Genomic DNA, 115,343 nt, shown 5'->3' on the forward strand with positions numbered 1-115,343 from the left:
AGGATCAGGTATATCTGGTTACTGTGCGTGTACCTCGTCCTTGGGAACGAACGGTGAACAGAGCTTTGAATGAGGCTGCATCCAAATACAGCAATGTCTCGTTGATTGACTGGAACAGTGCGAGTGAAGGACATGACGAATATTTTGAAAAAGACGGCGTACACCTCACTACGCAAGGGTCGGAAGCTTTTGCAGATCTGGTGAAAAACAGTATCCAATAATGCGCAATCCATATTTAATACGATTTAGCACTTATTCATTATATATAGCCTGGGTTGAAGCTACCGACGGCTGCAACAAGAAAGAGCTCTCATGGTGAGGGCTCTTTCTTGTTGTTATGAACAAATAAGTCAACAAAGCAAATTCCAAACAGGGGAACCGATATTTTTCACCCCTGCATCCGTGGATCGTCACCTTACGGTATGATAGCGTTACCATTTACAATAAGTGTATTCAAATCGCCGAGGGGGATTATAGAGATGTTGAAAAAATGGCTTTCGGGTTTCCTGGCAATAACATTGTTCTCCATTATTCTGGCTGGCTGTGCTGGCGGGGACACTTCAGAAGGAGGCAGTGGCAATGACAAAGTAACCGTCACTCTCTGGCACAACTGGACCGGACAGGATGCGAAGGCAGTTGCCATGCGCCAAATTATTGAAGATTTTCGCTCAGCGCATCCAGATATTGAAGTCGTGGATGAAGGCCTGCCTACAGATGGTCTCAAAACCCGGCTTCGCACGGTCGCAGCTGCCAACGAGATGCCCGACCTGTTCGTGATGTGGCCGGATGCGATGACCAAGGAATTTGTAAAAGGGGATCTGTTACAGCCTATCAATGCAGAGCTGGACGCGAAGCCGGAGTGGAAGGACAACTTTATTCCGAATGCATTAGATGGGTACACAGTGGACGGAAATATCTACTCTGTGCCGATGAATCTGGCGCCAAGTTCCTTCATTTATTACAATGAAGCTCTTTTCAAACAGTACAACGTGAAAGTGCCTGAGACGTGGGCGGAACTGGAACAAGCCATTGCTACGTTTAATCAAAATAAAGTCATTCCCATGGCGCTTGGCAACAAGGCCAACTGGGTAGCACAATCGACGATATTCAGTACACTGGCTGACCGGATTACCGGCACAGAGTGGTTCCTGAAAGCGGTAGCACAAGATGGTGCAAGTTTTACCGATCCGCAATTTATTGAAGCCCTGAACAAGATGCAAGAGCTTGGCAACACCAAAGCATTTCAGGATGGATTCAACAGTATCGATGAGACACAGATGATGCAGCTTTATTTTCAAGGGAAGGCAGCAATGGTTATGAACGGCGGATGGGCCTTGGCTAATCTGGTGAACAATGCACCTGAAGAGGTATTGAACAACACCCATATTACGATCCTTCCTCCAGTAGACGGTGGTAAGGGAGAGCCAAGAACCACATCTGGTGTTGTAGGAACCGGGTTGGGTGTAAGCAAAAAGCTGACTGGTGCTCAAAAAGACGCAGCAATGGAGTTGTTTTATGCACTGGCAGGACCTGACGGTCAGAAGGCCACATTGGATAGCAGCACATTGGTGAGTTACAAGATCGATCTGGATAAAACCAAGGCGCATCCATTGTTCGTTGAGTTATATGATCTGATGCAGGAAGTGAAGATTACGCCAGTTTACGATTCCAAGCTGGGATCGGCAACGGTTGAGGTTATTAATAATGCATTGCAAGAGTTGCTCATGGGCGGTAAAGCCGAAGACATTGCAGCCAAGATTCAGGCGGCTCAAGCCAATGCAGTTGGTCAGTAATCAAGCGTCAAACAGGCAGGACTTGTAAGGGTGCAGTTTGACGTTAAGAAACAATGAATTTCATCACATCACATCGGTGGCTGGTTATTCGTTAAAACCCCTTCCCGGCAGGGGAGGGGTCTTTAAGTATGGAAGGGGAGTGAACAGATGAACGCACTGCGAAGTCGGCGTTTTATTATGCTGGGGCTGGCCCCGGCAGTCATCATTTATGCATTGTTTGTATTTGTCCCAGTCGTATGGTCGGCATACTATGGCTTCTTCAACTGGTCCGGCATCGGCGCATCCAAATATATCGGTATGGATAATTACGTGGAGATCTGGCATGATCCTGTATTTTGGCGGGCGCTGAAAAATAACGTTATCTTTGTGTTGGCATCGGTATTTGGACAAATTCCGTTAGCACTGATGCTCGCGGTCATCTTGCATAAAAGCAATCCTTTACAGCGGTTTCTGCGTTCAGCCGTATTTCTGCCGATGGTGTTATCCACTGTCGTTATCGGTATGATCTGGCAGTATATCTATCATCCGCAGATCGGGATATTGAATTTTCTGCTGGACGCTCTGGGGCTGGAGAGTTGGAAGCTGCAATGGCTTTCCGATGACAAGATTGCCATTTTCTCATTGGTACCGCCTTTGCTCTGGAGCTTTGTGGGGCTGTATCTGATTATCTTCATCTCGGCACTACAGAATATCCCAGGCGAGATTCATGATGCTGCCAAAATAGATGGGGCTTCAGGAATCCGGAAGCTGGTATCGGTCTCTCTGCCCATGATCTGGGGTACGGTTCAGGTTGCGATCATTCTATGTATTTCGGGTAGTCTGAAATCATTCGATCTGGTCTACATCATGACCAAGGGTGGTCCGGCACATGCCACAGAGCTGCTCGCAACGTACATGTACAATTCGACCTTTACAACATACCGGTATGGTTTCGGTAGTGCGATCTCAACAACCATTGTACTGATCTCCCTGCTGCTGATCGGAACAAGCCAGTGGGCGACCAGTCGCAAACGAAAAGAGAATCAATAGAGAGGAGGGGCTATCATGCAAGTAACACCTGTATCCATGCCATCACCACAAAGTGGCTCAGGGCATCCGATTCGCCGCCTTCGCAGCGGAATTGTTTGGACGCTGCTAACGGTCTATGGTATTTTAACATTGTATCCGTTCTACTGGCTCGTGATTAGTGCATTCAAAACGAATGAAGATTTCTATAGCAGGCCCTTTGGACTGCCGGAAAACTGGAATGTAGCCAACTTCAGCAATGCATGGGAAAGCTCCAGGTTGGGGACTGCTTTTGGCAATTCACTCATTGTATCCGTGGGATCACTTATTCTGACGCTGTTTATTGCAGCCCTGGCTTCATTCATCCTGGCCCGTTTCCAGTTTCGGTGGAAAGGGTTAATCATGACCTTCTTTGTTATTGGTATGCTCATACCGATCCATAGTACGCTCGTCCCTTTATTTATCTTAATGAAACAGATGTCCTTGCTAAATACGTACTGGGCATTAATATTACCGTATACGGCTTTTGCATTGCCTACAGCTATTTTCGTGCTTACTGCTTATCTTACAAGTGTTCCACGTGATATTGAAGAGGCCGCTTTTATTGATGGAACAGGACTGTGGGGGCTGTTTACCCGGATCATGCTACCCATGTCCGTACCTGCGTTGTCTACGGTTACGATCCTGAGTTTCCTGCATGCGTGGAATGACTTTTCGTTTGCGCTTGTATTCATCAACAAAACCGGATTGAAAACGTTACCGCTGGCCATTGCGAACTTTGCGGATGGGTATCAGACGGATTATGGTTTAACCCTTGCTGCCATGACACTGTCGGTTATTCCAACGATTATCCTGTATCTCATATTTCAGGAACAGGTTATGAAAGGCATGACAGCCGGAGCTGTCAAAGGATAAGGGAAAGCGCATCCTGAGGAGGAGAAACGTTTGGCACGCTGGCTCACATCTTCGTTACAAAGGAAGCTATCTGTTGTCGTAACGGCTTCAATGATTGTGCCTTTGCTGGCCTTGGGTCTGTTCGCCTTTCTGATCTCTTCCCGCATTACAGAGCAAAAAACAAAACTGTCCGGCATGGATACGTTGAAACAGGTGGAAGCGAATCTTCGTTATATGCTGCAAGATGCGGAGAACCTGTCCATTTTCCTGATTGGAGAACGGGATATCCAACACTATCTTAGCCAAAATGAGGACCATGAACTGGACCGTGTGGATATCCTGGGCAGGATGACCAATCTGGCTGCTTCCAAAAAATATATCGCCAACATCGCCATATACCCTGGACGCTTTGATGCCACATTGTCGACCGCTACCTGGTATGAATCCAGTGAATCCAACCTGACGTATCCCTCTGTTCCAAGTGGTGAAGCAGTCAAACAATGGACGGGAGTATACCCGGTGCAGAATTACGCGGGTATACAGAATGTGATCACATTGGTTCGGCCGATTCGCAGTATCCATGATTATCAACCCATCGGCTGGTTGGCCATTAGTCTGGATGAGAAGGCCATATCCAAGGGATGGGCCGCTCTGGGATTAGGCAGAGGGGAAGGCAGACTTGAACTCATCGGCAGTTCTGGAGAGATTCTGTCTTCAATGGACAAATCCCGGCTTGGACTTAAGCTGGAGGGGCTCGAACCAGGGGTCACAACGTTAATACAGGATGGTGGTAACGGAACCACTACGTATGGCAGTGGTGAGGAAAAACGGACGTTGCTCTATTATCCGGAAGAATTGACGGGGTGGACGTTAGTTGGAACAGTACCATATGACCAGTATAAGTCCGAGAATCGGTATATCCTTATTCTGACCGGGTGCGCCGTTGCCATGTCAGCAGCGATCAGTGCAGGCTTGGTCTGGTTTACTGTGCGGCGTGTGACGAGGCCGCTTCGCGTGCTTACCCGACATCTGTCCCGAATTGACCCGGAACGTCCTCTTCCGCTGTTTCGATCTGAAAGCGATGACGAGATCGGCAGGCTTGGGGAGAGTTACAATCTGCTCGGAGCACATATTCAGTTATTGAAGGAAGAGGTTATTCGAGGTGAAGCTCGCAAAAAAGAAGCCGATCTTCGGGTACTTCAAGCGCAGATTAATCCGCACTTCCTGTATAACACGCTCTCTTCGATTCACTGGATTGCCTTGATGTCTGAAGAGAAGAGGATCGCGGACATGGTTGAGGGCTTGAGTGATTTTCTGCGCATCAGCTTAAACAATGGTCAGGATTATTATCCTGTGGAACAAGAGATTGCTCATATCCGACATTATGTGCGTGTGCAATCCATTCGTTTCCCTGATCAATTCGTACTGCATTACATTGTAGATCCAGCATTGGAGAAGCGAATGATGCTGAAGTTGTTGCTGCAACCGCTCGTTGAGAACGCCATGATTCATGGCATTCAGCCCAAAGCAGGCGTGGGTACCATCACCATCATGATTCGCAAGGATCCGGATAATGAACAGATGAATGTGCTGGTATTGGATGATGGTGTCGGCATGGAGCCGGACAGGCTGGAGCAATTAAGAATAAGCATTAGGGAATGGAAGGGAAAACAGCCGGAAAAACAGCTAAACCAAGGCGGTTACGGGCTTTGCAATGTGAATGAGAGGCTGCTGCTCCATTATGGAGCGGATGCACAGCTTGAAGTAGACAGCAGGGTTGGGGGCGGTACGCGGATTTCGTTTTCCATTCCAATCTTGGAGGGTGCGCGATGAGACTATTAATTGTGGATGATGAAGTGATTATCCGTACAGGGCTTGCCAGCGTTATCGCTTGGCATGAACTCGGAATTGAACTTCTTCAACCTGCTGCCTCGGCAGAGGAGGCGTTAACACGCATGGCTGAGGAACGTCCACATATCCTGATGACGGATATTCGGATGACAGGCAGATCAGGGCTGGAACTGGCAGAAGAGGGCCTGAGATTGCTACCTGAGCTGGAGGTCATTATTTTATCCGGATACGATGACTTTTCTTATGCGCAGCAGGCGATTCGTCAAGGGGTTACAGATTATCTGCTCAAAACAAGCAAGCCGGAAGAGATCATCAAGACGGTATTACAGGCCAAGCAGCGAATCGCGGAACGTTGGGCGGAGAAGTCCAGAGAAGGACAGCTTATACGGGAGAATCGGGAGCGGTTATTTGCCGGGTGGATCATTGATGGTGACACGGCTTCGGGCCAGTTCCCTTCATGTTTGCGGTCTGATGCTGGACTAGAGGAGGCTGTTGATGGCTTTGATGATGAACAGATTCTCAGACAAGTCATTGTTCTTCGAGCAGAGGGCTGGGATCGGTCCTCGGATGCGCTATTACGATTCGCGGTGCAAAATACCCTTGAGGATATGTTGCCGGGTGCCATTGCTCATGTAGAGAAACAGCAAATTATTTGTGTAGTTTCATGGCCGCCTGTGGATCAGGAATATGCGTTCAGACTGGAGAGTGCATTACGTCGGGTGGAGCAATTGCTGAAGTGCACCCTGCGTGCGGCGGTAGGTCTGCCAGTGAGTGGATATGCAGATCTGCATGAAAGCTACAGAACTGCTTCAGTTGCATTCCGATACCGGGGTTTGATGGATGATAAAGTATGGCATTATGGGCATGTTCAGGATCGCCAAGGTGGTAAAATTGTACTCACGCACGAAGAGGAGACCACACTTGGCACATTATTGCTGGATAATGATTCAGTCACGTTAACGACATGGACGCGAGAACTTGTGGCTAATCTGATTACAGAACCGGAGGTCACGCCAGAATCATTCAGTGCTTGTCTGCACTCAGCGGTCATTGCAGGTCATCGCTGGCTTACTCGCACAATGCGAGCCACAGGACGTGAAGAAACCGCAAGACTCGAACCTTGGATGCCGGAACCGGATGCCGAAGCTGCGCAGCTCGGGGATATGCTGTTCCACCATCTGTATGGTCTGATGCATGTCTATCATAGTCGGATGGGTCAGGGACAGGCAGCCCATGTGCAAAAGGCTATTGGTTATATTGAATCATCATTGGCACAGGACATTAATTTACAGCTGGTAGCTGGACATGTCCACTTGCATCCCGGGCACCTCAGTGAACTGTTTAAAAAAGAAATGGGTGTGACCTTCGGTGATTTTGTCACCGATATGCGTATCCGAAGAGCGATGGATATGCTCGCCGTGTCTCCAGCGAAGGTCAGTGAAGTCGCTGCCATTAGCGGCTACGAAGACGTGAAATATTTTAGCAGACTGTTCAAAAAACATACCGGCAAGACCCCGAGTGAATATCGCGAAGAGGCGTTGTCATTCAAACCTTCGGGAAGTTAGCAATGAGCAGACCAGGCAGCATGTCTTGTATTTCTGCAAACGTTTTCGATATGGTATTACTCAGGGTCAAGGGAGAGTGAGGACATACGGATGAAGACTCATAGTACAAGTCAGGATTTATCGGGACAATGGAAGATACAACATTTTGAAGTTGGGGAGAAGCGGGCGATGGATGTGGCAGCTGCCGCGCTGGATGACCGATTCTGGATCGGGGCTGAAGTGCCCGGAGATGTACATGCTGCACTGATTGAGCGCAGTATCATTGATCCGCCCTATTACGGACATAATGATGCCAAAAGTCGCTGGATTGAGCAAAAGGAGTGGTGGTACCGCACAACCTTCAATCTGGTGAGAGATGCAGAGACCGAAGAGCACTTTGAATTGGTGTTCGAAGGGTTGGATACGTTTGCAACGGTATATGTGAACGGCCATGAAGTTGGGAAAACGGCCAATATGCTGATGTCACATACGTTTAACGTCACGTCATTGGTACGCAGCGGCTGGAATGCGATTGCCGTCAAGTTCGATCCGCTTCACCTGCACCACAAGGACAAAGAAACCTTTGACTGGTCCTCGTATACGAAGGAACGGCCATGGTTGCGCAAAGCAGCGATGAACTTTGGCTGGGATTGGGGACCACGCATGGTTACGGTCGGGATCTGGGGAGCTGTACGGCTGGAAAAACGAACAATCGCCAAGCTGGAAAGTGTGTATGCCCGAACGGAATCAGCCCGTACAGATCTGGCTGTTTTACGAGTCACGGCGGATGTGAAATCCGTTCTGTCTTTCCGTAGCAGACAGAAACGTGAACGGGCTGTGGTTGCGTCCTGTGATGTTCGTCTGCTGGATCGTAACGGACACGAGGTGGCAGGTACCACTGAACTACCTGTAGAAGGTGGTAAGGCAGAGGTCACATTGAACGTCACGTCACCTCAGTTATGGTGGACTCATGATCTGGGTGAGCCTTATCTGTATACGCTGGAGGTTACATTGTACGCAGATGGCGTTGAGGTGGATCGTTATAGCGAGCCTTATGGGTTACGGACGATTGAGCTGGCTCTTCACAATGAACAGGGTGAAGATGCATTTACTTTTATTCTGAACGGAGTCAAAGTATATGCCAAAGGTTCCAACTGGATTCCAGCGGATCATCTGATTGGTGCTATCCCTAACTCCCGGTATCGGGAGCTTGTCGAGCTGTCGGTAGAAGGACATATGAACATGCTGCGTGTCTGGGCCGGTGGTATATATGAGAAGGATGTCTTCTACGATGAGTGTGATCGGCAAGGCGTGTTGGTGTGGCAGGATTTTGCATTCGCGAACGCCTTGTTCCCGGACTTCAATCGTGAGTTCATGGATAATGTACGGCAAGAGGTTGAAAGTAATGTCCTGCGCTTGCGCAACCGTGCCTCACTTGCCATCTGGTGTGGCAATAATGAAATAGACTGGCTCTATGATATGAAGTCTGCAAGTGGAGACATTACCAGTCCGTTCTACGGCGAACTTATCTATCATGAGCTGATCCCGGAAGTGTTGGATCGCTTGGATCAGTCCCGTCCGTACTGGCCTTCTTCGCCGTTCGGGGACAGTAACGGTCAGGACGCCAATGATCCCGATGTCGGGGATCGTCACAACTGGCAGGTATGGCATGGCTCGGTCTATCCGAGGAAGCATGGAGAGCCGCCGCTGCTGGACTACAGTATTGAAGGTGTGACGTTCAAAAATTACAAAAACGATCATGCGTTGTTCAGCAGTGAATTTGGAATGCATGCCTCGGCCAATCGTTACACGCTGGAGAAAAATATGCCCGCAGGGCAGTTTTACTGGGGCAGTGCAGAGATGGCCTACCGTAACAAGGATACCAATCACCAAAAAGGCATATTGCTGATGGAAGGTTACACAGGTATCCCGCAAAATATAGAGGAGTACATGAACTATTCCATGCTGACTCAAGCAGAAGGATTGCGCTATGGCATTGAACATTTCCGGCGCATTAATCACCGTAACAGCGGTGCGCTCGTGTGGCAGCTGAATGATAGCTGGCCAGGAACAAGCTGGTCCATGATTGATTATGAACTGCTGCCGAAGGCATCCTTTTATTACGGGAAAATATTCTTCCATCCTGTCCTGTTGTCTCTGGAGCATGAGCCGGAGGAGCCGCTTGCGTTGTGGGTCGTGAACGATACACGGGATGTGCTGAAAGGTGAGCTTCGGTTCAATGTCTATGAGTTACATGGAGAGAAAATCTATTCCAGCATACATGCTGTTGAAGTAACATCTCAATCTGCATTGTGTATTGCCGAATTAACTGAAGCAGAGGTGCTGCAGGGCAGACGTGCGGAGGAAGTTATGGTTGAGCTGGTATCCGAAGGGTTTGCGGCGCCGATTAATCGGTACTTCCTGCGTGATCCTAAGGACGTGGCATTGCCGGAATCACAATTGAGCGTACATGTGAATGAAGAGGAACAGTCTGTAACGGTTACAGCGAGTGGTGCGATTGCACGCTTGGTGAAGCTGGAGTTTCCTCTTGGGCGTGTGCGATTCAGTGACAATTATTTTGATCTGCTCCCCGGGGAGAGCCGGACGGTAAGACTTCGTCATCCAGAGCAGTCGTCTATGCCTCTGACGGAACTTCGGGTCAGTGCCCTAAACGGCAGAGAAGGGTAAAACAATAATAGACTTCGAATCGTATGCGAAGTTCAAGGTGGTCATCCTGATCAGGGATGCCACCTTTTTTGCTTTTGGAGCAGGAGAGATCAGATCATCGAGTCAGGTGGTCCTGTACTTATTCCACAGGCAAAACATCCAATCGGTTTCACATCTTGGCACATTAAGGTTAGAATGATAGAAAGAAATCGTTCTCAAAAGGAGGTGAATTCATGTCGTTTGTCTTTTATCCGGAGATGGTTATCTTCATTTTGATGTTGATCCTGCTGATTATTGGTATTGTATATATTGTTCGTAAAAGCAGACAAGTTCTGCGCCGCGTAAGCAATCTGGAGAAAGCGATATATGAAAAAGAAGGTTTGATGCCCAATCCGAAGGACGTGGATACCCCTCAAGGAGAAACTTCCCGGGAAGACACATTTGCTCCACGCAAACGAAAATGAAAAAGGGCACGGATTATATAAAAAAGATAAACCAACAAGCCAAACAGCCGATTCTTCTTCTGTAGGAAGCGATTGGCTGTTTGTGCATGTCGGCAGAGATTCGTATTATCGGGTTTTAAAGAAAAGATTCATAACGCTGCTGAAAAGAGGATTCCATCTCCACTTGTCGTGCAAGTTGATGTTGAACCTTCGCTCCGCGAATCATCTGAAGTTCATGGAGTTGGGCGGTGGAACTGAATTGATCTTTAGCCATTTGAACAAGTAATTCCGAGAGCGCATCCGCATCTTCGAGTGCGGCATTAAGTCCAAACGCACCGGTTGGGGTCATGGTATGAGCGGCATCACCGATGAGTATGACATTGTCCAGTGCCCACGACTGACAATAGCTGCTTTCAACAGATAACAGAACAAAATCGCTCCAGCTCTGAATATTGGCAGCTACAGAATCAGACAGGCAGGGAAACGCGGATACCAGTTTGTCTACAAAAGGAGCAATCGGCTGCTCTCGCAGCTTGGAGTATGCGCCTTCGGGGATGTTCCATCCAATCTGAACATAGCCGCCGAATTGTGAGAACAGGGCAAGCTGTTGACCATCCATGCTGGCCATTCGAACAGCAGGCTCCCAACCTGCAGGTGCCGGAATGCGCGCCCACAGCAGATCATACCCGTGCTTTCGAATCTCGGGAGTCAAACCGGAATGTTTGCGTACAGCAGAGTATCTGCCATCAGCACCGACAATAACAGAAGCTGCGATGGAGGCAGGCACGCCGTTCTGCCGGATGTTAATACCAACGATCTGGCCGTTCTTGTCTCGCAGCAAACCGGTCATAATCGTATTAAATAGTACTTGTTCAACTGAAAGATGCTGCTGAGCGTGCGACACGATGGCTTCCAGGAGATGATCTTGGGGAACGTGAATACCCACATGAGATTCTCCATTACCCGGCGAAACGGTATGAATAATGTTCCCGTTCTCCCAATACTGTATCTGTTCCAATGGCAGTGCTCCGCGTTCCTGGATGAGTGAATATAAACCATGTTTATTTAGAATCGCTTCTCCGTCGACATTAAGCAGCTCCCCGCGAAACGACTTGTGAAGGTGGGGCTGTCGCTCTATGAGCATCGTGGATATCCCTTTTTGATTCAGTAAATAAGAAAGTAAGGCACCGCCAGGGCCAGCGCCAACGATGCAAACATCCGTTTTTAATGGTGACTGTAAACTCTGATTCATGTGCATAAGTCCCTTGCAGTATATTGGTAACTATTGTTTACTTTATAACAACAGATTTATTAAAATCATTAAGTAACTAAAAGTAACTTTGAAGATATAGGTTATTATAAACAAACCTGTTGCCATAATGCAATAGGTGAAACCCAAATTAAAAACTCAAGTCTTACGATTGAGTAAAGGTTGTCCAATACAAGCGTATTTTTCACAAACATCATAGTGTAAATATGTTACAATATGAGGTAGGTTATGAACAAAGGCAGGAGGAACGTTTATGAGCCCGGATACGGAGCGAAACTCTCAATTGGCAAATGTAGATCAATTGTTGGAGGCCTTCTTCAGATATAAAAATAAAGTATTGGATCAGCAGCAGAAGACCGAAACCAACTGTAAACTGAATCCGACAAAAAGTCATATATTGGGCATGATTTTACGTGAAAAACGCTGCATGGCGGTGGATGTAGCGAGACAACTCAGTTTGTCTTCCGGCGCAACCACCATTGTACTGAATCAACTGGAAACGGAAGGCTTGATCCAGCGGGTGCGCAGTGAAGAAGATCGGAGAATTGTGTGGTTATCCTTAACGGATGAAGGGGCACAGCTTGCGAAGACGCTTAATGCGAATCGCGGCCGAATGACGTGGGAATTGTTGCAGGCACTTTCCGAAGAGGAACAACAGCAGATGTTTGGCATGCTGAAGAAAATTGAACTGAAATTGCTGGAGAACATGAAGTCGTTTGAGCAGATTCATCGGTAGTGAATATGACTTGATTCCTTGAAGACGTCAGTCCTCATGAGTTCGTCCCTAGTTGCGGGGGGATGAGCCTTGAAGACTGGCGTTTTTGAGTTGGTTACAAATGAAAGCGAACCACATGATCCATCAAGCCTTCCTGAATCAAAACCTCTTTTTGTTTGCGGCCCATCAGGTCAAAGTGGGGAAATGGCTCCCTCTGATGAATGTATCGCGGGTCAAGCCCGTGATCGTGACACCAATGCTCGAGACGTTCCAGATCTGCACAGCCAACTTTGGTGACACTGGTGATGCCTGGGAATCGGTTGTCAATCCAGAAATGAGTGAGGTACGCAATCTCACCACGAGCCACTTGTTCCTTCCACGCAGCAAGCTCCTGTCGTTTAATTCCAAATGCCATAGATGCAAGTTCCTTTCCGAAGGGTATTGTCCTGAGCATATTGTAACATCTTATATACAGAATCCATCAGAATTCTTCAATTTATATAAGTTAACTAAAGATTAATTACACTGACACTACGATGACAGAATAACCTTCCAATCGCTGTTATCCCCAGATTTTTTTGATTTCCTTTTCCAAAGGGGAAAATCCAGGGATAAGCATATGCTTCCGATGTAGCTTTCTTTCAGAAAGCTCTTAGGCGAACGCTTCGCTTTTTCAGGTTTTTTCTGTCCTCTCCGTTATCGTGTAAATGAATAGTTCAACTTATATAGACTAGTCTGAGAGCAGTTAAATGGGTATATGAATATGACAACATTTTTATAACAAAGTTTGGATTATGTTAAAATAAACCTATGCAACAAAGGTATCACCACATCCATAGCGGAAAGGGATTGTCATCATGGAAATATTTATAGCCGTACTTGTCTTACTGGTACTGATCGGTTTATCAAATATCCTGAACCGGTTTGTACCCTTTATTCCCGTTCCGCTCATTCAAATCGTGCTTGGTGTAGCCATAGCTCTGCTTCCTGCTGGGGTACATTTGCCGTTGAATCCGGAATTGTTCTTTGTGCTTTTCATCGCACCTTTGTTATACAACGATGGTAAGCGAACACCAAGAAATGAATTATGGAATCTGCGTGCACCCATACTTCTGCTTGCGCTGGGACTTGTGTTCGTGACGGTGGTTGTAGCGGGATATGCCATTCATTGGTTGATTCCTTCGATTCCGTTGCCCGCTGCTTTTGCTCTAGCAGCCATACTGTCCCCGACAGATGCAGTGGCCGTTGGCGCCATGGCTGGACGGGTCCATCTGCCCAAAAGCATACATAGGCTTCTTGAAGGAGAAGCATTAATGAACGATGCATCCGGTCTGGTCGCCTTCAAATTCGCGATTGCAGCCACGGTTACAGGTGTGTTTTCCCTCGCCCAGGCGACCTTCAGTTTTATTCTGATTGCGATTGGCGGACTTCTCGTCGGTGCCTTGTTATCTTTTCTGTTAATCAGGCTCGGGGTATGGATTCGCAGGTTGGGTATGGAAGATGTAACGATTCACATGCTGTTGCAAATATTGACCCCGTTCGTTATCTATCTGGTGAGTGAAGAAATTGGCGTATCAGGAATTCTTGCGGTAGTTGCAGGCGGCATTATCCACGCCATCGAGCGAGACCGCGCTGAATCGGTTCAATTGAAAATGCAGGTCGTTTCTGCGAGCACATGGTCAGTCATTTTATTTATACTGAATGGTCTGGTGTTTGTTATTCTGGGTGTTCAGGTTCCGGATGTGTTGAGTACCATTTTTGAAAATGTTTCGTTTAATAATCTGCAGGTGTTGGGCTATGTGGGCCTGATCTCGGTGTTATTGCTGGTTCTGCGCTTTCTCTGGATATATCTCTTCTGGCAGGGGAATGAATTGCTGCGAACCAGATCCTCCATTGGCCGACCGCGGTTTAAGGAAATCACGATTATTTCTCTCTCTGGCGTGCGGGGGGCCGTGACATTGGCGGGTGCCTTTTCGATTCCTTACGTGCTCCAGGATGGATCACCTTTCCCTGAACGGGATCTGATCATTTTCCTGGCGGCAGGAGTTATCCTCTTCTCCCTGATTGCGGCGAGTGTGTTTCTTCCAGTTCTGGCCAAAGAGGATGGAAAATCCACTGAGGAATCCCCTCAGAAGTCCGAAAGAAAAGCACATGACATTATGCTGAATGCGGCGATACGAGCTGTCAAATCCGAAATGAATGAGGAGAATAAAGCTGCGGCACTTGCGGTTGTCTCCGACCTGTCCAAATATATCAGGCAAGCCGCAGGTCAGCTCACTGCCGATAAACGCAAACATATCCAGAAACAGGAAACGGCTATTAACCTGATTGCCACCCGAGCAGAGCGCAAAGAAATCGAAGCGATGCTGGATGAAAATGCAATTGCTTCCGATGCTGCCTTCAAATGTGACAGCTGGCTGGATCGCAAGGAAATGATGCTGTCCAATCGCGCCAACACTCAGATGATGGCCTCAATCAACGAGATTGGGCGTATGCTGGGTCATCTGTTCACCAATCGATCCCAGAAGCCGAGCCAACCTTTCATGCTTGAAAATGCGGAACTGTTCCGTGAGGTGAAGCTGCGCACCTCTGAAGCGGCAATTAAGGCAATTCGCGCCCAAATGAATGATGGGAATCGAGTTGTCGCCTTGTCGGTTATCGCCAAATATGAGCGTGTAATTGCCAAATTGCGAACCTGGAACCAAGGGAAAACAGAAGATCCGTTTAATCAGGAGAAGCTTGAATTGCAGATGGTGGCGATTCAGGAACAGCGAAACACGGTGCAGCAACTGTATGAGAACGGCGAAATCAATCGTGATGTGGCAGCGAAGCTACGCCGGTTTATTAACGATGTGGAAGCAACTGCATTGAAAAATACCTAGGCGTATTCCAATCCGATAAACCCGATATTTTTAATATGCTAAGCAGTTTGGTATACTATCTGACAAGAAATACGGCACAACCAAATGAAATGTATTCAATTAGTGAGGGAGAGATGAGACATGGCAGAACAACAAGTTCGGTTGGGCAAGACGGATCTTATGGTGAATCCCATTGGACTGGGGGCGAATGCAGTAGGCGGACATAATATCTATCCGGACATGCTGAATGATGAGACAGGTAAGGAAGTTGTTCGAACCGCCCTGAAACAAGGTATTAACTTTCTGGATACAGCATATATCTATGGACCTGAGCATTCCGAGCGATTGATCGGCGAAGTATTGAAGGAAACCGGTCAACGTCAGAATACGATCATTGCAACCAAAGCAGCCCATACATTTGTAGATGGCAAGGTTGTTATTAATAACTCCCCGGCTTTTCTAAAGGCGGCTGTAGATGAGGCATTAATTCGTCTGCAAACCGATTATATTGACCTGTTCTACATCCACTTTCCGGATGAGCACACGCCTAAGGATGAAGCGGTAGATACGTTAAAGCAATTAAAAGACGCTGGTAAAATTCGTGCCATTGGCGTATCTAATTTCTCCATCGATCAGTTACGTGAGGCCAATAAAGACGGGCATGTAGACGTATTGCAATCTGAATATAATCTGTTCAAAAGAGAATCGGAGAAAGAGCTGTTGCCCTATACAGCTGAGCATAATATATCTTTTGTTCCCTATTTCCCACTGGCAGCGGGACTTCTGGGCGGTAAATATAATCGCAATACTACATTTCAAGACGGACGGGCGAAAAACCCGCTGTTCACAGGTGAAGCTTTCATTGAAAATTTGGATAAAGTCGAGCAACTGCGCAGCATAGCACTATCGAAGGAAGTTGAAGTTGCTCATCTGGTTCTTGCCTGGTACCTGACTCAGCCTTCGATTGATGCCTTGATTCCGGGTGCCAAGAGACCGGAGCAGGTCATTAACAATCTGCAGACATTGAATGTGGAATTAACTGCTGAAGAAATTGCAGTCGTGGATCAGATCTTTCGTTAATGAGTTCGAGTGAATCGGGAAATGCTAACAGGGAGTTTACGTATGAAGACAAAGTGAGGACACAACATGAACCTGAAGGCAGCCCGAGTCATCGGAATGTTCACGCTAATTATTTTGCTGGGTAGCAGTTCTGCCTATGCGAAGCCTGTACAGAAGAACCGTCAGTATTATGAGGAACGAGGAGAGATCGTATGGGAGGTTCCCACAGAGGATAAACTCATCGCTCTTACCTTTGATGATGGACCAGATCCGATTCAGACTCCCCAGATTCTGGCGTTGCTTCAGCAATATCAAGCCAAAGGAACCTTTTTTGTACTTGGCAAATGGGCAGAAAAATTTCCTGAACTGATTAGGCAGGAACAGCTCGAGGGGCATGAAATCGCCAATCATACGTATGCGCACACGTATGCAGTCCGATCCACACGTGCAGACAAGTATATGAAGGAAATGAACGCAGCGGAAAGTTCCATCATTGAAGCGGGAGCGGAGAGGCCCCTGCTGTTCAGGCCACCGGGCGGCTATTACAATGACATGGTCATTCAGGCTGCCAAACAAAAAGGGTATACCATTGTACTCTGGTCCTGGCATCAGGATACACGGGACTGGGCTTCTCCAGGTGTATCGGCTATCGTTAAAAAAGTATTGAATAACGCACGTAATGGGGATATTGTACTCTTCCATGACAAGGTGGAAGGCAAGTCCCATACGGTAGCTGCACTCAAAACGATCCTGCCGAAGTTACAGCAGCAGGGATATCGATTCGTGACGGTATCTGAACTGCTTGCTGTGAAGGCACGTGAAGCTGCGAAAGATGGAACGTCACCTTCTTCTTCGTTGAAGCACGTGGAGCCCTGAATATTGCGAATCAATTGGAAACCCGCAGGTCTCGATATGGAGAGGCCTGCGGGTTTTTCTGTTGATCTCCATATGAAACTTGAAACAGAAGTCAGTGGGTGGGTTTTTTCTATCCCTTTTGTTTTGAAACCAAAACGTCTACAATAGATGGAGCTTTGTGGTGAAGGGCTAGTTGAATCATGATATGAATGACGACATAGAGGAGAATGAATACGATGAATGGACAACAACGAGTAAATATTAAACCAGGTCTTGAAGTGGACATTGTACTGAAGCAGGACCAAGCTACAGGCAAGCTGACACGTGGCATTGTGAAGGATCTGTTAACCAAGTCTCCTACACATCCACACGGAATCAAAGTACGACTGACGAGCGGCCAAGTGGGACGTGTGAAACAGGTCATTACAGGAGGTTCGAACTAACGGTGGCCCAAGACGGGAAGATGAGCACTACTGCAGAAGTAATGGCACATCTGGCTTCGGGTAATACACGTCAGCAAGACGCATATCACGTGTTACAGAGTAGTGGATTGCTCGAACTATTAGCTGCCTATCACCCCTATCCAGCAGGGACGGTACCGATTGATATTGATGTTCCGGGAAGTGATCTGGATCTGCTGTGTTATGCAGAGGATCTGGATGCATTTGAAGCTGACATATCTGATCAGATTGGAGCCGTTGGTGAGTTTCAATGTGTTCGTGGTGGGGATCTTCCAGGCCAACGTCCTTATGTGACTTGTAATTTGCAAGTGGGACATTGGCCAGTGGAGATTTTTGCCCAATCCGTGCCAGTTATTAGACAGAATGCATACCTACATATGATCGTGGAGTGGAGATTGTTGCAACTGTGGGGGGACGCGGGACATCGTGAGATCCGCAGACTGAAACAGGCAGGGTGGAAAACGGAGCCTGCTTTTGCTTCTGTACTTGGATTACAGGGAGATCCATATGTGGAAATGCTGCATCTGGCCGAGATGAAACGGGAAGATCTCTGGAACTGGGCGCGTTCACGCACGTGTTTTGAAATGTCTACTCAAGATAAACAAATGATTTACACGATAAACGGAGAGGACAGAAAAAACCTGAAAAAGCGAAGCGTTCGCCTAAGAGCTTTCTGAAAGAAAGCTACATCGGAAGCATATGCTTATTACCGGATGTTCCCTTGATAAAGGGAATCAAAAAAATCTGGGAATAACAGCGATTGGAAGGTGTTTCTGTCATCGTAGTGTCAGTGTAAATAACTTTTGGTCAGATCAGAAAGATAGCTACGATCGTCGTTACAGTGAGTCCCAGCACGACAGGCTTCAGGTTGCGTCTCGCAAGTTCAAAGGGACTGACTCCGCAGATTGCAGCAGCAGGGATCAATGCCCATGGAATCAAGGTTCCACCACCTACCCATATGGCTGCGACCTGACCTAGTGCGGTCAGTACAGGTGCGGAATCTGTTGAACCTGCGAACATGGACGCAATCGAGCCAACCAGAGAAATCCCCGAGAACCCCGAACCATCCATTCCGGTCACTGCTCCGGTCACCGTCATTGTAATTGCGCTCACCGTATCATTCAAGGGCACCAGTCCAGCGAGTGCGACCCCGAGATCATTCACAATCCCGTGTGAACCTTCAGGAAGAGGGTTGATGAACAACTCCGTAATTGCAGCATCTCCCAGATAAAAAAACGCGGCTATGGGAATAACCGGTCCAAACACCTTGAAACCGAACTGAAATCCTTCTATTAAATAATGGGTCGTTTCCTCTGGTCCGGCCTGACGATGTGCGGCAAGGGTGACAGCAATCAGAATGACCACAGCGGTTCCACCAATCAGAGCAGTTGCGTCGCCGCCTTGCAACTTCAATACAAACATCAGAATCACATCAACTGCGAATAACAGGGGAATAAGCAGTGCGAAAGCTTTTTGCAGACGGGGTGACATCACTTGACGTTGAACAGGCTGATTAGCGGGTAGGGTGGTGGTGGGCACAGTCTCAGATGAGGAAGAAGGTTCTGTACTCACGATACCTGATATGGCATCTGGGGAATGAACAGGTGAGCCTGATCTCATCTCTTTGCGCAGCATCCAGAAGGCTGTAAGGGTAGATACGGTTCCCATGACAATAACCAAAGGAATGCTTGCCGTCATAACGGAAGTAACGGGGAGACCCGCTGCATCAGCCGTAAGTTTGGGAGCCCCTTGGATAATGTAATCGCCCGACAGTGCAATCCCGTGTCCAAACAGGTTCATGGCAATGGCAGCCCCAATCGGAGGAAGACCTACACGCACGGCTACAGGAAGGAGTACTGCACCGACAAGTGCTACGGCCGGAGATGGCCAGAAAAATAGTGATACAACCATCATAATTAATCCGATACCCCAATATGCGACCTGAGGAGAACGGATAAACCGGGTGACGGGTGTCACCATGACCTCATTAATTCCGGTTCGGATCAGAACACGGCTCATCGCCACAATAATCGAGATGATAAAGATTGTACTTAGCAATTCTTTCGTTGCATAGATAAAACTGCTGAAGATCCCGGCAACTGACCCACTTAAGGTCTCGGTTGCCAGAAGTCCAATGGTCATTATACCCGCGACACAGATGATCGTGGTGTCCCTGCGCCGGATCATTACGGCGATGATCAAGACGATATATGCCAGATAGACATAATGTAATGCAGTGAGTTGAATATTCATCGAACAGGCCTCCCTACATCCTGGGTGACTATCCCGAGGAGTGATATATCGTATGCATGTCAAGATCGGGCGTTCGTGGAGTCCAGGGCTTGCCGCAGCATTTATTTTCAGGGAGAAGCTTAAGAATAATAATGAAGGATTTTTTTTACAACTGGAGAATTTATTACAACATGAAGCTTGTTACTCTTGAAATTGGAGCGGATGAAAGTCACCAGAATTGATATATGAAGGTCACGGGACCCCATAGACAATGGCAAGCAGGGGTGATTACAATAAACATGCCATCCAAAGGAAGAAAATAGAAAAACGATGTTGAACTAAAAAGTGTGTGTTCAAAAAGTCTGGTTTTCAGTTTTTTGAATTACCTCTAAAAGGGCGGGAATCCATAATCCATGAGTATGATCCGTTCACTCCGTTTTAAATTTATTGTGGGTCTTACATTGATCATGCTGCCACTGTTCATGCTGCTTTATTATAATAACGTCTACGCCATGAAAGTCGTACGTGACAAAGTGTCCCTCACCAATATGAATCATCTCGCCAAGAGTGTGGAGCAGAATGAACGAGTATTGCAGGAGACGAATCGGTATTTATATAGTTTGGGCGAGAGGGACCCGGATATTATCTCTCTGTTTTTTCTGAAATACGGCAGCGGCGATTATATCATTGCTAAGCAACGGATTATGAATAAATTCATGACAGATATCGGTTTTTATAATCTAATCGATTCTTTTTTTCTATACGATGCCGTGAATGATGATCTGCTGCTCGCCACTTCAGGCAATTACGATGTCAAAAAGTCGGTTGTGCAGGAGAGTATGCCGGTCCAGATGCAGCAGTTGGAAGGGGACATCCAGAGTCCGGAATGGAGCATTGTGCGTGGAGGGACGTGGAATGCGCTCGTAAAAACGGTGCGTATCAACCAGCAGTTCTATGCAGGTGCCCTGGTTGATATGAATGCACTGAATCATACACAACAATTCACTGAATCTGGAGATCGAGGAGGCGCAGTCATTGTTGGAGCAGACGGTGGGGCCTTATCGGATTCCACATTAAATACTGCACAGATTCAGCTGGCTGCAGCGCATCTTTCCGGCCTGAAGAATCCATACCAGGTTATCTCTGAAGTTGTGAACAAGAGAGAAGAACGCCAATATCTGATGTTGGGTATTGCCTCGGCCATGTCCCGGATGAATTATATCGTGCTGCTGCCTGAGGAAGACATGATGCGTAACCTCCCGTTCTTCCAGCAGATCATTCGTTTGCTTCCCATTGGTGCTGCAGTCATTCTGGTTACTGCACTGATCTTTTTAAGGCATCTGTTATTCCGCCCGATGAATGCGTTGATCCGGGGCATGAGAAGGGTAAGCCGTGGAGATCTCGATGTGAAGCTGGACCCGCCATCTTCTTCGGAACTCGAATTCATGACACGAAGTTTTAATCAGATGACCAGTGAGATCAGGCATCTGAAGATTGATGTGTATGAGGAACAGTTGCGGACGCGGGAGGCAGAGTTCAAACAATTACAGATGCAGATCAATCCTCACTTTTACCTGAATTCACTCAATATTATTCATAGTCTGGCTTCCTTGCAAAAGCATGAGTTGGTGCAGCAGATGGCTGGTCATCTGGCCGATTATTTTCGATTCAGTCTGCGTGCAGGCAAACGTGTTATTCGTCTGGATGAAGAACTTGAGCACATTCGTCATTACTTGGAAATTCAAAAGCTGAGGTTTCCAAGCAGATTCGATTTTGAACTGGATGTCGAACCGAATCTGGGTCATTATGTAATTCCTCCATTAACCATTCAGCCCTTCGTGGAGAATGCCATTATCCATGGATTTCAGCGCCGGACGCAAGTCTTTGTCATTCGGATCGTGGCGCGCCTCGATGAGACATCATCCGTTCATGTCAATGGAACGGTGCTTCAATTGATGATTGTGGATAATGGTGTTGGATTTGATGAGGAATTGTTGGAGCGTCTGCAACATGGACAATACGCTGAAGACCCGAGTGGACAACATATCGGCATATGGAACGTGGCTCATCGCCTTTTAGTGAAGTATGGTGATCATGCGAGTTTGCAGTTTGAAAATGAGGCGGATCATGGCGCCAAAGTCATCATAGATTTACCCGCACAGACCGAAGAGGAAGAAGGGGGAGCCTATGCGGAACCTGTTGATCGTGGATGATGAAGTGTATGCATTACAAGCGATGGTGGAAGGAGTTGACTGGCAGGCAGCTGGCGTCGACCAGGTATTCAGTGCTTGTGATGCGGAAGAGGCAAGAAAAGTTCTGAAGGCAAGTTCCATCGATATTATGATCTGTGATATTGAGATGCCAGGCGAAACCGGACTTGATCTGCAGAGCTGGGTGCTGAAACATGATCCAGGCATGCTGACCATTTTCCTGACGGGGCATGCATTGTTCGATTATGCTCAGACGGCAATTAAACTTAACAGTTTTGATTATGTACTAAAGCCTGCTCCGGCGGATCAGTTGATCAAGGTGGTAAGTCAGGCAGTGGAGAAGATCAAGGATGGAGAGCAGCGCACCCGTACCAACGAAGTTTATGAGACCGTATACAAACGATGGAAAACGCATAAACCGATACTGACAGAACGTTTCTGGAAGGATGCCATCTCTCAGCGAATCACGTTAACCAAGCAACGACTGCAAGAGCTTGCAGAATTATATGGTGCCGAGATTGATCCGCAGGCCCGTGTATTACCTGTAGTGATCTCGGTAGAAGAGTGGGTGCGTGAATTTGATTTGCGTGATGAAGAGGTATTAGAGTATGCCCTTCGTAATGCAGCCAGGGAAATGTTGCTTGGCGACAAACCGGGTGAAGTGTTTCAGGATCATGGTGGATTGAATATTGTGCTTGCTTACGAGCAAGACGGCATCATACCGAGTGCATGTGAAGTGGCACAACGCTGTCAGGATTATATTCGGGAATGTGGTACGTATTTCTATTGCCGGTTGTCCTGTTATGTTGGTGCCCCGGTTGCTGTAACGGAGCTGCAAGGCATGTTGAATGAACTCATGGATATGGAGCGGCGTAATATTAAGGAGCTTGAAGAAGTTTTTGTCTATGATGAGCAAGGCAGAGTACAGGAAGATCGCTTTTTGCCTATTCCTTGGTTTTCGGAGTTATCCATTCTGTTTGAGACGGGCAAAGTAGGGGACTTGCGAGAACGTGTGGATGAGATTTTTGAGTTGCTTGCTGCCCAGGAGGGATTGTCTCCTGAAATGCTGCATCTCTACTATCATGCCATGCTGCATGTGGTCTACCCGCTGCTACATCAGAAAAACGTATCCATACGCAGTCTTTATCCGGGTGAACGGGAGCCGGAAGAAAGTGTGGTGACAAGATCGTTGCCTCAGTTGAAGCAATGGACATCGGATCTGATTGATCGTGTGATCCCGGTGTTGTACCCGGACGATCATAGTCCCATGACCATTGTGGATCAGCTGTGCGTTTATATTGAGACTCATATTGGTGAAGAACTTATGCGAGAGGAACTTGCAGCTTTTGCCGGATTCAATCCCGCTTATCTATCCCGTCTGTTTCGGAAAGAGAAAGGGATGTCCCTATCTGAGTTTATCCTGCAGGGCAGAGTAGCCAAAGCGAAGACGTTGCTGTCCCAGTCCACGGTCAAAGTGACGGATATCGCTGGCAAGGTGGGGTATTACAATTACTCGCATTTCACCAAAATGTTCAAAAAGTGCACGGGTATAACGCCGCAGGAGTTTCGCAAACAGTCACGTACCGTATAGTTCAGGACGCAGCATGCTGCGTCTTTTGCTTTTTTTCGGATGTCATAATTTGATAAGTCAATAGGTCACCACAGCAGATAGAGGTCTTACTCGCCCCGCCGTATACTTGAACCACAGGAGCCGCAACGGAGCTTCATCCTGAGGAAGAATTCAAGAGGAGTGAGGGAGAACACGTTATGAAGACACAACCCCAGGCGGGTAAGGGAGTACGGATATCGGAAATACCGGAAGGATCAGTCCGAAAGCGCAAATCGGTGTGGTACAATCTTGGCAAATTCAAGGTCCTGTATCTCATGTTCTTGCCAGGGGTCCTGTTTCTGCTGGTGAACAACTATATGCCGATGTTCGGCGTTCTGATCGCATTCAAAAATGTAAACTATGCTGATGGTATATGGGGGAGCCCGTGGAGTGGATGGGACAATTTCAAATATTTGTTCTCGACCAGTGATGCATGGGAAATTACCCGAAATACACTCGCGTATAACACCGTGTTTATTGCACTGAATCTCTTGGTAGGTGTTGGGCTTGCTATTTTGCTCAATGAAGTGAAGAACAAGGCAATGTCCAAGTTATATCAATCACTTATGCTATTGCCATATTTCCTGTCCATGATTGTGGTCAGTTATCTGGTGCTGGCTTTCCTGGGTAAGGATTCAGGGTTCATGAACTCAACAATTCTGCAGATGTTCGGCGGTCAGCCGATCGACTGGTATTCGGAGCCGAAGTATTGGCCGTATATTTTACCACTGGTGAACACATGGAAAAATATTGGATATTATGCCGTCATCTATCTGGCAGCTGTTGTGGGTATCGATGAAGAATATTATGAAGCAGCTGTGCTTGATGGAGCAACCAAATGGCATCAGATCCGCTTCATCACCATTCCGTTTCTCGTTCCATTGATCGTCATTATGACGTTACTGCAGATTGGCCGTATATTCTATGCAGACTTCAGTCTGTTCTACCAGGTTCCATTGGAATCGGGAGCGCTTTTCCCTGTAACGAATGTACTGGATACCTATGTATATCGTACGTTCCTGATCGGTGGAGATATCGGGATGTCATCAGCAGCCGGTCTATATCAAGCAATCGTCGGATTTGTGCTGGTTCTTGTATCCAATACCATCGTAAGGCGAATAGATAAAGATAATGCATTATTTTGAGAGGGGGCAAGTCAGCTGTGAAATCACATGATCCACTAGCCGTATCGAAGCGTTCCGCATCCGTAATTCATGCGATGTTTCTATTCTACGCCATTGCCTGTATCGTGCCGATCCTGCTTGTTTTTGCCATCTCATTTTCGGACGAGACAACTGTAATTGCCAATGGATATAAGCTAATTCCAGAGAAGTTCAGCCTGACAGCTTATGAGTTTTTATTCAGGGATATGGATCAGATCCTTCACTCGTATGGTATCTCCTTTATCGTTACTGTCGTAGGTACCATTACAAGTGTTGCACTGACCGCATTGTATGCGTATCCGCTCTCGCGCAGAGATCTGCCTTACCGAGGCTGGTTCGCCTTCTTCATCTTCTTCACGATGCTGTTCAATGGAGGTCTGGTACCTTGGTATCTGGTCTATGTCAACGTATTGGATCTGAAAAATTCCATACTGGCACTTATTCTGCCACTACTGCTATCCCCGTTCTTTGTACTGGTCATGCGTACATTCTTCGCCAACTCCATCCCGGTATCCATTCTGGAATCGGCTCGGATTGATGGTGCGGGAGAATTGAGAACGTTTGCACGTATTGTACTTCCGCTCTCTCTTCCCGTAATGGCAACCGTCGCGTTGTTCAGTACACTGAATTACTGGAATGATTGGTACCTTAGCATGATTTTTATATCAGATAACCGGACGATCAGCCTTCAGTACCTTATGTACCGGACGCTGCTCGATATTCAATATTTAACAACCAACTCCAACGTCTCTTCACAGATTTCATCGCAGGGCGGATTGCTGAATCTGCCTAACAAGACTCTGCAAATGGCGATGGCTGTTGTCGGTATTGGTCCAATCGTACTGGCATATCCGTTCTTCCAGCGTTATTTCATCAAAGGTCTTACAGTTGGCGCTGTGAAGGGATAACTCTGAACCGGTTAGCGGAGTGGTCAGGGTTAATGAAGATGGACTGAAAGGGCATATACAGAAGTAGTTGTAAGTTTAATTGTGAATTGGGGAAATCGGTTGTAGGGTTCAACACATGACAGGAGGGGTTCAATTGGTAAGATCATTAAAGGTATGGTCACGCATGATGGCAACAGTTATGGCGCTGAGCCTGGTGCTGGCAGCGTGCTCATCAGACAAAGGTGGAACAACAACACCTGGCGCAGAAGGAGGAGGAACAAGTGAAGGTGGGGGAAAACCCTATGAAGTGACACTGTTCTACCCAGGGACACCACAGAAGGATGTCGCTCTGGTGGAAGCCGAGATTAACAAAAAGATGGAACCCAAGATCGGTGCAACACTTAAAATCAATGCGATTGACTGGGGTCAGTGGGATAACAAGTTGAATCTCATGATCTCCTCAGGTGAAAAATCAGATATCATCTTCACAGCAGCTTGGCAGAACTACACGGTGAATGTAGCTAAAGGCGCATTCTTGCCATTGAATGATCTGCTTGATGCACATGGTCAGGATATCAAGAAAAACCTGGACCCTGCCTTTTTGGAAGGTTCCCAGGTGGACGGCGTGAATTACGGCGTTCCTACGAATAAGGAACTCGCTGCCACACGTGGTGTATTGGTACGTAAAGATCTGGCTGACAAGTATAAGCTGGATCTGACAGCTGTAAAGACATGGGCTGATCTGGAGCCACTGCTCAAAACCATCAAGGAAAACGAGCCAGGCATCACACCGTTCTATATGTCCAACACCAATGGTAACGGGCTATTGGAGAACCTGGATTGGGATTATCTCGGTGATGCTTCCGTGCCTGGAGTGATCTCCAAAACAGCAGGCGGAACAACGGTGCTGAATGAAGTGGAGACTCCTGAATTCAAAGAAGCGGCTGAACTTGCCCGCAAGTGGTATCAAGCAGGATATATCAACAGTGATGCTGCTACATCCAATGTGTTCCCGAAAGACCAGGCGAAAGCTGGAAAAGCGTTTCTTTGGACCGATGGCATGAAGCCAGGCAAGGATAAAGAAGAAGAAGGGTATGTGGGTTTCCCGCTGACTCAGATTGAGATGACACAGCCGACCATTACGACTGGTGATGCATCTGGAGCAATGCTCGCGATCTCCCGTTCTTCAGAGCAACCGGAGAAAGCGATGCAGGTCATCAACCTCCTGCATTCCGATAAGGAAATTAACAATTTGTTGAACTTCGGAATTGAAGGCACACACTATGTGAAAAAAGATGGACAGGATAATATCATTACTCTTCCTGAAGGCGTTGATGCCAACAGCCGTACCTACAACCCAGGTGCCCAGTGGCAGCTTGGTAACCAGTTCCTGAACTTCCTCTGGGATAATGAAGACCCGCAGAAGTGGGAGAAGTTCAAAGAATTTAACGCCAAAGGTGTGAAGTCACCTGCACTGGGCTTTACCTTCAATAGCCAATCTGTCAAAAATGAAATTGCTGCGGTCAACAATGTGAACAAACAGTTCAAACCGGGTATGACATCGGGTGCCGTTGATCCGAATGAGATGATTCCGAAATATCTGGAGAAACTGAAAGCAGCGGGAATTGATAAAATTATTGCAGCCAAACAGGAACAACTGGATGCATTCCTTGCCAAAAGTAAATAATCATTAGCTATGATAGAGGGACTTGTGTTACTGCAAGCTCTTGTCAGTGGCAAATATGGAGGACGTTTTCGGTGAACAACCGAAGGCGTTCTTTTTATTGTTGTTTTTTGATTTGGATTGTTAATCATAATTAGGAAAAATATGATATAATCAGGTGGTTGATTAGGGGGTGTTTGTGTGCTGAGAACCAGACTTGCGTTCTCTGTGGCTTTATTGCTTTTTGCGATCATCTTTACATTTAACCACCATCTGGGTTTTTCGGTTGGAGATACAATGCTCTCAGCAATAGGTGTATCACCGTATACTACATCTTATTTAAGTGGTGTTCATATCACACTTTTCCTAGGATTGGGGATTTTCGCCTGTGGTTTCTACCTTACTCGCAGAGAAATCGGAAAGTGGTTTCCTGGTTTTGCGAAAGGGTTGTGGATCGTAGTTCTTGCTATCGTTCTCAGTTATTCGTACATGACGGATAAATTCATGTATGTAGCCAAGTGGGGAGTTAGTGGTATTGATGCGATATCCTATGTACAGAATTCGAGCTCCTGTACCTTTAATGTGGTCAAAACGGGTGAGACACGAGCAACTTGTGATCTGACACTCAAAAACTACAGCGGGGAAGCCTTATCCGTTGTATTAATACCAGATCTGGCACGCAGTTACAAGTTTAAGGATGATCCACTATTGAATGCCCTGCAGTCTGTCCAATTAAGACCAGTACATATTGAGATTGAGCGTTATGGAACGTTTAGGGGCAAGCTGGATTTTTACGGGAAAGCTGAATCACCTCTGTTCGTGAGTGGAAAACTTATGGATATTGTACTGGATGTAGGTGTGGATGGATCGAATACCGTGTTTGATTACGATATTCCATAGTTGATATTTTTATAGCAAAAAAAGAATGATTACATAAACAGAAGTGGAATAAGGTTTAAGTTGAATATAAGATCAAAGATATATATTGAAATCAGGTAGGAGCTGGCTAATCGCTGGCTCTTTTTTGTGTATGGAAGTTGTATTTAGTGCAGAAATATTGGTTTTATCTCCTTCCCCCTTGAATTGGTAACGCTTACGCTAGATAATGAATCGGTTTGTCTTAAAAAAATAGTTTGTCTTTACCGCTTACATCATTAGAATTAATGTCACGACAAATTAAGACAAGGTGAGATGAAAAGATGTCATATCGGACAAATCTGTTTTCCAAAATGGTCATTTTAATTCTGATTATGCTAGTTCCAGTTGTGCTCCTGTACTGGTACTCCAATCACAAAACGACAGCCGTTCTCAGAGATGAGTTGAATCGATCAAATAGTAACCAGCTTGAGTTTTTCCAAAATCAGGTGAACACACACATTGAGCTGTTATCCTCATGGCCGAATCTGCTCATACATGATCCTGATATTGCCAGCTTCCGACGAATCTATGCAGACAGTAACTATTTTGACCTTGATGCCATTAATTTGGTTAAGCGTATTCAAAATAAGTTGAGCATTCAGGAAAGTTCTTCCAACTGGGCCACTAAGTTATATCTGTATTCTCCTTCGTTAGGAAGGGTGGTTTCCGAAAGGGACGCACGTTCTTACGATAAGCAGATGTTAAGGGAGAATATTATTTCCGGCTGGGATGTACGTAAAATCCAGGATGGCGAAGATGATCGGTTCATGTTTAGCTGGATTACGGTATCGCCGTATGGCATTAAAGACCCGGCTAATAATGCGGAAACAATTATTAAACTGGAGTTTGATAGTGACAACATTCGGGATATGCTCGACAAATTCAAGGATGATGGCAGGCATGATCCTTTCTATTTCCGTGAAGAGTCGGGGGTTATCTATAACCGGACTTCGGATCGTTCCCTGACGAATCAATTGATGGAAGAACTGTCCATCCATACTCTTCAGGATGTTGATAACCGAACTGTGGTGATAGATGGCGAGCCTTACATGGTTAACACCGTGAAATCCAGTACGACAGGCTGGTATCTGGTAGACTACATGCCGCTGTCCGATATACTGAAGCCCATTCATCAATCGAATATGCTGTTCTATTCTTCGATGATTTGTTTGTTGTTGATGAGTTTTGGTGTAGCCTACTTGTTATATGTACAGGTGCAGGTACCCGTGAAACAACTCATTCGCGGGTTCCAGCGATTGAAGCAGGAAGATTATTCAGTGAGGATTAAGCCGAAGGGCCGCAATGAATTCAGTTTCCTTTCCGAACGTTTTAACTTGATGGTGGAGCAGATCCAACAGTTATTTGAACACGTTTACCTGGAACAGATTCATGTGCGTGAAGCACGGTTGAAGCAGCTGCAATCGCAGATTAACCCGCACTTCTTCTATAATTGTTTCTCCTTCATTACGAGTATGGCAAAGCTGAAGCGTATGGACGCCGTTGTGGCGATGTCGCATAACCTCTCCCGGTATTATCGGTATACGACAAGACAGGAGCGGGACGTGGTACCGTTGACAGAAGAGATTGAATTTGTCAGTTGTTATCTGGAGATCCAACGGATGCGTATGGACCGGATTCATTACACGCTTGATCTGTCAGATGAGATGTTAAGGCAGGAGGTACCGCCACTCATCGTGCAACCATTAGTGGAGAATGCGGTGATTCACGGTATCGAAGCGGATGCGGAAGCTGGAGAAATAAGAGTATCCGGAGAAAAACAGGGCGGTGTCATGGTTCTTGTGGTTGAAGATGATGGGCAAGGTATGACACAGGAGGAACGCGAGGCGCTCCTGAATAAGCTCAGGGGAACGATGGATCAGGAGATGGGCTGTGGTCTGTGGAATGTGAATCAGAGACTTCAACTCCGATATGGGGATCAGGCAGGGATCGATATAACGGAATCGGAACTTGGTGGATTGCGTGTGACCCTGTCGTGGCCAGCCGAGCAGGAGCTGCTTTTGGAGAACGAAGGATGAGCCTCTAAAGTGTCTGGAGCATGATGAATAATGGAATGCATTTGCAGAATGAACGAGATAGGGAGTGACTTGCTTGATAGATATACTGCTGGTAGATGATGAAACGTACGTAACAGAAAGTCTGGAACTTACAATCCCTTGGGGAGAGCTTGGAGTAACGACCGTGCTTCGTGCTGCCTCCGGTAAAGAAGCGCTGGAGATTTTGGAGGAAAATGCAGTAGATATCGTGGTAACCGATATTCGCATGCCGGGCATGTCGGGATTGGATCTTATTGCAGAGGTAAGCAAACGCTGGTCTCATATCCGCTGTATTTTGCTGACCGGTCATAGTGACTTTGCTTATGCGAAGAAAGCGATTCAATTGCAGGCAGCAGATTATATCCTGAAACCTGTAAACGATGATGAATTCATGAGTTCTGTGTCGGCAGCCATCACATCTCTTCGCGATGAGTGGGATGAATTCGACAAATATCACCGACTCTTATACAGTCGGAAGTCTGACTATAAGATTTTACGGGAAAATCTTATGCATGATCTGCTGCTGGGTCGTGAGATCACGGCGCGGGCACTTCGTGAACAACTGCAACAATATGAGATTCATATTGATCCGGAACAATCCGTTGTCATGATGCTTATTCGCCTGACAGGACGCTTCTCATCAATGGACCAGCAGTCTCTGGATCTGATGGATTTTGCGGTAGGTAATATCGCAGAGGAAGTGCTTGGAGAGCAATTTAATGTATGGTTCGGTCGCGGACCTCATGAATGTCTTGTTATGTTTTTGCAAAATCAAGAACAGAGTGAGTCTCCACATATGAAGTTGGAGACGTTGAGCCTATCGGCTGAAACATTCCGTGAGCATGTCATTCGGTATTTGCAGGGAGATCTGTCGATGGTGGTTACACCTTCATTTCCCTTTAATGAGTTGACAGCAGCTTATCGCAAAAGTCTGGGTTCGCTCGTTCTTTCCGGGCCGGAAGAACACAAGATTATATATATGAACATGGATCAGGCACTCGGCAAAAGACCGGAGAATGATGCGACGCTGGCGCTTGAAGAGCTGTATAAACCGCCTGTGCTTCCGCAACTGCTCGAGACCAAGCAATGGGAAGCGGCGGCGCGTAAGCTGAACACGGTCTTTGATGCGGCAGAACAGGTACGATTGTCCAGAGAACATGTGTATGAGATGTATCTGTCCGTAACCAATGCATTCATGTATATCGCCCATAAACAGGGGCATCTGGTACATGAGATTGATCATGCGGGATTCGACCTGCTTCTCGCTCATCAGTTGATTCAATCCCCTGAGAAGCTGCGACGCTGGGCAACCGAGATGCTGTCCAAGCTGCAGGAGGAATTGTCGGATCAGGAAGGTGTGCAGAGCCGCAGACATGTGATCAAGCAGGTTCAGGAACTGGTGACAAGAGACACCGGACAGGATCTGTCGGTGAAGATGATCGCCGACAAGGTGTATTTGCATCCCGTATATCTATCAAAAATTTACAAGGCAGAGACAGGGGAAGGTCTTGGGGATTACATGATACGTATGCGTATGGAACGTGCTCTGTATCTGCTTAAGAATAGCAACAAAAAGATATACGAGATTACGAGTGAACTCGGCTATCAAAATCCGCAATATTTCAGCAAAATGTTCAAAAAACATTATGGTATGACACCCAATGAATTTCGGGATCAGGCATAATTACAACAACATTCCAGAATATAGGTTGGCAAAGGTGCAGAAATCTTGATTTCGTATCATAGGATCAAAGTCCTGGTCAGCCTATAATGAAAGGGTAACCAAAACGATTTAAGGGGGAACAACATGAGAGCGCAATCAACGAAAAAGAGATTCTTGACGCTTCTCGCTACAACGCTGAGTCTAACTGTCGTTCTTGCAGGATGTTCAGGAGACAGTGGAAGCGGAAATAGTGCAACACCAAGTACATCTGGAACCCAAAACGAATACAAAGAAAAGTATGATCCGGAAGTAACCATTACAACAGCATGGGGAATCGACCCTGAGTTGAAGTTTAAAAATGGCGAATCCATGGAAAATAACGTGGCTACCAAGTGGGCCAAAGATCAATTCGGGATTAACATTAGCTCGCTCTGGTCTGTAACGGATACGAATGGCGCATTTGCAACCAAACTTCGCCTGGCGATGTCTTCTGGTCAGGATATGCCTGAAATTGTAACGGTGGGTGACAACTTGCTTGCTCAGGATCTGATTGATTCCGGCATGTATCAGGAAGTTGGTCCACTGTTCGACAAATATGCTTCAGACACATGGAAAAAAGCAATGGAGCAAGATCCTAACGTATGGAACCAATATAGCCGTGATGGTAAAAGAATGGGTATCCCTGTTCTGGACTATGCCTACAACAATGATTACTTGCTCTGGATTCGTCAGGATTGGCTGGATAAGCTGAAGCTGGAAGCTCCAAAAACAATCGATGAGCTGGAAACCGTTATGGAAGCATTCAAAAACAATAACCCGGACGGTCTGGCTCCTGAAAAAGTCACTCCGCTCAGCATTGGTTTCAAAACATCCATGAATACATGGATGGGAGACCCATCCTGGATTTTCGGAGCATACGGAACATTACCGTTCCAATGGAATCTGGCTGCGGATGGCAAGCTGGAGTATGGTTCCATCAATCCAGGCATGAAGCAAGGATTGGTCAAATTGAGCGAATGGCTCAAAAAAGGGTATATCCCGCAGGAAGCAGCGCTATGGGATGAGAACAAAACAGCAGAGCCAGCAGTTGCAGGCACCGCCGGTATTATCCCAGGTCCTTACTGGATGAGTGGATGGCCTTTGACTGACACGGTGAAGAATTCACCTGGTGCCGTTTGGAAACCGATTGAAATTCCGACAGGGCCTGAAGGTAAAGCAATGCGTCACGGAACACAATTTGTAAACGGTGTCACGTTGATCAAAGCAGATATGGAACACCCAGAAGCATTCTTTACGTATCAGAACTACCTGTTCGACAATTATGCTGATCCAGCACCGGGTAGCCCGTATGATAACGGTCTATTTGACGGATATGACTACCAGCTGGACGCGAACGGAAAACAGAAAAAGCCAGACGAAATTGATGGCGGATATGTCAATGTCGTACGTTATTTGTTAGTTCGTGATGGTGCGCGTATTCCAGATGCACAGATGAAAGCACTTCTGAACTTGGCGGATGGCAAAGAGCCTGAAAGCAAGTTGGAAAAAGACGTAGCTGTAAACTATGGTGCAGAAACTCCAGCGGCAGCAAAAGTGTTGCTGAGCCAAGAAGAAATTTCATTCAAAAATATGTTCACAGGGCCTACAACACAGACGATGAAATCCAAGCTGGACTACCTGAACAAAATCGAGAATCAGGCATTTAACGAAATTATCTATGGCAAAAATCCGGCTGATGCGTTTGATACTTTTGTACAAACGTGGAAATCCGGTGGTGGAGATCAAATCACACAAGAGGTCAATGCGTGGTATGACGGTGTGAAAAAATAGTTTTAAGCAGCGCCCAGACGATATCGTCTGGGCGTTTTTTTATGTTAATTCAAGCTGAAGCAAAGTGGTTGAATTTGTGCCATTTATATTGCTTTTATGTGCTGTTTGGACCCCGTAAAAGGTTGATATAATCGCATTATAAGCCACTCAGGGAGTACTTGAGTAGGAAGAAATACAGGGGGAGCAATCATGAGAACTTTAAAACGTACTTGGCCATTCCACGTAATGCTGCTGCCAGCGATCGTCTTTCTGATCATCTTCAGTTATGTGCCTATGGGCGGGATTGTTATGGCATTTCAGAACTATAAGCCATGGCTTGGAATTAACGGATCTGAATGGGTCGGACTGGACAACTTTAGATATTTGTTTGAACGTGAAGACAGCTTACAAGTTATCTGGAATACATTGATCATTGCTGTGCTTAAACTGATCTTTAACTTATTTGTTCCATTTGTCTTTGCCATTCTTTTGAATGAAGTTCGCAAGATGGCGATACAGCGAACCATACAGACGCTTGTCTATTTACCTCACTTCTTGTCCTGGGTCATTCTGGGCGGGATTCTGATAGATCTTTTGTCAACAGGCGGCTTGGTTAACCGGGTTCTGGGGACCTTCGGACTTGGGCCATACTTCTTCCTCGGGGATAACAGTTACTTCCGTTCTACGGTCATTCTGACAGATGTGTGGAAGGAATTTGGCTATAATATGATTGTCTTTCTGGCTGCCCTTGCCGGAATTAATCCAGCATTATACGAGGCAGCAGAGATTGACGGAGCAGGACGCTGGAAACAGACACTGCACATTACAATTCCTTCGCTTGTCCCGATGCTGATGGTTGTAGGAACACTGGCACTTGGTAACGTACTGAATGCCGGATTTGACCAGATTTTCAACCTGTATAACCCGCTCGTCTATCAAACGGGAGACATCATAGATACCTTTGTATATCGTTCTGCGATGCAAAACGGTGAGATGGGCTTCGCAACCGCGATCGGATTATTCAAATCGGTCATTAGCATGATCTTGATTCTTGTATCGTACAGCTTAGCCAAAAAATACGCTGGATACCGCATATTCTAATCGAATGAACAGAGAAAGAAGGGACCACGATGTACCATAAATCATTGCCTTATCGCGTGTTTAATATAGTCAATACCTGCTTTCTGATTCTAGTTGCCATCATGTGTATCATACCGATGGTTCACGTACTGGCGGTATCCTTTAGTACAAAGGCTGCTGCGGATGCGAATCTGGTCAATCTCTGGCCCGTAGGTTTCTCACTTGAGGCATACAAAAAGACGATGAACAATCCAATTTTCTTGAACTCCCTCTGGATCTCACTGTTACGTACAGTGATTGGTACAGCTATCACCTTGCTGATTACGTTCCTGGCGGCGTATCCGTTGTCCAAAGAAAATAGTGAGTTCAAAGGCAGAACGATTTACTCCTGGATTTTTGTATTCAGCATGATTTTCAATGGAGGACTGGTTCCATTCTACATGGTTATCCAGAAGATCGGGTTGATGGATTCCTTCTGGGTACTTGTACTCCCAGGGGCGGTTAATACATTCCTGGTCATCCTGATGCTGAACTTCTTCCGTGGTATTCCGAAAGAGCTGGAGGAAGCGGCGTTAATGGACGGTGCTAACCACTTCAGAACACTGTTCAGTATCTTCCTGCCGATCTCTTTGCCGTCGATTGCAACGATTGCATTGTTCAGCATGGTGTTTCATTGGAATTCCTGGTTTGATGGATTGCTGTATATGAATAATGCCAAGGATTATCCACTGGCTACCTTTATGCAAACCGTTATTATCGGACGTGACATGAGTAGCATGAGCATGAATCCCAAAGAGATGGAATCTCTCTCTCAAACGACGGTAAGAGCGGCTCAGATCTTCATTGGAAGTGCACCAATCTTGATTGTGTATCCTTTCCTGCAACGTTTCTTTGTCAAAGGTATGACGTTGGGCTCAGTTAAAGGCTGAGCCTGTACCCCAAATTAATGGAGGTTGATACAGTGAGCAATATGACGGAAAAGACATTCGTTCTGGGAATGGATGTGTCTTTTATGGATGAAATTGAACAGCATGGCGGGAGTTATAGTGATGTGGACGGCAAGGAACAAGACTTGCTGTCCATCCTGAAGTTCAATGACGCTAACGCGATACGACTTCGAATCTGGAATGATCCTGTCGGCGGGTTCTGTAATCTGGAGCGGACGGTGGAGGTAGCCAAACGGATCAAGGAACAGGGATTGCAATTTTTGCTTGATTTCCATTACTCTGATCGCTGGGCTGACCCAGCCAATCAATGGAAGCCAAAAGCATGGGAGAATCTGTCCTATGAAGAGCTTCAACGTGCGGTATGCATGTATACGGCTGATGTCCTCAGAACGTTGAAGGAACACGATGCGCTTCCAGACATGGTGCAGGTCGGCAACGAGATTACGCCAGGCATGTTATGGAATGAGGGGCGTGTCGGTGGAGAAGAGCATGATACGGATGAACAGTGGGAGCGTTTTGCAGGCCTTGTAAAGTACGGAATTGCTGCGGTCAAATCCGTTGACGCGGATATACAGATCATGATACATATTGATCGGGGTGGAGATAACGCCGAGAGCCGCAAGTTTTATGATCGATTTGAAGCACTGGGTGTGGAGTTCGATATCATTGGTCTCTCATATTATCCTTGGTGGCATGGCACACTTGATGCGTTACGTGATAATCTTCATGACCTTGCTGAACGTTATGGCAAGCCTATCAATGTAGTTGAAACCGCTTATCCATGGACGCTGGAGCAGCCGGAAGGCATTGAATGGATTCTGAATCAAGAAGAACTGTTGTTGCCAGGATACCCTGCAAGCGTAGAGGGACAGACCAAATATCTGAAAGATTTATTGCAGATTATCCGTGAAGTTCCGGGTGGATTGGGGCACGGATTCTATTATTGGGAACCTGCCTGGATACCAAGTAAAGAAGAGTGGTCTGTCGGACATCCGAATAACTGGGGCAACCTCACCATGTTTGATTTTAAAGGTCGCAAGTTGGAATCGTTTACAGCGCTAGCTACTACAGAGGAATCGGATGTTGTGACCTACGTGTAATATCGCACAGGTTCTCAAGTTGTATCTGATGAAAATATGAAGTCAATGACAGTTGATGCTGGGTAATTTGAGTCGTGAATATCGTTGTATTAAATAAAAATTGCAATCAAAAGCAAGGGAGTTGTCCTTATGACATACAAATATGCACCCGTAAGTTCCAAAGCCCCGCACATGTTGCATGGCGCAGACTATAACCCGGAGCAGTGGCTCCGCTATCCTGAAGTTTTGGAAGAAGATATCCGCTTGATGAAGCTTGCGAAGTGTAACGTGATGTCCGTCGGCATCTTCTCGTGGGTATCCCTTGAGCCGGAAGAGGGCGTGTACACGTTTGAATGGCTGGATCAGGTGTTGGATCGTTTTGCAGCAAACGGCATCTATGCCTTCCTGGCTACACCAAGTGGTGCGAGACCTGCCTGGATGTCCGCGAAATACCCGGAAGTGCTCCGCGTATCCGAGAATCGTGTCCGCAATCTGCATGGTTTCCGTCACAATCACTGTTATACTTCCCCGGTATACCGTGAGAAGGTTACTGCGATCAACACAAGACTGGCAGAACGTTATTCGGATCATCCGGCTGTCATCGGCTGGCATATCTCGAATGAGTTCGGCGGAGACTGTCATTGTGATTATTGTCAGGAAGCGTTCCGTGGTTGGGTTCAGAAGAAGTATGGAACACTTGATGAACTGAATCATTCGTGGTGGACCACATTCTGGAGCCATACGGTTACAGATTGGAGTCAAGTGGAATCCCCGGCTCCACACGGTGAGACACAGGTACACGCGATGAATCTGGATTGGCGCCGTTTCGTTACGGATCAGACAGCTGATTTTATCGTGCATGAAACGAAACCGTTGAAAGCGCAGAATCCCGATCTGCCAGTTACCACCAACCTGATGGAATTCTATGGCGGTCTGAACTATTGGAAGTTCGCTGATATTCTGGATTTCCTTTCCTGGGATAGTTATCCGACTTGGCATGATGCAGATGACGATGCAAAACAGGCATCCCGAATTGCAATGATGCATGACATCGTTCGTTCCATCAAAGGCGGTCAGCCGTTCTTGCTGATGGAGAGTACGCCAAGTTCGACGAATTGGCAAGATGTCAGCAAGCTGAAAAAACCTGGCATGCATCTGCTCTCTTCTCTTCAGGCTGTGGCACACGGTTCCGACAGTGTTCAGTACTTCCAGTGGAGAAAGAGCCGTGGGTCCAGTGAGAAGCTCCATGGCGCAGTCGTAGACCACGTTGGAACGGAACATACTCGCGTGTTCCAGGATGTGACGGATGTAGGTACGGCTCTTGAAGGCATGGAAGCGATTGTCGGAACAGCGGTTCCGGCAGAAGTTGCAATCATATTCGATTGGGAAAACCGCTGGGCCGTTAACGATTCACAGGGGCCGCGCAATATCGGTGTAAAGTATGAGCAGACGGTGGAAGAGCATTATGAAGCGTTTTGGAAAAAGGGAGTCGCTGTAGACGTTATCGATATGGATGCAGATCTGTCCAAGTACAAGCTGCTGATTGCTCCAATGCTCTATCTGGTACGAGAAGGTGTTGGGGAACGCATTGAGAAGTTTGTAGAACAAGGCGGTACATTTGTAGCAACTTACTGGTCGGGTATTGTTAACGAAAACGATCTGTGTTTCCTGGGTGGATTCCCAGGTCCACTGCGGAAGACACTTGGCATCTGGTCCGAGGAAATTGACGGATTACATGATCGTGATCTGAACGGAATTATCCCCGAGCAGGGTAACGAGCTTCAGCTGAGTACAGCATATGATGCCATTGAACTGTGTGATCTGATCCATCTGGAAGGCGCGAAGTCCCTGGCTATCTACCGTTCTGACTTCTATGCCGGGCGGCCGGCATTGACGGTTAACCAGTTGGGTTCAGGGAAAGCATATTACGTGGCGACACGTCTGAAAGCACCGTTCTATGATGATTTTTATGCTCAGCTAATCGCTGACCTGAACATTGAGCGTGGACTTGAAACGGAGCTTCCTGCCGGAACAACGGCACATACCCGTACTGATGGTACTGCTGATTACGTGTTCGTGCAGAACTACACACCAGATGAGAAGCGGATTGAATTGGACGGACAGTCCTATACGGATCTGCTCAGTGGTGATGCTTTGGAATCCAGTCTCAGCTTGAATCCATATGACATTCGTGTCCTTCGCAGGCCGTCTGTTCGCAAATAATATAGGTCCATTCTGACTTTATAAACGGAGTGAATATGCAAAAAGAGTGCCCTGAACGCCTGAAATTGGTGTTCAGGGCATCTTTTTTTATTTTATGTATTTGGCGGTTGAACGACTTTTTCTGGACAAGATAAAGGATAAACGTGTCCACGCAGCGAAGACAAACAGGTAACTTGTAACTCAAGACTTTCAGTCTGGGAGGAATGGAAATGAATCAAAGAAATCTGGATGGTAACAGCATTATTATTCGACTGGAAATGACAACTAAGGATATCAAGTTTGGCGAAGTGGCCTCGGCCATCTCGGAAGGTGGGGGAGACATCATTGCCATCGACGTGATTTCCACCAATCAGGATGTAAGTGTGCGTGACTTGACGGTCGCCGTTACAGATGCGCAAGATAACAGTAAAATTATAGAAGGGGTGCGCCAGCTTAAGGGTGTGTCCATTATTAATGTATCGGATCGGACGTTCCTGCTTCATCTGGGCGGTAAGATCGAAGTAACACCCAAAACCCCGATTCAAAACCGGGAAGATCTGTCACGTGTGTACACCCCGGATGTGGCTCGTGTATGTTCAGCCATTTCAGAAGAACCCGGCAAAGCCTTCTCACTGACGATTAAACGGAACACAGTGGCCGTCATATCTGATGGCAGTGCGGTGCTGGGACTTGGTAATATTGGTCCTCGTGCAGCGATGCCCGTCATGGAAGGTAAAGCCATGTTATTCAAACAGTTTGCAGGCGTGGATGCTTTCCCAATCTGCCTGGACACACAGGATACCGAGGAAATCATACGTACTGTGAAAGCGATATCACCTGGCTTTGGCGGCATTAATCTGGAGGATATCTCGTCACCGCGTTGTTTCGAAATTGAACGTCGTCTGAATGAGGAATTGGACATTCCGGTATTTCATGATGACCAGCATGGCACAGCGGTTGTGTTATATGCCGGTCTGATCAATGCGCTCAAACTGGTGGGCAAGTCCATTGAAGATGTGAAAATCGTGGTCTGTGGTATCGGTGCGGCAGGTGTAGCATGCAGTAACATATTATTGTCTGCGGGAGCCCGTCGGCTTATTGGTGTCGATCGTGAGGGGGCGATTGTACGGACACAAACCTATGAGAATGAAGTATGGAGTGATTATGCAGCTCGTACCAACCCGGACCTGGAAACCGGTTCACTGCGTGATGTCATTCGTGGAGCCGACGTGTTCATTGGCCTGTCCCGCGGCAATCTGTTAACTCGTGAAGATGTGCAGACCATGGCAGAAGATCCTATTGTGTTTGCGATGGCGAACCCGGTACCTGAAATTATGCCTGCATTGGTGGAAGACATCGTGGCTGTAATGGCAACAGGACGATCCGATTATCCGAACCAGATCAACAACGTGTTATGTTTCCCAGGCATCTTCAGGGCAGTTCTGGATTGCCGAGCGACTGAAATTAATGAAGAAATGAAGCTGGCAGCTGCGCAAGCGATTGCTTCGGCCATCACGGACGAAGAGCGTACACGCTATTACATTATTCCGAGTGTGTTCAATGATAAAGTGGTTAAATCGATGCGCCGTCGCGTGATTGAAGCAGCCGTTAAAACGGGTGTGGCGCGACGTATTCCTCGTGAACAGGCCCGTGAAGGCGGGGAGTCGTAAGATGTCAGAGAACCCTCTTCAACCTGGTGGGAATCTGCAAGAATTAGGCCACATGCATAATATAGATGGAATAACAGCAGGAGAGGCTGTTCTGCGAGCTGCGCGATCGTATGTTCAAGGTGACTCATCCAAGCATAGTGATGGTCATGACTGGCCGCACATCGAGCGGGTAACGGCACTTGCAGTCGAACTTGCTCATCGCATGGGTGCAGATCCATTTATCTGCGAACTGGCCGCATTATTACATGATGTACCGGATGAGAAGCTGAATGAGAGCCTGGAAGCCGGGATGTCCAAACTGAATGACTGGCTGGATACCCAGCCGCTTGACCCGGATTTACGTCATAAGGTTGTGGGTATTATTAGCACCATCTCATATGCGGGAGGCCAGCGTCCTGCAGTCGGCTCGCTGGAAGCACAGGTTGTACAGGATGCGGATCGACTGGATGCACTGGGTGCCATTGGCATCGCGCGAACCTTTGCCTTTTCAGGGGCCAGAGGGCGCGAGATGTACGATCCTTCCCTTCCCCCACGGAAGCATATGACCCGTGAGGAATATCGCAATGGGCGCAGCACAACGATCAATCATTTTTACGAGAAGTTGTTCAAGCTCAAGGATCTGATGAATACCTCCTATGGCAAGGAGCTGGCGGAACAGCGTCATGATTATATGGTGCAGTTCGTGGAGCAGTTCAAAAGGGAATGGGATGGCACAGACCGTTAAGCTGGCACAATAAGCGTGCATTTCTCACCGTATAATAAGTAATGGAGGCGAATCTTTGAAGTGGTGAAAATCATTTTGAAGATTTGCTTCTTTTTGGGTTAATACTGTGTATTAACATACATAAACGACTCATTTCATAATACCTCTGACTTATGGCATGGCAACGGAACACCTTCCATGGTACAATAAATCGTTCTCCTGAATGAATTCAGGCAAAAAAAGAAATATGGGGTAATAATGAAAATGATCATCACATGTAAAATTAAAGGTTCGGTAAAGAGGAGGGGTCGCCGCCATGTCGTTTGGTGCACGTGTACTTAAGACGGGGATCGCGGTAACGCTTGCTTTGTACCTAAGCAGCCTGTTCCTGAACCCGCAATCTCCCGTGCCTGCCGCAATCGCGGCCATATTCGCCATGCAGCCTTCCATCTATCGTTCCTGGAAATATTTCCTGGATCAGCTGCAGACTACCACGCTTGGAGCTATTGTGGCCCTGGTCGGAGGCATGGTGTTGTCCAATGAGCCAATCGCTGTTGGATTGATTATCGTACTGGTCATCATGATTTGTCTTAAATTGAATATGGGTGAGACGGTTGGCCTGACACTGGTCACGGTTGTATCCATTATGGAAGCTTCGGGCGACTGGCATTTTGCACTCAATCGTTTTCTGTTGACACTGGTTGGCATTGTATCGGCGTTTCTCATCAACATTACCGTATTTCCCCCGAAACCAAAGATTCAATTCGTGAAGCAGATTCAGAGTGTCTTCAGCGGCATGTCGTTGCTTCTGCGAACCTCTATTTCGGATGAGATTAAGGAAGTTGTATTCCGGGAGGAGAAAAACAACCTGGGCGGTTCCATTAAGTCTCTGTCCGACAAGTATAACTTGTTTGAAGAGGAACAGAAAAAGATGAAACGTTCGAAATTCAGCGAAACTCGGCAGATGGTGGTCTACAAACAAATGCTGCTGAGTCTGCAAAAAGGTTATGAGGTGCTGGATTCCGTGGAACGTCACTATTTCCAGGCACCGCGGACAACGGCCATGGATCAGTTTTTTGACTCACATCTTGAACTGGTTATCAAATTCCATGAGCACGCACTGCTCAAGTTCGAGGATAAGCTGAAACCTAATGGGGAAGAGGCCGCACAATTTGTATTGGATAATGACCGCTTCATGGAGCAGGCGATCACCCAGTTTGATATCGACAAGGAAGGAATGTTACGATTGTCGATCGTGGCTGCTGCGATCTATGATTACGGATATCAGCTGGAGCGTCTGAATCGACTTGCCGAGCATGTGCATAGCTCCAGTGAAGACAAAGAATCTCAGGACAAAATCTTGAATTGGCTCAAGTGGCCTTAATGAGAATTGCGTATCTGCTTCGTGATCAGATACAATGGAACTACAACATTGCCCGGACAATCGTGTCCGGGTTGTTTTGTCATACATAGGGCTGAATGGCATGAATCGCATGAATCGCATGAATGAATATTAACGAACTGAGGGATAGAGACATGATTATAGAGGAAATGGACGCTGAACTAATGGAGTGGTTGAGTGGGACAAATCTGGAGCATAAACAGCATGAAGCCATGCAATTGCTGACCGTATCAGAGGATCGGTGGCCGCATCAGGCGATGATTAGTATGGGGGAAGTGATTGCGTTAAATCCCCATAAGCTTCGACTGGCTCTATGGCAGAGAACACAGACGAGTATGAACATGAGCAAAACAGGTAAGGCTACCTTGATTGCGGTTCAAGGACAGCGATTGTTACATATCCGTATAGAAGCAGAACGGCTGCCTGAGATGAAGGGTGCTGTTCATCCGAGGGATCGTTTTGAAGCACAAGTACTCCATGTACGTGTGGATCACGCGCCATATGCGGAGATCACCTCAGGAATAACCTTTCAATTAAAAGATGAACTTGGAGCGATTGCGCGCTGGAAAGAGACGATTGAAGAATTACGAAAGTAGGCATGAGTAGATTGGTCAGTTGAGGACCCGGTGATTGGGTAATAATGAAGAAGAAAACAACAAAAAACGCCTCCGCTTGCATCGGGACGTTGTCACTGGTACAATAAAAAATGGTTTTCAGAAAATTAGAACTAATTAACATATAATAAAAATGTTTACTTTCTAATAATTATACCATTGCCTTTTCGGGCTTGTCAAATGGGATTTTGAGGACACAATCCGGGGAAAGAGGGGCTATTAACATATGAGTACAGAGCAGCAATGGAGCGAAGAGCAACAACGGGTCAATATGGTGACCAATCAGATTGAGCGGAAAATCACAACGTTAGAAGATGAAGTAGGCTCCTTCCGTGATGAAGTGGTTGGCATGAGAAAAGACTTCTGGGACGAAGTTACGATGAACTTCAGTGAAGCGGATGATGTCGGGGAGACTTCAACCAGCATGCGGCAGCAGTCACAGGTCTTGTCCGACCGGGAGCGCAGCCATCTCAATACAGCGGCTGCGTTGGACAAAATGAAACGACTGCACCATTCACCGTATTTTGGTCGCATTGACTTCAAGGAAGATGGATACCCGAATGCCGAACGCATCTATCTGGGTATCGCATCGTTGTTAGACGAGAAAGAGGAATCCTTTCTGGTCTACGACTGGCGTGCACCGATCTCCAACCTCTATTATGACGGAGCACCAGGGCCGATCACATATCATACACCAAGCGGGGAGATCAGCGGTGATATAGAGATGAAGCGACAGTTTGTCATTCGGGACGGACGTATTCGCTTTATGTTTGATACAGGAGTAACCATTGGCGATGCGTTGTTGCAGGCCGTGCTCAGTCGAACTTCGGATGCACAGATGAAGAGTATTGTTGCAACCATTCAGAAGGAGCAGAATCGGATTATCCGCAATGACCGGACACGCATGCTTATTGTGCAGGGCGCAGCCGGAAGTGGCAAAACATCCGCTGCACTCCAGCGTGTGGCATATCTTCTCTATAAATACCGCGAGCATCTGCAAGCGGATCAGATGGTTCTTTTTTCACCGAATCCGATGTTCAACAGTTATGTCTCCACGGTACTGCCCGAGCTTGGGGAGGAAAACATGCTGCAAACGACCTTCCAGGAGTATCTGGAGCGCCGTTTGGGTCGTGAATATCAACTGGAAGATCCATTTATTCAGCTCGAATATGTACTTACGGGGACGGAAGATCCCGATTACGATGTTCGCATGTCCAGCATCCAGTTCAAGTCATCGGAATCTTTCCTGAAAGTTATTACGCGTTACAAGGAAAGCATGCTGTCAGGTGGCATGAAATTCAAGCCTGTTCGCTTCCAGGGCCGAGCGATTGTCACATCAGAGGCTATGGCTGAGAAGTTTTACAGTTTTGAGTCATCCGTCAAGCTGGTCAGCCGACTGGAGATGTTGCGAGACTGGATGCTGAAAGAACTGTCCGCCTTTGGTAAAGGTGAACTGGATGCGCCTTGGGTCGATCAGCAGCTTGATCTGATGGAGCCGGAGGATCTGCAACGTGCATATCAACGATTGAAGCGCAAGCAAAAAGGAAAGACCCATACGTTTAATGACTTCGAGCAGGAAAGAGAAATTCTGGCACGTATGGTGGTCAGTGACCGACTTAAACCGTTACGGAAATGGATCAAATCCTTGCGATTCGTTGATATAAGACAATTATACGCACATCTGTTCACTGATCAGGCTCAGATGGTGCGATTGCTGGGTGACGAAGCGTTGCCTGCTCAATGGGATGAAATGGGTAAGATGACTTTACGCAGATTGAAGCTTCAAGAGTTGGCATATGAAGATATTACGCCCTACTTGTACCTGCGTGAGCTTATGCTTGGATTCCATATTAACTCCAATATACGTCATGTCATTATTGATGAAGCCCAGGATTATTCTGCGTTTCAGTTGGCATTTATGAAGCGGTTGTTCCCGCGTGCGAAAATAACCGCACTGGGTGACTTTAATCAGGCAATCTATGCCCACTCTTCCGTGCTTAGTGGAACAGGACCTCTGACTAACCTGTACGGTCCAGACAATACGGAAGTGATTGAGCTGACCAGAAGTTATCGATCCACCCGGGAGATCGTGGAGTTTACCCGCGGCATGGTGCCTGGTGGAGAAGAGATTATCCCATTTAACCGTAGCGGCGAGAAGCCTAAAGTGATCGTTTCTTCTGATGCCGAGCGTCATATGAACGTCATCACGGCAGACCTCAAACACTTGATTAAGGAAGGGTATGAATCAGTCGCAGTCATCTGCAAGACCGCCGAAGAGAGCAGAGACGTACATGCCGCATTGAGTAAGACGCTGTCTATAGCACCGAAGTTAATCAAGAAAACGACGCTGGCTTTTGAGCAGGGTGTTCATGTCATTCCGGCGTATCTGGCCAAAGGTGTGGAATTCGATGCTGTCCTGATTCATGACGGCTCTGCGAAGCAGTATGCCCAGGAACATGAACGCAAGTTGTTCTATACGGCTTGTACACGAGCGATGCATCTGTTGCATGTTTACTGCGTGGGCACACCGAGTCCGTTCATTACCTCCCAGTCGGAAGAATGGTATGAGCTTGACAAGGTATCTGCTGCGCAGGTGGACTGACATAACGAGTTCCTATGCATAAAAAGGGCTTCCGTTCGATGGAACGGGAGCCTTTTCTGTATATGATACATATATCCGGAAGAAGCTAACTTAGCGAGGGAAGAATGAAAATACCTAACGTGAATTCGTAAGGATTGGGTCCCGTGGATAAATATGACTTCATAATTTGTATTCAAGCACAATGGATGTGATTTTTCTTTACACATGAGTTCCGGACTCATATAATCGTAACAATATATTTTTTTGGGTCGTTTATTAAAGGAGGCAATAATATGAACAAATCATCTTTTGAACGGCCACTTATGGCCGATTGTGTACCGGATCTGGTCGCTACAGCACGGGGAGATTTGCCGGCGACATTGGTCATACGGGGAGGTACGCTGGTAAACGTGATATCGGGTGAGATTTTACCTGAGATGTCCATAGCTGTACAAGGAGCTCGAATCGCTTATGTGGGGAAAGATGTAAGCCACACCATCGGAGAGCATACCCGGATTATTGAAGCGAACGGTAAGTATATCGCTCCTGGTTTGCTGGATGGACACTGCCATATCGAAAGTACACAGATGAAAGTAACCGAGTTTGCGAGAGCGGTGTTGCCTTCAGGCACGACCGGAGGTTTCTTTGACCCGCATGAGATCTCGAACGTGCTTGGTCTCAAAGGTCTGAGACTGATGCTGGATGAAGCACGGACCACACCGATGGCTGCTTATATGCAGGTGGCTTCCTGTGTACCTTCCACCCATCCAGGATTGGAGACAACAGGAGCTTATATCGGGCCTGAAGAGGTCGCCGAGGCTCTTTCCTGGGGGCCGGACATGATTGGTCTTGGTGAAGTGATGAACTTTCCTGGAGTAGTCTATGGGGACGAGACGATGATCGGTGAGATACAGGCGACCCTCCGCGCAGGTAAAGTGGCTGACGGTCACTTTACCTGGGCTGCAGATGACTGGCGTTTGCCAGCGTATGCAGCGAGTGGGGTTACAGGGGATCATGAATGTGTGACCAAAGAAGATGTGGTCGAACGTCTGCGACTCGGGATGTACGCGAAGATGCGTCAAGGTTCGGCATGGCATGATGTGGCTGAGACAATTAAAGCCTGCACTGAGCTTGGACTGGATACACGCCGGATGATGCTGGTGACCGATGACCGAAGCTCGGAATCCCTGCTCAAAGAAGGACATATGGACTTTGTTGTTCGTCTCGCAATTTCCCAGGGTGTGAAGCCGGTCACGGCTTTCCAGATGGCCACCATTAACACAGCTGAGCGCTTCGGCGTAGCTCGCGACATTGGTGCGGTTATTCCGGGCAATATAGCGGATATTATTCTGCTGGACGGCCGACTGGCGGATGTACGTGTCGGCATGACAATTGCCGCCGGCCAAGTCGTAGCCGAGAACGGGAAGATGACGGCGGTCTGGGACAGCTTCACGTACCCGGAGGAAGCGCTGAACACGGTGAAGTTGGAAGCTAATATTCAGCCGGAAGATATGGAACTGGTTGCACCGATTCCAGAGGGGACGATTGGTGCCAAAATCATTCATGTGACAGAGAATCATGTGGATACGAAGGAAAAACACCTGCCTGTCACGGTGCAGAACGGCAAGGTTATGGTTTCAACTTCAGGGGAAATATGCAAAATCGCGGTATTGGAGCGTCACAAACAAACCGGGAATCGGGCGGTGGCTCTTGTTGGAGGCATCGGTTTCACATCACCTGCAGCGATTGCAATGACGGTAGCTCATGATAGTCACAATTTGTTGATTATCGGTAACGATGATGCCTTGATGGCTGAAGCCGGTAACCGTGTTATTCGCATGCAAGGTGGGGTAGCTGTAGTAACAGCAGCAGGTGTAACTGAATTCCCGCTGCGAATTGCAGGTTTGATGTCAACCGAGTCTTTCGAAGTCGTTGCAGCCCAATCAGCAGCAGTCAGTGAAGCTTTACAGTCCGCAGGATGTACGTTGAACAATGCGTTCATGACCCTTTCCTTGCTGGCGCTGGTTGTGATCCCAGAATTACGATTGTCCGACAAGGGGCTTGTGCGGATCTCGGCAGAAGGTATTGAACTGGTCTCCCTTTTTGATGAAGTGGTGGACGGTACCGCAGTAGCTTCTCCATCGGGTAATGAATAAAAATGTTGATTGGAGCTTCAACAAATTGAGATACATGCAAAGCCGCCTTAGGGCGGTTTTTTTGTACATTTTGGAAGAAACCGCTTTCTAGGTCTTCTGGAGCTTGGAATACATATGACAATAATGACTGGAGTCATGCTGAAAAAAGGGTTAATTTAGAATATAGTTAATAATTGTAACTTTAGAACTATACATACAGAACTACGAATTCCCGAAATATAGTTATATGATTCTTTCGTCGTAAGTCTTAAAGATGATATTGCATATAGAAGCAATCTGAATTCGTCGTACCTAGTAAGGTTCCATTAAATGAATATGAAACGACACAATTTCATCTAGATTTGCACGTCAGAGCTGATAACTTCAGAGGGAGTGTACAAATATGAAAAGCAAAAGGGGTTACCGTTTTATCGTATTGCTAAGTTGTTTGATCCTGTGTGCGAGCACAGCCTGTTCTTCCAAAGCTATCGCGGATGGCTCAGTTGACAGTTATGCAACGATTCATGGGAAACTTGATACACCCGTGCGAGCGACATGGGTGTGGGATACCACCCAGATCCGAAGTAATCCTCAAGAGGTGTTAAATTACGCCACAGCAAACAAAATCAATACAATCTATCTGCAGATGAACCGGGATATCAAAATTCCTGAGTATAAAAGTTTTATTCGCCAAGCGAGAGCCAAAAATATTGCGGTTGATGTTATGGATGGAAGATCAGCGTGGGGCCTGACGGAAAGTCGGGAACAGATTGCATCTTTCATGGACTGGATCGAGGCATATCAAGAACAGGCGTTGCCCAATGAGAAATTCGCCGGTATCCATCTGGATATTGAGCCACATGTGCACCCACAATGGAAAATCAACCAGGCAAGCGTGATTACCCAGTGGCAAGGCAATGTGGAGTACATTGTTGAGAGAGCCTCACGAATGAAGATGCCGGTAGCGGCTGACTTGCCTTTCTGGCTGGATAACTACAAGATTCCGGGTTCAACGATGGCGGTTAGCAGCTGGATGATTCGCAAGTTTGATTCCATCACGATTATGGCTTACCGTGATACAGCTGCTGCAATCTATAGTGTAGCGAAGGATGAACTTGCAGAAGCAGCTCTGCTTGGCAAAACGATCTCCATAGCTGTGGAAACAAAGCAAAGCAAGGAAGGCGATTTCATTACTTTCTATGAAGAGGGATCTGTTTATATGGAAGCACAATTGAAGTTGGTCGAGAAAATGGCTTCAGTACATGCGTCCTTCAACGGGTTCTCCGTACATGAGTACACTTCATGGAAAACGCTGAAAAAGTGATTCAACAATGAATAAAGAAGGTGTTTGCAGCTGAATAGCTGTGGGCACCTTCTTCTTCTTTTTCTTCTTCTATACCTGAACCAAGGCAGATTCCATAGCCACGTTCTCATAGAACATTTTGCGATACTGTGAAGGCGTAGTGGACTTATGCTTTTTAAACGTAGTGATGAAGTAGCTTAGATGTTCAAAACCCACATCCATGGCGATATCGACAATCTTGTGATCCGTATTCTCAAGCTGAACGCAGGCCTGTTGAACACGGTAATAGTTGATGTAATCAACCGGGGTTTTCTGCACCATCTGTTTGAAGAAACGGCAGAAGTGCCCTTCGCTCATATTGGCTTCATCAGCCAGTTCTTTCAGCTTCAATGGTTCGGGATAACGCTTGTGGATATATCCGAGCACGGATTTCAAGCGTTCTACCTTGTCATGACTCCCTGTTGCCACGGTACCTTTGATCGGAGCAGGTCTCCTATGTTCAAACATGCGGGCAAATATGAGGTACAGGTACGCTTTCGTTGACATTTCACATGTTTCGGTTCGGGCAGCATGGTCGGCAAATATACGTTTCAGGAGATCCAGAATTTCGTGTCCCCAAGCCTCATCTGCCTTGATATGACAAGGGGGGATCACCGTTTTGCGTACCAGTGGACCGATGAATTTCTCCTGAACCGTATCGAAGGTGCGGCTGCCAAGCAGCTCGGGATTAAATACAATGGAAGAGAATACACAGGGAACATCACCCTTCAGATACCCCGCATGAATCTCGCCCCGATTGATAAAAATGGCTTCTCCAGCTTGAACCTCAACAGTGTTCATATCGATCTGAAAGACGGCGCAGCCTTTGGTCACCATAGTGAACTCCATCTCATCATGCCAGTGGCAATCCAGAATGCTATCTCCGTTTAGTTGCTGAATATCCGGGTACACACTGACTGGATACATGGCATTGCCGTGAATCCGGTCTTCCCGTAATCGTTCACGTTCCATATCCGCTTCTCCTTTTTCTATCATTATTAATGTAATCGTTTCCATAGATTGGTGTTGATGATCAAGAATCGGATGTATATTATCAAAATCGTGATATATTTGGTCAAAATAAGAGAAGAAATTCGTTATTAATATCAATATTATTATAATATAACCAAAGGGGGAAAGAAAACATGAAATTTACTGATGGATTCTGGATGACTCGTGAAGGGTACCACATTCAAAACCCGACTGATATTCGTGATATTGTGCAAAAAGGGGATTCTCTGACCGTATATGCGGCAACTAAATATATTCGTAGCAAAGGCGACACATTGAACGGAACTTTGCTTAAAGCAACTTACAGTTCTCCTATGCCTAACGTCATTCGTGTAACCTTGAATCACCATAAGGGCGGAGTGAAAAAAGGTCCTGAATTCGAGCTTCATACGCAAGATGCAAACGTTGACATCTCGAAACATGAACAAGGTGCTGTGTTGAAAAGCGGCAACCTGGAAGTTCAGATCGACAAAACAAACGGGTGGGACGTCAGCTTCCTGTATGGAGGAAAACGGATTACAGGCAGCGGCCAACGAGCAGCTGGTTATATTACAGGTCCGAGCAAGGAAGCGTACTTCCGCGAGCAGTTGGATCTCGGTATTGGTGAATACGTATACGGACTCGGGGAGCGCTTCACACCGTTTGTTAAAAATGGCCAAATCGTAGATACCTGGAATGAAGATGGCGGTACAAGCAGTGAGCAGTCTTACAAAAACATTCCTTTCTATCTGTCCAATAAAGGATATGGCGTATTTGTAAATCATCCGGAGCGCGTATCATATGAGATTGCATCCGAGAATGTATCTAAAGTGCAATTCAGCGTAGAGGGCGAGACGTTGGAGTACTTTATCATCGGTGGTGACAATCCGAAGGATGTACTGGATAATTATACAAAATTAACTGGTAAACCAGCGCTTCCACCCGCATGGACATTTGGTCTGTGGCTGACAACGTCATTCACAACGGATTATGATGAAGCAACCGTTAACCATTTCGTAGATGGCATGGCTGAACGTGATCTTCCGCTGTCAGTATTCCATTTTGACTGTTTCTGGATGAAGGAATACCAATGGTCTGATTTCGTCTGGGATGAAGCGATGTTCCCGGATCCGGAAGGCATGCTTGCACGTCTGAAAGAGAAGGGTCTAAAAATCTGTGCTTGGATTAATCCATACATCGCAGAAAAATCCTATTTGTTTGATGAAGGTATGGAGAACGGTTATCTGGTCAAAACAGCCGATGGCAGCGTATGGCAATGGGATATGTGGCAAGCAGGCATGGCTCTGGTTGATTTCACGAATCCGGATGCTGTGAATTGGTATAAGAGCAAGCTGGAAGTCCTGCTGGATCAAGGTGTGGATTCCTTCAAGACTGACTTCGGTGAAAGAATTCCGACAGATGTTGTGTACTTCGATGGTTCTGATCCGGTTAAAATGCACAACTATTATACTCAGCTCTATAACAAAGCTGTATTTGAATTGCTCGAAGAGAAGATTGGCAAAAACGAGGCAGCCCTGTTTGCACGCTCTGCAACAGCAGGTGGTCAACAGTTCCCGGTTCACTGGGGCGGAGACTGCTCTTCCACATATGAATCCATGGCTGAATCCCTTCGTGGCGGTCTGTCGCTTGGCCTTTCCGGTTTCGGATTCTGGAGCCATGATATCAGTGGCTTTGAAAGCACAGCAAGCCCTGATGTATACAAACGCTGGGTACAATTCGGACTTTTATCTTCACACAGCCGCTTGCATGGCAGCACTTCGTATCGTGTGCCTTGGTTGTTTGACGAGGAATCCGTGGACGTTGTCCGTGACTTTACCAAACTTAAGATCAGCCTGATGCCGTATCTGTACAATTCTGCGGTGGAGTCGACGGTAAAAGGCATTCCGATGATGCGCGCTATGTTGTTGGATTTCCCAGAGGACCCAACAACATATAGCCTGGATACGCAATACATGTTTGGTGATTCTATTCTCGTGGCTCCAATCTTCAACAAAGAAGGCGATGTGCGTTACTACCTGCCTGAAGGAACTTGGACGAACTATCTGACAGGAGCGAAAGTACAAGGTGGACGCTGGATCAGTGAAAACCATGATTTCAAAACACTGCCTATGATGGTTAAGCCAAACAGCCTGATTGCTGTCGGTGCTGTAGATAACAAACCGGATTATGACTTTGCAAATGATGTGTCCCTGCACTTGTTCGAGCTGGCTGATGGTCAAACAGCTCAAGCGGTCGTTGTGAACCAGGCTGCTGAACAGGAACTGACAGTTAACGTTACACGTAATGGATCAGTGCTGGACGTTCGTGCTGAAGGCGCAGGCAAACCATGGAGCTTGGTACTTCGCGGTATGGAGAGTGTATCCAGCGTTGAAGGTGGTTCCCAAGTGTCTGGTGCAAATGGTGTTGTCGTTACGGCAGCAACAGGCGCAACCTCGCTTACAATCCAACTGTAACATGATATAGTAGAGGTAAAGGACGGTGCCGCAAGGTGCCGTCTGTTTGTCTACAATGATAGGAGATTGAAGAAATGAGTACGATGAATTCGGGTTTGCACTGTACGATATCAGCAGAGATACTGCATCAACTGGTAGAGATTCATTTTGGAAGCGATACCAAAGTGGAGTTTGGTCTCCTGCAAGGTGGACTTTTTAATACAACCTATCGGATTCAACTTGAACATGCACTCTATACGGATGTGATTTTACGATTGGCTCCAGAGCTAGGAGAGATGGCGGCGGCTGGTGTTGCGAGTGATCCCCTTTTTTCGTTCGAACGTACAATGATGGCGGCTGAACCGATTGTATATGAATATTACCGAAAGGCAGGCATTCCTGCTCCAAATATTATCGCCTGTGATGACAGCGGGTCCATCATGCCAAGAACGTATATGTTCATGGAATTTATCCCGAGTAAGCAGCTGGATCACGCATCAATTTCAGACATGGATAAAGAGCGATTGTACCATCAGCTTGGTGCGTATACCGCCATCATGCATCAGATCGAGGGGACATCGTTTGGCTGGCCGCAAGGAGATGGGACCATTAAAGGCTCGAATCAATGGTCCGAGGTGTTGCACTCTTTTGCAGAAGAGACGGCACTTAAAGCGGCACAAGCCGAGTATATGCCAGGTGTGGGAGAAGAGATTACAGCCATATTCATGAAAAATAAAGATTTATTTGATCAGGTGACCCGTCCGGTACTGGTTCATAATGACCTGTGGGAAGCAAATGTGCTTGTTCATGAGGAAAATGGTGAGCTAAACATTGCGGCAGTCATCGACGGGGATCGTTCCATGTTTGCCGACAGGGAGTATGAAGCCATATTGTCGACAGAATCGGTGGCCTTTCATGAAGGATATGATCATCCTCTGGACCCGTCCGCTGAAGGACAGGCACGCAGGCTTGCGTACCGAATGCTGTCTTCGTATTTTAACGCCTACGTGCATGAACATCAGGTCAATCAACCTGAAGATGGTCAGAAGTATCGCCAGCGTACGCTGGATTTACTGGAGCAATGGAAACTACTTGCACATCACTAATTCGCAGGAGGAATGAAGGATGAAGGAGTATCATCAATACCCGATGTGGGATGCATCACTTGCGCTTGAGGAGAGATTGGATGACCTGATTGCACGATTGACAACAGAAGAGAAGATCAGACTAATCCCTACACGCGAAGCAGCTGTACCAAGACTGGGCATTCCAGCCTACAACGTTGGGGGCGAAGCGGCTCACGGGGTTGCATGGAAAGGGGAGGCAACGGTATTTCCGCAACCACTTGGTCTATCAAGTACCTGGAATACGAGGCTCATGCGAGAGATTGGTTCAGTTATTGGCGATGAAGCGAGAGCATACCATCACCGTAATCCTGAGGTTCACGGGTTAACCTTGTGGGCACCCACGGTCGATCTGGAACGTGACCCACGCTGGGGCAGAACGGAAGAGGGATATGGCGAGGACCCGGTCCTCACGGGAGAAATGTCGGCAGCTCTCGTCAAAGGTATGCAGGGTAATGATCCATTTTATCTGAAAATGGTTGCGACATTGAAACACTTTTTTGCCAATAATAATGAGAAAGATCGGCTGAATTGTTCATCCAGCATCGATCCGCGCAATCTGCGGGAATATTATTTAAAAGCATTTGAGACGCCATTTGTGGAAGGCGGAGCTTTGTCCATGATGACTGCGTACAATTCCATCAACGGTACACCTGCCATTGAAAGTCCGTATGTGAACGATGTGGTTAAGGGCGAGTGGGCGATGCCAGGTTTTATTGTATGTGATGGGGGGGATCTGTCTCAGACGGTGAACTATCATGGTTATCACACCAGTCATGCTGAATCAGCAGCAGGTGCGTTGAAGGCAGGGGTAGATTGTCTTACGGATGAAGTGGATCTTGTCGTATCTGCGCTGGAGGAGGCTCTTGATCAGGGTCTGTTGAAGGTCACTGATTTGGACCGAGCGATTCGTAACATCTTTGGTGTACGGATGCGACTGGGACAACTGGATCAGTCCGGACGCAACCCCTATGCGTCTATCCCCGAGTCGGTATTGTGTGCACCTGAGCATGCCAAACTTAGTTATCGTGCCGCTGCCGAATCCATTGTTTTACTCCAAAATGATGGATTGCTCCCTTTGAAGCCAGAAGCATTACAGAAGATCAGTGTCATTGGGCCGCTTGCCGATGTTGTCTATACGGATTGGTATAGTGGCACACTGCCTTATCGTGTGTCCGTTCTCGATGGACTTCGTGATCGGCTACCTCAAGCCGATATAACGTATACAGATGGGAATGACCGTATTCAGCTCCAGACAACAGACGGGCAGATTATTACCCTTGGTGCGGAAGGTACACTTGTTGCTGTACCGGAAGGCAGTGCAGTTTCAGCTGACTTTATACATCAGGATTGGGGCTGGGGAAGTCATACGCTACGAAGTTTGAACAATAATCGATACGTTAGCTTAACCGAGCAAGGCATTTATCAGGCAAACGCACCCGAGATAGGCGGCTGGTTTGTGAAGGAAGTTGTTCAATTTGATCTCCAAACGAATGGCAGTAACATCTTGCGGACGTGGAATGGTATCCCCGTTGGAATAAGCGAACATCAAGGACATTCTGCTTTAGCGCCACTTCCCCCACAAGCACAAGGTCAACAAACTACGGGATTTAATATTAATAGGGTGGCACGCGGAATCGAACAAGCCGTAGAAGCTGCACGAAGCAGTCAGGCATCTGTCGTTGTTGTTGGTAACAGTCCATACATTAACGGCAAAGAAGAAATTGACCGCTCAAGTCTGCTGCTTCCGCCGAATCAGGTCGAGCTTGTCAAAGCTGTGTGTGAGGTTAATCCCAATACGGTGGTTGTCATTATGGGCAGTTATCCATTTGCCCTGCAGGAATTGAAAGGTATAGCCCGGGCAATTGTATATATGACTCATGCAGGTCAGGAATTGGGAAATGCGCTTGCAGACGTGCTACTAGGCTATTATGCCCCGGCAGGCAGATTGAATATGACATGGTATGCAGATGAATCCCAGCTTCCTGACATCATGGATTATGACATCATTCAGCGCGGCATGACCTATATGTATCATCAAGGACCGATCCAATATGCATTTGGTCATGGCCTGACCTATTCTGAGTTTGAATACGAGGCGATTCATGTAAGTCGTAGTGCCCCGGTGGAAGATACCAACACAGATCATTTGAAGATTGAAGTGGAGATACACAATAAGGGTGAACGTGACAGTGATGAAGTTGTTCAGATCTATGGATCTTCACGTACCTCGCGTGTGAAACGCGCCCAGAAGCAATTGCTTGCTTTCCGTCGTGTTCATGTGAAAGCAGGGACGCGTGTTACGATAAGTTTCGAGATCCCTGTTCAGAAGCTGGCGCTATGGGATGTTACCCGAGATCGATACTGTCTGGAAACAGCGACTTGGGCCATTCTGGCAGGGCGTTCTTCCGCAGATATCCGCCAGTCGGCTGAGATTGAGATTGAAGGTGAGACGATTCCTGATCGTCCGCTGCAATTGCTTACCTTTGCCGAGAATTACGATGCTTGTGCAGGTGTTCTGTTGGATGAATGTCTGGAAGGACGTTCGGCAGTTCGGGCAATCACTCAGGAAGAACCGTTATATCGAGAGGGTCAGTCATCCTGGATCGCTTTCAACCATAATGGTGTTCAGGAAGTAAAAGGATTTGAAGCCAGAGTGGCCGCTTTTGGGGAAGAGGGCAGACTGGAGATTCGGTCTGGAGGACCCGAAGGCGATCTGCTTGGCGTATGTGAAGTTTCTGGACCTGGAGGCAGTGTGAACGGGAAAAATATCGAGTGGACAACGGTCCAGTCTTCGCTTGAGGCGCCACATAAGGTGAATGAGCTGTATATTGTTTTCAAAGGTGGTGCAGCGTTACGGCACTTTAAATTATTGTCGTTGTAAACATTATGAGCCAAAGGAGCTGTCTCGCACAAATACGTGCAGGCAGCTTCTTTGTGTGAACAAGCGGCAACATCCAGCATGTCCTGAATAATCAACCTCCGAAACAAGCACAATAATGCTGTTGTGTGTAGAATCTGTAAAGGTGGTTGTGGTATGAATGATAAAAAGTGGGACCTCGTCGCACTTGCTTCCATCCCTTTAATTATGACCTTGGGTAACTCCATGCTGATACCGATCCTGCCACAGATTGAACGTGAATTGAAGGTATCTGCATTCAAGGTCAGCATGCTTATTACAGTCTATGCTATAGTTGCCATCCTGCTTATTCCGATCGCAGGATATCTGTCTGATCGTTTTGGCAGAAAAGCAATCATTATTCCCAGCCTCATCATTGCAGCCGTTGGGGGAGCTGTAGCGGGTGTTGCTGCATGGATGCTGAACGGAAATATAGCCTACTGGAGCATTTTAGGTGGCAGGTTACTACAGGGGGTTGGAGCAGCCGGTGCATTCCCTATTGTCATTCCTTTGGTTGGAGACATGTTCAATGATGAAGATCAGGTGAGCAAAAGTCTGGGAATCATTGAAACCTCAAATACGTTCGGTAAAGTGTTAAGTCCAATTCTGGGGGCAGCACTGGCTGTTTGGTTGTGGTATTTACCATTTATGGCGATTCCGGTACTGTGTGTACTTTCGCTGATTCTGGTTATTTTCCTGGTGAAAACACCCAAGAAAAAAGAGAAGCCACCCACCTTTACGGAATTTGTGGCTTCCATTCGGGACGTTTTGAAAGAAAAAGGGCGATGGTTGTACGCTCTGTTTGCGATCGGCGGAATTTGCATGTTTATTCTTTTTGGCGTGCTTTATTATCTATCCGAGACATTGGAGAGCGAGTTCGCCATGAAAGGGATCGTAAAAGGTCTCGTGCTTGCCATTCCGTTGGCGGCGCTGTGTCTGTTTTCCTTTTTCGCAGGAAAATGGATCGGAAAGAGTAAGCCTCGTATGAAATGGCTTGGGTTCGCAGGACTTGTTCTTGTAACCGTTTCGCTGGGTGTTATTGGAATTTTCGATAATATCTATATTGTGATTGGACTTTTTACATTGGGGAGTGCCGGAATAGGAGCAACCTTACCGTGTCTGGATGCCTTAATCACTGAAGGTATAGATAAGAAACAGCGAGGCACGATTACGTCTTTGTTCAGCAGCATGCGATTTATCGGTGTATCCCTTGGCCCGCCTGTTGTGTCTTTACTGATTGGCAAACAACATTTTTTGCTTTTTGGTGTGCTTGCTGCATCTGGAGCCGTAGGCGGGTTGCTTACATTATTTGCAGTGAAGCCGGATAAGGGAGATCAACCTACTTCAGGAAGCGGAAAGAAACAGGATGAACGACATATCGATCGGATCGAGACGAGTAGAGGTTACGCTCCCATAGGTCGCAAGAAAAGTCCATTTTAGATAGACGGTGTTGTATGCTACGTTCATTCCGAAGTTGTATTAAGTTTGTTTAACAATCAGATCTGTTCCAATAAAAAACGCGTTTACGCCTAAGAAAGCGGATGAATTTGCTTTCTCGGTGTAAACGCGTTTTTATGTTCAGAATGATGTTAACCAATCATTCGTGTTTGCTTTTATTCGAGTTGCTAGATTCTGTATTGTCATCTCCAGATTCTGAATTCTTGGATTGATCTTGAGGTGGTTCCGTTGCAGTGATATGAGTATGAGCGAGCAGAGCATGAGGTTCAATGGAGAAGCTGCCGCTTCGTTTTCCCTGAATCAGATAAATAAGCAAGAACAGAATCATAAACATTACGGAATACCGGTACATATCCGTATAACTGGTTATGGCCGCGATCGCGCCGAGAAGAAGGGCACCGGTCGCAATGCCCAGATCGAGCGAGTTCAAAAACATGCCATTAGCCATACCTCGTTGAGAAGGAGATACAACTTGAATCATCCAGGTCTGCAGAGAAGATTGCATGGAACCATAGCCGATCCCGTAGATAAAGGCAGCGATGAACAGGACCAACATGGAGGTTGCAAATGAAAGTAGAATGAGGCCGATAGCGATGAAAACTGCTCCTGGAATGAGCAATGCTTTGGGGCCTTTGGTATCATAGATTCGTCCTGCAAATGGTCTAACCAATAATACAGCGAGTGCATTGAACAAAAAGAACAGCGCAGGATTGGCCAGATTGGCTTCCTTGCCATACAAAACGATGAATCCGACAAGCCCACCATAGGTAATGGATAACAGGCAATTTAGCACACTGGGCAGAATCAGCTTGCGGTTGAAAGGAGTCTTCTGTTTCGGATTGACTCCTGAAGCACTTGTTGTAACTTGTGGAATGATATGTTCATTGGTACTGGTTCTGGCGACTTTTTTGCGTGTCAGCGTGTAACTAAGTGGATAGATTACAGCAAGGACACCCGCAGTACATAACATCAGGGTTACAAATCCAGCACCCTGGAGCAGGGTCACCCCTATGATTGGACCCATGGACATGGCCAGGCTCGTCGATAGCCCGAAGTAACCCATGCCTTCACCCATTCGTTTGACAGGTACAATGTCCGAGGCCATCGTTGGAAAAGCGGTGCTGCTCATGCCAAATCCGATACCAAACAACATTCTCAGCAATAAGAGCACGGCTATGCCCGCAGCAAAATAATAGCCGAGCGTTGCCAGCAGGGCTACGGAGAGGCCGATATAGATCATGGCGTTACGAAGACCCTTCTCCAATGCTTTCGCGGAATAGAGACGGGCTGCAATGGCACTTAGTGCAAACAGACAGGTAAAGAGGCTGACCTCAAAAGCGTTAGCGTGGAATCGCTCCTGAACGTAGGACGGAAGTGGAGAGACGATCATGTGCAGCTGCAAGAATAACAAAAAGTTGCACAGCATTAGCAGAATAAAATCGGTGGTCCATAGCCTAACTTGTGTTGATTGTTCTTTCATGATGATGTATTCCCCCTGAGTTGTGATTCATTACAAATTGCGGTTAATGAGGGAAAGAGTATGTTTAAATGCTTCCATCTGGTCTTCGGATATACCTTCAGCAAGTTCTTTATTCATTTCTCTTTCGATCGGAACGAGGATATCGATTAACGCTTTGCCTTCCTTGGTAAGATATAACAGATAGGCTCTGCGATCCTGTTCGCTGGTCCGTCGTTCTACCAATCCTTTTTTCTCCAGCAGATCAATAATCCGGGCAGTGGTGGGTTGGTCTTTGAAAACACGTGCAGCGAGCTCCTTTTGGTTGACACCTTCGCCTCGGTCAACATTAAAAAGAACAGAAAATTGTTCTGTCGTAATATCATAAGGTTTGAATCGCGTAGCAAGTAAAGCGACTGCTTTACGATGCGTGAAACCCAACATGAATCCAACAGATTGTTCCAGGGTGTAGTCCATATGATTGTGAATCCTCGCTTTCCTTAAGAAATGTTCCAATCAAATTAGTTGTTACAACAACTATATGTTAAACAAGTACTTTTGTCAAAATAAAATATCTTATCTCGAACAATATGTACGCTGTACAATGATCAAAAAATACTGGTAGAATAGAAATGAAAACGCTTCTATGAAATGGGAATTCAGAGTGCTTTTGAAGAATGGAGAAAACCAATTCGCTCTAACCGATGTTGGAGAAGATCAAGGAGAGCTGCATATGCTAAAGAATATTCCCTCAATCATTCCTCCAGAATTGCTCAAAATCATGTCTGAAATGGGGCATGGGGACGAGCTGGTTCTGGCTGATGGCAATTTCCCGGCAGCGAGTCATGCCAAGCGACTGGTACGCTGTGATGCACTGGGAGTCGTCGAACTATTGGAAGCCATTCTGCATTTATATCCACTGGATACCTATGCAGAGCGTCCCGCTGCTGTCATGCAGGTTGTCAAAGGGGATCAGGTGGTACCGATCATATGGGAAGACTACCGTCGTTTAATTGAAGAATACGAAGGCATCACGGATGCTTTGGATCATGAAGAGCGATTTGATTTTTATAAACGTGCTTCGAATGCCTATGCGATTGTTGCTACTGGTGAGCGTGCACAATATGCCAATCTGATTCTGAAGAAAGGCGTCATTTTCCCTGATGCTGATCCTGCTCAGCAACAACAGAACGCTGAATCAAACTGAATCCCTACTAAGATGGCGACGGAGCACCTGATGCTTTGGTCGCCTTTTTATTTTTTCCATTGCGTAGCCAGTATACCAGAACGTACAGAATGGGCATGGATTCAATAAGTACAGTGTAAATTGGAATTGCGTACGAACGAATGGCCAGCTCATACGACGTAGCGTCTTTGGCATATTGAAGCACAATGGCGGCAGCCGTTCCCCCGATTAGATACACAACAGATTTTTGTTGCCTAATCCCACTCAATTTGGAAAGACAGACGGAAGCTACATACAACAGAAACGAGCTGCGAGTGAACATCGTCGTTGACCATATCGCAATCAGAACAGGGTCCAGATTATCGAGAAAATCCCCGTATCGAGCAAATCGGACCATCTCAAGCAAAGGGTAGCGGAGACCTGCGGCAACATAAGGACCAAAATTCATCAGTGTGAACATCCAGAATATAATGATAAATACAACAACGGTGCTACCGGCGAATAACATGCTTTTCAACATAGGACGCCTAAAAGCAACGACTGGTGCGAGAAAAAGAAACAACATCCATTCGGAGAACCATGGCATGGTAGATAGAGACCCCATCACGATCTCACCCAGATCATGATGGGTTGCCATCGCAAGCAGTATTCCGGGATTTCCCCCGCCTCCAACCGCTGGAATAAGTAAGGTGGACGTAAGCAGCTGCACCAGAAAAATGCCTTCTGCCATAAATACAATGGTAACCAATCCTGAACGTGCAGTCAGGCAGATGCACAGGAGAGTAAGGGTGGATGTTAACCAAATCGGAGTTTGGGGCAGATACATCGATTGCAGGAAGATAATGAAATTTTCCACATCAATCGATAACAAGTAGATACATAACAGTACAATTAATCCGATATAGAAGCGATGCACTACCTTGCCCACAATATCCTCTCCATAGGAAATCCAGGGTTTATCAGGATTAATGGAACCCAAACGGTATGTAAAGAACAGAAAAATCAGACTAATTGAAAAACCGCCGATGGTGGACAACCATCCCTGATAACCGCTCATTTTGAACAAACGTTGCAGGAGGAAGGCAACAGGTTCGGAATATAGGTAAACAAACATGAAGCGGTAAGCCTGTCCGGCAGTCAGATGGTTCATGGTTAATCTCCTTCCTTATGAATCATAGGATCAGCCCAGCCAAAGACCCATTGAATTACATCATTGGGATTAGGCCATGCTGACCAGCTTACTGCGAGTGTATTCCATACCAGAAATAGACCAAGCAGGATGAAATAGGTACGTCTGATTGTTTTTTTGCTTGTTTTTACAGATGCCCAGTCCAGTAAATACAGTCCCGCAAATACGATAACAGCTAACACATATGTAACCTCCTTGGAAAAAGCCATTCCGTGCAAGCTAGAAGCTTGACTCCGAGCCGACAAATTGAATGTTGATATTCGTGTTGACGGTAAACTGCAGATCGTTTTTTACATAATTGACCCATGTGGGCCGGAGCTTCTTCCATACCTGCGGGTATCTCCACTCCAGTCGGTATCCGAGCATGAGTATATCTGCACCTTGGTGTTTTGCGGTTTGCAGGGCTCGGGTAAGATGAGCATCCACTTTTTCGTTAGCGGCTTGTTCAATGTCCTTTGTACCGACAATGTCTTTGGCCTTAAGGACTGGAATGACCGAGTTCAACTCGGCTTTACCTGTCAAGGTAATGATGAAATGTGGTTCACCATTCTGAAGTTTTGCTTGAATATCAGAATGCATGTTATACAATGTCATGCTTGCTTTTTGTTTCTTGGTTCTAACGGAGAGGGTCAGTGAATCCAGATTCTCCCCTGCCCACGCAACAGCACGTGCCTCATCGGCTGAGAGTGTCCCGACCATTCGCATCTGTCTGAATATGGTTCCGCCAATCTGACTGATCCACTTTTTGGATTCACCTTCTTCACTGACCATGGCTGTTTTTTTGCTGCCTAACATCGATGTGGCGAATCCCTGATTCATTTTATCTGCTGTAAATATGCTTAACATCTGGGTTTTCAAGAGATTTTCCTCTGTGGAAAACTCCCTTAGCACATCACTCGGTGTTTCCTCAAATACAGGAGTCAGATCAGAAACATCCTTGGCTCTGCCACTGGTAACCATGACGTAGCTGCTCAGATGGAACAAGGGCTGGCGTGCGATCCATTCCATCGTATCTTGAATTCCTTCACGTGCGTAGGCTTGTCCAAACACAATCACCCGCGTGTGCCCCCAAGAGATTTTACGGGTAAGATCTGTCTGGATTCTCTCGATCGCGTCTGCAATCGTTGGTGCTGTCGCTGAAACGGCTGCATAGGGTTCTTTACCTGATCCGCCCCCTTCGGGAGAAAGACGATTGGGGAGCGGCATGCTCAGTGTAACCTCGATCTCTCCTGGGGTAGCCGCTTTATCCACGTACATGGCTGTGATGAAGGTACGCTCGTTAATTTCAACTTTGGACCAGCACCCGGTGCATAACAGACAGCAGATCCAAATGACTGCAAGATGTAGAGGAGGCTTTCGAAATATCATTGTGTATCCTGCCTCCTTACATTATCTGTCGTATAGGCTTTGGTTCGTTTTTTCATCATGAACCAGGGCACCCGAATAAACGTATCCTTGAAATCACGCAGTACGAGTGGGGCAAAAGGCTGCATATATGGAACACCAAATGAACGCATGCTGACCATATACCAGTACAACACGTAGATTGAAATGACGACACCGAACAGGCCCAGTGTTCCACCCATTAGCAGTACAGGAAAGCGGAGCAGCCGGAAGGCCAAACCCAACTCAAAATGCGGAATAATAAAGGCCGCAATACCTGTAATGGATACAACAATAACCAATGGAGCAGAGACGATACCTGCCTGCACAGCTGCTTGTCCAATGACAATACCGCCGATAATAGAAACCGTCTGTCCGAGTGGCTTGGGGATCCGTATACCAGCTTCACGTAATCCTTCAAAGGTAATTTCCATGATGAGGGCTTCTATCAATGCTGGAAAAGGAATGTTCTCTCTTGCGGATGCAATGGTAATGAGCAGATTGGTGGGAATAATCTCGGGATGGAATGTAGTGACTGCTACATATACAGAAGGCAACAGGAAAGCAATGACGGCAAACAGCAGCCGGATCATTCGTATAAATGAAGCGGAATGAAACCGCTGGTAATAGTCCTCGGACGATTGCATCAAAGAGAAGAATGTGACTGGAATGAGCAGCGAGAAGGGCGTTCCATCCTGCATGACGCCGATTCGGCCTTCTACAAGAGCAGCTGCAACGGTATCCGGTCTTTCGGTATATTGATACTGTGGAAAAGGAGAGAGCGGGTGATCTTCCAGAAATTCAGACAGATAACTGACACCAAGGCTGCTGTCCATATCAATCTCTCCCAGACTGGTTAATACATTTTCCAGGATGTCAGGTTTGCATAAACCTTGAATATAGATGACAAACACTTCGGTTTTGGTATATTTGCCGATGGTGAATTTGATCATTTTAAAATCAGGATGTTTAATTTTATGTCGCAATAGGGACATATTTACATTAATATCTTCGATAAACGCTTCCTGGGGGCCAACAACGACGACTTCGTTAGTTGATTCCGGTACAGAGCGCTTCTGATAATTCTGAATTGAAAAAATAATCATGCCAGACATGCCTTCGACATGGAGTGCGGTATTACCAGTTACGATATCTTCTACCAGCGTATCTGCTGAATCTCTGTGCTGGCTTTCGAGTGAAAAAAAGGTTCCACTTACGACTCGTGTAATAAAATCAGGGTCAACTTCGTTCCGTTCAGCCTCTTCAAGTAAAGGCTTCACAATAGCTTCTCTCATAATCTGTGTATCCACGATGGATTGGATATAGAGCAATGTACAGTGTAAAGGGCCAATCTGAAGCGGTTGGTAGATCATGTCTGCCACGCCGATCAGGCGTGATTGTACCTGTAAAAGAATGCTTTCTTTCATAAGTGTCTTCCTCCTATATCAACGAGTAGTCCATCCAGTCTCTGTCAGTTATGAGTGATACTATAGTGTGCAACGCTTTGACTGAAATATACTCGTAAGGATGAATGGTCAATATCTCCAAAGAATTGCCCAAGATACTACAAACTTTGATGCAGATGATGAATGGGGAAAAGGAAAGGGGTGTTTTACAATTAAAAGATATAAAAACGAAGAGACATTGGTCTCGATCCCAGAGGAGTTGAGTGGAATGCAGCACCGAATTAGACAAGCAGGTCTTCCTGATGGTGATGAAGTGGGAAGATTGTTCAATGAGTACAGGATGTTTTATAACCAGAATGCTGACATTCAGGCAGCGCGTCAGTATATTAAAGAACGAATGGAACGCCATGAATCGGTGATTTTGGTAGCAGAAACCGATGTGGAAAGGGATCATGGATCAGATGAAAGCAACGGTAAGCCAATCTCGAAGGGCCAGAAATGTTCTGGATTCGTTCAGCTGTATCCCAGTTACAGCTCGGTATCAATGAGGCCGATCTGGGTACTTAATGATCTATTTGTGCATTCGGATTATCGTCAGCAAGGTATTGCAAGGGAGCTGCTGCAAGCAGCCAAGCGATTGGCATCTGAGCATGGCGTTCTACGTATATCACTCTCGACTGAGTTAAGTAACAAGCAAGCCCAAGCTTTGTATGAGTCCGAAGGATATGCACAGGATACCAGATTCATGTATTATGAACTTAATGTATAAGAGATTGCTCCAATAGGCGCATGATCTATATGAATGGCAGACTTGTATAGTCGGGAAAGAGGGAGGGGAGTCGCAACATGATGCAGTGGATTGCCATGATCACAATGTTAATTGATCATATAGGCGCTGTCTTTTTTCCACATATAATAGAACTCAGAATCATAGGCCGTATCGCTTTTCCAATCTACGCATTTGCAGTGTATATCGGTTACAAACATACACGGGATGTACAAAAATACATATGGCGGCTGTTCTGGATTGCGATACTCTCACAGGTGCCATTCATGGCTGCGTTTAACCATTATTCTCTGAACGTGGTATGGACATTGTGGTCGGCCCTGCTGGTACTATTCGTTATTGATAAATTGCCAACCCGCTTACTGGGTATTCCCATTGCCATTGGAGCAGGATGGTTCATGGAAATTAGTCACATGGATTACGGGATGTACGGGTTATTATTGGTCCTGTTATTCCGTTATTTCCAGGGGCCTGTACTTGTCGTGGCGCATGTTGTGTTAAATGGACTATATCTTCTGCTACATAACAGCTCTGTGCAAATGTATAGTGTAATGGCAACCGCCGGCATTGCTATTGCTCAGTATTACCAAGCAGGATTCCGTATGAAGGGGCCACGTTGGGTCTGGCGCTATTTCTATCCAGCTCATCTCGCCATCATTGCCCTCATTCGCTGGATCTAAAAGAATGATCCGGAAAAACGGCAAAAAAAAGCCACTTTCATCGTTTACTGACGAGAAGGTGGCTTTTTTAATAAAGTGAACTTACTCCATTGCTGTAGACGTACCATAATGCGGCCGTATTGCTGCGGGGAAGTACCCGATCTGAACAGCATATTCTAACATGGCGGAGATGAATCGGTCATCTGTTTTCGCACAAGAGATTCCGGCAGGTTCCACATAAGCAGTTGTTACAGGGCAAGCATAGACATAAGCTGAATCCTTGGCGCCGTCGCCTTCAAGCTGTGCAATAGCCAACTGAAGAGCTTCCGGCTCCTTGCTGATGCTGGCATCGAACAACCAACGGGTGTAATCCGCGAAAGGAAGTGTTTCGACATTGTAACCAGCCCGATTTACTGAACGGATCAGCTCATCATAGCGAATTGGCTCCGGATTACAGATGTGGAATACACGGCCGGCTGTATCCTGACGCAAGGCCAGGTGAACAATGGCTTCACTTGCATAATTGATCGGTGTAAAATCAACCATCCAGTCAGCCGCAGGAGCCTTGCCAAGCAATAACATGGCTTTGATCATGCGATAGAAGGCGTTGCTATCAATATTGGACTGGAAGCGTCCAGTATCGGAGTGGCAAGTCAGATTACCTGCGCGATAGATACTGACAGGTACACCTTCTTCTGCGGCAATCATGAGCACTTTCTCGGCTTCAAGCTTGCTGTCCGAATACAGGTTGTCCACATGCAAGTCAGCCGGGAACCGATCATATTGAAGGGAAGATTCCCATTGTCCGCTGAGTGCGAGATCTTCCGGAATACCCATCGTGGATACATGGTGGAAGGAGGCCCCAGGTTTGCTGCGAATCAGATCCAGCAATGCGACCGTTCCTTCCACGTTCGTTTTGGCGAATTGTTCGGCATCCCCGAAATGTCGTACGTCTGCAGCACAGTGGATGACACGGTCAATACGTTCCTGAACATAAGCTGTATGTTCCGCTGAAAGACCGAGATGAGGTTGTTCAAGATCGCCTTCAATAATCTCCACGCGAGCAGCCAGTTGATCAGTCAGTTGTTTGCCGAAATATCCTTCCAGCACTTTAGTTAAACGTTCCATTGCAGTTATTCCATTGGTCGGACGACGAATTAGAGCATAGATTCGAGTACTGGAATTCAGAATTAACTGTTGCAGCACATGAGAGCCCAGATAACCTGTTGCTCCCGTCAGTAACACATGCTCAGGTTCACGAATGACGGGATACCCCAACTGGGACGTTAGTTCCACAGGGTGTTCGGATAATTGAGTAATCATGCCATCCGTCACAGCCGAATGCGTTACTTCTGCGGCACTTTGAGACAGCAATTCCACGCGACGAGCGAGAGCACGGACTGTTTTCTCGGCAAAGAAATCGGCAATTTTCAGCTGCGGGTAATGCGGCTTCAGAATAACCAGTACATGAATGACCCGGAGTGAATCACCACCGATATTGAAGAAGCTGTCTTCGACACCGAAGTCATCGTGTTGAAGGATTTCTATCCATGCGTCCAGGATAATGGATTCTGTCTCCGTCTCCGGCATAACCCGATCAGGGCGATCTTCATGTCGTTCCACATGAGGCAGGGATACCATCGATTTGCGGTTGATTTTTCCAGTCGGTGCAATGGGCATTTCATCCAGCTGACAGATCCACTTCGGTACAAAATAGGAAGGGAGCTTCTCGGTCAGTGCTGCCTTAATGTCGGAAACAGAAAGGGTGCTACCATCTTTCGATGTAAAATACCCAACCAGCATATTCTGTCCATCCGATTCTTTCTTAGGAATCACCGCAACGTTCTGGATCTGATCAAGCCGTGCAAAGTGATCTTCAATCTCCCCGATCTCAATCCGGTGACCACGAATTTTTAGCTGCGAGTCACTGCGACCGACGTATTCCAATAGTCCCGTGTCCAGCAATTTGGCAATATCGCCAGACTTGTAGATTTTCTCACCGATCGCGAACGGATTCTCAATGAATGCTTGCTCTGTACGCTCTGGCTGATTCAGATAACCTTTGGCCAGTGCTGGGGTAGAAATATATACCTCACCAGGAACACCTACGGGACAGAGTTGATGCTCTTCATTTACAATATATACTTTGTAGTTATGAATCGGTTTGCCGATAGGGATGTTCACCACATCTTCGGGAACCTGTTTGCTAATGCGGTGAGTGGCAGTGGCTACGGTACATTCCGTAGGTCCGTACACATTAACAATATCAATCTGGTTTCCGAATTTTCGCTGGAAGGCACGAACCTGTTCACCATAAAGCGCTTCTCCGGCTACGGTAATAATTCTGACTTTGGCCAGCTTGTGGAAACCTTCATCAGATAAATAGGAAGCAAGCTGATTGAAGAAAATGGTAGGCAGTATCGTGATGATGGTTGTTCCTGTACGTTCAATTGCACTTGCGAATTCTTCAACAGATACGCGTTCTTCCGCAGACAACAGATATAATTCTGCTCCGTAGAACAAGGCGCCAATCGTATCCCACACGGATGCATCGAAGCTGTATGTAGCAAATTGGGTTAATACATCACCTGGTTGAATGTCACAATCACGCTGAACCACACTGCCAAGATTAGTTACACCCCGATGGGCAATCAGTGCACCCTTCGGCTTACCTGTTGACCCTGACGTGTAGATAATATAAGCAAGGTCATCTGGCTGAATATCCAGATTAGGATTGCTTGCTGCAAATCCGGCCAGGCGACCATCGACAGCGAGAATCTGACGGACCGTAGTTATACTGGAGAACAAGCTGGAAGCCTGGGCAAAAGACGCTTCCGTAGTCAGCACGAATGAGGACGCCGTATCTTCCACAATATAACTGTTACGTTCTTCTGGATGCTCAGGATCGATTGGAACATATGCACCACCTGCCTTCAGAATACCGAGCAGGGAAATGATCGTCTCCAGACCTCGATCCATAAAGATACTGACGAATTCACCTTTCTGCAACCCATTGGATAACAGAACACGTGCAACCTGATTCGCTCTTTCATTCAATTCTCTGTACGTATAACTTTTGGATGGTGATGTTATCGCCGGTGAATTCGGATAGGCTGCTGCCGTTGCTTCAAACCAGCCGTGAACCGTCTGATGCTCTGGTTCGAGAGCGGCAGTATCATTCATTTCACGGTAAAGCAGTCGATCTGAGGCGGATAGAATATCTACCGCGCCGATTGCTTTCTCACTGTCACGCACAAGGGCAAGTAGAAGAGTCTGATAATATTCTGCATATCTCAGCACGGTAGACTCTTTCAACAATGAACTGTCATAGAACAGATCGAGGATGAGCATGTTTTGATCATCTCGAACGTTCCAATTCAATATTTGAGGCGCTTGAGGCAACTGTACGCTATTCAGCATAAAGAACGTTTCAGGGTATCCACCGGTTTGCAGCATGTAGTCAATCTTGAGCTGTTCTGAAACCTGATCGCATAGTTGGCTGAAGGTCAACTGTCCCTGAATCTGTAATGAAAGATAAGAAGCTGCCTGATCGGGTGCGAGTATACCTATGGCGAGTTCCTGTTCAGCTGACAATCGGAATAACAAGGCTGCATAAGCTGAGAGGAGTACCGGGTACACCATCTGTTCTCCAAACTTCTGTTTAAGATCACGACTCAGAGAAGCCTGCAGTGTAATTTGAGCAGACTGATAAGAGAATGATTGTTGACGTCGCCCAAAATCCAGTGGAATTTGCATAACCGGCAAACTGGATTCCATGGACTGGGAAGATGATGGTTGGTTTTCAATCACTTCAGTTATTCCTCCTTGGTTCAAACCGAATGTTTATGGATTTGAATTATTGTTTGCTTACATTGAAATGAGAGATCAGTTCTTGCAATTCCTCAGACATGCTGTTAAGGCGTGTAGAGGAGTCTACCAGTGTAATCAACGATGCTTTTTGCTCATCAACCGATGAGGAGATTTGTTCGCTGCTGTTTGCTGTCTTGCTCACGCTTGAAGACAAGTCATCTGCTGTAGCAGTCATTTCCTCCGTACCCGCAGAGATCTCTTCTGTAGCGCTTGATACTTCCTGAATCTGATTAGATACTTTTTTAGCTGCTTCCAAAATATCTTCGAATAATTGTCCTGTTTGATCGGCTACACTGAGCCCTGTATCTACTTCTGACGTACCTTGTTCCATAGCACGTACAGCTTGTTTAATTCCAGCTTGGATCTCTTGAATCAATACGCCAACCTGGCTGGTCGCTTGTTCAGATTGTTCGGCAAGTTTGCGTACTTCACCTGCGACAACTGCAAATCCTCTTCCTTCTTCACCGACACGTGCTGCTTCAATGGATGCATTAAGGGCAAGCAAGTTCGTTTGGCTGGAGATTCCCGAGATGATATTGAGGATATCGCCGATTTCCTGTGAACGACTCTCCAGGACTTCAATGGCAGAAGCGGTATTCTTCACCGATTCCGTAATCAGATTCATCTGTTCGGATACTTGACGGACAACACTGTTACCTTGCTGTGAACGACGTTCCATTTCATAGGCTTCATCCGCTACACTTGCGGAACTGCTGGCAATTGTCTGGATTACGGTAGCCATCTCGGCCATGGCACGTGCACTATCCCGGGTTGCCTGTTCTTGTGAACGAATATTTGAAGTGATTTGAGTCACATTGCTATTGATAGAATCTGCATTCTCACTATTTCGTTCGGAAACCTCATAAAGCTCTTTGGCAGATTGATTCACTTCTTGTGATGTAATTTGCACTTTTACGATCGTATCGTTGATTTTACGAACCATCGTGTTGAACTTCTCATTCACGAGTCCCAGATCGTCCTTGCCTGTCGGAATGTTGACATTCAAATTACCCCGACTAACGTCATCAATTCCTTTGATCAAGTGACGGATAGGGGAAAGAGTGTTTTTAACCACAAGGTATTGAATAATCAGGAATAACAGCAAGAAGGCCACAAGGATGATAATTCCGTTTTTGAGCAAGGAGTTAAGTCCTGCGGGTACGGCTGATGCATCTGCATCAACGGCAAAATAGGAGAAAATCTTACCGTTGCTGTCTTTGATTGGATAAGCAATGGTTGTCCATGTTCCGAAATCATCGGAGTAGAATGTAGTGAAAGTTGGGCGATCCGTATTAAGCATTTCTTTCAGTGCATTGGCTACAACGACTGGCTGCTCATACATGTCACCGATATTTACGTTCTCACTTTGAAAAGCCTCTCTTAGGTTGGTCGGCATCGCTACAAGGGAAGTTAATCTCTTGTTATCGCCACCGAGCTCAACACCGAAGATGTAGGCTTGTGCAATGTTAGGATAATATTCTTGCATTTCGTCGAAATACGCTCGTAATTTTGTTTGTGTTGCTCCATCATAGCTGCCTTCCGCAATAGCAGCTTGTACTTCGGTGGGATTGATATCTTCAGCCCACTTTTTGGTAATTTGTTCCACCTGTCCATGCAGTTGATCAACAAGAACTGTTTTTTGAAAATAATAACTGCTTGCGATAAGTGCTACCCCGATAATAATGATATTGGTAAATGAGAGTAACAGATTTTTGGAGAAAAACGACATGCTTTTCCAACTTAATGATTTCACTTAATTCCACTCCTGATCTTCTTTAAATTAAGAAACTTTAGGGTTGCTTTGGTACAGTGAACTAGATCATTCCGTGATCCCCTCCAAAGGAAATTTATGCGACCATGGTCTTGGTTTATCAGTCGCTTTCGTAGAGACTTATGTACCGTATGAACCATAGGTGTCTAATTATTAAAACACATCTATAATTAATATGTCGTATAAAATGTCGTTAAATTGAATAGTATCGTTAAATTTTTTTTAATATTTTACGTATTTATGGACATATCAGACGGTTTATAGGTATTTAGAACTGTTTATTTTAAAATTTCCCATTTTTTAGCTTCATTCTGTATTCTATAACATGGTGGGTAAAAATACATCCTTCAACAAAACAAAAATAAGATGGCAAGGATGCAACAGAAGGCACGGATATACATCGGAAGCGGTTTTATCTATAATAACTACATATGCATTTCTCAAATTATGAGCAGCGGGGGTTTATAGATGAATCTTAAACAGATAGCAGCAGAGCGTGCGGCAGAATATGTTGAAGATGGAATGAAGGTTGGATTAGGTACAGGTTCAACCGCTTATTATGCCATCTGCCGAATCGGTGAGCGGGTACGTGATGGATTGAACATTCAGGCGGTTGCCACATCAGAGGCTTCGGACAAGCTTGCCCGTGAGTGGGGAATTCCCATCGTCCCATTCGACCAGATTGGACGTCTGGATCTGACCATTGATGGCGCTGATGAAGTTGATCCCGATTTTAACCTGATTAAAGGCGGAGGCGGGGCTCTTTTGCGTGAGAAGATCGTGGCGGCCAATAGTGACAAATTGATTATTGTAGCAGATGGCAGCAAATCCGTGCAAAAGTTGGGAAAATTTCCGCTTCCGGTCGAGGTTGTTCCATTTGCTTCTGAGTGGACCTTCCAGGCGCTCAAAAAATTGGGATGTCAACCACACTGGCGGATGGATGGAGAGCAACGTTATTTGACAGACAACGGAAACCTGATAGCGGATTGCCACTTGGAAGCGATTGATCACGCTGCGGATCTGAATGTCCAATTGAATATGTTACCAGGTGTTGTTGATAACGGACTATTTGTGGATATGGCCAGCACGGTCATTCTTGCCCATGCGGACGGCAGTATTGAAGAGCTTCATCGTTCCTAATATGGAAGAGGGGGGCGTTGCATCGTATGAACGAACTACCAATTGTGGATGATGAACTTGTTCTCCGGTGTGTGGAGAAAAAGGATCTGAAAGAACTCTATGAATTGATCAACAGTGATGATGTACCAGAATGGAAGCAATGGGATGCACCCTATTACCCACTTAAACACGAAAGTTATGAAAGCTTCGAACAAGGTATGCTCAAACGGTTGGACGTTGATCCAAGTGATTCCAAACCGGTATCGATCCGTATCATTGAATCTGACAGACAAATTGTGGGTACGATCAGTTATTATATAGAAGATGAGTTATCCATGTGGCTTGAAATGGGGATTGTAATATACAGATCTGCCGAGTGGGGACGCGGGGTTGGCACACGTTCACTTGTGATGTGGTCTAGTTATTTGTTTAAACATCTACCATTGGTTCGGGTGGGACTAACCACTTGGTCAGGCAATGAACGAATGATGCGTGCGGCTGAAAAAGCCGGATTACAGGTGGAGGGGCGAATGCGGAAGTGCCGTATCGTTCGCGGGGAGTACTATGATTCAATTCGTATGGGGATGCTCCGTGAGGAGTGGGAGCAGAAGCTGGCCTCTCATACGAGCCGAAATGTAAACAACTGATGGAGGATTATTGAAATGCTGAACACGGAGGACAACCGGGAACTGTCTTTACAATTATTCGTGGTTCTTGTTCGGGCCTATAATTCTGTGACCTCACGTTCCAATCGGGACATTCAGAGTCACGGACTGAATACGACAGAATTTGGTGTGCTTGATTTGTTATATCATAAGGGACCGCAGGCATTGCAAAAGATTGGTGAAAAGGTGCTAATGTCCAGTGGTAACATTACGTATGTTGTAGATAAGTTGCAAAATAAAAATCTGCTGTTTCGTCGTCCATCCAAGGAAGACCGACGTGTCATTTACGCGGAGTTAACCGATGAAGGAAGAGAATTGTTCACTCAAATATTTCCTCAACACCATCAGGTCATCATTGATGCTTTGGAAGGACTTGACCCTTCCGAAAAAGTGGATGCGATTCGGATGTTGAAGAAGCTGGGACTTGCGGCAGAAGGGAAAACTGACTTGCGTTCATAACGCAGGTCAGTTTTTTTGTGGAAGTCCAAAGTACAGGTTTATACTGGCTGACTGACTTGCAAGGCCCTCCATAATATAGGAAGATTGTTCAATACATTCATTGTGTGTAAAACATGTTCATCAAAAGTTCATGTATAATAGAACAGAACGATTAGAGCGGAATGGATGAATGGGATCAAGTAGAAGAACCTATCCGAATTGCAAGTTAGTTCACATGGATCTCATTCTGGATTAGTCTATGAATGATGATGTAGATGTGATGCGGGTAGAGGAGGGGTGCATCTATGAGTTATCAGGAAGCAGGAGAACGTTTACTCCAGGAATCGGGGGACTTAGCTGATAAGATAACGGAGAAACAGTATCTCAGACAGCCCGATTTACTTGAGCGATTTGGTGAGAACGGGAAAATACGAACCAAACAGGATTCTCAATATAGCTTGAATTACTTGGCAGAAAGTGTGCTCGTACAGAGTCCAGGTCTTTTTACTCATTATATTGCCTGGCTGAAGGTTCTACTTGAAGGTTACAAGGTATCACCAGAGGATCTGGAAATTAATCTCAATCTGATCAAAGAGACATTGGAAGAAGAATTTGACCATCCGTCCAAGGAGCTCCTGCTCAAGTATCTGGAGATGGGAATATATAGAACAAATCACATGGAATCACAGGCGGGTTACATCAACGAATCCATGCCATATGGAGATGCCGCACAATCGTACTTGAAGTGTTTGCTTGACAATAAGCGGAAAGAAGCCTTCGAGATCATTGAAGCTCAGTTAGAAGCTGGGGTGACGATTCGTGATATTTATCGATATATCTTTCAGCCTACCCAGTATGAAGTTGGGCGATTGTGGCAATGCCATCGGATCAGTGTGGGGCAAGAACATTTTTGTACAGCAGCGACCCAGTCCTTCATATCACGTCTCTATTCTCGTTGGTTGATTCATACGGGTCAGGATAAAAGGCTGGTTGCCACCTGTGTAGGGAGTGAACAACATGAGATCGGACTGCGCATGCTCACAGATGTGTTCGAGATGGAAGGCTGGGATACACACTATTTGGGAGCCAATGTTCCCAATGGAAGTGTAGTAGAGGCTATAGAGCGGCATCAGGGGGATGTTGTTGCGATTTCAGTTACGATGACGTATCACCTTCATCTGGCCAAAGAATTGATTCATCTGATTCGGCATCATCCGGCAACGGCACATGTGAAGATCATGGTTGGGGGTTATCCCTTTAATATTGATCAGGAGTTATGGAAAACGATAGGAGCCGACGGTTATGCTCCAGGAGCCGATGAGGCAGTTGCGGTCGCAGAACAATTACTGGCTCAGCCAGCTATATGTAATCACCTTGATATGGCTAGGGATTAGGAGAGGGATGATGTGATGTCTAATGAGAACGGAGAGATACAGAGGCTACGCAGAACGATTGAGCAGTTGTCGGATCAAATGATCCGGAGTAAAGAACAAGAGGAACGGACACTTGCGGAATTCTCGGATATGAATAACGAACTGGTGACACTCCAGCGTCTGCTTGCGAAGAACAATAGCAGTCTTGAAACTGCGCGTCAGCAAGCAGTAGATGCAGGGGAATCCAAAAGTGCATTCATTGCAGGCATCAGCCATGATTTTCGTACGCCATTAAATGGCATATTGGGGATGGCAGAGATGCTTAAGCTGTCTCCCTTGTCTAAAGAACAGGAGAATTCCGTTTCCGTTATACAGGATGCTGCCAAACTGTTGCTTAAGCTGATTCAGGATCTTCTGGATCTGTCCAAACTTGAGGCAGGTCAGATGCGACTTGAACTGGGAGAAGTGGATCTGCAAGAGACGATAGACTCTATTGTTCGTTTGCTCGAACCCCAAGTCAGAAAGAACGGAAATCAGTTGTCGGTAGACTGTGACCCCGGCATTTCAACTCTTCTTGAAGGGGATTCAACGAGGATCACGCAGATACTGATCAATCTAATTCAGAATGCGAACAAATTCACATCAGAAGGCTCGGTGCAGATCCGAGCGAGCCTTATTCAGGATGATGAGCACAAACAAATCATTCGGTTTGAAGTTGAAGATACGGGGATAGGAATTTCTGAAGAAGATCAAACCCGGTTATTTCAACCCTATGTGCAGACTGAACGTGGACGCTCGAGAGAGTATGAAGGGACAGGGCTTGGATTATCCATCTGCAGGTCACTCGTTATACTAATGGAAGGTGAGATTGGAGTAGAGAGTCAGGAGGGTGAAGGATCAACATTCTGGTTCGAACTTACACTTGGCAAAAAACAAGTTAACCAGGCCATTAACCCGTCTGCTGCTTTCGCTCAAGAGCATCCGGGACAGGCTTTGCATGATGAAGCCCCTTCGGTATCCGTATTGCTGGCCGATGATAATGTCATCAACCGGCAGCTTGTTATGTTGCAGCTCAAAAAATTGGGAATAACCCAAGTGGACGCTGTCGTGAATGGAGAAGAGGCAGTTGCTGCTTTCCTCAGCAAAGAATACAGTTTGATTCTTATGGATTATATGATGCCAGTGATGGACGGTTTGGAGGCAACACGCAAAATCCGCTCCATCGAAATGGATGAAATGCGCTATAGCACACCTATTATTGCTATGACAGGTAATGTCATGCAGGTTGAGAAAGACAAGTGTATGGAAGCCGGAATGAATGACTTTATTGGCAAACCCTTCACGCTGGAAATTCTGGATAAGATGATTCAGAAGTGGCAGCAATCCTCTGAAACGACAGAGATACTGAATATGAGCGTCGTGCATGAGCTTGCGGAACTAACCACCGATGGCGATCGCACACTCCTCGGAATGTTGTTGGAGATGTATCGTACCGAAACACCTGGCAAGATTGAGGTGTTGCGCAGACATATTGTGTCGGGCGACCATGTCGCTGCAACAGAGGTAGCCCATGATCTGAAATCAGGAAGTCTGAGCCTGGGGATTCGTTATTTATCATCTTTGTTTGCCAGGATAGAGCAGTTTGCGAAGGAAGGTCAATCAAGGAAAGCAGAACCTTTGCTGGATGCTTTGTTACCCGCTTATCAAGCAGCATGTGCCTCACTGCAGCGAGTAAGCACAGATTGATCATATCTTAAAAAGGAAAGAAGGTAGGCCCCCTTCATGTTATTTTACGTACTTGCAGCACTGGTGCTGATCGTTCTTGCTCTTCTGTGGACAGGTGGGCTTTATTTTTTCAAAACCGCTATTCGCCGGACGCCCAAAACATTTTTGGTCGATAATCCGAATCTGATGCCTGAACCGGACAATGAAATCATCAGCAGTGCTTCTGACCTGAAGTGGCTGGATGCTCAGCCGGTAGAAGAAGTATCCATTCTATCGCATGATGGATTAAAACTGCACGGTACATGGCTTGCTTCCAATAACGGGTCAGATCAGACAGTAATTCTGGCACATGGCTATTCAGGCAAAGGTAGAGAAATGGCAGGTTTTGCCCGATTCTATGCGGAAAAGCATGGGTATAACGTGTTAATGCCGGATGATCGGGGTCATGGACTGAGCGAAGGTGATATCATTGGTTTTGGCTGGTTGGATCGGAAAGATTATGTCCAGTGGACCAACTGGGTGCTTGAAAAAGTGGGTACAGCAGGGGAAATCATATTGCACGGCATATCCATGGGAGGAGCAACCGTACTGATGACAGGTGGTGAAGCCCTGCCGAATCAGGTTAAAGCGATTGTGTCTGATTGTGCGTATACATCCGTGGAAGAAGAACTGACATTCCAGCTAAAGCAATTATACAAGCTTCCTGCATTTCCGTTTATACCCGTCACGAGTCTGATCTCCCGGTGGAAAGCAGGGTATTCCTTTAGAGAGGCTTCGGCTCTCAATCAACTTGCCAGAGTCAACGTTCCTGTGCTGTTCATCCACGGTGAGTCTGATACGTTTGTACCAACCGAAATGGTGTACAGGTTGTATGAAGCTTGCCCAACCGAAAAGGAATTTCTGACTGTCCCCCGTGCTGGTCATGGTACAGCGTTTCAAGTGGATCGCACCGGATATGAGGCGGCACTTGAATCCTTTATGAAGAAGAATCTGCATCATCCAGCATCCGTTGTCCATTGATTTCCGCCTTCAATTATGGGTATTGATTATTAGAAAGATGCGGAAGGAGGCTGATGATGGCGCGCACACAAAGGAAGTGCTCTTACTGTCATGAAGGAATGGCAGAAGATGAGTTTAAGTGCAAATCGTGTGGTAATCTGGTTGCCACAAAAACGGCATTGCCTGAACAACCTTATATGACCGAATATGAAGAATCGGTATTGGACCGTTATTCCATCGCGTTGCTTGTACTGATTACACTTTTTCTCGCTCCGGTGGCTATTTCCATTGGTGGAGTCATGTTATTTAACGACAGTTCATACAAGAGGGATACGGGTAAATTGCTCGTAACGGCTGGCTTGGTCATCATGATCATTTTTTCAATCATACTATTCGCCGGTACAGGGACTTTGACGTTTAACTTCTAAAACTATGGAGGTGTCTTGATGGGAAATGAACAATTTGAGGCTGCACGAAAAGCAGAGGCAGGTTATCATTCCAACTTCTATCAGAATAATGAATTATTCGCCTCTGGCACTTGGATGTCCAGGCCGATGCCTATGGTTATGGATATGCTGGAACGTTTACTTGCTCACAAGGAGGAACTGCGTGTCCTCGATCTGGGATGCGGAGTAGGAAGGCACACGATACCGATTGCACAGGCTCTTGCACAAACGAACAGTGAAGTCATCGGTGTGGATTTGCTGGACGAGGCGATAGATGGACTTCGCAAGTATGCAAAAGAATATCAGGTTGATCATCTCGTGAAGGCTGTAAAAGCAGATGTTGAACATTATGCAATTGAGCAGGATTATTTTGACTATATAGCTGCTTGTTCATGTCTGGAACATGTATCAAATAAGCAAGCTTTCATGGAAGCGTTAGAGCGATTGCAAGCAGGAACTCGAACAGGTGGCATTCATTGTATTACGATGAGTACCAATGTGGAAGAAAAAGAAATGAATTCAGGCCGTGAGATCGAGCCGTTAATTGAGCTGAACCTGCCAACAGCCGAAGCGATTGCTATACTGGAGAAGGCTTACAAAGGCTGGAATATTCTGCTTCAGGAACATGTCACACAGACGATTGAAGAGGAAAAGTATGATGAGCCGACACAATTTCGTTGTGAACTGCTTCGTTTTGCTGTGCAAAAGCAATAAGTTCTCTGCCGGGACCTGGTAAAGCCCCGGCACTTTTATTGTTCAAGTGGGAGGAGATAGTCAAGGATGATGAATACATACGTAATTGGGATGGATGGAGGGGGGAGCCACACCCGCGTGGCTGTCGCCGATCAGCATGGAAGGCTGTTATCCTATGTGCAAAAGGGAGGTTGCAATCGTTATCATGACATCCATGCGGAGCAGAATGTGTTGGAAGGTATCGCTGAGGCCATAACACAGGCTGGACTCAAGCCAGATCAGATCGGCTCTATACAGGCAGGGATGGCTGGTCTGAATAAGCCTGAAGATACGCTTTGGGCCGAAGCATTAATTGCCCGAACCGGGATTACAGGCAAAATCAGTGCAGTGAATGATACACATATTGCACATACAGCCGCCTTCGATGGCGAGCCAGGCATTGTTGCCATTGGAGGTACAGGCTCCCTGATCCTTGGCAGAACGGAACAGGGCGCTTGGCTCCGTAACGATCAGTTCGGTCATTATGCGCCGACAGCAGCAAGGTTTTTGGCTTATGACACGGTGCATTCCATTCTCGCGGGACGTTATGAGTTGCAGGATCAAGAATGGATTGAGCAGGTTTTAACGTACTGGCATGTAAACTCTATTCGGGAGCTTGCTGCACTGGGAGTTTCCGGTTTTGCTGATAATCAGCAGGCTATCAATCGGAGGTTTGGTCAAATGGCACCTCTGGTGACCGAAGCTGCAGCCCGGAATATTCCCCTTGCGGTTAGAGTATGTGACTCTGCTGCTGATACAGCTGTTGTCGGAATCCTTCTGCTGGCATGCTGTTTTGATCAGCCAACCGTATCCTTGGCGATGACTGGAAGCTGTCTGAGTTCACCATATATGGTGGGGGCTGTTCAGAAAGGGCTGGATGCTGCTTATCGGTCCGAAGGGAAAAAAATTCAGTACATAACCAGTAACTTGCAAGCAGTTGGGGGCGCATTGCTGGGTGCCTATCATCTGGCGCAGATTAACGCAACGGATAACCTCCCGACAATCCTTCAATCGGAGCTAAATGGTTATACGACTTGAACTTTGAGGGGTTAACGACTACAATACGATAGCGGAAACAAGCAAGGTATAGGAGGAATAAAGGTGTTAATTAATTTGAAATCACGCATAGAAGAGCCGGTAGTGCAGGAACTGTTATCTTACTCGGTCTTTCCTGATCCGGATCATCTGAAACGTGCGTTGAAACAATATGTAGAGAATGAAGAATGGTGTCTGGCCGGATACGAAGCAGAGGAGCAGTTGATTGGTCTGGTTGGTTATGAGCATACTGGCTCCAGCGAGATTACCATCCACCATATTGCGGTTCTGCCGGAGAACCGATTCAAAAATTATGGTCGGGGCATGATTTCACAACTGCTGGAGAAATACAATCCTGATACTTTGATTGCAGAGACGGATCTGGAGGCCGTGGAGTTTTACCGGAATACGGGATTCGTCGTATATAGTCTGGGCGAACTGTATCCGGGTGTAGAACGGTTCCGTTGTGTTCTTGAAAAAGAGGAAGATACAGACGAAGAGTAATATTTGATGCATTCTACTACTTTATAAAATATATAGAGCATACGCATTACAGGATGTTGGATTTGGCAATTAGCTGAGTCGGACGTCCTGTTTTTTTGTTGTTTTCATTAAAAAAGCAGGAAAAAAGTATTGATTTTCAATATAGTTTCATTATAGAATAGTTTCACAGAAGAATAGTTCGTTAAGTGAACTATATTGTGAAAGGAGAATGATGAATGAACACACCGGATGCTGGAAGTTTGGTTAACCGCTATTTGGATGCTTCTTTCCTGGTAACCAAACGGTTTGATACCCAGATACGCGAACGTGTAGGGCAGATTTTGACGATGGATCAGTTCTGTTCACTTCGACTCATTAATGAGAAGCAGTCTTGTACGCCCTCTGATCTTGCAGAACTTCTGTGCATCGGCAAGAGCAGCATTACTGCTTTGGTTAACAAGCTGGTGGATCGTGATCTGGTCCATCGGGCCGGAGACGAACGTGATCGCAGGGTCGTGTATTTGACTCTGACAGAGACCGGAAGCCAGGTATACAGAGAGACAGAACAGGAAATACAGCAGATTCTGGAGCCGTATCTGGTTCATTTTACGCCGGAAGAGGTTCGTAATTTCATTGAATCTTTCGAGAAGCTTGCAGCTTTGTTATCGCATGAAGGAGGACAGGAGAACGAATGAGAACGATATTGAAAGCACGATGGTGGTTGATGGGGTTATGGGTAGTTGTAGCTGCCATATTGATGTTTACTGCCCCTAACATGAGTGAACTGATTCGGGAAAAAGGACAGTTTTCAGTTCCAGAAGGTTACTCTTCCACCCAGGCAACAGCGATTTTGAATGAAGCTGCAGCACAAGAGGGAGAACAGCAGGGCAGCCAGATTGCCCTTGTATTCCATAATCCCGATGGTCTCGGTACCACGGGAAAACAAGAGGCAGAGAAGGCCATTAAGCAATTGGAGGCCGACAAGGAGAAGCTGGGCATTCTGTCCATTCTGGAACCCTTCTCTCAGCCCGAATTGTCCGAGAAGATGATCTCGGCTGACGGCAAAACCATTCTAACATCGCTTTCCATTGACCAGGGAGATCGCACGGTCAAAGAAATGCGGGAAGATCTGAATGAAACATTGAAGTCCGTCAATGTGGAACACTACATAACCGGTAAAGGTCTGATTGACGAGGATACCATTGAAAGTTCCCAAGAGGGGCTTAAGAAATCGGAATATATTACAGTTGTCTTTATTTTACTCATTCTGTTCCTAGTCTTCCGTTCGTTTGTAGCTCCGTTTGTACCGCTGCTGACGGTGGGGATCAGTTACATTGTATCGCAACAGATCGTTGCATTCCTCGTGGATGGAGTCGACTTCCCAATATCGACGTTTACACAGATCTTTATGGTCGCCGTCATGTTTGGGATCGGTACAGATTACTGCATCCTGCTGATCAGTCGGTTCAAGGAAGAGCTGGCTCACCATGAGAATACATGGGATGCCATTATTGCAACCTATCGTACTGCGGGTAAAACGGTACTCTTCTCCGCACTAGCCGTGCTGGTTGGATTCATTGCGATCGGCTTTGCCCAGTTTATGCTGTATCGTTCTGCAGTTGCCGTAGCTGTGGGTATCGCTGTGATGATGCTTGCTTTGGTGACGATCGTTCCATTCTTCATGGCGGTACTGGGCAAAAAGTTGTTTTGGCCGTCCAAGGGTTCACTTGAACATGCCGAGAGCAAGATCTATGGTGCAGCTGGTCGCTTCTCACTGAAACGTCCATGGGCTGCGTTACTCATCGTTGCGGCTGTTTGTGTACCTCTTCTGGCAACCTACGATGGTAAACTGTCGTTCAACAGTCTTGATGAGATTGGGGAGAAATATGATTCCGTAAAAGCATTCAACATTATCTCCGACAGCTTCGGTCCGGGTGAATCGCTGCCAGGTCAGATCGTCATTCAGAACGATGAAGCGATGGATAATGCGAAGTATATGGCGGTTGCCGAGAAAATTAGCCGGGAAGTAGAGAAAGTAGCCGGGGTCTCTGGTGTCCGCAGTATGACACGGCCTACGGGTGATGAGATCAAAGATTTCGAAGTTACACAGCAAGTAGGAACATTATCGGATGGACTGGGTGAAGGCAAGACGGGTCTGGACAAAATCCGGGATGGTCTGAGTGAAGCCAGCAGTCAACTAAGTAAAAATGAACCACAATTAAAAGAAGCTGCCGATGGAGCAGGGGAACTTACCAAAGGAACTTCCCAGTTGCAATCGGGTATCACACAACTTAGTGAAGGGCTTCAGCAGATTGAAAAAGGGATTCGAGATGGTTCCGCTGGTGCGGGTGATCTGAAAGCCGGACTTCAGCAAGCCAAAACGAGCGCAGATCAACTTGCGCAAGCGAACAATCAGTTACTTGAAGCCTACCGTCAGGCGGGAGCTGGTGTTGCTGCACTGGGGGAAGGAACTCGTGAACTGCAGCAACAGCTGAGCGGGGTTTCAACGGCTTTGACCAGTCTGTCCGAATCCTTCACAGCACTTGAAGAGCGATATCCTGAATTACAGCAAGATACTGACTACCAGCGTATCAAAGGTACAATTGGTGAAACAGGTTCTGGCACAGCGCAGCTCGCTCAAGGTTTGGGTCAGATTCAGACCAAGCTGGGCGAAGCCGCTGCTGGAATTAATCAGGCCAATGAAGGATTTGCCTCCGCAGCTGCCGGACAGAAGGCACTTGCCGATGGTCTGGGACAGATTGTAACGGGAATCAGTCAGCTTGAGACAGGTCTGAAACAGGCTGCTGATGGTCAAGGTAAAGTGATTAAGGAGATACCATCCATACAGAACGGGCTTGGCCAGCTTCAGGGTGGTCAGGAGAAAATTCAGCAAGGCTTTTCGGATCTGAGTGGTCAGCTGACACAACTGACCGATGGATTGAATCAAAGTGTAGATGGTATTAAACAGGTATCCGGGGGACTGGATTCCGCACAGGACTATCTGACACAATTGCAAAATGCACCAGATTCCGATCTGGCAGGCTGGTACGTTCCGGAAGAAGCACTGAGCAATAAAGACTTCAAACAGGTATTTGATACGTATCTGTCCAAAGATCGAAAAACGATGACGATTGACGTTATTTTCGCCGAGAATCCATACGGCACAGAAGCCATTGATCGTGTTCCTGACATTGAAGCGGCTGTACATCGTGCAGTACAAGGCAGTACGCTTGAAAAAGCAGACATCGCCATAGGCGGAGTTACCAGTACGTTTGCAGATCTGCAAGAGATCTCGAATAACGACTATACACGTACGGTAATGCTAATGCTGGCGGGCACATTCATTATTCTGGTCGTGCTGCTTCGCTCGGTCATTATGCCATTGTATCTAATCGTTTCCTTATTACTGGCTTATTTCACATCGATGGCATTAACCGAAGTGGTTTTTGTTAATATCCTCGGATTCGCAGGCATTAGCTGGGTTACTCCGTTCTTCGGATTTGTTATGCTGATTGCACTCGGTGTGGATTATAGCATCTTCCTGATGGACCGTTTCAATGAGAACAAAGGCATGAAAGTACAGGATGCCATGTTGTACGCGATGAAGAACATGGGGACCGTTATATTATCTGCAGCGGTCATTCTGAGCGGAACATTTGCTGCCATGTATCCATCCGGTGTTCTCTCGATGATGCAGATTGCTACAGTAGTTCTTAGCGGGTTGGTCTTATACTCCCTGCTGTTCCTGCCATTCTTCGTGCCAGTGATGGTGAAGATGTTTGGCCGGGCGAACTGGTGGCCGTTCCCTAATAAGGAACAGGCGGATTCCGTTGATTCAGATCGGACCATAGGCATGTAATATAATGCATTGCAATGAATGGATTAGGCTCTGCCGCGTTATGCGGCAGGGCTTTTTCTTTTTTTTACCTCCACATTGGAACTGCGGTCTTATGCAAAAGAAAGGTGCATGCCTAAGGACACCATCCCGCGCCTTGTCTTACCGCTCATCATAAGATATAGAGCAATTCATTATTGGTCAGGAAATCACAGCAGAGAGGGGCGACGGGATGGTATATCGATATGTGGCTTTAGGAGATTCATTAACGGTCGGTACAGGAGCGTTGCTGGGCACCGGCTTTGTTCCTTTATATCGGAGAATGGCAGAAATGAATGTTCGTACATTTGTATCCATGGAAAATATGGGTGTAAATGGACTGACGTCGGGGGGGATGTTGCAGATGATCTCTTCTCATCCCCGAGTGCGGCAATCGCTGCGTGAAGCCGATATCATTACCATATCCATTGGCGGCAATGATCTGATTCGTACGTTCAAAGCAACTGGCGGCATACCCAATGCAAGTAAAATGACGCAGGTGCTCGGAGAAACCCGCAGTAATGTATCCCAGATCATGAGGCACATCCGGCAGTTAAAGGGCAACGATGAGTATATGGTTCGATCCATCGGATTGTACAACCCGTATCCACAAGCGACAGAAGCTGCGTATTGGGTGCGCCAATATAATTCCTTTCTAAACGGAGCTGGATCAGGTAACTATGCGTGTGCTCAGGTCTATGACAGGTTTGAGGGTCGTGAGCGTGAACTGTTGTTCTGGGACAGGGTGCATCCCAATGCAAGGGGATATCGTGTCATTGCAGAACAGCTTAATCGGACCGGATATTATCCGTTCTCTTGAACACTTCGGAACAGAGCTAGACCGAGCCATGGACATCCTTTAAGATAAATAGAAGACCGTTCCAATTTGTGAGTTAAAGGAGTTAATTTCAGGTGCATAACATCGATTCCGCTTCTCTCCATCATTCAGAGCAGCAACGAATATCCGAAGTATTGGATTCATATGGTTTCACATCGGACTGGAAAGGCGAGCGTGGAAAGGGTGGAATGAATAATTCTACCTACATGCTCCATATAGATGGGACTAGTTACGTAATGAGACAATATGAGACACATAATGATCCGATGAAAATTTCCTTTGAACACCAGGTGTTGGAAGCCCTTCAATGTTCGAATTTTAAGCTTGAAACACCTTCACCGGTAAGGCGATTATCTGGCGAGGCAGGTACATTCCTTCCTGTAAAAGATACTCTCACAGGTCATACCAAAATTGCGACTCTGTTTCATTATCGGGAGGGCGTCAATCCGATCTGGGATAAGCCAGCTCAATTATATGGCCTCGGTAAAGCGGCGGGAGCACTGTCTTCTGCTATGGCTACGCTGGATATAACACTTGAACCTGTGTATCCACCGTACTATCAAATTCAGGATGCGTATCCGCTCTGTTCTCCAGAACGATTATTACAACTATGCGCCTCGCCGCCAGAGTCATTAATCGCATGTGCGCATGAGCTTAAGCAACTGGGGAATGTGCTGCCAGATCTGTTTGAAGCCCTGCGGGGAATGGAACGGCTGCCGCATCAATTGGTCCATGGAGACGTGAATGCTTCGAATGTATTGGCAGATCAGCAGAATGGTGAAATCTGTGCCATTTTGGATTTTGAATTCGCGACATGGGATTTGCGGGTCATGGAGTTAGCTGTTCCAATGTCTGACCTCCTGACCATGGACAAGAGTGAAGATTGGATGTGGCAGGCACAAGAGGGACTGATCAGGGGATTTCGGGAACAGGTCAGCCTGGAGCCGGAAGAGTTGTTATCCATACCTCGATTGATTCTGCTGCGCAGTCTGGATGTGGTCATGCATTTTATCAGTCGCATGTTCGAGGGTATCGATGAGCCGGAAGTGGCTGTAGATCAGATTGTGAAGCTCAAAGAGCGTATGGACTGGATGTCGCTTCATGAAGCTCGACTGCGTGAGATATTGGTATATTAATATCGTTATCATGAATAAAGTGCACTGTCTCTGCTCCATATGAGGGCAGAGATCAGTGCACTTTTGTTGATTAGCAGAGTGATATAAGAAAATTACAGCGTATAGCGGATGACATTACAATCCACGTTTGCGGAACCAACTGCGGACAGCCCAGCGGCGCTCCTGACGTTTCTTGTACTTGGGTAATGAACGATAAACGTTCAATGATTGCTCATAGGCCTGCCTCGCATCTGCGTTACGTCCGAGGGAACGATGAACCGAACCGAGCAGATAATACGCTTCACTGGAAGAGGAATGAATCTCCTGAAATTGATGCACATAATCCAACGCCTTGTCTTCATGCGTATCTTTGAAGGCACCAGCAAGGGTTAGGTACGGGCGTCCGTACTTGACTCTGGGGTTGATCTCGAGTGCTTTCAAAATGTGACGTTCTCCCTGTTCGATGTTACCCAGATGAAGCTCCGTCGTCCCCAGTGCCTCCCAGTACTCAGCGGATTGTTCATACGGGCGCTCCAGTTCAAGCAATAAGGCATGTGCCTCACTGTAACGCTTGCGCTCAATTAACAGGCGAGCCAGTTCCAGCTTGGAAGAAACTTCATTGGGACTCATGGCAAGCTGTTGCCGAAGCCGGGAGATGTTACGCATACGCTTGAGAGGTTTGGTGAAGCTTGGGAACACCCCAACGTAACGACGATCCAAGAAATACAGGATAACGAGTAAAATGAGGATGGCAATGAACGGATTACCCACAATCCGCCATAGAAGGCCAAAGATAAGAAATTTAATAAGCACAGATTCAACTCCATTTATGATGTAATCGCATTTCGTACACTCAAAATATATTTCGACTGATCCAACGGGTCAACCCCTCTGCGTTTGCGAGCATGAGTTACATCTGCAGGACAATCCTGATACCCGGCAAACGAAGTGGTAATCACCCCGCGTCCGCTTGTCTCGGAACGCAGCTTCACTGGATAATCCATTGAGGTAGCAAGAGGCATGAGCCCTTCAATAATACAACGTCCGTTACCGATGGCGGGGGCTTCGAAAGTGGCTCGCATATGAACCAGATCGCTAAGCGCCTTGCCACCGTAATCCTCCGGAACCGTCAGCCTGAACTGAAGAAGGGGTTCCAGCAACGTGGTACCTGTTCTCGCTAATCCATCCATGATTCCCATAGGCGTGGCTACGACAAAATCCAGCGGATGGGTATGCCAGACATGATGCTCTCCTTCCACAAGTGTGATGCGCAGATCGGTTACTTCCCAACCATGCATGCCTTGAGACAAGGCTTCGGGAATCCGGCGTTCCACTTCATTCTGATAACGTAGCAGCAGATCCTCAGTCCTTACGGTTGAGGCATAGATCAGACCGCTTCCGCGAGGCAAAGGTTCAATCTTGAAGCGGAGGATGGCCCAGCAAGGCTTGGGCATCGTATAAGCGATATAACCTTCTCCGGCTGCACGAGGCGTTTCCTTATAGATAACGGATGGCGGATCAAACACGACATCCAATCCGAAACGACTCAGTAACAGGCTGGATAAAATCTCAAGCTGGATGGTTCCCATGACCTTGAGATGAAGCTCGCGTTCCTCCGGCAACCATTGCAGGTCAAGCAAGGGATCTTCATCCGTCAATTCCTGCAATGCTGCCACAAGCTCGGGGTAACGTGCCGGGTCCTTGCCATGTACTTGTACGGTCAGCAAAGGCACAGCCATCTGTGGCAGAGGAGGTACACCTTCGGGACTGCCGATAATGTCCCCTACATGGGTGTCGCTCAGTCCGTATAGCGCAGCAATCTGTCCTGCGTGAACGCTACCTGTGTCGGCCCACTTCCGTCCATCCATACGGCGAATCTGAGTTATTTTCTCTTCAAGTTCCCGCGTCGAATTATGGATGGTATCCCGGTTATGGAGACTACCACCATACATGCGGACGTAAGCCGTGCGACCCATGGTGCGGTCACGTTCAATCTTGAACACAACTCCCGATACGGGAGAATCCACAGGTTGTGCGGGTGGAGGCAGAAATGCAAGGACTGCGTCGAGCAATGCCGTGACGCCGATTCCTTTGCTGGAAGCACCATAACAGACAGGGAACATCTCACCCTGATGTACATAGCGCAGGAACGCTTCATTTAGATCCCTTTGGGATAACGAAGTCTCTTGGATGTAGGCTTCCATGACTTCTTCGTCCAGTTCAGCAAGGAGCTCGACCAGACCTGGGAGGAATGGTGTGCGATCTGACACCGTATCTTGATTATGATTATTATTCCATAGGGAGTCGATGCCATGAAAAGTATCTTCATGGAGTTGATACGTTTGGATGTCACATGCAAAGGGAGACAGGGTGGAACGAATCTGCTCCATGACTGCCGGGGCAGATGCGCCAACCCGATCCATTTTATTAATATAAATGATGGTTGGGATGCGAAGTGAACGAAGGGCATGCCAGATGGCTTCACTCTGGGATTGAATTCCCTCTACTGCCGACAGAATGAGAATAGCACCATCCATCACTCGAAGTGTTCGCTCTACTTCAGAGCTGAAATCAATATGTCCAGGCGTATCAATGAGGTCAATGATGGTGTTCTTCCAGATCAGAGAGGTCATGGCTGCCTGAACCGATATGCCACGTTCTTTCTCAATGTCGAGTGAGTCTGTAGCTGTTGTTCCGTCATCTACACGTCCCGGACTGCGGACAACACCACTCTCGTATAACATATGCTCGGTGGTCGTTGTTTTCCCTGCATCTACATGGGCGAAGATGCCAATATTTCTGCGATTCAATTCGTTTAACATGGAATGCCAAGCTCCTCTGACAACGGAATGCAATGTTTCCGACAAGTAATAATCCAGATTATCATACCACATCATCCATATGGAAGAATATGTGGATATATATGATTCGTGCCAGGAATCTACGTCCAGGCTGGTTCTATTTTAACGTGAACTGTTCATGGTTCTGCGGTAAGCTGCGGGAGTAGTACCGGTTAATTTTTTGAATTGACGGTAAAAGTGGGGCAGGCTGTCGAATCCGCAAGCATCAGCGACGGCGGCCATCGTCTCATCGCCTTGCACCAGATGCTCTTTGGCCATAATCACCCTTCGTGCTAATGCGTAATCCGTCAGAGTCATGCCGGTGTATCGTTTGAAGGCACGACTGAAGTGGGCGGGTGACACCGCAGCATACTGAGCGAGTTCATGCAGGGAAAGGCCATTCCGCAGGTTATTGTCAATATGGGAGATCGTAGAAGAGAGCCATGAGGGACCCTGTGCGGATGTACCCGGGTTTGCAGGTCCTGCAGCTTCCAGACGTTCCAGAAAAATGAGAAGCAGTTGTAGCCTTAACAGGGCTGCATGTGCGCTAAGATGATGACCGAGCTGGAATTCAGTCTGAATATCATCAATAAGGGCTGCCACCTGTGATTGCTCCGTTGTATTCAGATGTCTCTTATACACTCGTTGTCTGCGACAACGTTCAAACAGACTTAGCAAGGAAGAACCGGCGCCTCCGGCGGTCGAAGCCAGCAATCCCGGGCTGAAGAACAATGCGGAAGATGTAACGGGATTTCCTGCATCCGGCAAGGCTCGATGAACCGTGCTTCCCGGAATAATGAACAGATCGCCTTCCTGCATAGTTTCAAGTCCCGTATCAATAAAGATGCTTCCCTGACCCCGATATACATAGATAATTTCATGCCAGTCGTGAAGATGATCTGGCAATTCGTTCTGAGGGGATTTGGTATCACTGTACACCAGGCGGAACGGAATACCCGATTCTGCCTGAATAGTCGTACGAACAGGTGAACGTTCCATAAAGACTCCTTTCCAGACGATCTTGTCAACGAGAGGCATACCTGGTCATGAGAGAGTATATTTACCGCAATATAAGCAATTTAATTTCCTTTTATTGATGATACAATGAATTTAAAGCGTTTACAATAAAAGGGTGCAGAGCCTTTGAACTGCACTCCGACAGTACAAATAATCGATGAGGTGAGTGTCCATGTCGGCAAGCACAAAACGGCCAAGGTTGAAGCTGAATTTACTGGGAAGCGATGGTCAGCGCAAGTGCAAGGAGATTATGGAGCGTCCCGTGAAGGTTTTGCAGATTGGAGAAGGTAATTTCTTGCGGGGATTTGCAGACTGGATGCTTCATGAGAGTGCCAGACAAGGCAAATTTCATGGAAGTGTAGCTGTGACGCAACCACGACCGGGAGGCAAAGCCAAACTGGAGCAGATTCGTGATCAGGACGGATTATATACAATGATTACGCGAGGGCTGTCTCAAGGGAAACCAGTGGAGCGCACAGAGTTGATCTCCATTTTCTCACAGTGTATAAATCCGTATGAGGAATGGGATGACTTTCTGAACTTGGCGGAACTTCCTTCACTTGAGTTCGTTATTTCCAATACAACCGAATCAGGATTGAAATATACGTATGCGGACTATATCGAGGGGAAACCCGTTCAATCATTTCCGGGGAAATTAACGGTTTTCCTGCATCAGCGATATTTAAAATTTGATGGTGATCCATCCAGAGGTTTGATTCATCTGCCATGCGAGCTGCTTGAGGGCAATGGTGATGTGCTGCGCAGTTGTGTCCTCCGGTACAGTGAGGATTATGGGTATTCCGATGGTTTCCGCTCTTGGATCGAGAACCATAATCAATTCCTGAACAATCTGGTAGATCGAATTGTCACAGGTGCGCCGACCCAAGAAGAAGCCGATTCCCTGACGAATCGCTGGGGATATGAGGACCAGCTGATTAATACGGCAGAACCATATCATTTTTGGGCCATCCAGGGTGATGAATCATTGGACAAAAAACTTCCTCTCAAACAGGCAGGCCTCAATGTCCATTGGGTGAAAGATCTGAAGCCTTTTCAGATACGCAAGGTTCGTATTTTGAATGGGGCACATACCTTAATGTCATCCCTCGGCATTCTCCAAGGCAAGCAGCATGTGAGAGAAACGATGGAAGACCCACAGTTTGGATCATGGATCAGGGAAGCTGTGCATCAGGAGATCGTCCCTGCTCTGGATATGCCCGATCATCAGCTGGACCAGTATGCGGAAGAAGTGTTCGAACGATTCCTTAACCCGCATATTGATCACAAATTGCAAGATATTGCACTAAATACGATCGGGAAATTCAAGGTTCGTGTGCTGCCTACACTTTTGTCTTACGAGCAAAATCAGGGAGGTTGGCCAGAACGTTTAATTCAGGGGTTCGCTGGATTACTGTGTCTCTATCGTCCTGTTAATACAGTAGATGGCTACAAGGCACAACGACTGAATGGAGAAGACATTCTGCTGCGGGATGATCCGGATGTCCTGGCTGCTTTGGCAGCTCACTGGGACGGCTATGACAAGCTTAACAAGGATCAGAAACAACTGGATAACCGCGTAGCGGCTGTGTTGTCAGATACCCTGATCTGGGGTGGAAATCTGGATGCAAGAGAAGGGTTGCGTGCAGCACTTGTTCGTGAAATCGGTATATTGGAAGGTGAAGGGAAATGAACACCACAAGTACAATCAATGATTGGATTGCCATTCAACCACAGGATGATGTTATTATCGCGCTTCGGGATTATGTTAAAGGAGAACGCATTACTCTGCCAGGCGGAGTTTCTTTTACCCTGCTGGATGACGTGCCCAAAGGGCATAAGATAGCTGTGCACACGCTGGCACCGGGTGATGATGTGATGAAGTATGGTTTCTCTATCGGCATTGCGAAAGAGCAGATTGAGCAGGGAAGCTGGATTCATAGTCACAACTTGAAGACGGGTCTGCACGGATTGCTTGAATATGAGTACCAACCGGGATTGCAGGTTCAGACGGACATGCCTCCGGAACATCTGCAATCATTCGATGGATATTTGCGCCCTAATGGTGAAGCAGGTATTCGTAATGAGATCTGGATTGTGAATACGGTTGGATGTATCAATAAAGTGTGTGAAGCTTTGGCACGTATGGGGCAGTCCCAGTTTGTAAGCCGGGTAGATGGTGTGTTTCACTTTCCACATCCATTCGGATGTTCACAGCTTGGCGATGACCTGAAATATACACAACAGCTGTTAGCCTCCTTGGTGGAGCATCCGAATGCAGGAGGCGTGCTGGTCATCGGTCTGGGTTGTGAGAACAATCAGGTTGACCAGTTCCGTGAATGTATTGCTCCGGAATATCTTGGTAAAGTACGATTTCTCAAAGCACAGGAAACGGATGACGAGCTTGAGGAAGGGCTCCGATTAATGGAAGAACTTGTGGAGATCGCGGAACATGAACAACGGCAGCCCCTTCCGCTCAGCAAACTCAAAATTGGACTGAAGTGCGGAGGTTCGGACGGGTTGTCCGGTATTACAGCGAATCCGCTGGTTGGTTCCGTTGCGGATATGCTGGTTGCTGCCGGGGGAACGGCCATTCTGACTGAAGTTCCCGAGATGTTTGGTGCGGAAACAATCTTAATGAATCGAGCTGCCAATGAAAAGGTATTTCATGATTTGGTGGACCTTGTGAATGGTTTTAAGCAATATTTTGTGAACCATGGGCAGAACATCTATGAGAACCCCTCACCTGGTAATAAGGCTGGCGGCATCACAACGCTGGAGGAAAAGTCACTTGGATGTACCCAAAAGGGGGGACGTTCTTCGGTAGTTGACGTTCTACGCTATGGCAAACGGGTGACTCAAACGGGTCTGAACATTGTGGAAGCACCGGGTAATGACTTGGTATCTGTTACGGCACTGTCTGCTGCCGGAGCACATATTGTGCTTTTCACTACAGGGCGGGGGACTCCATTCGGAGGTCCGGTACCTACCGTGAAGATTGCAACCCAATCCGATCTTGCGAACCGCAAAAAACACTGGATTGACTTCAATGCAGGCCAGCTGTTAGAGGGGCGCACGATGGATGAGGTCAAAGTACAGCTGTTCAGCCAGCTGATTGACATTGCTTCAGGACGATCACATACACTCAGTGAGCAGCATGGATTCCGGGAGATTGCCATATTCAAGGATGGCGTGATTCTCTAGATCCATTTCTGGGTGGAAGGGGTTTATCTTCTGCAAGACATTATATGGTGAACCACAGCCACTCCCGGTTGAAATGTGCACGACAACGGGGAGTGGCTTTACTTTATTTTATTTCACGGATGCCCAGTGCCTTGGTGATGCTTGATAATGCTGCGGTTGATGCGTGTTTCTGTAATTGCTCCATCAACAGTTCACGTGCCTCTTCTACGCTGCCTTCAAATGGCTTAATGCCATGACGTTGCATCCAGTGATCCGCGGTCTCATAGGAGGAGCTGTTCCATGCGACTTTGCCTTCTGCGAGCCCCTCTTTTTCTTTGGTTCCACTGATCACAATGGCTGTACAGCCCTGAAGGTCCAGCAGCCCACGGTCAAATGTTTTTTTGTCCTCTTTTGCCCCGAAACCGGCTTGTGATCTCAAGGCACGTCCATCGATGCCTTCCTGTTCTGCAACTAGCGCATGGAGTTTAAAGGCTTCACGGGAGAGCAGACCTGCATCATACTGTTCCTTGATCGTTCTGGAATCGGCAAGCAGTCGGTGTACCCAGGGAAAGTATTCACACGAGACAAGAAGCGCTTTCTTTTTGACGAATTTTCCATATGCAGCAATGCCTTCTTCAGCCAGGCGTGAACGCCATAACCAGGGATCGAGTTCATCATCCTTGTGCCAATGTTCTTTCGGTGTTAACGATGATAGAGAAGGATATTCGGCGAATAGGGGGGCCAGAGGGAGCAGCCCTATAGACTGGATACGCTGTATTGCTTCTTCATACGTTATAACGGGTTCATATGTCATGATAATCAGTAGGCTCCTTTTTGGTGTAGTCAGGCTACGACTTGTTTTATGCGAGGTATCTTCGGCTTACTTCCTCGGCATGCTGACGAATCTCGCTGCGAAGTTTGCGAGGTTCAATCACTTCAGCTTCACGTCCCAATCGGTAAAAGAATCGTACGGCCCATTCCCATTCCCCCGGCGGACAGAGAAAGGACAATTCCCAGAGATCCGGGGCAATTTCAGTCATCTTTTCACCGATATGCTCGTCCTGTTCGGCTTCAATCATGCCCCGATAACTCAGCTGCACTCTAACCAGGGTTGGCGGTTGTTCTGGGGGAGTTGGTTTGCTGCACTGTTGCTGCATCTGTTCGTTAAGCATCTGTGTATCCTGGGGTTCGATCGCCTTGACTTCGATAATTCGGTCCACCCGGAACAGACGCTGTTCACCATGTTCGATGGAATATGCTTCACAGTACCAGAAGCCGGAGGAAGCATACACCCGTGTGGGACAGATCTGCAACCATCGCTGACGCGATACGGAGCGATAGAGTACATTTAGCCACCCGTGTTCGGGTATGCATGCCAGCAGTGCGTCTAGATGAGGAAGAATGTAATTGCGGTCAGGAATATGATGATGCAACTGTTTGAGCATGGGATCAATTCGGGCCATGATGTCATCCGGAATGATGGTCTTAACTTTGTTCAGCAGGGTCCAGCGTTTCTCATGAAAGGGTGTGTCGGCGTAACGACTCAGACCCTCAAGAGCGAATATGAGCGTCGCTGCCTCTACGGGGTCCAGCTGTAATGGAGGCAATACGTAACCTTCTATAAGTCTGAAACCGCCACCCGGACCGGAAATGGCAATAATGGGCACATTCATCTCGGAGAGGGACTGAATATCCCGGAGAATCGTGCGACGGGAAACTTCAAATTTCTCTCCTAATGAGTGTGCCGTTTCGTGACCATGCTGTAACGCCATTACGATGGCAGCAAGCCGATTTGTTCTGTTCATGTCAGCCACTCCGTTTCGATCATTGCGCCGCCGGAAAGTGATGCCGTAGTTAGATTTCTATTGTAACAGCTCTTTGGTGACATCATGAATGTCACCAATATTTTGGCTGCATCCTTATTTTTTAATGAATCAGCTACTTGGTGTGCATCAACATGTTCCGGCGGGCTTCGTTAAAATGTATGTCTCGTCCAATTCGCTCTCCCTGCTGATATTTCCTTCTATCAAAAAAACGACAGATAATACCAAAAACCCGTATCTGATGTGGACAGATACGGGAAGTAGCAGCTTTTGGCTTATAAAAGATGATAAAGGTCTGGAATATATACCAATATCTTCGATGAAGACAATAACAAGCATAAAAGGAATGGATATGTGACACTTTGTATCACGTGTTTTCCTTTGTGTAAAGGATTCCAATATTACCAATTTAGCGAAAGCGTTTATTTCATTTCGAGCAATTGTACCCCTCGTGCTTCAATCTCAACGCTGCCCGAAAGCTCGCGATCGGTGAGCAGATCATGTGCCTTGGCTGTACCGAGATCATAGGATTGTGTGGTTGCATTATGATTCATGACAAACAGGTAGGGTTTGCCGTCTTTGGTCCGTACGCTTACTTCAACACCTTCCGGTGTCTCAAGCAAGGATTCCACGTTTTTGGCTGCTGCAAGCTGTCCCAGGAAACCATCCAGGAAGCGCTCATCCGGATCGGATGCAACGTACCAGGCTTCACCTTGACCAAAGGTATTGCGTGTCACAACAGGCATGCCTTTATAAAAGTCGTCTCCATACTCCGCGATGACTTCGGCTCCTTCACTGTGCAGCAGGTCACACAGCATACCGCATTCATATTCTCCTTGAAGATCGCCGTAGGTTTCTTTGAGGACAATGCGATTCTTTTGCTCAGGCAGCAGCGCATCAATCTCTTCTACCCAGATTCCGAGCAGTTTACGGAGTTCTCCCGGATATCCACCTGTGGTCACGAGATCGTTCTCGTTGACAATGCCACTGAAGAAGGTTGTCAGGAATGTTCCACCTGCTTCAACATACTTCTCCATTTTGGCGGCAAATCCTGGTTTAACCATGTAAAGGACAGGGGCCAGGACAATGTCGTATTTGCTCATATCCGTATCGACACTGATGATATCTACTTGTATGTTGCGGCGGAAGAAGGCTGCGTAGTATTTGTGGATCTGATCCACATAGTTCAGGGCAACCGTAGGTCCGCTTGATTTTTCGATGGCCCACCAGTTATCCCAGTCGAACACAATCGCTACTTTGGATTCAACCGATGCATCCAGCGTGCTGTCACCAAGGATCTGCAATTCTTTGCCAAGCTCAGCGACTTCGCGGAATACACGTGTATTCTCGTGTCCGACATGCTCAATAACTGCACCATGATACTTCTCACAGGCACCGATGGAGCGGCGAAGCTGGAAGAACATGATGGTATCTGCCCCGTGCGCAACAGATTGATAACTCCACAGACGCATGACACCTGGACGTTTCAGTGAGTTATAGGGCTGCCAGTTCTGCTGACTTGGTGTTTGCTCCATAAGCATGAACGGTTGACCATCCTTCAATCCGCGCATAAGGTCATGAGCCATTGCCGTGAAGCTGACAGGTGTTGCAAGACCGGGATAGCTGTCCCAAGAAACGATATCCATATATTTGGCCCATTTGAAATAGTCCAATTGCTTGAAGAATCCCATCAGATTGGTAGTCACAACGGAGTTCGGAATGTGTTTTTTGATCGCATCGTATTCCAACAGATAACAATCCAGCATGCTGTCTGAGTTGAAGCGGGAGTAGTCCAGCGAGATTCCCTGGAATGTTGAATTGTTGTTACCCCAATGTTCGCTCAGGTTGCTCGGTAGCACAATCTCGTCCCAATCGTAGAAGGTATGCCCCCAGAAATTCGTGTTCCATGCTTTGTTAACCTGTTCCAGAGTCTCATAGCGTTCTTTCAGATACACGCGAAACGCTTTCTCACAGTTATCACAGTAACAGTCACCGCCATATTCATTGGAGATATGCCATACGAGAACAGCGGGGTGATCCTTGTAACGTTCGGCCAGTTTATCTGCAATCTTCTCGGCATATTTGCGATAGGTCGGGCTGTTGGGACAGGAATTATGTCGCCCACCGAATTTGCGTTTGCGTCCATCAGCATCTACACGAAGCACATCGGGATATTTCTTCGCCATCCATGCCGGATGGGCAGCCGTGCTCGTTGCAAGGCATATATAGACACCATTCTCATATAGACGATTGATCAGTTGGTCGAGTTCTTCAAAACGGTAAGTAACTTCATCAGGCTGAATCAGTGCCCATGAAAATACGTTGATTGTGGCAATATCTATGCCTGCCAATTGGAACATGCGCAGGTCTTCAAGGTGGGTTTCGTGGTCCCACTGTTCCGGATTATAATCGCCCCCGTAGAACATTTTGGGCAGTTTGCTGCTAATCAATGTGTTCACCTCTTGTATAAGAATAATCCTATACTATATGATACATATGACTTTTAAAATATAATAAAAGTAATGAATCATATAAGAATACGGAAGTATATTTCAGCTTATATCCAAGGAGCCAGCCCATGTTTATCTCACCCCGACATCAACGATATTTCATGACATCACGTGATCAGCCACTTCCCCTGTATATTGAGAGCTTAGGTTATAATGGCAATCAGGAGAAGGTGTCCAGACCTGTGGGGTATCCATGTTACCACTGGCTTCAGACCGTGAAAGGAGCCGGGGAATTCAAGTTTTCCGGGTCCACGGTCATACTGGGGGAAGCATCGGGTATTTTGCTGCCGCCGAATGAACCGCATGAGTATGTGCGTGCCCAGGGAGAGTGGGAGACACTTTACATTACATTTGGCGGTTCGCAGTGTCCTGCCATTATGGAATCGCTTGGTATGGGTGAAGCGGCGTTCCATCAGTGGGAGCAGAGCAGCCCATTCAATGATTACGGTCAGGAAGTGCTGGATTCGATCAGAAGTGATCAGGATTTGTCGGGACTTGAGGCGTCAGCGGACATATACCGATTTCTGATTTTGCTCAAAAAACATGGTATGACAGGCAACCGTTCTTCCATCTCACATGCCGTGGAGAGACTCGCTCCGCTCATTGCATTCATGGAACAGCAATATGCAAATCCCGAGATTGGGCTCGAACATATGGCTACCGTAACGGGGATCTCTTCCAGACATCTGAACACCTTGTTCAAGCAGTCCTTCGGCATGACAGCCTATAGTTATTTCATTCTGCTGCGTATTCGCAAGGCCAAGGAAATCATGACCGGGGATACTTCTTTGACGATTAGGGAAACCGCCGTTCGGGTGGGCTTTCGGGATGCAAGCCATTTTGTTGCTACCTTTCGCAGGATTGAGGGGGTTACTCCTGAACAGTTCCGTAATTTGTACTAACATGTACCGGAATGAACAAAAAGTTATGCCAGGAAGGTATTGATGCGTTAGGGTCATTCCCGTTATGATGGTATCGATTCCTGAGATTGGAAAACGTTTAAACGGAGCCGTGGTTCCGTTTTATTTGGAGAGGATGAATGAAGATGACAACAACGATACCCTTATGGGATCATGCTGCACCTTATGCAGCGCAGGGCCATGAAGACGAAATGCCACATTTGATTCCATTTGTTCAGCCTGGTTCCGAGAGCGCTGTCATTGTATGTCCAGGGGGCGGTTATGGATTTTTGGCTGATCATGAAGGCGCTCCAATAGCCGAATTGTTGAACAGAGCGGGCATAAGCGCATTTGTCCTGAAATATCGGGTGGCGCCTCACCAGCATCCTGCTCCGATAACAGATGGTCAGCGTGCTATCCGTTATGTTCGTGCAAATGCCGAGCAGTACGGTATCAATCCTGCCAAGATTGCAGTGCTCGGTTTCTCCGCAGGCGGACATCTTACAGCAACATTGGGAACGTTGTATGACGAGGGACAACCGGATCACGAAGATCCGATTGAACGTCAAAGTTCACGTCCGGACCGGGTTATCCTCTGTTATCCGGTCATTACGATGGAGTCCTATGGACATGCCGGTTCCCGTGAAAATTTACTGGGGGCCAATGCGTCAGCTGAGCAGATCAAGGCTTTCAGCGCTGAGCAGCAGGTAAGAGCGGATGCTCCGGAAGCGTTCATCTGGCACACCAGTGATGATCAGGCAGTACCTGTGGAAAATAGCTTGCGTTACGCACTTGCATTGGGCGCGCACGGAATTCCTTATGACTTGCACGTTTTTGAGAAGGGCTCCCATGGTCTGGGATTGGCTGAAGATAACCAAGCGGTTCGTGCCTGGTCTGATCTGTGCTTGACGTGGCTTAAGAATCAAGGCTGGTAATGATATTAGCGCTTTGGAGCGAAGGAGAAAACGACGATGAAATTGCAGAAAAATGACAAGCTTCTGTTTATCGGAGATTCGATTACGGATTGTGGTCGGGAACATCCTGTAGGCGAAGGCAGTTCAGGTCTGGGCCATGGTTATGTTGCACAAGTTTATGCACTCTTGCGGTCCATCTATCCGGAATTGATGTTGCGTATTCAGAATGTGGGTAATGGTGGAAATACGATTCGTGATCTGAAACAGCGTTGGAATCGTGATGTACTGGACCTTAAACCGGATTGGTTAACGATCATGATCGGCATTAATGATGTATGGCGTCAGTTCGACAACCCATTGTCAACAGACTCCCATGTGTTCCTGGAAGAATACGAATCCACCTTGCGTGAACTGGTGGCTTCGGTTCGTCCCAACCTGAAAGGTCTGGTATTGATGACGCCTTATTATCTTGAGGCCAATCCGGAAGACCCGATGCGGGCAACAATGGATATCTACGGGGAAGCGGTACGCAGGGTAGCCAGTGAGTATGATGCGGTGTATGTGGATACACAGGCTGCATTTGCCCCATTCTGGGACCATTTCTATACGTCTGTGCTGACTTATGACCGGGTACATCCGGATGCAACGGGCCATATGGTACTGTCCAAAGCATTCTTGGATGCGATCGGATTCGAATGGTCAGGAGGCGTCAAATCTTAAAAAGGACGTGATGGCATGAGTGAAGTAACAATAGCAGTACACACCCCGGCATTGCTTGGGGAAGGCCCAAGTTGGGATGCGGAGAACAATCGATTATTGTGGGTAGATATTGAAAGCTTCAAGGTGCATGTGTATGATCCGGCCACAGGGCAGGATCAAGCTTATGATGTCGGTGAACATGTCGGTGCTGTTGTTCCCTATCGTGGGGACGAAGTTGTAGTTGCTTTACGCAGTGGATTCCACATCTATCACTTGCTTACGGGTGACCTGCAAGCCATTGAGGACCCTGAACAAGATAAGGATACCAATCGATTTAATGATGGCAAGTGCGATGCGAAGGGCCGCTTCTGGGCAGGTACCATGAGCATGAACAATCAGAACCAAGCCGGTTCGCTGTATTGTTTGGAGGAAGGACAACCTGTGCGCACGATGGTACAAGGTGTATCTACATCCAACGGCCTGGGTTGGAGTCCGGATCGGCAGACCATGTATTACATTGATACCCCGACACGTTCTATTGACCGGTTTGATTTTGATCTAGAAGCAGGTACGATCCAGAATCGGACAAGTGTCATTCACATACCGGAGGAATTCGGTTATCCGGATGGCATGACGGTAGATGGTGAGGGCATGCTATGGGTTGCGCACTGGGGCGGGGGAAGAGTCACTCGCTGGAATCCGAATACATCAGAACTGCTGCAACAGATCGATGTGCCGGCAGATCAGGTAACATCCTGCTGTTTTGGCGGAAAGGACCTCGAAGATTTGTACATCACAACAGCGCGTATAGGGATTAAGGAAGATCGTCTGAAAGAGACACCGGATGCGGGCTCACTTTTTGTCATTCGACCGGGGGTTAAAGGGCAAGAGACACATGTTTATGGTAGCTCAAAATAAACATGTATCAATCATGTGGTGAACCGCTACTTGGATTTTCCGAAAAGCAACGGTGTTATAAGTTAGACTTTTACATGCCATGTCGAAAGATGCTGTTATAACAGCATCTTTTTTGTTGTGTAAACAAGATAAAACACTGAAAATATTTTACATAAATAGGAAAGTGAATGAAGGTGTCAGGCGTTTTCCATCGAATGTTATTTATTGAAAGAATTATCCATATGACGACGAATTAAGAGTGATTTTGTAAGCGCTTAATAAATGGCTGAAAGGGGGTGAGGCTTCTTGTATCAAGGGATGCATTGATTCGTCTGGCACGCCTTCATCAGCACGATGAGACAGCGGGGATAGACCGAAATGCAGTAACCAATTGGAAGAGGAGGATAAGTTGATATGAGAAAGTTTATGGGGAAATTACGAATCATGAGCCTGACGGTTGCTGTTGTAACCGCTTCGCTGGGAGGACTTGCTGGAACTACATCGGCGGCACCAAGTGAAGCCTATGAGTGGAAAAATGTGGTGACTGGTGCAGGAGGCGGGTTTGTTCCGGGCATTATTTTCAACGAGTCGGAAAAGGATCTCATCTATGCACGTACCGATATCGGGGGAGCCTATCGCTGGAATGCGGCTGATGAGAGCTGGATACCCTTAACGGATTTTGTTGGCTGGGATGATTGGAACAAGAATGGTGTGGATGCACTGGCTACGGACCCGGTTGATCCTGATCGAGTGTATATGGCAGTTGGGACGTATACGAATTCGTGGGACCAAAATAATGGTTCCATCTTGCGTTCTACGGATCGGGGAGATACATGGCAGACCACAACACTTCCGTTCAAAGTAGGTGGTAACATGCCAGGACGTTCGATGGGAGAACGCCTGAGCGTGGACCCAAATGATAACCGTATCCTGTATTTTGGTGCACGAAGTAGTCATGGATTATGGAAAAGTACAGATTACGGTGTAACCTGGAACGAAGTCACAAGCTTTCCGAATCCGGGAAATTATGTGCAAGACCCTTCGAATGAGTATACCAGTGACATCGTAGGTCTGGCATGGATTACGTTTGACAAAACAACAGGTTCGGCAGGACAAGCAACCCAGACAATCTATGTGGGTGTTGCGGATAAAGCTCAAAGTGTATATCGCAGTACGAATGGCGGCCTGACCTGGTCAGCTGTTGCCGGTCAACCTACAGGTTATATCCCGCATCATGGTGTGCTTGATGCAGACGGTAGCCTCTATATTACTTACAGCGATGGTGTTGGACCTTATGATGGGGAGAAAGGCGATGTATGGAAGCTGAATACCTCAACGGGTGTCTGGACCAACATCAGTCCTGTTCCAAGCAGCAGCACAGATAATTACTTTGGATATGGCGGATTGGCTGTCGATGCACAGAATCCAGGTACATTGATGGTTGCGACATTGAATTCCTGGTGGCCGGATGCCACTTTGTTCCGCAGTACAGATGGCGGAGCGACATGGACACGCATATGGGAATTTGAAGGATATCCGAACCGGAAGTTACGGTATACACAGGATATTTCGGCAGCGCCATGGCTCACATTTGGCACGACTCCTGCCCCGCCCGAAACAACTCCAAAACTGGGCTGGATGATCGGTGATCTGGAGATTGATCCGTTTGATTCGGATCGCATGATGTATGGAACAGGGGCAACGATCTATGGAACGAATAACCTGACAGATTGGGATGATGATAAAAAAATCAATATTTCAGTGATGGCGAAGGGTGTCGAAGAGATTGCCGTACTGGATCTGATCAGCCCGCCAAGTGGTGCACATTTGTTAAGTGGAGTGGGAGATGTCTCAGGTTTCCGTCATAACAATCTGGACCAGGTGCCAACAACCATATTTACGAATCCAAACTATTCTTCCACAGAAAGTCTTGATTTTGCAGAGTTAAGTCCGAATACGATGGTTCGCGTAGGAAAAGCAGATTATGCTGCCGATCCAAACGCAAGATCCATTGGTTTGTCCAGTGATGGAGGCACTACATGGTATAAAGCGAGTGTAGAACCTGCCGGCACAACCGGAGGGGGAACTGTAGCCATCTCCTCCAATGGTAATCGATTGGTGTGGAGCACATCAGACAAAGGTGTACATTACTCGACTGGCGGCAATTCCTGGACGGCAAGTACAGGAATACCTGCACAGGCGAAAGTGATTTCTGATCGTGTAAACCCAAACAAATTCTATGGATTTGCAGCGGGTAAAATCTATGTGAGTGTAAACGGTGGTGCCACCTTCACGACATCGCCAGCGACCGGACTTCCAATGGCAGGAAATGCTGATCTGGATGCCGTTCCAGGTGTTGAAGGCGAACTCTGGTTTGCAGGTGGTAGTGAGGAAGAAGGGCCATACGGATTATGGCATTCTACGGATTCAGGAGCGACCTTCACGAAGCTTGCCAATGTAGAGGAAGCAGACAGTATCGGATTTGGTAAAGCGGCCCCTGGGCAGAGTGTTGTTGCGTTGTACACGGTTGCCCAGATCGATGGAACACGTGGGTTCTTCCGCTCCGATGACGGTGGTGCCCATTGGGTTCGTATCAACGATGATCAGCATCAGTATGCTCGTGTAACCACCATAACGGGTGATCCGCGTCTGTATGGCAGAGTATATCTCGGAACGAATGGCCGCGGAATCTTGTATGCTGACCGTGTTGGAGGTAACAATGGCGGCGGGGACGGCGGGGGTACAGCACCAGTGACCAACGCTGCGATTACACCGGTTACAGCGGAATTTGATCGTAAAGCAGGCAATCAGGTTGATATTCCAGTCACATTAACGTTGAACGGGAATACACTTGTATCCATTCGTAACGGGAATGCAACGCTGGTTTCAGGTACAGATTACACCTTAACAGGTAATGAGGTCGTATTGAGTAAAAATTACCTGTCTTCACTGCCAAATGGCGCAGCGGCTCTATCCTTTCAATTCAGCGCAGGCGCTCATGCGACCTTGAATCTGCTCATTAAAGACACGACAGCTGCACCAGCTGGAAATATACGCATTGAAATGTTTAATAGCAACACATCGGCAACGGGCAGCTCCATCAGTCCCAAATTCAAACTGACGAATACGGGCACTGCGGCATTGAATCTGTCTGATGTGAAAATCAGATACTATTACACCATTAACGGTGATCAGCCGCAGAACTTTTTCGCGGACTGGGCGAGTGCTGGCAGTTCGAATGTAACAGGCACATTCAGTGCAATCAATCCAGTGCGGACAGGTGCTGACCACGTGCTTGAGATCGGTTTTACGGCCTCGGCTGGCACATTGAGTGCGGGACAAAGCACGGAAATCCATTCTCGCATCTCCAAGAGCAATTGGACCAACTATACGCAAACGGATGATTACTCCTTTGCAGGTAGTCAGACTTCCTATACCGAATGGTCCAAAGTCACCGGTTATATCGCTGGAAATCTACAATGGGGCATTGAACCGTAGGAGTGATTTAACGAAATAAAGGATAGTAAATAGGGGTCCTGATTCGCCAAATGACCAAATGGCGAGTCAGGACTTCTTATTTTGTCGAAATATAGTGTAAACTATAGATAGTTACCATTGTATAAAGGATCATTTTAGGATATAAAAAAGATGTACAATCAATTTAAATTTAATGTAACCGCTAACACTGGAACGTGTTTATAACCGATATATAATAGTGGGTATAGCCTGTACAGATATAGAGGAAAGATTAGACAAGGGGGTCGCGATCATGAACCGGTTGTGCAAGGTGCTGATTGTTGACGATGAGTTTCTGGTAAGACAGGGCATAAAGCATCATATGAACTGGGAAGCCGAAGGATTTCTCATTGTGGGTGAAGCTTCCAACGGTGAAGAAGGATTACAGCAGGTGAGCCTGTTAAAACCGGATATTGTGATTACCGACATTGTTATGCCTGTCATGGACGGCGAAACATTTGTCCGTACACTTAAAGCCAGTAATCCGCAGATTGAAGTGATTGTACTTAGCAGTTTCAGTGAGTTCGAGTATGTACGTTCTACGCTTCAGCACGGGGCAGCCGATTATATACTGAAGCCGAAGTTGGATACGAATGAATTATTGCAAGTCCTTCAACGTACAGCGGGTAAAATTCCGGAGCTACAGTTCGAGCCGTCGCACGATGGCTGGAGACTTGGACAGCTGATGGAGAAGATGCTGTCGGGATTCACACTGGACGAAGACAGTGAGATGCCGATGATTCGGGACACCTTTCCACATGAATCCTTTCGGATGCTCGTGTATAGACCCATGGATGCTGAGGGCAATCCGCTGAAGCTGGATCAGGAACAGATCGAATCGAGGCTACGCAGTGATCTGCCTGAAGTGGAATGCGCAGTAATTCCGGCAGAGGGTACACTACCAGTTGTACTTCTTAATGTTAACCCTGCAAGAGATGAATGGATGGTAGGACGCATTAGACAGCTGGCTGGCGAACATGTAGCGGGACAAGGCAGCCCTGGCTGGGTGCTTAGTGACAGCTTTACTTCATTTGAACAGATGGGAGTAGTCTACAGGGAACGCCTGATTAAGCTGATGGAATATCGCTTCTATTATAAGGATCGACCAATTCTGGTGTATGGTGAACTGCCTCCAATGCATCCCGCAGGTTACCAGTTTAATGTGAATATGTTCTTACAGCATGTGAAGCGTAACCGGGTTGAAGCGGCTAGAGAGTATTTGCAGGATCATGCGACAACACTTGGACGGGATTATATTGCCGATGTGTTTGAGATCAAATCATTTCTGGGTAATTTGATCTTCAACGTAACCATTACCCTCGCGGATATGGATGTTCAGTCTGCTGGGCTGGAAGAGAGCAAATATACGTATTTTAAAAATGTGGACGGGGCTTCGAGTCTAGACGAAGTTATGACTGTGCTTGACCATTTCATGACGGAAGTTCAGGAGTACATCGTCGGTGCGGGTGGGAAACGAAGTGATCCCAACATGAAGATGCTGCTGGATTACATGCATGAGCACTTTGACCAGCCGCTTGGGCTTGCGGAGGTCGCCAAACACTTTCATTTTAATCCATCCTATTTATCCAGTTATTTCTCATCTCACAAAAAAGAAGGTTTTAATGAATATCTGAATAAAATCCGGATTGAAAAAGCGGAGGAACTGCTCCGATCCGATGATGTAACCATTTCTGAGATTAGCAGTATGGTTGGCTATTCCGATCATAGTTACTTTTGCAAAGTGTTCAAAAAATTCACCGGACTATCACCAAGCCGATACCGTCGCAAATTCTGGGCATAAAGTCAGAAGGATAAGATCATGAAGAAATGGATGAACAGATTATCTCGTCTCGGATTATTTCCCAAGTTGTTTCTGGTTATGGTCATCAGTATTGTTCTCGTCTCTGTACTCATCTTATGGACGACCATTCACATGTCTACGAATCTGTTTACCGAGACATTCAGTATCACGAACTCCAAGGTGCTTAATCAGATCAAGACAAATTTTGAATCCTTTAATGAGGCCATTGCTGCCGTATCCAATAATGTGACGCAGAGTGGAGCGATTCGGGGATTCCTGTCTGAAGGTGATGCCGATTCCCTCACGATGGCCAAATCCTTCTATAATATGAGGGAAACGATGGATCGGGTTCAATCTATAACCGAGTCCTACGAAGTAGGGATAACGATTATCGGGATTAATGGACGAAGCTATTCCACCAATCGTGCTCACCTTCAGATGTCAGTGGACGAATTGAAGCAGGAGCCGATTACGATGGAAGCCGCTGAGACGCCGAGCCGTCTGATCTTTGATGATTACCAAAACGAGGCAATGCTCGGGAGTCAGCAGATGATCTCTGCGACGAAGGCATTGACGGATCGAACACGTAGCCGAATATACGGTACGCTCTATGTCACCATGAGGGAAGATATATTCCGGCAATTTTACAGCAGTTTTACAAGTCGCGGCAATGATGTGGTCATTATGAATGAAAAAGGTGAGATTGTATCATCGAATCGTGAAGACTGGATTGGAACAACTCAGCTGGATCTGCTATCGTATGCCCGAGAAATGAACAGCAACACTCCGAGAAGTATTAATGCTCGTGTGATGGATCAGGATAGCGTTGTTCTATCCGAGTATTTACCATTCTATCGATTCTATATTGTCAATGTAGTGGATAAGGATCTGGCGATGGGACAACTCATCGACATGAAGACAGTTGCTCTGATCTGTGCAGCTATCGTAGTAGGGGCACTCATTCTTGTGTTTCTCATCACCAGCCAGATTACCAAGTCACTGCGCAGACTGGTGAAGCAGATGTCCAACATTACGAAAAGTGATCTGGATAACTATATTCCGGTGAGTGGAAGCTACGAGAGCAGGCAGCTTGGCCATGCTTACAATTATATGCTTGATGAGCTGCATGATTATGTGGATCAGTTGGTGCAGACCCAGCGTGAACAACGTAACGCTGAGCTTGCGGCTTTACAGAGTCAGATTAATCCTCACTTCTTGTACAATACCCTTGCTTCCATCAAAGTTCTGGTGCAACAAGGTAACAAGGACAGGGCAGCAGAGACCATTAATGCATTAATTGGACTGTTGCAAAATACGATTAGTGATGTGAGTCAGACCGTGACAGTCGAACAAGAAGTCGAGAATTTGAAAAATTATGTTTTCATTAATCACGTTAGGTACGGTGGCCGGATTAAAGCGGCTTTCTACATTGCTCCGGATTGTACTCACTATCATGTACCCAAGCTGGTGATCCAGCCGTTTATCGAGAATGCATTTTTCCATGGATTTATCAAGAAAGAGATGGGTACGATTCATGTCATGGTGTCCAGAGCAGGTGAATCACTTATCTGTGAGATCATGGACAATGGTGATGGAATTGAAGGACTCGTTATGGGAGAAACATTGCCTAATCCGAAAAACAATCGTCAACTATTCAGCGGGATCGGTATTCGCAACGTGCATGATCGCATTGAGCTATTATATGGTTCACCTTACGGTGTCACCATTATGAGTACCGTCGGGGAAGGCACGAGAGTAACGGTTACACTGCCTTTGATTACAAGTTAAATTGAAACCCGATTCAATGGAATTCACTCAAAATCGAGATCCCCCGTTTCTGTAGTACTACAGAAACGGGGGATCTTTGCATGTCAGAGTTGAAGTGAAAATACATATTTGTACGATTTCAAGATCAAGATAATACAAAATCAAAAGAAATTACAAAAAACCAAATTTAATGCAAACGGTTTCTGTAAAGGTTTTCATTGTGGTAATAAGATGACAAATCCGTACAAAATTATTACTAACGAATGGAGATATGGGAATGATAAGATGAATACATCGAAAGCAACCGCTTTCAGAAAACGCAAACAAATTACACACAAAGAGGTTAAAGGGGAGTTGAATGTTTTGAAAAAAATGTGGGTATTGATGCTCGTTACAGTATTGCTGTTGTCTGCATGTTCATCCGGTGGTGGAGGTAATTCCGCTAGTGGTGGTGACGAAAAAACAAACGAAATTACGGTTTGGGCTTGGGACAAAGCTTTTAACGTTGCAGCCATGGAAACTGCCAAAGAAGCATATCAAAAAGCAAATCCTGATGTGAAAATCAACATCATTGAATACGCTCAAGCTGATATCATTCAGAAATTGAACACGGGTCTTAACTCAGGAACTGCAAGCGGTCTTCCAAACGTAGTTCTGATTGAAGACTATCGCTCACAAAGCTTCCTGAATGCATATCCTGATGCGTTCAAAGATCTTTCTTCAAGCATCACGGCTTCCGACTTTGCAGATTACAAACTCGGACCAACAGCGTTTGATGGCAAACAATACGGAGTACCATTTGACTCCGGCGTTGCTGGCTTGTACTACAGAACAGACTTGCTGGAAGAAGCAGGCTACAAATCTGCTGACCTGCAAGACATCACTTGGGATGATTACATCCAAATTGGTAAAGACGTAAAAGCTAAAACAGGTAAAGAGCTTCTTTCTCTTGACCCGAATGACCTTGGTTTGATTCGTATGATGATCCAAACTGCAGGTAAATGGTATTCCGCAGAAGATGGTAAAACACCTGATATTGCTAACAATGCCGCACTGAAAGAAGCGTTTATTACTTACAAAGCAATGATGGATGCCAACATTGTTAAATTGCACTCTGACTGGAGTCAATTCGTTGCCAACGCCAATAACGGCAGTGTAGCAACAATTCCTACAGGTAACTGGTTCTCACCATCTGTACGTCAAGAAGCTTCACAGTCTGGCAAATGGGCCGTAGCTCCAATGCCGAAAATGGCTGGTCAACCAAACTCTGTTCACGCATCCAACTTGGGTGGTAGCTCTTGGTATGTAATGAACAATGTTCCTGGTGCAGATCAAGCAGCTGACTTCGTAGCTAAAACATTCGGTTCTGACAAACAATTGTATCAAGATCTGTTGAACAACATCGGTGCAATCGGTACGTACAAACCAGCAGTTGATGGAGAAGCATATGCCAAAGAAGACGAGTACTTCGGTGGACAAAAAATCTTCACAGACTTTGCAAATTGGACGAAAGAAATTCCAAGCGTAAACTACGGTATCAACACTTATGCCATTGAAGATATTCTGGTTGTAGAAATGCAAGCATTCCTGAACGGTAAATCAATCGATGACGTTCTGGCTGATGCACAAAAACAAGCTGAAGCACAATTAAACTAAGATACCCAAGGTAACTTATAGAACCCTAGGAAACATCGGAGCCATCTCCCATGTCCGGCGCAAGTCGTACCGGATATGGCGAGAGGCTCCGTGGGTTCTACCCATGTTCCATGGAGAGAGAGAGGAGCCATACTGTGAAAGCCATGAATACAGGAGACAGTCTCCAAAAGAAAAATAATTTGACTGGATGGGCTTTTGTTTTGCTGGCTGTTGTCGGGATTGTTGCATTTTACTTCTACCCGATGATCCAAGCGCTGCTCTTATCGTTCAAGTCTGGTGTAGGAGCCAATCTTGAATTTTCGGGCCTTTCTAACTATAAAAGATTGTTAGTTGACACAACGTTCCGTACAGCATTGTCGAATACATTTATCTACTTGATTATTCAAGTACCTGTAATGATTATTCTTGGATTGTTTATTTCCGTATTGCTGAATGACAGCACACTGCGCTTCCGGAGCTTCTTCCGTACAGCGATTTTCTTGCCTTGTGTAACTTCATTGGTAGCATACTCTGTTGTATTTAAATATTTGTTCGCACCAGATGGAATGGTGAATCAATTCCTGATGGGTTTGCACATTATTGGCGACCCAATCCAATGGATCACAGACCCGTTCTGGGCTAAAATTACGATCATAATCGCCGTTACTTGGCGTTGGACCGGATATAACATGATTTTCTATCTGTCATCCCTGCAAAACATTGATCAATCGATCTATGAAGCTGCAAGAATTGACGGAGCGAATGCTTTTACACAATTCTTCAAAATCACAGTACCTTTGCTTAAACCGATTATCCTCTTCACGTCCATCACATCAACGATTGGTACACTGCAAATCTTCGATGAGATCATGAATATTACCAAAGGTGGTCCAGGTAATGCGACCATGTCGATTTCACAATACATCTACAACCTTTCGTTTAAATATTCACCGGACTTCGGTTACGCAGCAACCGTTTCGTATTCCATCGTAATCTTGATTATTGTATTGTCCATCATCCAGTTTAAAGTGGCAGGTGATAATAAAAATGGCTAAAGCTAAAGCAAAACGGATTTTCACTTATGTGTTCCTATCCATCGTCGCCTTTGTATCCATTTTCCCTTTCTTCTGGATGCTGGTCAGTTCAACGAATGCATCTGTCGATGTAACCAAAGGCAGATTATTACCGGGTTCAGCTTTCATTGATAACTTCAACAAACTGATTGATTCGACCAATCTGGTTCAGGCACTTGGAAACTCGGCGATAATCTCGGTGATCTCCACTGTTCTGGCGCTGTTGATTGGTTCCATGGCAGGTTATGGCTTCGAGGTATATCGCACGAAGTCTCGTGATGTTGTGTTCAATATCCTGTTGTTATCCATGATGATCCCGTTTGCAGCAATTATGGTACCACTGTACCGCATGTTTGCAACGATCTCGGGTGTAGCACCAGTGATCGGTATCAATACGATGGCAGCCGTTATTCTGCCAACCATTGCAACAGCGTTCCTGATCTTCTTTTTCCGTCAGAACACGAAAATGTTCCCGAAAGATTTGCTGGAAGCTGGACGTATTGACGGTCTGAGTGAACTGGGGATCTTCCTGAAGATCTACATGCCAACGATGAAAACAACCTATGCAGCAGCAGCAATCATTACATTCATGAGTAGCTGGAACAACTATCTGTGGCCACTCATTGTATTGCAAACGCCTGACCAACAAACGATTCCACTGTTGATCTCGAATCTGGGTGCTGGGTATGCGCCTGATTATGGGGTAATCATGACAGCAATCGTTATTGCAACACTGCCTACAGCAATCGTATTCTTCATCATGCAAAAACATTTTGTAGCAGGTATGGTAGGTTCCGTGAAGTAATGAAAACAGCATAATCCGTGCAAATGACGGGTGCAGGAAAGAAGAGAGGACGCCAGTAATGGCGTACCTCTGTCTTTTTTGTTTGTTTATGTAAAGCAAAAAGGAAATCAGGAATCAACCTTGAATTAGTTCAAACTATAACGTTTTAAAGGGAGAGAGAGCCGATGAAAGCAACAAAGGCAGATATCAACTGGTTGGGAGACGTAAGTGTATTTGAGGTGAACCGTCTTCATGCCTATTCCGATCACCGTTATTACCAAACGATGGAAGAGGCTGTAGGTTCAGGCGCAATGTCCATGCGTTATGATCTGAATGGAACCTGGAAATTCAACTATGCGATTCGTCCAGACAGTCGTTCTGAGTTTTTCTATACATCCGATTTCTCCAGTGAAGGCTGGGATGATATTGAAGTTCCGGGGCATATCCAACTTCAAGGATACGGACAGATTCAATATGTAAATACACAATACCCTTGGGATGGCTTGAACGACATTCGTCCACCAGCATTGCCACAGGATAAAAATCCTGTTGGAAGTTACATTCGTACATTCCACCTGCCGACAGGTTGGGAGTCGAATCCGGTATATATTTCTTTCCAAGGAGTAGAGTCTGCATTTTATGTATGGCTTAATGGACAATTCGTAGGATATGGGGAGGACAGTTTTACGCCGTCTGACTTCGACTTGACACCATTCCTTCAGGATGGAGAGAATAAACTCGCAGTTGAGGTGTATCAGCGCAGCACAGGCAGCTGGCTGGAAGATCAGGATTTCTGGCGTTTCTCCGGTATTTTCAGAGATGTATATCTGTATACGGTCCCTGCTGCACACGTACGTGATGTTCATGTTCGTACAGATCTGGACAAGTCCTATACGAACGGTACATTGCAACTGGATTTGAAACTGGAAGGAAAAGCGGTTGCTGGAGCACGTGTAGAGGCTGAACTTCGTGATCGTGAAGGCAATACCGTTAAAACGTTTGAATCCAAGGTTAACGATGGACAAGTAAGTCTTCGTGAAGATATCGGTACAGTGAATCTGTGGAGCGCAGAGATTCCATACTTGTACCGTCTCTATATTCGGGTATATGATGCTGCGGGCACACTGGTAGAGGTCGTTCCTCAAGCTGTTGGTTTCCGTACATTCGAAATGATTGACAAAGTAATGCACATCAACGGTAAACGTATCGTATTCAAAGGTGTAAATCGCCATGAGTTCAACCCGCGTCGTGGGCGTGCGGTTACGAAGGAAGATATGCTGTGGGATGTTCGTACGATCAAACAAAATAATATGAATGCTGTACGTACGTCACACTATCCAAACCAAAGTCTATGGTATGAGCTGTGTGATGAATATGGATTGTATGTTATTGACGAGATGAATCTGGAGACACACGGATCTTGGCAGAAACTTGGCGCCGTTGAGCCTTCTTGGGTTATTCCAGGGGACAAACCGGAATGGCATGATATCGTTATGGATCGCGCTGTATCCATGGTGGAGCGTGACAAAAACCATCCGTCCATTCTGATCTGGTCTTGTGGTAACGAATCCCATGGCGGTGAAGTTATCTACAAAGTGTCCCAATACTTCAAGTCGGCTGATCCAACTCGTCTGGTACATTACGAAGGTGTATTCCATGATCGCCGTTTCGATGAGACAAGTGATATGGAGACCCGTATGTATGCCAAACCGGCGGACATTGAGGAATTCCTGAATGCCAACCCGACCAAACCTTATATTAGCTGTGAGTACATGCACGCCATGGGTAACTCTATTGGTGGCATGCACAAATATACGGAGCTGGAAGACAAATACCCGATGTATCAAGGTGGATTCATCTGGGATTACATCGACCAATCCATTTATAAAAAAGATCGTTACGGCAAAGAATTCCTCGCCTATGGCGGAGATTTCGGTGATCGTCCATCAGACTATTCATTCTGTGGTAATGGTATTGTTCATGCTGATCGTAAAGTAACTGCAAAAATGCAGGAGGTCAAATTCCTGTATCAGAACATCAAGCTGTTCCCGGATCGTGAAGGTGTCAAAATCGTGAACGGTAACCTGTTTGCAGATACATCTGCATTGGAACTGGTGTACAGCCTGGAGCGTGAGGGACATGAAGTGCTGCGCGGAACATTGGAAGTGAACGTGGATGCGCAAAGCGAGACAGTAGTTAAGCTTCCGCTGGGTACAGAATCCCTGGTGGGCGGCGAGTACGCTGTGAACACTGCATTTGTGTTAAAAGAAGCTACACTGTGGGCTGACAAAGGCGAAGAAGTGGCATTTGGACAGTTTATTTTCACACAGGATCAAGTAAATGATGCAGTTGAAGTCGACTTGAACCTTGTAAGTGATGTACAGGTGGTTGAAGGTGACGTTAACATCGGTGTTCGTGCTGGCAAAACGCATGCGTTATTCTCCAAACAGTTTGGCACACTGGTTTCCCTGAAATTGTCCGGTCGTGAGACCATTGCTGTACCACCTGCACCGCTCTTCTGGCGTGCAATGACGGATAATGACAAAGGCATGGCGATGGGCTTCGAACTGGGCGCTTGGTATGCCGCGAGCCTGATGCCTCGTTCTGTGGAGTGGAAAGCAGAACAGAAACCGGATCAATACCGGATTGAATTCACGTACAAACTCAACATTTCCGAGGATGTACAAGTCAAAGTGGTGTACACCGTTCATGCAGATGGAAGCGTACGTGTGCATAATACGTACAAAGGTACAGCCGGATTGCCGAACTTGCCAATTCATGCATTGTCCTTCAGAACATCACCTGACTTTGAAAACGTGGAATGGCTTGCGATGGGACCGGAAGAAAACTATGCAGACCGTGCATTTGGCGCACGTCTGGGCATCCATGGCAGCAAGGTTGCGGATACCATGGCTCCATATCTGGTACCACAGGAATCAGGCAACCGCACTGGCGTACGTTGGGCTAAATTGACTGACAACGCGGGACGTGGCTTCAAGATTGAGGCATCCGGAACTCCGGTTGAGCTGAATGTATCACCGTATACCGCATTTGAGCTGGAGAACGCACAACATGCGTACGAATTGCCTCCTGTGCACTATACAGTCGTGACTGTAGCGGGTAAACAAATGGGT

The 115,343-nt window shown here is 46.7% G+C and carries 86 protein-coding genes (2 of these 86 only partly in view); 68 read left to right on the forward strand and 18 right to left on the reverse strand.

Features of this window, described 5'->3' with window-relative positions; translation table 11 throughout:
* From ACTHPG_RS05550 to ACTHPG_RS05585, 8 genes are all read left to right on the forward strand, one after another.
* Positions 1 to 221, forward strand: partial view of an acyltransferase family protein gene (locus tag ACTHPG_RS05550; RefSeq protein ID WP_440388126.1) — the final stretch only. The gene continues 1,867 nt to the left of window position 1, outside the view; the window shows 221 of its 2,088 coding nt (coding positions 1,868-2,088); its start codon lies off the left edge, out of view; the stop codon is at positions 219 to 221.
* Between the two features lie 258 nt (positions 222 to 479).
* The gene (locus ACTHPG_RS05555; RefSeq protein ID WP_440388128.1) at positions 480 to 1,793 is read left to right on the forward strand and encodes an extracellular solute-binding protein; all 1,314 of its coding nucleotides are present in this window, start codon (positions 480 to 482) and stop codon (positions 1,791 to 1,793) included.
* A gap of 147 nt (positions 1,794 to 1,940) precedes the next feature.
* Positions 1,941 to 2,822, forward strand: a complete 882-nt coding sequence (locus ACTHPG_RS05560; protein WP_278295830.1) for a carbohydrate ABC transporter permease — start codon at positions 1,941 to 1,943, stop codon at positions 2,820 to 2,822.
* 15 nt (positions 2,823 to 2,837) lie between these two features.
* Positions 2,838 to 3,713, forward strand: a complete 876-nt coding sequence (locus ACTHPG_RS05565) for a carbohydrate ABC transporter permease (protein WP_440388129.1) — start codon at positions 2,838 to 2,840, stop codon at positions 3,711 to 3,713.
* A gap of 30 nt (positions 3,714 to 3,743) precedes the next feature.
* Positions 3,744 to 5,525 carry a cache domain-containing sensor histidine kinase gene (locus ACTHPG_RS05570; protein ID WP_440388130.1) on the forward strand — a complete coding sequence of 594 codons (1,782 nt, stop codon included), beginning with the start codon at positions 3,744 to 3,746 and terminating at the stop codon, positions 5,523 to 5,525.
* Positions 5,522 to 7,108 (forward strand): helix-turn-helix domain-containing protein, encoded by a 1,587-nt coding sequence (locus tag ACTHPG_RS05575; protein ID WP_440388132.1) that lies wholly within the window; start codon positions 5,522 to 5,524, stop codon positions 7,106 to 7,108. Before ACTHPG_RS05570 ends, ACTHPG_RS05575 begins: the two co-directional genes overlap by 4 nt.
* A 90-nt stretch (positions 7,109 to 7,198) precedes the next feature.
* Positions 7,199 to 9,775 carry a beta-mannosidase gene (locus ACTHPG_RS05580; protein WP_440388134.1) on the forward strand — a complete coding sequence of 859 codons (2,577 nt, stop codon included), beginning with the start codon at positions 7,199 to 7,201 and terminating at the stop codon, positions 9,773 to 9,775.
* A gap of 212 nt (positions 9,776 to 9,987) precedes the next feature.
* Complete coding sequence (locus ACTHPG_RS05585; RefSeq protein ID WP_440388136.1) at positions 9,988 to 10,218, forward strand: hypothetical protein; 231 nt, start codon at positions 9,988 to 9,990, stop codon at positions 10,216 to 10,218.
* A 115-nt stretch (positions 10,219 to 10,333) separates the two neighbouring features.
* Here the strand turns inward: ACTHPG_RS05585 and ACTHPG_RS05590 are convergent, their stop codons facing one another.
* A complete protein-coding gene (locus ACTHPG_RS05590) occupies positions 10,334 to 11,449 on the reverse strand; it encodes an FAD-dependent monooxygenase (RefSeq protein ID WP_440388137.1) in 1,116 nt (371 codons plus the stop codon).
* A 271-nt stretch (positions 11,450 to 11,720) separates the two neighbouring features.
* Here ACTHPG_RS05590 and ACTHPG_RS05595 point away from each other — a divergent pair, with 271 nt between their 5' ends.
* The gene (locus ACTHPG_RS05595; protein ID WP_036609579.1) at positions 11,721 to 12,203 is read left to right on the forward strand and encodes a MarR family winged helix-turn-helix transcriptional regulator; all 483 of its coding nucleotides are present in this window, start codon (positions 11,721 to 11,723) and stop codon (positions 12,201 to 12,203) included.
* Positions 12,204 to 12,297: 94 nt separating this feature from the next.
* Here ACTHPG_RS05595 and ACTHPG_RS05600 read toward each other — a convergent pair whose 3' ends face one another.
* Positions 12,298 to 12,597, reverse strand: coding sequence for a hypothetical protein (locus tag ACTHPG_RS05600; RefSeq protein ID WP_440388138.1), 300 nt, complete (start codon positions 12,595 to 12,597; stop codon positions 12,298 to 12,300).
* Positions 12,598 to 13,039: 442 nt separating this feature from the next.
* Here ACTHPG_RS05600 and ACTHPG_RS05605 point away from each other — a divergent pair, with 442 nt between their 5' ends.
* The 5 genes from ACTHPG_RS05605 to ACTHPG_RS05625 all read left to right on the forward strand — a co-directional run bounded on the left by ACTHPG_RS05605 (position 13,040) and on the right by ACTHPG_RS05625 (position 18,095).
* The gene (locus ACTHPG_RS05605) at positions 13,040 to 15,064 is read left to right on the forward strand and encodes a Na+/H+ antiporter (protein ID WP_440388139.1); all 2,025 of its coding nucleotides are present in this window, start codon (positions 13,040 to 13,042) and stop codon (positions 15,062 to 15,064) included.
* A gap of 120 nt (positions 15,065 to 15,184) precedes the next feature.
* A complete protein-coding gene (locus ACTHPG_RS05610; protein WP_440388141.1) occupies positions 15,185 to 16,123 on the forward strand; it encodes an aldo/keto reductase in 939 nt (312 codons plus the stop codon).
* 66 nt (positions 16,124 to 16,189) lie between these two features.
* A complete protein-coding gene (locus ACTHPG_RS05615; protein WP_440388142.1) occupies positions 16,190 to 16,978 on the forward strand; it encodes a polysaccharide deacetylase family protein in 789 nt (262 codons plus the stop codon).
* Between the two features lie 215 nt (positions 16,979 to 17,193).
* On the forward strand, positions 17,194 to 17,400 hold the full coding sequence (locus tag ACTHPG_RS05620) for a YwbE family protein (RefSeq protein ID WP_026081155.1): 207 nt from the start codon (positions 17,194 to 17,196) through the stop codon (positions 17,398 to 17,400).
* Positions 17,401 to 17,402: 2 nt separating this feature from the next.
* Positions 17,403 to 18,095 carry a DUF4269 domain-containing protein gene (locus ACTHPG_RS05625; protein ID WP_440388144.1) on the forward strand — a complete coding sequence of 231 codons (693 nt, stop codon included), beginning with the start codon at positions 17,403 to 17,405 and terminating at the stop codon, positions 18,093 to 18,095.
* A 130-nt stretch (positions 18,096 to 18,225) separates the two neighbouring features.
* Here the strand turns inward: ACTHPG_RS05625 and ACTHPG_RS05630 are convergent, their stop codons facing one another.
* Positions 18,226 to 19,671 carry a hypothetical protein gene (locus tag ACTHPG_RS05630; RefSeq protein ID WP_440388145.1) on the reverse strand — a complete coding sequence of 482 codons (1,446 nt, stop codon included), beginning with the start codon at positions 19,669 to 19,671 and terminating at the stop codon, positions 18,226 to 18,228.
* Between the two features lie 392 nt (positions 19,672 to 20,063).
* Between ACTHPG_RS05630 and ACTHPG_RS05635 the strand changes: the two genes are divergently transcribed.
* The 20 genes from ACTHPG_RS05635 (at position 20,064) to ACTHPG_RS05730 (ending at position 49,363) form a co-directional block, all read left to right on the forward strand.
* Positions 20,064 to 21,863 (forward strand): sensor histidine kinase, encoded by a 1,800-nt coding sequence (locus ACTHPG_RS05635; protein ID WP_440388147.1) that lies wholly within the window; start codon positions 20,064 to 20,066, stop codon positions 21,861 to 21,863.
* Entirely contained in the window at positions 21,838 to 23,451 is a 1,614-nt protein-coding gene (locus tag ACTHPG_RS05640; RefSeq protein WP_440388149.1) for a response regulator transcription factor, read from the forward strand. The genes ACTHPG_RS05635 and ACTHPG_RS05640 overlap by 26 nt, the downstream gene beginning before the upstream one ends.
* Positions 23,452 to 23,627: 176 nt before the next feature.
* On the forward strand, positions 23,628 to 24,614 hold the full coding sequence (locus ACTHPG_RS05645; protein WP_440388151.1) for an ABC transporter permease: 987 nt from the start codon (positions 23,628 to 23,630) through the stop codon (positions 24,612 to 24,614).
* A 17-nt stretch (positions 24,615 to 24,631) separates the two neighbouring features.
* The gene (locus tag ACTHPG_RS05650) at positions 24,632 to 25,540 is read left to right on the forward strand and encodes a carbohydrate ABC transporter permease (protein WP_440388153.1); all 909 of its coding nucleotides are present in this window, start codon (positions 24,632 to 24,634) and stop codon (positions 25,538 to 25,540) included.
* A gap of 133 nt (positions 25,541 to 25,673) precedes the next feature.
* Positions 25,674 to 27,206, forward strand: coding sequence for an ABC transporter substrate-binding protein (locus ACTHPG_RS05655; RefSeq protein WP_440388155.1), 1,533 nt, complete (start codon positions 25,674 to 25,676; stop codon positions 27,204 to 27,206).
* 177 nt (positions 27,207 to 27,383) lie between these two features.
* Positions 27,384 to 28,082, forward strand: coding sequence for a hypothetical protein (locus tag ACTHPG_RS05660; RefSeq protein WP_440388156.1), 699 nt, complete (start codon positions 27,384 to 27,386; stop codon positions 28,080 to 28,082).
* Positions 28,083 to 28,381: 299 nt separating this feature from the next.
* Positions 28,382 to 30,136, forward strand: a complete 1,755-nt coding sequence (locus ACTHPG_RS05665; RefSeq protein ID WP_440388157.1) for a sensor histidine kinase — start codon at positions 28,382 to 28,384, stop codon at positions 30,134 to 30,136.
* Between the two features lie 73 nt (positions 30,137 to 30,209).
* Positions 30,210 to 31,838 carry a response regulator transcription factor gene (locus ACTHPG_RS05670; protein WP_440388158.1) on the forward strand — a complete coding sequence of 543 codons (1,629 nt, stop codon included), beginning with the start codon at positions 30,210 to 30,212 and terminating at the stop codon, positions 31,836 to 31,838.
* A gap of 123 nt (positions 31,839 to 31,961) precedes the next feature.
* Positions 31,962 to 33,647, forward strand: a complete 1,686-nt coding sequence (locus ACTHPG_RS05675) for a sugar ABC transporter (RefSeq protein ID WP_440388159.1) — start codon at positions 31,962 to 31,964, stop codon at positions 33,645 to 33,647.
* A gap of 189 nt (positions 33,648 to 33,836) precedes the next feature.
* On the forward strand, positions 33,837 to 34,727 hold the full coding sequence (locus ACTHPG_RS05680; RefSeq protein ID WP_440388160.1) for an ABC transporter permease: 891 nt from the start codon (positions 33,837 to 33,839) through the stop codon (positions 34,725 to 34,727).
* A 29-nt stretch (positions 34,728 to 34,756) separates the two neighbouring features.
* Complete coding sequence (locus ACTHPG_RS05685) at positions 34,757 to 35,635, forward strand: carbohydrate ABC transporter permease (protein WP_440388161.1); 879 nt, start codon at positions 34,757 to 34,759, stop codon at positions 35,633 to 35,635.
* Between the two features lie 41 nt (positions 35,636 to 35,676).
* Positions 35,677 to 36,753, forward strand: coding sequence for a glycoside hydrolase family 53 protein (locus ACTHPG_RS05690; RefSeq protein ID WP_440390141.1), 1,077 nt, complete (start codon positions 35,677 to 35,679; stop codon positions 36,751 to 36,753).
* A 129-nt stretch (positions 36,754 to 36,882) separates the two neighbouring features.
* A complete protein-coding gene (locus ACTHPG_RS05695; RefSeq protein ID WP_440388162.1) occupies positions 36,883 to 38,955 on the forward strand; it encodes a beta-galactosidase in 2,073 nt (690 codons plus the stop codon).
* 209 nt (positions 38,956 to 39,164) lie between these two features.
* Complete coding sequence (locus ACTHPG_RS05700; RefSeq protein ID WP_440388164.1) at positions 39,165 to 40,604, forward strand: NAD-dependent malic enzyme; 1,440 nt, start codon at positions 39,165 to 39,167, stop codon at positions 40,602 to 40,604.
* Position 40,605: 1 nt separating this feature from the next.
* Entirely contained in the window at positions 40,606 to 41,328 is a 723-nt protein-coding gene (locus ACTHPG_RS05705; protein WP_440388166.1) for an HD domain-containing protein, read from the forward strand.
* A 295-nt stretch (positions 41,329 to 41,623) separates the two neighbouring features.
* Complete coding sequence (locus tag ACTHPG_RS05710) at positions 41,624 to 42,691, forward strand: FUSC family protein (protein ID WP_440388167.1); 1,068 nt, start codon at positions 41,624 to 41,626, stop codon at positions 42,689 to 42,691.
* 152 nt (positions 42,692 to 42,843) lie between these two features.
* Positions 42,844 to 43,305, forward strand: coding sequence for a pyridoxamine 5'-phosphate oxidase family protein (locus ACTHPG_RS05715; RefSeq protein ID WP_440388168.1), 462 nt, complete (start codon positions 42,844 to 42,846; stop codon positions 43,303 to 43,305).
* A 244-nt stretch (positions 43,306 to 43,549) separates the two neighbouring features.
* Positions 43,550 to 45,925, forward strand: a complete 2,376-nt coding sequence (helD, locus tag ACTHPG_RS05720; RefSeq protein ID WP_440388169.1) for an RNA polymerase recycling motor HelD — start codon at positions 43,550 to 43,552, stop codon at positions 45,923 to 45,925.
* A 272-nt stretch (positions 45,926 to 46,197) separates the two neighbouring features.
* Positions 46,198 to 48,060: an adenine deaminase gene (locus ACTHPG_RS05725; protein ID WP_440388170.1), complete on the forward strand. Its 1,863-nt coding sequence runs from the start codon at positions 46,198 to 46,200 to the stop codon at positions 48,058 to 48,060.
* Between the two features lie 382 nt (positions 48,061 to 48,442).
* Positions 48,443 to 49,363, forward strand: a complete 921-nt coding sequence (locus ACTHPG_RS05730) for a hypothetical protein (protein WP_440388172.1) — start codon at positions 48,443 to 48,445, stop codon at positions 49,361 to 49,363.
* A 69-nt stretch (positions 49,364 to 49,432) separates the two neighbouring features.
* Here ACTHPG_RS05730 and ACTHPG_RS05735 read toward each other — a convergent pair whose 3' ends face one another.
* Positions 49,433 to 50,353: an AraC family transcriptional regulator gene (locus ACTHPG_RS05735; RefSeq protein WP_440388173.1), complete on the reverse strand. Its 921-nt coding sequence runs from the start codon at positions 50,351 to 50,353 to the stop codon at positions 49,433 to 49,435.
* Between the two features lie 173 nt (positions 50,354 to 50,526).
* On the opposite strand from ACTHPG_RS05735, the gene yicI reads away from it, so the two are divergent.
* From yicI to ACTHPG_RS05755, 4 genes are all read left to right on the forward strand, one after another.
* The gene (gene yicI / locus ACTHPG_RS05740; RefSeq protein ID WP_440388174.1) at positions 50,527 to 52,845 is read left to right on the forward strand and encodes an alpha-xylosidase; all 2,319 of its coding nucleotides are present in this window, start codon (positions 50,527 to 50,529) and stop codon (positions 52,843 to 52,845) included.
* Positions 52,846 to 52,919: 74 nt separating this feature from the next.
* The gene (locus ACTHPG_RS05745; protein WP_440388175.1) at positions 52,920 to 53,930 is read left to right on the forward strand and encodes a phosphotransferase family protein; all 1,011 of its coding nucleotides are present in this window, start codon (positions 52,920 to 52,922) and stop codon (positions 53,928 to 53,930) included.
* A 19-nt stretch (positions 53,931 to 53,949) separates the two neighbouring features.
* Complete coding sequence (locus tag ACTHPG_RS05750; RefSeq protein ID WP_440388176.1) at positions 53,950 to 56,832, forward strand: glycoside hydrolase family 3 C-terminal domain-containing protein; 2,883 nt, start codon at positions 53,950 to 53,952, stop codon at positions 56,830 to 56,832.
* Positions 56,833 to 56,985: 153 nt separating this feature from the next.
* On the forward strand, positions 56,986 to 58,287 hold the full coding sequence (locus tag ACTHPG_RS05755; protein ID WP_440388177.1) for an MFS transporter: 1,302 nt from the start codon (positions 56,986 to 56,988) through the stop codon (positions 58,285 to 58,287).
* A 157-nt stretch (positions 58,288 to 58,444) separates the two neighbouring features.
* On the opposite strand, the gene ACTHPG_RS05760 is transcribed toward ACTHPG_RS05755, so the two are convergent.
* Both ACTHPG_RS05760 and ACTHPG_RS05765 read right to left on the reverse strand, forming a co-directional pair.
* Positions 58,445 to 59,785 (reverse strand): MFS transporter, encoded by a 1,341-nt coding sequence (locus ACTHPG_RS05760; protein WP_440388178.1) that lies wholly within the window; start codon positions 59,783 to 59,785, stop codon positions 58,445 to 58,447.
* A gap of 30 nt (positions 59,786 to 59,815) precedes the next feature.
* Positions 59,816 to 60,238: a MarR family winged helix-turn-helix transcriptional regulator gene (locus tag ACTHPG_RS05765; RefSeq protein ID WP_440388180.1), complete on the reverse strand. Its 423-nt coding sequence runs from the start codon at positions 60,236 to 60,238 to the stop codon at positions 59,816 to 59,818.
* Positions 60,239 to 60,494: 256 nt separating this feature from the next.
* Between ACTHPG_RS05765 and ACTHPG_RS05770 the strand changes: the two genes are divergently transcribed.
* The gene (locus ACTHPG_RS05770; protein ID WP_440388181.1) at positions 60,495 to 60,968 is read left to right on the forward strand and encodes an RbsD/FucU family protein; all 474 of its coding nucleotides are present in this window, start codon (positions 60,495 to 60,497) and stop codon (positions 60,966 to 60,968) included.
* Between the two features lie 7 nt (positions 60,969 to 60,975).
* On the opposite strand, the gene ACTHPG_RS05775 is transcribed toward ACTHPG_RS05770, so the two are convergent.
* The 4 genes from ACTHPG_RS05775 to ACTHPG_RS05790 are packed head-to-tail and all read right to left on the reverse strand — an operon-like array spanning position 60,976 to position 64,946.
* Positions 60,976 to 62,097, reverse strand: coding sequence for a GerAB/ArcD/ProY family transporter (locus tag ACTHPG_RS05775; protein WP_440388182.1), 1,122 nt, complete (start codon positions 62,095 to 62,097; stop codon positions 60,976 to 60,978).
* A gap of 2 nt (positions 62,098 to 62,099) precedes the next feature.
* A complete protein-coding gene (locus ACTHPG_RS05780; RefSeq protein ID WP_440388183.1) occupies positions 62,100 to 62,318 on the reverse strand; it encodes a hypothetical protein in 219 nt (72 codons plus the stop codon).
* Positions 62,319 to 62,355: 37 nt separating this feature from the next.
* Positions 62,356 to 63,504 (reverse strand): Ger(x)C family spore germination protein, encoded by a 1,149-nt coding sequence (locus ACTHPG_RS05785; RefSeq protein ID WP_440388185.1) that lies wholly within the window; start codon positions 63,502 to 63,504, stop codon positions 62,356 to 62,358.
* Positions 63,501 to 64,946 carry a spore germination protein gene (locus ACTHPG_RS05790; protein WP_440388186.1) on the reverse strand — a complete coding sequence of 482 codons (1,446 nt, stop codon included), beginning with the start codon at positions 64,944 to 64,946 and terminating at the stop codon, positions 63,501 to 63,503. The genes ACTHPG_RS05785 and ACTHPG_RS05790 overlap by 4 nt, the downstream gene beginning before the upstream one ends.
* Positions 64,947 to 65,193: 247 nt before the next feature.
* Between ACTHPG_RS05790 and ACTHPG_RS05795 the strand changes: the two genes are divergently transcribed.
* On the forward strand, positions 65,194 to 65,694 hold the full coding sequence (locus ACTHPG_RS05795; protein ID WP_440388187.1) for a GNAT family N-acetyltransferase: 501 nt from the start codon (positions 65,194 to 65,196) through the stop codon (positions 65,692 to 65,694).
* A 77-nt stretch (positions 65,695 to 65,771) separates the two neighbouring features.
* Complete coding sequence (locus ACTHPG_RS05800; RefSeq protein WP_440388189.1) at positions 65,772 to 66,392, forward strand: TraX family protein; 621 nt, start codon at positions 65,772 to 65,774, stop codon at positions 66,390 to 66,392.
* A gap of 81 nt (positions 66,393 to 66,473) precedes the next feature.
* Here ACTHPG_RS05800 and ACTHPG_RS05805 read toward each other — a convergent pair whose 3' ends face one another.
* Complete coding sequence (locus tag ACTHPG_RS05805) at positions 66,474 to 70,181, reverse strand: non-ribosomal peptide synthetase family protein (protein WP_440388190.1); 3,708 nt, start codon at positions 70,179 to 70,181, stop codon at positions 66,474 to 66,476.
* 46 nt (positions 70,182 to 70,227) lie between these two features.
* A complete protein-coding gene (locus tag ACTHPG_RS05810; protein WP_440390143.1) occupies positions 70,228 to 71,970 on the reverse strand; it encodes a methyl-accepting chemotaxis protein in 1,743 nt (580 codons plus the stop codon).
* A gap of 510 nt (positions 71,971 to 72,480) precedes the next feature.
* Here ACTHPG_RS05810 and rpiA point away from each other — a divergent pair.
* From rpiA to ACTHPG_RS05880, 14 genes are all read left to right on the forward strand, one after another.
* The gene (gene rpiA, locus ACTHPG_RS05815; RefSeq protein ID WP_440388192.1) at positions 72,481 to 73,152 is read left to right on the forward strand and encodes a ribose-5-phosphate isomerase RpiA; all 672 of its coding nucleotides are present in this window, start codon (positions 72,481 to 72,483) and stop codon (positions 73,150 to 73,152) included.
* 26 nt (positions 73,153 to 73,178) lie between these two features.
* Positions 73,179 to 73,778 carry a GNAT family N-acetyltransferase gene (locus tag ACTHPG_RS05820; protein ID WP_440388193.1) on the forward strand — a complete coding sequence of 200 codons (600 nt, stop codon included), beginning with the start codon at positions 73,179 to 73,181 and terminating at the stop codon, positions 73,776 to 73,778.
* Positions 73,779 to 73,793: 15 nt separating this feature from the next.
* On the forward strand, positions 73,794 to 74,255 hold the full coding sequence (locus tag ACTHPG_RS05825) for a MarR family winged helix-turn-helix transcriptional regulator (protein ID WP_339241344.1): 462 nt from the start codon (positions 73,794 to 73,796) through the stop codon (positions 74,253 to 74,255).
* Between the two features lie 284 nt (positions 74,256 to 74,539).
* Entirely contained in the window at positions 74,540 to 75,628 is a 1,089-nt protein-coding gene (locus tag ACTHPG_RS05830) for a cobalamin B12-binding domain-containing protein (protein ID WP_440388194.1), read from the forward strand.
* A gap of 15 nt (positions 75,629 to 75,643) precedes the next feature.
* Positions 75,644 to 77,353, forward strand: coding sequence for an ATP-binding protein (locus ACTHPG_RS05835; RefSeq protein ID WP_440388195.1), 1,710 nt, complete (start codon positions 75,644 to 75,646; stop codon positions 77,351 to 77,353).
* A 36-nt stretch (positions 77,354 to 77,389) separates the two neighbouring features.
* Positions 77,390 to 78,352 carry an alpha/beta hydrolase gene (locus ACTHPG_RS05840; RefSeq protein WP_440388196.1) on the forward strand — a complete coding sequence of 321 codons (963 nt, stop codon included), beginning with the start codon at positions 77,390 to 77,392 and terminating at the stop codon, positions 78,350 to 78,352.
* A 56-nt stretch (positions 78,353 to 78,408) separates the two neighbouring features.
* Positions 78,409 to 78,759, forward strand: a complete 351-nt coding sequence (locus ACTHPG_RS05845) for a hypothetical protein (protein ID WP_440388197.1) — start codon at positions 78,409 to 78,411, stop codon at positions 78,757 to 78,759.
* A gap of 18 nt (positions 78,760 to 78,777) precedes the next feature.
* Positions 78,778 to 79,491 carry a class I SAM-dependent methyltransferase gene (locus ACTHPG_RS05850; protein ID WP_440388198.1) on the forward strand — a complete coding sequence of 238 codons (714 nt, stop codon included), beginning with the start codon at positions 78,778 to 78,780 and terminating at the stop codon, positions 79,489 to 79,491.
* Between the two features lie 66 nt (positions 79,492 to 79,557).
* Positions 79,558 to 80,547, forward strand: coding sequence for an N-acetylglucosamine kinase (locus ACTHPG_RS05855; protein ID WP_440388200.1), 990 nt, complete (start codon positions 79,558 to 79,560; stop codon positions 80,545 to 80,547).
* A 63-nt stretch (positions 80,548 to 80,610) separates the two neighbouring features.
* On the forward strand, positions 80,611 to 81,048 hold the full coding sequence (locus ACTHPG_RS05860) for a GNAT family N-acetyltransferase (RefSeq protein WP_440388201.1): 438 nt from the start codon (positions 80,611 to 80,613) through the stop codon (positions 81,046 to 81,048).
* 215 nt (positions 81,049 to 81,263) lie between these two features.
* Positions 81,264 to 81,722: a MarR family winged helix-turn-helix transcriptional regulator gene (locus ACTHPG_RS05865; RefSeq protein WP_433752683.1), complete on the forward strand. Its 459-nt coding sequence runs from the start codon at positions 81,264 to 81,266 to the stop codon at positions 81,720 to 81,722.
* On the forward strand, positions 81,719 to 84,886 hold the full coding sequence (locus ACTHPG_RS05870; RefSeq protein WP_440388202.1) for an MMPL family transporter: 3,168 nt from the start codon (positions 81,719 to 81,721) through the stop codon (positions 84,884 to 84,886). Before ACTHPG_RS05865 ends, ACTHPG_RS05870 begins: the two co-directional genes overlap by 4 nt.
* 208 nt (positions 84,887 to 85,094) lie before the next feature.
* On the forward strand, positions 85,095 to 85,721 hold the full coding sequence (locus tag ACTHPG_RS05875; RefSeq protein WP_440388203.1) for a GDSL-type esterase/lipase family protein: 627 nt from the start codon (positions 85,095 to 85,097) through the stop codon (positions 85,719 to 85,721).
* A gap of 92 nt (positions 85,722 to 85,813) precedes the next feature.
* Positions 85,814 to 86,875 carry a phosphotransferase gene (locus ACTHPG_RS05880; RefSeq protein ID WP_440388204.1) on the forward strand — a complete coding sequence of 354 codons (1,062 nt, stop codon included), beginning with the start codon at positions 85,814 to 85,816 and terminating at the stop codon, positions 86,873 to 86,875.
* A 114-nt stretch (positions 86,876 to 86,989) separates the two neighbouring features.
* On the opposite strand, the gene ACTHPG_RS05885 is transcribed toward ACTHPG_RS05880, so the two are convergent.
* From ACTHPG_RS05885 to ACTHPG_RS05895, 3 genes are all read right to left on the reverse strand, one after another.
* Complete coding sequence (locus ACTHPG_RS05885; protein ID WP_440388205.1) at positions 86,990 to 87,667, reverse strand: tetratricopeptide repeat protein; 678 nt, start codon at positions 87,665 to 87,667, stop codon at positions 86,990 to 86,992.
* Positions 87,668 to 87,681: 14 nt separating this feature from the next.
* Positions 87,682 to 89,676: a GTP-binding protein gene (locus ACTHPG_RS05890; RefSeq protein WP_440388207.1), complete on the reverse strand. Its 1,995-nt coding sequence runs from the start codon at positions 89,674 to 89,676 to the stop codon at positions 87,682 to 87,684.
* A 141-nt stretch (positions 89,677 to 89,817) separates the two neighbouring features.
* Positions 89,818 to 90,693, reverse strand: coding sequence for a helix-turn-helix domain-containing protein (locus ACTHPG_RS05895; RefSeq protein ID WP_440388208.1), 876 nt, complete (start codon positions 90,691 to 90,693; stop codon positions 89,818 to 89,820).
* 190 nt (positions 90,694 to 90,883) lie between these two features.
* Here ACTHPG_RS05895 and ACTHPG_RS05900 point away from each other — a divergent pair, with 190 nt between their 5' ends.
* Together ACTHPG_RS05900 and ACTHPG_RS05905 are read left to right on the forward strand one after the other, a co-directional pair.
* Positions 90,884 to 92,401, forward strand: coding sequence for a tagaturonate reductase (locus ACTHPG_RS05900; protein WP_440388210.1), 1,518 nt, complete (start codon positions 90,884 to 90,886; stop codon positions 92,399 to 92,401).
* Complete coding sequence (locus ACTHPG_RS05905) at positions 92,398 to 93,912, forward strand: UxaA family hydrolase (protein ID WP_440388211.1); 1,515 nt, start codon at positions 92,398 to 92,400, stop codon at positions 93,910 to 93,912. Before ACTHPG_RS05900 ends, ACTHPG_RS05905 begins: the two co-directional genes overlap by 4 nt.
* 103 nt (positions 93,913 to 94,015) lie before the next feature.
* Here ACTHPG_RS05905 and ACTHPG_RS05910 read toward each other — a convergent pair whose 3' ends face one another.
* The 3 genes from ACTHPG_RS05910 to ACTHPG_RS05920 all read right to left on the reverse strand — a co-directional run bounded on the left by ACTHPG_RS05910 (position 94,016) and on the right by ACTHPG_RS05920 (position 98,164).
* Complete coding sequence (locus ACTHPG_RS05910) at positions 94,016 to 94,705, reverse strand: AlkZ-related protein (RefSeq protein ID WP_440388212.1); 690 nt, start codon at positions 94,703 to 94,705, stop codon at positions 94,016 to 94,018.
* Positions 94,706 to 94,751: 46 nt separating this feature from the next.
* Positions 94,752 to 95,696, reverse strand: coding sequence for a helix-turn-helix transcriptional regulator (locus tag ACTHPG_RS05915; protein WP_440388213.1), 945 nt, complete (start codon positions 95,694 to 95,696; stop codon positions 94,752 to 94,754).
* 440 nt (positions 95,697 to 96,136) lie between these two features.
* Positions 96,137 to 98,164, reverse strand: coding sequence for a beta-galactosidase (locus ACTHPG_RS05920; RefSeq protein WP_440388214.1), 2,028 nt, complete (start codon positions 98,162 to 98,164; stop codon positions 96,137 to 96,139).
* 128 nt (positions 98,165 to 98,292) lie between these two features.
* On the opposite strand from ACTHPG_RS05920, the gene ACTHPG_RS05925 reads away from it, so the two are divergent.
* The 11 genes from ACTHPG_RS05925 to ACTHPG_RS05975 all read left to right on the forward strand — a co-directional run.
* On the forward strand, positions 98,293 to 99,126 hold the full coding sequence (locus ACTHPG_RS05925) for an AraC family transcriptional regulator (RefSeq protein WP_440388216.1): 834 nt from the start codon (positions 98,293 to 98,295) through the stop codon (positions 99,124 to 99,126).
* Between the two features lie 143 nt (positions 99,127 to 99,269).
* On the forward strand, positions 99,270 to 100,058 hold the full coding sequence (locus ACTHPG_RS05930; RefSeq protein ID WP_440388217.1) for an alpha/beta hydrolase: 789 nt from the start codon (positions 99,270 to 99,272) through the stop codon (positions 100,056 to 100,058).
* A gap of 36 nt (positions 100,059 to 100,094) precedes the next feature.
* Positions 100,095 to 100,757, forward strand: a complete 663-nt coding sequence (locus ACTHPG_RS05935) for an SGNH/GDSL hydrolase family protein (protein WP_440388218.1) — start codon at positions 100,095 to 100,097, stop codon at positions 100,755 to 100,757.
* A 15-nt stretch (positions 100,758 to 100,772) separates the two neighbouring features.
* Positions 100,773 to 101,654 carry an SMP-30/gluconolactonase/LRE family protein gene (locus ACTHPG_RS05940; protein WP_440388219.1) on the forward strand — a complete coding sequence of 294 codons (882 nt, stop codon included), beginning with the start codon at positions 100,773 to 100,775 and terminating at the stop codon, positions 101,652 to 101,654.
* Positions 101,655 to 102,047: 393 nt separating this feature from the next.
* Entirely contained in the window at positions 102,048 to 105,131 is a 3,084-nt protein-coding gene (locus ACTHPG_RS05945) for a X2-like carbohydrate binding domain-containing protein (protein ID WP_440388220.1), read from the forward strand.
* A gap of 271 nt (positions 105,132 to 105,402) precedes the next feature.
* Complete coding sequence (locus tag ACTHPG_RS05950) at positions 105,403 to 106,950, forward strand: response regulator transcription factor (protein WP_440388221.1); 1,548 nt, start codon at positions 105,403 to 105,405, stop codon at positions 106,948 to 106,950.
* 18 nt (positions 106,951 to 106,968) lie between these two features.
* Positions 106,969 to 108,738: a cache domain-containing sensor histidine kinase gene (locus ACTHPG_RS05955; RefSeq protein WP_440388222.1), complete on the forward strand. Its 1,770-nt coding sequence runs from the start codon at positions 106,969 to 106,971 to the stop codon at positions 108,736 to 108,738.
* 351 nt (positions 108,739 to 109,089) lie between these two features.
* The gene (locus tag ACTHPG_RS05960; RefSeq protein ID WP_440390145.1) at positions 109,090 to 110,373 is read left to right on the forward strand and encodes an extracellular solute-binding protein; all 1,284 of its coding nucleotides are present in this window, start codon (positions 109,090 to 109,092) and stop codon (positions 110,371 to 110,373) included.
* A 143-nt stretch (positions 110,374 to 110,516) separates the two neighbouring features.
* On the forward strand, positions 110,517 to 111,407 hold the full coding sequence (locus tag ACTHPG_RS05965; protein WP_036610887.1) for a carbohydrate ABC transporter permease: 891 nt from the start codon (positions 110,517 to 110,519) through the stop codon (positions 111,405 to 111,407).
* Positions 111,400 to 112,230 carry a carbohydrate ABC transporter permease gene (locus tag ACTHPG_RS05970; protein ID WP_440388223.1) on the forward strand — a complete coding sequence of 277 codons (831 nt, stop codon included), beginning with the start codon at positions 111,400 to 111,402 and terminating at the stop codon, positions 112,228 to 112,230. Before ACTHPG_RS05965 ends, ACTHPG_RS05970 begins: the two co-directional genes overlap by 8 nt.
* 164 nt (positions 112,231 to 112,394) lie before the next feature.
* A protein-coding gene (locus tag ACTHPG_RS05975; RefSeq protein ID WP_440388224.1) for a glycoside hydrolase family 2 TIM barrel-domain containing protein crosses the window boundary here: on the forward strand, positions 112,395 to 115,343 show its 5' portion. Its footprint extends 99 nt past the window's final position; only the first 2,949 of its 3,048 coding nucleotides appear in the window; it begins with the start codon at positions 112,395 to 112,397; the stop codon falls past the right edge of the window.

It is taken from the genome of Paenibacillus sp. SAF-068 (assembly GCF_051967555.1).
Lineage (GTDB): Bacteria > Bacillota > Bacilli > Paenibacillales > Paenibacillaceae > Paenibacillus.

What these genes read in the sequence shown, in the direction of transcription:
- ACTHPG_RS05830 (WP_440388194.1), top strand. Translation starts at nt 74,540, where the DNA reads ATGAGTTATCAGGAAGCAGGAGAACGTTTACTCCAGGAATCGGGGGAC.
- ACTHPG_RS05745 (WP_440388175.1), top strand. Translation starts at nt 52,920, where the DNA reads ATGAGTACGATGAATTCGGGTTTGCACTGTACGATATCAGCAGAGATA.
- ACTHPG_RS05800 (WP_440388189.1), top strand. Translation starts at nt 65,772, where the DNA reads ATGATGCAGTGGATTGCCATGATCACAATGTTAATTGATCATATAGGC.
- ACTHPG_RS05785 (WP_440388185.1), bottom strand. Translation starts at nt 63,504, where the DNA reads ATGATATTTCGAAAGCCTCCTCTACATCTTGCAGTCATTTGGATCTGC.
- ACTHPG_RS05935 (WP_440388218.1), top strand. Translation starts at nt 100,095, where the DNA reads ATGAAATTGCAGAAAAATGACAAGCTTCTGTTTATCGGAGATTCGATT.
- ACTHPG_RS05770 (WP_440388181.1), top strand. Translation starts at nt 60,495, where the DNA reads ATGCTAAAGAATATTCCCTCAATCATTCCTCCAGAATTGCTCAAAATC.
- ACTHPG_RS05910 (WP_440388212.1), bottom strand. Translation starts at nt 94,705, where the DNA reads ATGACATATGAACCCGTTATAACGTATGAAGAAGCAATACAGCGTATC.
- ACTHPG_RS05940 (WP_440388219.1), top strand. Translation starts at nt 100,773, where the DNA reads ATGAGTGAAGTAACAATAGCAGTACACACCCCGGCATTGCTTGGGGAA.
- ACTHPG_RS05575 (WP_440388132.1), top strand. Translation starts at nt 5,522, where the DNA reads ATGAGACTATTAATTGTGGATGATGAAGTGATTATCCGTACAGGGCTT.
- ACTHPG_RS05850 (WP_440388198.1), top strand. Translation starts at nt 78,778, where the DNA reads ATGGGAAATGAACAATTTGAGGCTGCACGAAAAGCAGAGGCAGGTTAT.
- ACTHPG_RS05765 (WP_440388180.1), bottom strand. Translation starts at nt 60,238, where the DNA reads ATGGACTACACCCTGGAACAATCTGTTGGATTCATGTTGGGTTTCACG.
- ACTHPG_RS05835 (WP_440388195.1), top strand. Translation starts at nt 75,644, where the DNA reads ATGTCTAATGAGAACGGAGAGATACAGAGGCTACGCAGAACGATTGAG.
- ACTHPG_RS05930 (WP_440388217.1), top strand. Translation starts at nt 99,270, where the DNA reads ATGACAACAACGATACCCTTATGGGATCATGCTGCACCTTATGCAGCG.
- ACTHPG_RS05810 (WP_440390143.1), bottom strand. Translation starts at nt 71,970, where the DNA reads ATGTCGTTTTTCTCCAAAAATCTGTTACTCTCATTTACCAATATCATT.
- ACTHPG_RS05605 (WP_440388139.1), top strand. Translation starts at nt 13,040, where the DNA reads ATGGAAATATTTATAGCCGTACTTGTCTTACTGGTACTGATCGGTTTA.
- ACTHPG_RS05620 (WP_026081155.1), top strand. Translation starts at nt 17,194, where the DNA reads ATGAATGGACAACAACGAGTAAATATTAAACCAGGTCTTGAAGTGGAC.
- ACTHPG_RS05925 (WP_440388216.1), top strand. Translation starts at nt 98,293, where the DNA reads ATGTTTATCTCACCCCGACATCAACGATATTTCATGACATCACGTGAT.
- ACTHPG_RS05615 (WP_440388142.1), top strand. Translation starts at nt 16,190, where the DNA reads ATGAACCTGAAGGCAGCCCGAGTCATCGGAATGTTCACGCTAATTATT.
- ACTHPG_RS05665 (WP_440388157.1), top strand. Translation starts at nt 28,382, where the DNA reads ATGTCATATCGGACAAATCTGTTTTCCAAAATGGTCATTTTAATTCTG.
- ACTHPG_RS05585 (WP_440388136.1), top strand. Translation starts at nt 9,988, where the DNA reads ATGTCGTTTGTCTTTTATCCGGAGATGGTTATCTTCATTTTGATGTTG.
- ACTHPG_RS05610 (WP_440388141.1), top strand. Translation starts at nt 15,185, where the DNA reads ATGGCAGAACAACAAGTTCGGTTGGGCAAGACGGATCTTATGGTGAAT.
- ACTHPG_RS05845 (WP_440388197.1), top strand. Translation starts at nt 78,409, where the DNA reads ATGGCGCGCACACAAAGGAAGTGCTCTTACTGTCATGAAGGAATGGCA.
- ACTHPG_RS05715 (WP_440388168.1), top strand. Translation starts at nt 42,844, where the DNA reads ATGATTATAGAGGAAATGGACGCTGAACTAATGGAGTGGTTGAGTGGG.
- ACTHPG_RS05730 (WP_440388172.1), top strand. Translation starts at nt 48,443, where the DNA reads ATGAAAAGCAAAAGGGGTTACCGTTTTATCGTATTGCTAAGTTGTTTG.
- ACTHPG_RS05680 (WP_440388160.1), top strand. Translation starts at nt 33,837, where the DNA reads ATGAGAACTTTAAAACGTACTTGGCCATTCCACGTAATGCTGCTGCCA.
- ACTHPG_RS05640 (WP_440388149.1), top strand. Translation starts at nt 21,838, where the DNA reads ATGCGGAACCTGTTGATCGTGGATGATGAAGTGTATGCATTACAAGCG.
- ACTHPG_RS05950 (WP_440388221.1), top strand. Translation starts at nt 105,403, where the DNA reads ATGAACCGGTTGTGCAAGGTGCTGATTGTTGACGATGAGTTTCTGGTA.
- ACTHPG_RS05580 (WP_440388134.1), top strand. Translation starts at nt 7,199, where the DNA reads ATGAAGACTCATAGTACAAGTCAGGATTTATCGGGACAATGGAAGATA.
- ACTHPG_RS05695 (WP_440388162.1), top strand. Translation starts at nt 36,883, where the DNA reads ATGACATACAAATATGCACCCGTAAGTTCCAAAGCCCCGCACATGTTG.
- ACTHPG_RS05955 (WP_440388222.1), top strand. Translation starts at nt 106,969, where the DNA reads ATGAAGAAATGGATGAACAGATTATCTCGTCTCGGATTATTTCCCAAG.
- ACTHPG_RS05945 (WP_440388220.1), top strand. Translation starts at nt 102,048, where the DNA reads ATGAGAAAGTTTATGGGGAAATTACGAATCATGAGCCTGACGGTTGCT.
- ACTHPG_RS05565 (WP_440388129.1), top strand. Translation starts at nt 2,838, where the DNA reads ATGCAAGTAACACCTGTATCCATGCCATCACCACAAAGTGGCTCAGGG.
- ACTHPG_RS05635 (WP_440388147.1), top strand. Translation starts at nt 20,064, where the DNA reads ATGAGTATGATCCGTTCACTCCGTTTTAAATTTATTGTGGGTCTTACA.
- ACTHPG_RS05630 (WP_440388145.1), bottom strand. Translation starts at nt 19,671, where the DNA reads ATGAATATTCAACTCACTGCATTACATTATGTCTATCTGGCATATATC.
- ACTHPG_RS05855 (WP_440388200.1), top strand. Translation starts at nt 79,558, where the DNA reads ATGATGAATACATACGTAATTGGGATGGATGGAGGGGGGAGCCACACC.
- ACTHPG_RS05790 (WP_440388186.1), bottom strand. Translation starts at nt 64,946, where the DNA reads ATGAAAGAAAGCATTCTTTTACAGGTACAATCACGCCTGATCGGCGTG.
- ACTHPG_RS05590 (WP_440388137.1), bottom strand. Translation starts at nt 11,449, where the DNA reads ATGAATCAGAGTTTACAGTCACCATTAAAAACGGATGTTTGCATCGTT.
- yicI (WP_440388174.1), top strand. Translation starts at nt 50,527, where the DNA reads ATGAAATTTACTGATGGATTCTGGATGACTCGTGAAGGGTACCACATT.
- ACTHPG_RS05595 (WP_036609579.1), top strand. Translation starts at nt 11,721, where the DNA reads ATGAGCCCGGATACGGAGCGAAACTCTCAATTGGCAAATGTAGATCAA.
- ACTHPG_RS05870 (WP_440388202.1), top strand. Translation starts at nt 81,719, where the DNA reads ATGAGAACGATATTGAAAGCACGATGGTGGTTGATGGGGTTATGGGTA.
- ACTHPG_RS05555 (WP_440388128.1), top strand. Translation starts at nt 480, where the DNA reads ATGTTGAAAAAATGGCTTTCGGGTTTCCTGGCAATAACATTGTTCTCC.
- ACTHPG_RS05840 (WP_440388196.1), top strand. Translation starts at nt 77,390, where the DNA reads ATGTTATTTTACGTACTTGCAGCACTGGTGCTGATCGTTCTTGCTCTT.
- ACTHPG_RS05760 (WP_440388178.1), bottom strand. Translation starts at nt 59,785, where the DNA reads ATGAAAGAACAATCAACACAAGTTAGGCTATGGACCACCGATTTTATT.
- ACTHPG_RS05725 (WP_440388170.1), top strand. Translation starts at nt 46,198, where the DNA reads ATGAACAAATCATCTTTTGAACGGCCACTTATGGCCGATTGTGTACCG.
- ACTHPG_RS05900 (WP_440388210.1), top strand. Translation starts at nt 90,884, where the DNA reads ATGTCGGCAAGCACAAAACGGCCAAGGTTGAAGCTGAATTTACTGGGA.
- ACTHPG_RS05875 (WP_440388203.1), top strand. Translation starts at nt 85,095, where the DNA reads ATGGTATATCGATATGTGGCTTTAGGAGATTCATTAACGGTCGGTACA.
- rpiA (WP_440388192.1), top strand. Translation starts at nt 72,481, where the DNA reads ATGAATCTTAAACAGATAGCAGCAGAGCGTGCGGCAGAATATGTTGAA.
- ACTHPG_RS05895 (WP_440388208.1), bottom strand. Translation starts at nt 90,693, where the DNA reads ATGGAACGTTCACCTGTTCGTACGACTATTCAGGCAGAATCGGGTATT.
- ACTHPG_RS05970 (WP_440388223.1), top strand. Translation starts at nt 111,400, where the DNA reads ATGGCTAAAGCTAAAGCAAAACGGATTTTCACTTATGTGTTCCTATCC.
- ACTHPG_RS05645 (WP_440388151.1), top strand. Translation starts at nt 23,628, where the DNA reads ATGAAGACACAACCCCAGGCGGGTAAGGGAGTACGGATATCGGAAATA.
- ACTHPG_RS05775 (WP_440388182.1), bottom strand. Translation starts at nt 62,097, where the DNA reads ATGAACCATCTGACTGCCGGACAGGCTTACCGCTTCATGTTTGTTTAC.
- ACTHPG_RS05690 (WP_440390141.1), top strand. Translation starts at nt 35,677, where the DNA reads ATGACGGAAAAGACATTCGTTCTGGGAATGGATGTGTCTTTTATGGAT.
- ACTHPG_RS05865 (WP_433752683.1), top strand. Translation starts at nt 81,264, where the DNA reads ATGAACACACCGGATGCTGGAAGTTTGGTTAACCGCTATTTGGATGCT.
- ACTHPG_RS05820 (WP_440388193.1), top strand. Translation starts at nt 73,179, where the DNA reads ATGAACGAACTACCAATTGTGGATGATGAACTTGTTCTCCGGTGTGTG.
- ACTHPG_RS05915 (WP_440388213.1), bottom strand. Translation starts at nt 95,696, where the DNA reads ATGAACAGAACAAATCGGCTTGCTGCCATCGTAATGGCGTTACAGCAT.
- ACTHPG_RS05965 (WP_036610887.1), top strand. Translation starts at nt 110,517, where the DNA reads ATGAATACAGGAGACAGTCTCCAAAAGAAAAATAATTTGACTGGATGG.
- ACTHPG_RS05755 (WP_440388177.1), top strand. Translation starts at nt 56,986, where the DNA reads ATGAATGATAAAAAGTGGGACCTCGTCGCACTTGCTTCCATCCCTTTA.
- ACTHPG_RS05735 (WP_440388173.1), bottom strand. Translation starts at nt 50,353, where the DNA reads ATGGAACGTGAACGATTACGGGAAGACCGGATTCACGGCAATGCCATG.
- ACTHPG_RS05705 (WP_440388166.1), top strand. Translation starts at nt 40,606, where the DNA reads ATGTCAGAGAACCCTCTTCAACCTGGTGGGAATCTGCAAGAATTAGGC.
- helD (WP_440388169.1), top strand. Translation starts at nt 43,550, where the DNA reads ATGAGTACAGAGCAGCAATGGAGCGAAGAGCAACAACGGGTCAATATG.
- ACTHPG_RS05795 (WP_440388187.1), top strand. Translation starts at nt 65,194, where the DNA reads ATGCAGCACCGAATTAGACAAGCAGGTCTTCCTGATGGTGATGAAGTG.
- ACTHPG_RS05600 (WP_440388138.1), bottom strand. Translation starts at nt 12,597, where the DNA reads ATGGCATTTGGAATTAAACGACAGGAGCTTGCTGCGTGGAAGGAACAA.
- ACTHPG_RS05960 (WP_440390145.1), top strand. Translation starts at nt 109,090, where the DNA reads ATGTGGGTATTGATGCTCGTTACAGTATTGCTGTTGTCTGCATGTTCA.
- ACTHPG_RS05710 (WP_440388167.1), top strand. Translation starts at nt 41,624, where the DNA reads ATGTCGTTTGGTGCACGTGTACTTAAGACGGGGATCGCGGTAACGCTT.
- ACTHPG_RS05825 (WP_339241344.1), top strand. Translation starts at nt 73,794, where the DNA reads ATGCTGAACACGGAGGACAACCGGGAACTGTCTTTACAATTATTCGTG.
- ACTHPG_RS05675 (WP_440388159.1), top strand. Translation starts at nt 31,962, where the DNA reads ATGAGAGCGCAATCAACGAAAAAGAGATTCTTGACGCTTCTCGCTACA.
- ACTHPG_RS05560 (WP_278295830.1), top strand. Translation starts at nt 1,941, where the DNA reads ATGAACGCACTGCGAAGTCGGCGTTTTATTATGCTGGGGCTGGCCCCG.
- ACTHPG_RS05700 (WP_440388164.1), top strand. Translation starts at nt 39,165, where the DNA reads ATGAATCAAAGAAATCTGGATGGTAACAGCATTATTATTCGACTGGAA.
- ACTHPG_RS05890 (WP_440388207.1), bottom strand. Translation starts at nt 89,676, where the DNA reads ATGTTAAACGAATTGAATCGCAGAAATATTGGCATCTTCGCCCATGTA.
- ACTHPG_RS05905 (WP_440388211.1), top strand. Translation starts at nt 92,398, where the DNA reads ATGAACACCACAAGTACAATCAATGATTGGATTGCCATTCAACCACAG.
- ACTHPG_RS05685 (WP_440388161.1), top strand. Translation starts at nt 34,757, where the DNA reads ATGTACCATAAATCATTGCCTTATCGCGTGTTTAATATAGTCAATACC.
- ACTHPG_RS05750 (WP_440388176.1), top strand. Translation starts at nt 53,950, where the DNA reads ATGAAGGAGTATCATCAATACCCGATGTGGGATGCATCACTTGCGCTT.